Below are 114,575 nucleotides of genomic sequence, written 5' to 3'. Positions count from 1 at the left end.
GCCCATAAAGTTCCGTGAACTTCTGGTGTCGCCCAATGAAATGAAGAAGAAGTTCCTTCGCCTGATTGATGAGGAAATACGCAACAAGCAGGTGGGTAAGCCGGCATATATCCGGATGAAGGTCAACCACATTACGGACCCGGTGATGGTGAAGAAGCTTTATGAGGCATCTGCTGCGGGAGTGCCTGTCGACATTGTGCTGCGTGGCAATTGTTCCCTTGTCACGGGGGTGCCTGGTGTCAGCGAGACTATCCGTATAAATGGTATCATAGACCGCTACCTGGAACATTCGCGCATCTTCATCTTCGCTGCCGGCGGAGAGGAGAAATGCTTCATTGGTTCGGCCGATTGGATGCCGCGCAACCTGGACAACCGTATTGAGGTAGTCACCCCCGTCTACGACCCCGACATCAAGGCCGACTTGCGCACGGTGGTCGACTTCGGCCTGCGCGATACCTGCCAGGGACGCATTGTCGACGGACGCGGCGAGAACTTGCCTTGGACGACGGAAGACGGTGCCCGGTTCCGTTCGCAAGAAGAACTGTATCGCCATTACCTGGCCCTCGAAGAGAGGGAGCGTGACGTCCACCAAGATTGACGGGTATCAGTCAACGCTTAATGGCGGGTACTATTAGGCAGCAAATAGCGGTACTATTAGCTAGCAAATAGCGGTACTATTAGGTAGCAAATAGTGGGTACTATTTGAAATGAATGAATCCTTTAAACAGATAAAAGAAGCAATGGGTAAAAAATGTTATGCCGCCATCGACATCGGCTCCAATGCCGCGCGGCTACTGATTAAACGAGAAGAAGAGAACGAAAATCTGGTCAGCCGTCGACTGGCCAAAGTCTTACTGTTGCGCGTGCCCCTGCGCCTGGGGTTCGACGTCTTTGCGCTGGGCAAGCTCTCCGACGAACGCATTGTCAAGATGCGCCGCCTTATGAAAGCCTACCGGCAATTGATGAAGATTTACGAAGTGACCGACTTCCGCGCTTGTGCCACCTCGGCCATGCGCGACGCCAAGAACGGCAAGGCTGTCATTAACAAGATTCTGAAAGATACGGGCATACACATCGAAATCATCGACGGCCAGGAAGAGGCCCGCATGATATACAACAACCACGTGGAGTGCCTGGAAGACCGCACGGGCAATTTCCTCTACGTCGATGTGGGGGGCGGAAGCACCGAGCTGAATCTGATGATAAACGGCGAACTCGTGCAGTCATTGTCCTATAACATCGGTACCGTGCGCATCCTCAGCGGAGCCGTGAAACAGGAAACCTGGGTTACGATGGAAGACGATTTGCGGCGGCTTACGTCGGGATTCCCAGACATCAACATCATCGGCTCGGGCGGCAATATCAATAAACTCTACCGCATGGCAACGGACAAGGACAAGAAGACACAGCGTCTGCCCATCGCTTCCTTGCAGCAGCTTTATGACCGCTTGAAGCCGTTGACTCCCGAGCAGCGGATGAAAGACTTCTCGCTGAAGGAAGACCGTGCCGATGTCATCGTGCCTGCCGCGGAGATATTCCTCTTCATTGCACGTATCATACAGGCAGAATACATACATGTGCCGGTCATAGGCTTGGCCGACGGCATTATCGATGCGTTATATCTGCGCGACCAGGAGAAGAAACAACGGTGACGCAGCCGGTTGAATCGGCATAGGAAGGCGCGGACGGAGTAGAAATTGACCAATGTCAATCACCGTCCGCGCTTTCTTTTTGTACTTTTGCACGCCGTTTTCAGTATCGGCATCAGCCTGTTTAAAAGACGTTCTTTCTGTCATGTTGGGCAGAGTCGAAACATCTCCTGATACTTTTTGTGCGCATAGTGGGATTCCTCGACCGGCTCGGGATGACAGAGGGGGAGATTTTAACGGACTCTTATTGTAACAAAAATACGTACAACCGATGAAAAAAAGTCTTATTGCATTGGCTTTCGGCACTTTGGGGCTGGGCATTGCTGAATTTACCATGATGGGCATCTTGCCTTATGTAGCCGCCGATTTGGATATCAGCATACCTACGGCCGGGCATTTCATCTCTGCCTACGCCCTCGGGGTTTGTTTTGGCGCCCCCATTCTCCTTTGGGCACGTCGCTATCCGCTCAAACACATTCTGTTGGGATTGATGGCGTTGATGATGGTCGGCAACCTCTGCGCCTCCGTCTCTACGTCTTATTGGATGCTGCTTGCAGCCCGTTTCATTTCTGGTTTGCCGCATGGCGCTTACTTCGGGGTAGCTTCTATTGTGGCCTCGCGGCTTGCCGACGAAGGACGTGGGGCGGAAGCCGTTTCTATTATGGTGGCAGGGATGACCGTGGCCAATCTGTTTGGCGTGCCGCTGGGCACTTCTCTCAGTCATCTCTTATCCTGGCGTGTCACCTTCCTCTTGGTCGGGTTATGGAGTGTGATAGTTCTCTACTACATCTGGCGGTGGGTGCCCCATGTACAGGGGCTGCAGGACACCGGGTTCAAGGGCCAGTTCCGTTTCCTGCGACGGCCGGCGCCGTGGCTCGTGCTAGGGGCGACTGCTCTGGGCAACGGCGGTGTCTTTTGTTGGTACAGCTATATCAACCCTTTGCTGACCGATGTGTCTGGCTTCAGTTCCGAAAGCATCACGTCGCTTATGGTGCTGGCAGGTTTTGGCATGGTGGCCGGCAATCTCATCAGTGGCCGGCTTTCCGACCGCTATACACCGGGCCGGGTCGCCATGACCGTGCAGGGTGCTTTGTGTGCGATACTCCTCCTTATATTCTTGCTCTCCTCCAACCCTTGGTGTTCGGCACTTCTCATGACCCTCTGCACGGCCGGCCTTTTCGCCGTTTCCAGTCCGGAGCAGGTGCTTATTATCCGGGTCGCTCCTGGTGGTGAGATGTTGGGAGGTGCGGCCGTGCAGATGGCTTTCAACCTTGGCAATGCCGTGGGGGCTTACGCCGGAGGTCTGGCGGTGGGAGCCGGCTATCAATATACTGCCCTTCTTGGCGTTCCCTTTGCCCTCTGCGGTTTTGTGTTGTGCTATGTCTTTTATAAGAAATATCAGCCCGAATACTGATACTTTCAGGATTTTTGCGTAAGTTTGTCGGACTTATCTTTCCTTTTCTCCTTGTGAAAGGGAAGGATAGTTATCACCAGTTTATTACAAACCGTTATAATACAAAACGTTATGAAAAGACTGAAACTTCAGAATCATTTCTTTGCCCTTGTTGCTCTTGTACTGGCCTGTACTTTTGCTTCTTGTGGCGATGACATTTACTACACGATTGACAACACCGATGAGGCTCTCTGCAATAAGCTTTGGATTGAAGACCATTATGTTACTTCGGATGGGCAGGAGGCAACCTACCAACTTCGCTTTAATACCGACGGCACTGGTCAGGAACTTACTTCTTGGGCCATAGGCACAGGCACTAATATTATTGACCGGCAGATTTCATGGCGTTGGACCGATGATAGCAAAGAATGTATCCAGCTTATCTATAACGACGGTAGCGCACAATATCTTGAAAACGTTTGGGTGCGCGACCATTACCTTTCTGCTGAGGTCGATGGGCTTTCGCTCACTTTTGTGGATGCTAATCATCGCTATTGAGGTAGAAGCTTTTTGATAGTCTTCGGCCCAAAGCTGTTATCTGCAAAAGGGAATTATTGGTGGTTGAGTAACCATGCCAAAAGGCGCTGCATTGGAAACGTGCAGCGCCTTTTGGTTGAAATATACTGTTGCCTTTTTATTTGGAAATGTCAAACAAGTAGGTAATCTTTGCCGTAATAGTGCCATGAGCCGAGCGTGAGAAGTAATCTTTTTTCGTGCTGTTATAGAAGTCACTTAGCCCGAAGTAATAACGCCCTTCCACTAAAAAGTTGCCGATTTTCGTCCGCAATTCAAGGCCTCCTCCTCCTGCTATTCCATAATCGAACTTGTTGTCGATAGCTTTTTCGTGTTGTTCTACTTCAACGTATGGATTGGAGTCTATCATCCCTTCCATATCTCCAGATTGTTCAGAACTGTCGTTTATCAAGAATCCGATTTGCGGCCCTAAGTTGATGAAAAATTGCATCCCTTTGTCTTTGCCAAATGCCAAGTGGGCCAAGAAAGGAATCTCTACGTAATTCATCTTGCGAGTATAGTGCACATCCGGATAATTCTCGTAATATTCGTCCCAGCCTTTTTGAGAAAAATTCACCTCAAGTTGTACTCCACATATCATCTTAAAGAATTTCTCTGAAATATAGCGTGCCGTAATGCCCGCATTCATGCCCATCAGGTTGTTCTGGTTGACAGTGGGCATGAAACTGACTTTGGTCAGGTTGACGCCTCCGTTAATGCCGATGGCAAAGTTGTATCGTTGTTCACCCACTTGAGCATAAAAAGGAAGGGTCACGCTACAAAATACCAGGAATAAGATGGTTCTTACGTTTTTTTTCATTGTCATCTGTCTGTGCTTATGGGTTAAGGGACTTGAATCAATCAAAATCCAGCTTCATCAGTTCAAAGTTCTTTGTAAAATGCACGAAGAAAACCTTGCGGTTAATGAAACCTCCCCAGTTGTTTACGCGTTGGAACTTGAATCCTGTTTGTATAGGTATCAAGCTGAGTTGCTGTATGTCTTTTTCGAACTCTGAGCCGTAGCTGGACAAGCCTTTTAGGAAAAAGTAACCGGTATCGAATCCAAGCATACCGAATTTGGGGTAGCGTTCGTCCATATCTTTCCCGTACCATTGTTGGTAACGTTTGGTAAAGTTAATGGCTGTGGGCAGCAAGTTATTGGTATAAAAAGAGCTGTAAAAGTAAGTGTCCAGTTCAAAGAAAGCATCTAAATGATCTTTCGTATAGGTTTGCCATTCTGGATACCCGAAGAGATGTACGTTTGCTTCCGGATGTTCGCGTACCAACAGGGTGAGTTGTGGCAGGATTTTTATCAGTGTCAGATTGCTGCCTGAGGTCGGGATAAATACGTTCTCCCGTCCTGCTGCCAATACAGCTCCCATGGAGGTGGTAGTAGCATCTTCACTAATGCTTTTGGTTGTAATGCCTTTCCCTCTGAGTTCGTCTTTCAATCCTTTGATGAACTCAGCCTTTTCTTTGGCACCGTCCGTTGCTTCTATGAATATGATGTTAGCTTGCGAGAATTGGCGGATAAAATGGTCGTATACCTCGGAGTAGAGATAAGATTGTGGAGTATTGATTTGATAAACGCTTGGATTGCGGAATACGGTATTGTCTTTCGACGTAAAGGGGATAACCAATCGTATTTCATTCTTTTGGGCGAAGTCTGCCAAGGGCTTGATGTGCTGCTGGTAGAGAGGGCCGAAGATGATGTCCATTTGCTTCATTTCCGGCTGGGCAAGCAGAGGATTCAAAGACACGTTTTCCCCTCCGGAGTTATACACGTAGAGGTCGACAGAAGTACCTGTCCGCTTCAAGCTGTCTACTGCCATCAGGAATCCTTCGTAATATTCTATCATGCGGGCAGATTCGTTTTTGGCCACGTTGTAGAATGGTAATATAATGGCTGCTTTAATCGTTTTGAATCGTTCGGCTTTTTTTTCGTTGGCTTGGAACAATTCATTGTCGGTGGGGATGCGGTCGGGTTGTTTTGTCTTTTCTTGTTTCTGGTCTGCAACAGGATAAGGGATGCACAGCATAGTGCCCCGTTTCAGCTTATCTTTGTCTTTCAGCTCGGGGTTTGCTGCAATCAGTTCTTCTTCGGTAATATTGTATTTCCGGCTGATGCTGAACACTGTTTCGCGCCGCTTTACTTTGTGCATCTCGCGGCACTGTGATTCTACTGGTCCGGGGATGGATGTTTGAAGTTCATCGGTACTGCTGCTTTTTTCTTCTTTTTCCTCTTCTTTCTTTCCTGCGGATGGAATCAAGATAACTTGACCAATACGAAAATTGTCTGCACTTAGTCCGGGATTGGCATTACAGATGGCTTCTGCCGTGGTGTTGTACTTCACTGTCAGGCGGTAGAGGGTTTCTCCGGGTGCTATGGTATGGAAAGTGGCTCCTCCTGTATTGGGGATGCGCAGTGTGTGTCCTATGTAGATTTTGTCGTCGCTGCCGGGATTCAACCGTATAATGTCTGACTGGCTGACGCCGTACATGCTGGCTATGGAATAAAGGCTCTGTCCTTTTTCAATGGTGTGCAGGATATAAGATTGGTTTTCTTGCGCCGTCGTCGTCAGTCCATAGGCACTAAGCAACAGCAGGCAGCAGAGGATACGTTTAATTTTTCTCATTGGTTATCTTTATATGTTTACAATTGTCCAAAGTAGCTGCAAAGGTAAGAATATTGTGTTATTTCTGCCAACGGATTGCGTTAAGAAATAATATTGCGGCTTTTACGGCTGAAAAATGAGGCGATGGGACGAATTTTCGGGTAGAAACCTCTATTTTTGTACGCATTTGCCGAAACAGTATGTGATATTGCTGTTTTTGCTATGCTTATCAACATTGCAAGAAAGTATTATGCAACAGGAAAAAGAATATATCAATGTTTACGGTGCCCGTGTGCACAATTTGAAGAATATAGATGTAGCCATTCCACGAGATAGCCTGACAGTCATTACCGGTTTAAGCGGAAGTGGTAAGTCTTCTTTGGCTTTCGATACGCTTTTTGCTGAAGGACAGCGCCGTTATATCGAGACTTTCTCAGCTTATGCCCGCAATTTCCTGGGGAATTTGGAGAGGCCGGACGTGGATAAGATTACGGGCCTTAGTCCTGTCATTTCCATCGAACAAAAGACGACCAACAAGAATCCGCGTTCGACTGTGGGCACTACTACCGAGATTTATGACTTTCTGCGTTTGCTCTATGCCCGTGCCGGAGAGGCTTACTCTTACCTGTCGGGGGAGAAAATGGTGAAATATACCGAGGAACAGATTATAGACCTTATCTTGAGCGAATACAAAGGAAGGAAGATTTATATCCTGGCGCCGTTGGTGCGCAATCGCAAGGGGCATTACAAAGAGCTGTTTGAACAGGTGCGCAAGAAGGGCTACCTTTATGTGCGGGTAGACGGTGAGGTGCGTGAAGCCTTGCCCGGCATGAAGCTTGACCGCTATAAGAACCACGACGTGGAAGTGGTGGTGGACAAGCTGGTGCCTTCTGACAAGGATGATGCCCGTCTGAAAAACAGTGTGGCTACAGCGATGAAGCAGGGAGACGGGCTGCTGATGGTGCTGGATGCGGAGAAGGATGAATTGCGGCATTACAGCAAGCGGTTGATGTGCCCTGTCACCGGGTTGTCATACAGGGAGCCGGCACCGCATAACTTTTCGTTCAATTCTCCGCAGGGGGCGTGTCCTAAGTGCAAGGGATTGGGGGTGGTGAGTCTGATTGATATTGACAAGGTTATCCCCGACCGTGGTCTGTCTATTGCGGAGGGGGCCATCATCCCGTTGGGGAAGTATAAGAACAGCATGATATTCTGGCAGATAGCAGCGTTGCTGGAGAAGTATGATGCAACGTTGAAGACGCCGGTGGGCAATCTGCCCGACGGGGCGTTGGACGAAGTCTTGTACGGCTCTGGCGAACGGCTGAAGATTAAGAGTTCGCTGGTGGGGACTTCGTCTGATTATTTTGTGACGTTCGAAGGGGTGGTGAAGTACATTCAGATGTTGCAGGACAGCGATATGTCGGCCACGGCGCGCAAGTGGGCCGAGCAGTTTGCGAAGACCGACGTCTGCCCGGAGTGCCATGGGGCCAGGTTGAACAAGGAGGCGCTGTCGTTTCGCATCCACGATAAGAATATCTATCAGCTTGCTACGATGGATATCAGCGAATTGTATGATTGGCTGGTGAAGGTTGATGGGCATCTGGGGAGTAAGCAGAGGCTGATTGCCGACGAGATATTGAAGGAGATACGCACCCGCTTGAAGTTTCTGCTGGACGTGGGGCTGGACTATCTGTCGCTCAACCGCAGTTCGGCCAGCCTGTCGGGCGGCGAGAGCCAGCGCATCCGCCTGGCCACGCAGATAGGGTCGCAGTTGGTCAACGTGCTTTATATCCTAGACGAACCGAGCATCGGCCTGCACCAGCGGGACAACGAGCGGCTGATACATTCGCTGAAGGAGCTGAGGGACATCGGCAATACGGTCATTGTGGTGGAACATGACAAGGACATGATGCTGGCGGCCGATTATGTCATCGATATGGGGCCCAGGGCCGGGCGCTTGGGAGGCGAGGTGGTCTTTGCCGGGACACCGCAGGAGATGCTGAAGACGCATACGCTGACGTCGCGCTACCTGAACGGCGAGTGCCGTATCGAGGTGCCAGCTGTGCGCCGCCGAGGCAACGGCCACAGCTTGTGGCTGCGCGGGGCGCGTGGCAATAACTTGCGCGGGGTGGATGTGGAGTTCCCGCTGGGGAGGCTCATCTGCGTGACGGGCGTGTCGGGCAGTGGCAAGTCGACCCTTGTCAACGAGACGCTGCAACCCATCCTGTCGCAACGTTTCTACCGCTCGCTGCAAGACCCTTTGCCCTACGGGAGCATCGAGGGGCTGGAATATATAGACAAGGTGGTCAACGTAGACCAGTCGCCGCTGGGACGTACGCCGCGTTCGAATCCGGCCACGTACACGGGTGTGTTTTCGGACATACGCAACCTGTTCGTCGGATTGCCCGAGTCGAAGGTGCGTGGCTACAAGCCGGGGCGTTTCTCGTTCAACGTCAGCGGGGGCCGCTGCGAGGCTTGCCAGGGCAACGGCTACAAGACCATCGAGATGAACTTCCTGCCCGACGTCTACGTGCCCTGCGAGGTGTGCCACGGCAAGCGTTACAACCGCGAGACCCTGGAGGTGCGCTACAAGGGCAAGTCCATTGCCGACGTGCTGGACATGACCATCAACATGGCCGTGGAGTTCTTCGAGAACGTGCCGCAGATTCTGAACAAGATAAAGGTGCTGCAAGACGTGGGCCTGGGATACATCAAGCTGGGGCAGTCCAGCACCACGCTGTCTGGCGGTGAGAGCCAGCGCGTGAAGCTGGCCACCGAGCTGGCGAAGCGTGACACGGGCAAGACCGTCTACATCTTGGACGAGCCGACCACGGGACTGCACTTCGAGGACATCCGCGTGCTGCTGGCTGTGCTCAACCGCCTGGTGGACAAGGGCAACACGGTCATCGTCATCGAACATAACCTCGACGTCATCAAGATGGCCGACTACATCATCGACATGGGACCCGAAGGCGGGCGGGGCGGGGGAGAGGTCCTCTCGTGCGGCACGCCCGAAGAGGTGGCGCAGAGCGACAAGGGGTTCACGCCCCGCTTCCTCCGCACGGAGCTAGGCCTATAGCCACCCCTATACGCCGTTGTATAGCCACCCCTATACGCTACTGTATAGCTACCCCTATACCGGTAAGTATAGCTACCCATAGCAGCCTGCAACTACATACCCATAGTAGCCTGCAACTACATACCCATAGTAGCCTGCAACTACGCACCCATAGTAGCCTCGTGCTACATACCCATAGCCAACAAAGAAAGACTATACCTATTTATATTATATAAGAAGATGAAAGAAAGAATCAACAAGACCAACGCCGCCCGCCTCTTAGACAGGGACCGGGTGGCCTACGAACTCATCCCCTACGAGGTGGACGAGTCGGACCTGAGCGCCGTCCACGTGGCGGCACAGTTGGGCGAGGACATCGACCGGGTGTTCAAGACACTCGTCCTACACGGCGACCGCACGGGTCACTTCGTCTGCGTCATCCCCGGCGAGCACGAGGTCGACCTCAAGCTGGCCGCACGCGTCAGCGGCAACAAGAAGTGCGACCTCATCCCCGTCAAGGAACTGCTCCCCCTCACAGGCTACATCCGCGGCGGCTGCTCGCCCATCGGCATGAAGAAGCCCCTGCCCACCTACATCCACCGCACGTGCCTCGACTTCGACCACATCTACGTCAGCGCCGGCGTGCGCGGCCTCCAGCTCCGCCTGGCCCCGCAAGACTTAATTCGCGTGGCCCATGCAGAAGTTTGCGACTTGTTTGTAGGATAATCCGGCAAAATGGTTATATTTGCATCCCATTAACAGACAGATATTAATTACTAACTAAAATCAACTTTACCTTATGTTCAAGAATCATCCTAAAGGACTGGTGGCGGCCGCCATCTCCAACATGGGCGAGCGCTTCGGATACTACATCATGAACGCCGTCCTGGTCTTGTTCCTCTGCTCGAAGTTCGGCCTGAGCGACGAGACCAGCTCCATCATCTACTCCGTATTCTACTGCGGCATCTACGTGCTCAGCCTCGTGGGCGGCATCATTGCCGACAAGACGCAAAACTATAAAGGCACCATCGTCTCCGGACTGATAGTCATGTCGCTGGGCTACATCATCCTCTCCATCCCCGTCTTCGCCCAGGCCGGCAATATCGGCTGGCTCCTGCCCCTGACCTGCGTCGCCCTGTTCTTCATCGCCTTCGGCAACGGCCTCTTCAAAGGCAACCTCCAGGCCATCGTCGGGCAGATGTATGACAACTACGAGAAAGAAGCTGAGAAAGACGGCCCCGAAGCCCTCCGCCTGGCCAAAAGCCGCCGCGACTCGGGATTCCAGATATTCTACGTCTTCATCAACATCGGCGGACTGGTAGCCCCCTTCGTGGCACCTCTGTTGCGCGAATGGTGGCTGAAGGCCCATCAACTGGTCTATAATGCCGACCTGCCCGCCCTGTGCCACCAATACATCGACCATGCCAATGCCGGCACCCAAGTGTCGGCCGACACCATGGCCAACCTGACCGAGCTGGTCGGCAAAGTAGGCGGCACGGTCACCGAAAACCTCGTCCCCTTCTGCACCCAGTACCTGAAGATATTCAACGAAGGTATCCACTACTCCTTCATCGCCTCCGTGGCGGCCATGCTCATCTCACTGCTCATATTCCTGATGTACAAGAAGATATTCCCCACTCCGGGCAAGAAGGAAAAGCAAGAAACCGTGGGCTACACTGCCGAAGAACGCATCGCCATGGCCACCGAAATCAAGCAACGCCTCTATGCCCTGTTCGCCGTGTTGGGCATCGTGATATTCTTCTGGTTCTCCTTCCACCAGAACGGACAGTCACTCTCGCTCTTCGCCCGCGACTTCGTGGTGACCGACAGCATCGCCCCCGAAATCTGGCAAGCCGTCAACCCCTTCTTCGTCATCGTGCTCACTCCGCTGATTATGATGTACTTCGGTGCGCTGGCCCGTCGTGGCAAGCAGATTTCAACCCCCAAGAAGATAGCCATCGGCATGGGCATCGCAGGCATGGCATTCTTGTTCCTGCTGCTCTATTCCGCCATCCAAGGCTATCCCTCGGGCACAGACTTCAAGGCCATGGCCGACTCGGCCAAAGCCGGACTGAAGGCCGGTCCCTGGGTGTTGATTGTGGTCTACTTCTTCCTGACCGTGGCCGAGCTGTTTATCTCGCCTCTGGGATTGTCCTTCGTTTCCAAGGTTGCGCCCAAGCACCTGCAAGGCCTCTGCCAAGGTCTATGGCTGGGGGCTACGGCCATCGGAAACCTCTTCCTCTGGGTCGGCCCGTTGATGTATAACAAGATTCCTATCTGGCAATGCTGGTCTGTATTCTTCATTGTCTGCCTGGTTTCGATGGGTGTCATGCTGGGCATGGTGAAGTGGCTGGAGCGTGTTACCAAGTAGCCGCAGGCTGTCCCCACGGGCCACAAGCTGTGGGTGACTGAGTTGTTGATAGAATGAATGGCGGGAGATGCGAGGCCGGGCAATAAGTTGCTGCCTCTTGCATCTCCCGCTTCTTGTATCTGCTGTCACTCGTGGCTTGTGGCTCGTCAAATATCCATCCCCATGATGTAGTCGTTCATGTAGAAGCCGTTGCCGATGGGGAAATCGCCTTCGCGCACCTTCTTCATGCCCATGTGCTCGTAGAAGTGGAGGGCTTTGTTATGGCGGTTCACGTTCAGTTCCATACGGCAGGGGGCAGGGTGCGCCTTTTTGATGTAGCGGATGGCCTGTCGGAACAGGAAGCTGCCGCAGTGCGCCCCCTGGAAATAGGGCAACACGTATATCTTTTCCAGGTGGAACACGTCGCGGCCGTCGGGGCGGACGCTGACGTAGCCTGCCGCTTCACATTCTTCGTAGGCCAGCAGGTAGACGTGCCCTTCTTCTTCCATCTGTCTGCGGATGCTCTGTTCGGAGTACATCCATTCCATCATGTAGTCGATTTGTTCGGAAGTCAATATCTCCTTGTATGTCTCGGGGAAAACCTGTTGCGCCAGCTTCCGAATCAGGGCGCAGTCGTCGGTCGTTGCTTTGCGTAGGGTAAACATGCGATTGTCGTTTAGATGAGGTAAATGTAAGTCCGGGTACAAAAGTACGTGTTTTCAGCTAAAAATCCAGTAGATGTCCGTCCGGATTTTCTGTCTACTGCCGTCAGTCGTCGGCCATGCTTCGTCATAGCCTCGCTTCCGGTGCGTGGTGGCCTTGCTTCCGGTTCGTACCAGCCGCGGCCGACGCGGGCTGTGGACACATGCCAGTGTATTTATTTCCTTTCTTGTTTGGTAGGCAGGGGATATATGCGTAACTTCGCCCGGATTTTCACGACTAAACCCATACAAGAATATGTCCGATTACATCAATGAGTTGAACGACAGCCAGCGTGCCGCTGTGCTCTACAACGACGGACCTCTGCTGGTGATAGCCGGGGCGGGTTCGGGGAAGACGCGGGTGTTGACTTACAAGATTGCCTATCTGTTGGAGAATGGTTATCAGCCTTGGGACATCCTGGCGCTGACATTCACCAACAAGGCCGCTCGTGAGATGAAGGAACGCATTGCCCGCCAGGTAGGCATCGAAAGTGCCCGGCGGCTGTGGATGGGCACGTTCCATTCCATGTTCTTGCGCATCCTGCATGCCGAGGCTGACAAGCTGGGTTTCACGCCGGCTTTTACCATCTACGACACGGCCGATTCCAAGAGCCTGATACGCGACATCCTGAAAGAGATGAAATTGGACGATAAGGTGTACAAGCCGGGCGTGGTGCAGGCACGCATCTCGAACGCGAAAAACCATCTGGTCACGCCCGCTCTCTACGCAAACAGCCGCGAGGCTTTCCAGGCTGACCAGGCGGCTCGGATGCCGGCCGTGCGCGATGTCTACGAGCGCTATTGGCAGCGTTGCCGCAAGGCGGATGCGATGGACTTCGACGACTTGCTGCTCTATACTTTCCTGCTTTTCCGCGACCATCCGGAGGTGTTGGCCAAGTACCGCGAGCATTTCAAATACATCCTTGTGGACGAGTACCAAGACACCAACTTTGCCCAGCACAGCATCGTGCTTCAGTTGGCTGCCGAGCACAGGCACGTCTGCGTGGTGGGCGACGACGCGCAGAGCATCTACTCGTTCCGTGGGGCAGATATTGACAACATCCTGACCTTCACCAAAGCTTTTCCCGGCACGCGCATCTTTAAGTTGGAACAGAACTACCGTTCTACGCAGACCATTGTCAAGGCGGCCAATAGCCTGATAGCCAAGAACCAGTATCAGATTCGGAAAGAAGTCTTTTCTGAAAAAGAACGAGGCGACGCATTGGGCGTCTTTCGGGCTTACAGCGATGTGGAAGAGGGGGAGATTGTGACCAACAAAATCAATGAGCTGCACCGCCGCGGACAGGGTTCCTGGTCGGACTTCGCCATCCTTTACCGTACCAATGCCCAAAGCCGCATTTTCGAAGAGGCGTTGCGCAAACGGATGATACCCTATCGCATCTATGGGGGGCAGTCTTTCTACCAACGCAAAGAGATTAAGGACGTTATAGCTTATTTCCGTCTGGTTGCCAATCCGAACGACGAAGAAGCCTTCAAACGCATCATCAACTATCCGGCGCGAGGCATCGGAGCCACGACGTTAGGCAAAATCATCGATGCCGCCAACGAACATGCCGTCAGCCTGTGGAACATTCTTTGTGAGCCTCTGACCTACGGGCTGAACTTCAACAAAGGAACGGCAGGCAAACTGCAAGGATTCCGCGATTTGGTGGCAGGACTCATGGATTTTACAGCCGAACGCAACGCCTATGAGGCAGGGACGGAAATCATCCGTGCGTCGGGCATCATGGCCGACATCTGCCAAGACAATTCTCCCGAAAACCTCAGCCGGAAGGAGAACATCGAAGAGCTGGCCAACGGCATCAGTGACTTCTGTGCCCAACGCCTGGAAGAAGGCAATACGCACGTTTCGCTCATCGACTTCTTGTCTGAAGTATCGTTGTTGACAGACCAGGATTCAGACGGTGAAGACGGCGACGACAAAGTCACGCTGATGACTGTGCATGCCGCCAAAGGCTTGGAGTTCCGCAATGTCTTTGTAGTAGGTTTGGAGGAAAACCTCTTCCCGAGCTCGATGGCCAATGATTCTCCCCGCGCTCAAGAAGAAGAGCGCCGCCTGTTTTATGTCGCCATCACCCGGGCTGAAGAGCGCTGTTACTTGTCGTATGCCAAAACCCGTATGCGCTACGGCAAGATGGAGTTCGGTGCCCCCAGCCGTTTCTTGCGTGATATTGATGCTTGCTATCTTGACCTGCCCAATAGCGAAAAGCCGCGTCGGTTGACCGAAGGGAAAAGCCCCCTCTTTTCTTCACGACCTTTGGTTGCCTCTTCAGAGTTGCCCCGGCATCTGAAACGGGTACCCGCCTCTTCTTCCCCTTCCGTAGCTGCTGCCGCAGGAAACGCGTCCTTGCACGCAGGACAGACCATCGAACACGAACGTTTCGGCATGGGCACCGTGCTGCGTGTGGAAGGAACCGGCGAGAATGTCAAAGCCACCATCCGTTTTGAGAACGTGGGCGAGAAGCAACTCTTATTGCGCTTTGCCCGCTTCAAAGTGGTAGAATGAATAACCAATCCAATAGTTTGATAGACAATGATAGACTTTTCTCTTTTTCCCTCTCCTTGCTACATCATGGAGGAAAACTTGTTGCGGAAGAATCTTTCGCTGATAAAAAGCGTGGCCGACCGGGCTGGCGTCGAAATCATACTGGCCTTCAAGTCATTTGCCCTGTGGCGTTCCTTTCCGATATTCCGGGAATACGTTCAGGCTTCCACGGCCAGTTCGCTCTACGAGGCCCGGCTGGCTTTGGAAGAATTTGGAAACAAGGCGCATACCTATTCGCCGGCTTACACGGACGAAGACTTTCCCGGCATCATGCAATGCAGCAGCCACATCACCTTCAACTCCCTGTCGCAATATCGCCGTTTCTACCCGGCCGTGCAGGCACATGGAGGTATATCTTGCGGTATCCGCATCAATCCGGAGTATTCGGAGGTAGGGACAGAACTATACAATCCCTGTGCACCAGGCACTCGTTTCGGAGTGATGGCCGAACAACTTCCGTCGCTCTTGCCCGAAGGCATCGAAGGCTTTCATTGCCATTGCCATTGTGAGTCTTCTTCCTACGAGCTGGAGCGTACCTTGGTGCATATCGAAGAGAAATTTTCGCGCTGGTTCCCCCAACTGAAGTGGCTGAACCTGGGCGGCGGCCATCTGATGACGCGCAAGGATTATGACGTGGAGCACCTGATTAAGTTGTTGCAAGGCTTGCGGACACGTTATCCGCATCTTCAGATTATCTTGGAGCCAGGTTCGGCTTTTGCCTGGCAGACAGGTGTCTTGGCTTCCGAGGTGGTAGATGTGGTGGAGAACCGTGGGATACGTACCGCCATTCTCAATGTCAGCTTTACGTGTCATATGCCAGACTGTTTGGAGATGCCCTATCAGCCGGCCGTACGAGGTGCCCGTATCGGAGCCGAAGGACCTTATGTCTATCGTCTGGGAGGCAATTCTTGTTTGAGTGGTGACTATATAGGCTCTTGGAGCTTTGACCACGAACTGCAAGTGGGAGAGCGCATCGTTTTCGAAGACATGATACATTATACAACGGTCAAGACCACTATGTTCAACGGCATCCATCACCCGGCCATTGCTTTGTGGACAAAAGACGGTCGGGCCGAGATATACCGCCGTTTTTCTTATGAAGATTATCGGGATAGAATGGACTGATTGTGAGATGCTTGTTTATAGTTAGCGAAGGGAAACAGATTTTGTTACGAAAAAAAACAACTGGAATGCTTGTCAGTTCCGGGAAAATGTCTACCTTTGCAACCGCAAAAGCGGCAATAGCTCAGTTGGTAGAGCACGACCTTGCCAAGGTCGGGGTCGCGAGTTCGAGTCTCGTTTGCCGCTCACAGCTCTTTGACTTTTTGTGTCTGTGTCAGGTTTGACAGAGGAAATGCCCAGGTGGCGGAATTGGTAGACGCGCACGTTTCAGGTGCGTGTGCCGCGAGGCGTGCAGGTTCGAGTCCTGTTCTGGGCACTAAACACAAAAAGCCGAAGCGGCTCTTTGATTTCTTGAATGTTGGAGAGATGGCGGAATTGGTAGACGCGCTACTTTGAGGGGGTAGTGACAATTATGTCGTGGGAGTTCGAGTCTCCTTCTCTTCACCTCGGGAAGCATGCGGCAATAGCTCAGTTGGTAGAGCACGACCTTGCCAAGGTCGGGGTCGCGAGTTCGAGTCTCGTTTGCCGCTCTTTAGTGATATTTGAAATATTGAGATGGTGAGGCCCAAGTGGCGGAATTGGTAGACGCGCACGTTTCAGGTGCGTGTGCCGCGAGGCGTGCAGGTTCGAGTCCTGTTTTGGGCACTGTATCAGAGTCACCATCTTATGCGGCAATAGCTCAGTTGGTAGAGCACGACCTTGCCAAGGTCGGGGTCGCGAGTTCGAGTCTCGTTTGCCGCTCTGTTTTATTGGTTTTGTAAGCAGAAAAGTCCCGCAAGAATTTCTTGCGGGACTTTTCTTTTGGTAACCGGCGGATGATTTAAGGCTGTTTTTGCAGGGTAAATCCCAGCATCATTCCGTCGTAACTGTCGGCTAGCGAACTGATAGATTGTAAAGTGCTGTTGTTGCTTTTGCTGGCTAGGAAACTAATCAAGTCCAACAACTTGTCAGAAGGAAACAAAAGCTCCATCTGTTGAGAGGTGCAATTCACCTTCGTGTTGATGCCTATCAGCTTGGCAAACTTCAGGTTGATTTTCTGGGTCGCTTCGTTGTAACTGTAATTTCCTTTCAGGTTTTTACCTTTCACGGTAGTCTGGAAAGTGCTGTCTTCGTTGAACGTGAAGCTCATTTGGCCTGGCTCTATCCCTACCTTTTCCAAAAAGCCGTCCAGCTTCTTTTCTACGGCCGTGGCAGCCAGGCTGCCTCCCGCTTTCTGAAGCAGGTTGTCTGATTCAAACTCCAGTGCGGCTCCTGAAAATTCCCATGTACCGGTCATGCTGGCCGTGTTCTTGCCTGTCAAGCTGTTAACAGCTTTTTCGATGTTCTCTTTGTTTAATAAGTCTTTAAGTCCTTGTGCTTGAACGCTTGTGGCAAACAAGAAGATAGCCACGGCAAGCATTTGTTTGAAGTAAATCGTCTTTCTCATTGCTTTATTGTAAATTTAGTTCTTTGTTGATGCTTTCTATGTAATCTAATATTTCTTTACGTCCCATGCGTTTCTCCGAAGAAGTAATGAAGTAAGGGGGAAGTTCCTCCCACTGTTCCTTTAATTTATTCAGATATGTTTTTATGTTGTTACCCAGCTTCTCATTGCTCACTTTATCAGCTTTGGTAAACACGATGGCAAAAGGAATCCAGTTTTCACCCAGCCATTCGATGAACGCCAAGTCGATGGCTTGGGGAGGTAGGCGGCTGTCGATAAGCAGGAAAAGGCATGTCATTTGTTCCCGGTGGAGGATATAGCTTTCTATGATGCGTTTGATTTGTTCCTGCACCTTTTTGCCCCGTTGGGCATAGCCATACCCCGGCAGGTCCACCAAGTACCAGCTTTTGTTGATAAGGAAGTGATTGATGAGCAGGGTCTTGCCAGGAGTTGCGGAGGTCATGGCGAGGCCTTTGCGCCCTGTCAACATGTTGATGAGGCTGGATTTGCCCACGTTGGAGCGTCCGATGAAGGCGTATTCCGGGCAGGTCGTCGGCGGGCATTTCCGCACGTCGGTGTTGCTGATGACAAACTCGGCGGATGTTATTTCCATTTTCGGTGCGTTTTAAGGGATGTTATTAATGTTTTTATACAATTCAGCTTTCCTGTTAACATCTGTTTGCTCTTAGACTAACGTTTAGTCTAGGGTAGACTAACGGTTAGTCCAGGGTAGGCTAACCGTTAGTCCGGGTTGGTGGCGCTCAGTCGAACGAACCGTAGCGGGTGGCCAGCAGCTTGCGGTCGCCCAGCGTGTTATCCACGCGGGCCACGTTGATCCAGAACTTGTTGTCGCGCACGGCCGGCGTAGGATATACGGCCTTCTGCCGTGTGTAGCAGTGTTCCCACGTGTCGGCCACGGCTTCGTATTCGGGATGGGGTGCGTTCAGCAGCACGTTGTCCGTGCGGTCGGCGCGACCGTCCTTTACCTCTTGTATTTCTTGCCAGATGGTCAGCATGGCATCGACGAAGTTGTCCAGTTCGGCCAGGCTTTCGCTTTCGGTCGGTTCAATCATCAGCGTGCCGTGCACGGGGAACGAGAGGGTGGGGGCATGGTAGCCGTAGTCCATCAGTCGTTTGGCGATGTCGTTCTCGCTGATGCCTGTTTCGGTGTGGACGTTGCGACATTCCAGAATCATCTCGTGTCCCACGAAGCCGTTGGCGCCGCGGTAGACTACGCCGTAGGTGTCCTTCAGGCAGGCGGCCAGGTAGTTGGCGTTGAGGATGGCAATCTTTGTGGCGCGGGTCAGTCCTTCAGTTCCCATCATGCGGATGTAGCCGTAGGTGATGGGCAGGATGCCTGCACTGCCCCAGGGGGCTGAGGCGACTTCGTTCGTGTCGTTGCCGAAGAGGGCGTGGCCGGGCAGGAAGGGGACGAGATGAGAAGCCACGCAGATGGGGCCTACTCCGGGGCCTCCGCCGCCGTGGGGCGAGGCAAAGGTTTTGTGGAGGTTCAGGTGGCAGACGTCGGCGCCGATGGTGCCGGGGTTGGTCAGGCCCACCTGGGCGTTCATGTTGGCACCGTCCATATAGACTTGTGCGCCGCAGGCGTGGATGATGCGGCATATCTCTACGATGTCGGTCTCGAAGATGCCGTGCGTCGACGGATAGGTAATCATCAGGGCGGCCAGGTCGTCGCGGTTCTCCTCAGCTTTGCGGCGCAGGTCGTCCATGTCGACGTTGCCGTGGTCGTCGCAAGCGCAGGTGACGGGCGTGAAGCCTGCCTGTACGGCGCTGGCCGGGTTGGTGCCGTGGGCGCTGGCGGGGATGAGCACCTTGTGGCGGTGTCCTTGCCCGATGCTTTCGAGGTAGGAGCGGATGACGCGCAGGCCGGTGTATTCGCCGGCGGCGCCCGAGTTGGGCTGGAGGCTGATGCCGGAGAAGCCGGTGATGGTCTTCAGTTCTTCCGACAGGTTGTGTATCAGTTCTTGCCAGCCTTCGGCCTGGTCCAGCGGGGCGAGCGGGTGGATGCCGCTGAAGGCGGCGAGGCTGAGCGGGAGCATTTCGGCGGCGGCGTTCAGCTTCATGGTGCACGAGCCGAGGGAAATCATCGAGTGGGCCAGCGAGATGTCTTTGCGCTCCAAGCGTTTGATGTAGCGCATCATTTCTGTCTCGGTGTGGTAGAGGCGGAAGATGTCGTGCGTCAGGTAGGCGGAGGTGCGCTTCAGTGTTTCGGGCAGGCGGCAGGCGGCGGGCAGTTCGCCGGGCGTGGGTGCTTGTGTTTGGCCCAGGGCTTCGGCGAAGATGCCCAGCAGGGTGCTGAGGGCGACCCGGTCGGTGGTCTCGTCGATGCTCAGACTGATGGTGCCGTCGGGCAGGTAGAGCAGGTTGGTGTCGTGTGCCAGGGCTACGGTGCGCACCCGTTCGGTGTCGGTGCCGTGGGGCAGGCCGATGTGCAGGGTGTCGAAGAAGTACGGATTCAGTTGGCGGCATCCCCAGGCTTCGAGCGTGTCGGACACGAGGGCAGCCGTCTGGTGGATGCGCAGGGCGATGTCGCGGATGCCTTCGGGGCCGTGCCATACGGCGTACATGCCGGCCATCGTGGCCAGCAGGGCTTGGGCGGTACAGATGTTCGAGGTGGCTTTTTCGCGCTTGATGTGTTGTTCGCGCGTCTGGAGCGCCATGCGGTAGCAGAGGTGTCCGTACTTGTCTTTGCTCCAGCCGATGATGCGTCCCGGCATGTTGCGCTTGTATTCGTCGCGTGTGGCGAAGTAGGCAGCCGACGGCCCTCCGTAGAACAGTGGCGTGCCCAGGCGCTGGGTGCTGCCGAAGACGATGTCTGCGCCCCATTCGCCCGGAGGCGTCAGCAGGGCCAGGCTGAGGATGTCGGCGGCGACGGCCACCTTGCAGTGGGCTTCGTGGGCTTGGGAGACGAAGGTGCGGTAGTCGCGGACGGAGCCGTCGGCATCGGGGTATTGGAGGACGCAGGCGAAGAGGTCGGGCGTGAACTCCAGCTCTTCGTAGCGGCCCACGCGCAGGGTGATGCCTTGTGGCACGGCGCGGGTGCGCATCACGGCCAGCGTCTGCGGGAAGATGCGTTCGTCGACGAAGACGGTGTTGGCGCCGGCTTTCTGCTGGTCGCGGGGGCGCAGGGCGTGCATCATGGTGACGGCTTCGGCTGCGGCGGTGCCTTCGTCCAGCAACGAGCAGTTGGCCAGGGGCATGCCGGTGAGGTCGCACACGGCGGTCTGGAAGTTCATCAGTGCTTCCAGGCGGCCTTGCGACACTTCGGCCTGGTAGGGGGTATAGGAGGTGTACCACACGGGGTTTTCGAACACGTTGCGCTGGATGACGGCGGGCGTGACGGTGTCATACCAGCCGTGGCCGATGTAGGAGGTGTACACTTTGTTCTTGGCGGCCAGCGCGGCGATGTGGCGGGCAAACTCGTGCTCGTCCATGGCTTCGGGCAGGTCGAGGGGCGACTGCAGGCGGATGTCGGCGGGCAAGGTCTTGTCTATCAGTTCGTCCAGGCTCTCCACGCCTATCTTTTGCAGCATGCGGGTTTCGTCTTCGGCATTGATGCCGATGTGGCGGGTGTAGAAGGGGTGTTTCATATTCATTAATAGTTAGGTAAATGTGTTGACAGTTGTTTGCTGTTGTTCGGGGTGTCCGAGTATAGGCATTCGGGATGCCCGAGTATAGGCATTCGGGGTGTCCGAGTATAGGCATTCGGGGTGTCCGAGTATAGGCATTCGGGGTGCCCGAGTATAGGCATTCGGGATGCCCGAGTATAGGCATTCGGGATGTCCGAGTATAGGCATTCGGAGTGTCCGAACAGGGACGGGCGTCTGCCTTTATATGCGGAAGAACGGGTTTTCTGCCTTCTCGATGCCGATGGTGGTGGGCGCCCCGTGACCGGGGTAGACCACAGTGTCGTTGGGCAGGACGAACAGCCGGCTGCAGATGTTTTCTATCAATTGGTCGAAGTTGCCCCCTGCCAAGTCGGCCCGGCCGATGCTGCCTTGGAAGAGCACGTCGCCCGAGAACATGCAGCGGTCGGCCGCGCAGTAGTAGACCAGGCTTCCGGGCGAGTGGCCGGGCACGTGGATGGCCTCCAGGCGCGTGCGCCCGAAGGTGATGATGTCGCCGTCGTGCAGATACCCACCCAGTGGCACGGGCTTCTCTTGTAACTGGAAGCCGAACATGCGGCTCTGCTTGGGCGCCTCGTCCAGCAGGAACTCGTCGGCCTGGTTGGCCTCGGCCTTCAGCCCGAACTCGCGCAGCAGGAAGGGGTTGCCGAAGATGTGGTCCGCGTGCAGGTGTGTGTTCAGCAGATGTTTCACGTCCAGCTTTTCTTTCTGGATGAAGTCTTTCAGAGCTATTTTTTCTTCTTCGTAAAAACAGCCCGGGTCGATGATGACCGCTTCGTTGGTCTCGTCCCAAAGCACGTAACAGTTCTCGGGGAACATATTGAACTCAAATCGTTTAATCTTCATGGCTTGTTATATTAGGATTTCTTTCCTTTGTTGATGGCGACGAACACGACCTTTTTGGTCTCGAAGAACTCTTCCTCGAAAAAGTCTTTCAACTCCCACGTCAGGGCCTCGTGGCGGAAAGGCCGGATTTCGTTTTCCACTTCCCCGCCTTTCAGGCAGATAAGCCCGTTGGGCAGTGCGTTGTGCTGTTCACGGGCGATGTTTTTCCGGCAAATCTTCACCAAGTCCGGTAGTGGCATGACGGCTCGGCTTACGACAAACTCGAACAGCCCCTTTTCGTCTTCGACCCGTTCGTGTGCGAAAGTCGTGTTTTCCAGGCCGATGGCTTCGGACACCTCGCGCGCCACACGCACCTTCTTGCCAATGCTGTCCACCAATTTGAATTGCACGCCGGGGAACAGTATGGCCAATGGTATGCCCGGAAATCCGCCGCCCGTGCCAAAATCCATCACCTTCGTACCCTCGCGGAAACGGATGGCGCAGGCAATTCCCAGCGAATGGAGCACGTGCCGTTCGTACAGGTTGCCGATGTCCTTGCGGGAAATCACATTGATTTTAGCGTTCCAGTCGGTATACAGCTCTTGCAGCGCCGCAAATTGACCGGCTTGTTTCTCAGTCAATTCGGGAAAGTATTTTTGTATCAGTTCCATAAGTCTTTTTCCTATTTCACCGAGTCCAGTATCTTATATCTGTCGTCGAGCAAGTGTGACATGATGTCATAAGGCAGCGTGATTTCAATAGCTCCCATCACATAAGGCGCGATTTCGTAAACGTTATAAAAGAATGTGATTCCTTGGGGGGTAATACAGAAATTCTCAGTCGGAGTCAGGTCTCCGGTGCTTCCATACCCTAAGTCTTCCAGCTCTTTTCGCGTGGCTACCCGGTTGTCCGCCATCAACTGATTCCATAGCAGGTCAGTCAGTGCCTCTTCATATCCTTCGGCAAAGAGGTCGTTCAGGTGAATGGGGGTTAGTGTGCGCAAGTCAAGGTTCAAGAACGAAGTCATGTAGATGCCATGAGCTCCGCCTGTATACTCTTCGTAGCGTGTGCGATAGACCAGCAAGTCCTTTTGGTAGAATTGCACGTGGCTTTGTATATACTTATAGTAAGAATACCAAGCTTTCTGGTCGGCATCTCCAAATTCTTTCTCCTCCTTTTGGTAGAGCTCTTCCAAATCGTTACGGTAATTGCTGACATATCGTTTCCGGTAGTTTTCTACAGCCTGCTGAGGAGGTACCGTGAGGCTTGAGTCTCCGAAGCACAGTCTTTGGAAATACTGGTTTAAACTGTCCTTCATTACATTGTCGTTTGCTCGCGTGACACAGGCAAAATTTATTACCAGGTTGCATGCCGGTTTAGCAGTGTCGCCAAAAAGATGTTCCGTAGTGTTTACTTGGATACTGTCAAATTCAAGGGCTCCTGTATTTTGTTTCGCTTTGTTATCGCAGGAAAATAAAAAAAAGCTTGTCGCAAGCGAAAGGACAAGTAAACTGACAAATTGTTTCTTCATATCGAATTTTGTTTATAATACAACATCTGGTTATTTAATCGTTATCGACAAATATAGGATATATTTGCCGAACCTGCTTTATTGTTGGCAGAAAAAATCTTTGTTTTTGTTGCAAGGCGGCTTTAAGCGTGCCTGTAATCCAGCGGTTTTATGCCCATGTAGCGTTTGAAATATTTGCCGAAGAATGAAGCACTGGGAAAATTGAGCGAATAAGCAATCTCTTGTACCGTCATGTCTGTTGATTTTAGCTTGGCTTTGGCGTCTATTAATACAACATTGGCTATGATGTCAAGCACATTCTTGCCCGTCACTTGTTTGACGGTGGTGCTTAAATGCTGTAACGAGATGCCCATGCAGTTAGCATAGAATTGGGCATGTCGCTCATGCATATAGTTTTCAATGACCAGTTGAATGAACTTGCGGTAGATTTCTTCTTTCCGGTTTTGAGGCCGTTTCTCGGTCTTTGGGCAAGTGCCGTATAATTTCTCTACTACATACAACAGGTTTGTCAGTATCTGTTGAGCCATGCGTGTGTCTGGTGGATAAGGTCCGGTTGTGACTCTGTCCAGTAGTGCAAAATAATCTTTCACGTAAGAAGATAATGTATCATTGAGGTTCAGGACAGGATATTCAAGTATGGTTGTAAAGGAACTGGGGGCAGATTGAATCAGGTTGACGCCAGTCAAGCAATGTGAGGAAAAACCAACGAAAGAGAGTTTGAACTTTTCTTTTTGTCCGTAAAACTGGATGATAGATCCCGGCAATAGAATGATAAAATCTCCTTGCTTCACTTCTGTTTCCATTAAATTGATGGATACTGTGATAGTACCTTCCCGACAAAGAGCAAAGATGCACGCTTTCAGACGGCATGCTTGTTTGTAGATATTCAGAATTTCTTCTGTGACTTCTGACCAAGCAATGATATCTACCGGTAAATCTACTTGTGGAAAATCCGTACGCATGTCGATATTTCTTTTATTTATGGTGAGCAAAGATAGGACTTTTCGGAGAATTGTTCCTATTTTTGCATGAATCATTTAAGCCTAAATAAAGAATGTGATGAGAAATGTGAAAACTGAAATATCAGACTGGGGAGTTATCGAATATGATAAAGCTTGGAAAAGGCAGAAGGAATATTTCGATGTTTTGGTCGATGCTCAATTGACAGGAAAAGATTATGTGAACAGCATTGTTTTGTGTCAGCATCCTCCTGTTTATACGTTAGGACGTAGCGGAAAAGCGAGCAATATGTTGTTGGGAGAAGAACAGTTGCAGCGTATCGGGGCAAAGCTTTACCATATTGACCGGGGGGGAGATATAACTTTTCATGGCCCGGGTCAAGTGGTTTGCTATCCTATTCTTAATTTGGAGGATTTCTCATTGAGTCTTCGTAATTATATATATGTATTAGAGGAAGCTGTTATCCGTACTTGTGCGGTCTACGGGATTAAAGCGATTCGTTTGGAAAATGCTACGGGAGTTTGGCTGGATGCGTATAAGCTTCAGGCTCGTAAGATTTGTGCCATAGGTGTACATGCCAGTCATTTTGTGACCATGCATGGGTTGGCTTTGAACGTAAATACAGATTTGCGGTATTTTAGTTATATTAATCCTTGCGGTTTTGTGGATAAAGGAGTTACTTCGATGCAAAAAGAGCTTGGGAGGGAAATAGATATTGAGGATGTAAAATCTCATTTGTGGCAAGAACTTTTGCAATTGTTGAGGCGTGAATGAAAAAAAGCAACCGGATACGCATCCGGTTGCTTTTTTCAATATTGGAGCGGCAAGCGAGGTTCGAACTCGTGACCCTCAGCTTGGGAAGCTTGTTTTTGTTTTAATTAATTTATTGATAAACAGTTTGAAATGTTATAATGATAATAATTTGACCCTTATTTTGACCCTATTTATGAAATATCTTCTGCTTTGTCACGTGCTTTAAAAAAGTAGTATAAAAGTAGTATAATTATTCATTGTCTTTTGACAATTCTTTGAGGTCATCTTCCACGCTGTTCTCTTGGGTAATGGTAGCGTCGAGTGAGACGGCTTGTAGCGTGGGGATGCCAAATTTCATTAAATCTACATAGAGTTTTACTTTCTCTTTCGGCTCTTTGATGCCTTTCCAGGTGTTGATGGCTTCGTCGAAGTTGTCCTCCAAGAACATGCTGATTCGGGTACGCAAGTCCTTTTTCACCTTGTTGGGTGTTTCAGCCTTGCGTCCTCCTATCTTTTTATGTCCTTTCTGAAACGGCATATTTCTATCTAATCAATTGACAGTTTATATACTTACCCTGCAAAGGTATCGGTCTATTTTTGTCCCATAACGATAAAAAGGTAAAAATATGGGACTTTTAGGCGGAATAATAGGCGGAGTAGCTTCTGCTGTGGGAGGTATAGGCAGCGGTATTGCGGGGCGGCGTGCTGCGCGGAGAAATGCGCGTATCTTGGACAATGCCGAAAAGAGGGCGCAGAATTGGTATGACCAGGAGTATTACAGTGACTTCACGCAACGTAGCGATGCGCAGGCGGCTCTGAACCAGGCTCGGCAAATATTGGATGAAAGGTATAAGCGTTCGGCTGGTTCAGCGGCGGTGACGGGAGCGACGGATGAGAGCGTAGCTCAACAGAAGGCGGCCAACAACCAAGTGATTGCTGACGTGACGAGCAACATTGCCGAGCGTGCAGATGCGTACAAGGAACAGGTGCGCTCCGATTATGAAAACCAGATGGCTGCCATTGACCAAGCTCGGATGGGTATCAATGACCAGCGGGCACAGAATGTAGCAACGGCTGCGGGAGGATTGGCATCGGCCGGTCAAGCACTTGGTGGAGGTATTAGTGATAAGATTCTGAGCGGAACACGCATTGGAAAGAAATTGGGGGTATAAGTATGACAACGAGAATTGACAGCATCAACGAGCGCAGGGCAAGGCGTCAGACACAGCAGGCGCAAGTTCCGTCTCCGCTTCCGGATAGTTCCCCCAAAGTTACGCCTGATGTCCCTTCCAGACAAATGGTTAGTCCTGCGTACGGGCCTATGCCCAACCAAGCACAGACACCTGTACAAGTCGCCGGAAGCCGCGTTGATACGGCACCCGAAAAGATTGCTTATGCCAATTCAGGGATTACGCCGACGATGACCAGTAATAGGGAATATCGACAGGGTGCGTTGCAGAACATGGATGAAGAGCAGTTCCGCAGGGCGCAGGATGATATGAACGCCTCGGATAAGGAGTATTGGAGTGAGCAGGCACGATTGAATCCGCTAAACACGTATGCTAATCTTCAGAACTATTTTGCCAGCGAAGAGACACCGGATGAACGCCGGAAACGTGAACGTCGTGAGCATCTTGGCCAGGTGTTTGCCAATTTGGGCAACCTGATCGGCAATGCGGCGCAGCTCTATTACACGGCCAAAGGTGCGGTTCCTGCTGATTTGAATGCGGGTGCATTTGCGGAAAATGAACGGATGCGGCGCATCAAGGAAAAGCGGGATGCTTTGCAGGCCCGGCAGGATGCCATCCTTGCAGAAGCCAAAGGTAACGACATCCGCAATGCGTACAACATTCGTCTGGCACGGGAAAAGGCTGCTGCTGATGCGGCAGAGAAGCAGAAGGAGCGTGATTTGGATATGGCCAAGTTCGGCATAAAGTTGAAGGTGGACAAGGATAAGGACGATGCCAACCGAAAGGAAACCGAACGGCACAACCGGGCGATGGAGGCCAATGCTTCGCAAGCGCAAGGCAAGGTATTGGATAGTGGAATAGGCTCTGACGGATATGTCTATACACGCAATACCAAGCTGTCCGCCAACGAGACGATACAGTTCGTGAAAAGGTATTTGAAAGACGACGAATTGGCGCAGTTCCAAACAGGGGACAAGCTAACGGGGAAAGAAGAAACGGATTGGGATGCCGCTGCGGCCTATATCCTGCAAAGCGGACGGGTTCCGGCGGACGAACTGGCGGCACGCGGTTTCATACGTTCCGGGAAAGCCGGTGAAAGGCCGCTTAACGGATGGGGGTATGATACGAAAGGACTTAGGGGGCAGGTGTTTGGAAGCCCCTGGTCGTTGTCCGCTCCCAGTGGAGGAAGCTCTTCCGCGTCGTCAAAAAACGGTTGGTCGTTAAACAATTAATCTGATGTACATTTATGAATGAAGATAATCGCAAAAGAGTTTATGATGTCCTGAAAGAACAGACTGGTTACCTGGACAGTTACGAAGACTTTAACAAGGCGTTCGATGCCAGCGAAGATAACCGCAGGCGGGTATATGATGTGCTGAAGAACCAGACCGGCTATCTGGACAGTTACGAGGATTTCACCAAAGGGATGTCTGCGCCTGCAACGTCAGTAGCGCAGCAGGTGATTGACGAGTACGACCGTTCCAATCGGTCCTTGAGGACTACCCCGCCGGTAGTTCTCGACAACCCTGCCGGTTCTCCAAAGATACCTGGTTACGATGCCGTTGGTAGATTATACGAACTGATGGAAAGAAATAAGCCATCACTTAATGAACTGGTCAAGAAGAACAGTCAGGATAAACCAGAATCAGTAAACGATAGGGACACCTTTCAAACTCCCATATACGAAAATGCTTTGCGTGTAGCTAACCGAATGCGTAAAGAACAAGCAATGCGCAGTGAAGATTATGGTTATCGTCCATCAATTGCGGAACCAATCGGGAGAAAGAAGAATACATTCGAACAAGAGGAAGAACGTCGTATTGATGAGCTTTATCATCCCAAGAAAGTAGAAAACGAATCCGATGTACTGGAAAACTACCGTAATCGCTTTGTTTTATCTATTCGTGGTGGCAAGTTGGACAGTGAACTGGCTGAAAAACGTGGGGAAGTAGAAGCAAAATATCTCCAGATATTCACTCAATCTCCTGAATATCAAGACTTGCTGCGACGTGGCGCATCAGCAGAAGAAATAAATGAGAAGTTCTATCAACAGTATGGAGATGCCATCAATGTAGAGTTACGACCATACGAGAACGCGATTTTTCAAGAAATGGCAAGCCGCTATAGAGGGCGTATACAGGAAGAGTTTACTCAACTTCAAAAACAACGTTCGACTGATCAACTGAAAGCATTGGCCGGAGAAGTTGACGAATTGTCCAAACAAGCGCATAAGAACTTACAACGTCGTGCTCCAAGCAGCGGAAACGCCATGAATGCGTTGATGGGAAGCCGAAATTATACCCAATCATCCGAAGAAGAACGCCGTCAAGCCGGTATGCTTAATGCCGCTAAACGGTTGATAGAGCAGTCGCAAGAAATCGTGGCTGAAGCCGGGAAGAAAGGAGGTACTAACTTCGTGGCCGGATTGGGACGCGGACTGCGCGATAACATGGATTGGGAAAACTTCACTTTCGGACTGGCGGATATGGCCGATGCACTATATTTGAACAACGCCCTCGAAAAATATGAGGCTGGCAATACGTTGAGTGAAGCCGAGCAAAAACTGCTGGAGGCATCCGCCGTCAACATGGCCATACAAGGTTTTTATTCCTCCGACTTGGGGCGTGGCTATAATGCCGGGCGTGTCACAGCCGAGAGTCTGCCTTTCATGCTGGAGTTCATCGCTAATCCTATCTCGGGCAGCAGCAATGCCATTGCCAAGAGCCTGCTAAAGTTCGGCCTCCGTCGTTTTGGTCGTGCTGGGAGCTTTGGAGCCCGCGTGGCCGGAAGCACCGGAGCAGCACTTGGCATGACTGGAACAACCGGAGTACCCCGCGTGGTATCGGGAACCATGGAGCGACTGAATCAGAACTACGATTACTACCTCGATGGGAACGGAGATTTGCAAGTGCAGAAGACGGGTAATGTGGGGACGCTGGAAGCCATGGGAAAATCAATCGCCTCTACCGCTTTGGAAAACCAGTCGGAAATGGTGCTGAACGCCTTCCGAGTGTTCCGCCCTTACCTGCGTCAGTTGGAGAAAGCACTACCAGGCGGGGTGAACAGCTTCATGCAGATGGTCAAGGAATCACGCCCCGGCCAATTGTACAGGGAAGTGAAGAACAATCCCACACTTCGCGAACTAGTGCAGCGCACACAGTTCCAAGGGTTTCCACAGGAATATCTGGAAGAAGTGTACAACAATTTTTCCAATATCCCGTTGGGCGATATGACGCTGGAAGAAGCCACCGACTTTGATAACAATCTCGACATCATACTCGGTTTAACACCTACCTTCTTGGCATTTGGTATGATAGGTGTCGGAAGCATGGCTACAGAACGCTATCAGAACCGTAAACATATGGAGCGGATCTTCGGAAAAATGACCGATGAGCAGCGTAAGAAGTTCGAGGAGTTGCAACGAATGTCAAAGATAAACGGCAACGAGGACATCAAGAATTTCATTAAGATTACGATGGCCGACCCGGAACTAACACAAGAACAGAAACGCGATGAAATAGATTATGCGTTTGCTATCGCCAAGCAGAATGCCATGGATGAGATTCAAGAAGCGGAAACGCAAGACCGGATAGATACGGAGACGGAGGACATTGCCGGACATTCTGACCCAAGTACCAATACGTACACGGAGGCTGAACGCATCTATATGAACGATGTGGGCGAATGGGTGAAAGAACCCGGCTATATCGTCGGATGGCAAGACCCGGAGAAAGAAAGATTCCCCTATTGGATACCTGAAGGGGCAGAGTTCACACCAGAGAATACGAGGTTGCTAAGACCAGGCGAATGGGACGCAACTACGGTAAAGTCCATGCCTACACAAGAAGTCATCGACGAGACAGCACAGGCTATCCGTGAGGATGCTGCGGCACAGGCACAGCGGGAGAGCACGTATAGTACGGACATCGTTCCTCCGTCCATCGGAACCACCTTCACCGATGGAGCGGCACAGTACAAGATAATCCAGCAGAATCCTGATAATCCCAATGGCGGCTGGCTGGCCACTCGCACCACCGTGGACGAAAAAGGCAAACCAAAGGAGGAAGTCGTTGAAATCACAGATGAACAATACTACAACGCCATGCAGGCGCAGATTGATGCAGAGGAGGCGGCATCACGGCAGGAACAACAACCTGTATCATCTACCAATCAGGCTCAAAGTAACGGCCAATCCGGCTCGGAGACCGCGCCTTCGAGCCTGCAAGGCGAAACCTCGCCGGGAGCGAGTGAAACCGTAATCCCTACCGACGAGAAAGGAAACCTGCTTTATCACCGCGCCCCTGTGGATCGTACTGTCTCCTCCATCAATAGTGAAGGACTGGAGCCGGACGAAGTGGATGCGTTTGTCCAGGCCAACAAGGCTGCATCGGCCAAGTTGCTGAGGAACATAGAGGGAAAAGCCCCCAAGATGGGTACAAACATTGCTCAATACAAGAAGGCTAAGCAGGAATGGCAGGCACGAGTGGATGATGCGCAGGCACAGGTGGACTACTGGGACCAAGTGGCCGATGCCATTGCCGCGCAACGGACACAAGTGGGTGATACCACAGCGGAAGAAATCCTTTCGATGGGCGAACCTATGAATGGCTACGAGCTTGCGGCACAGATGCTGGCAACAGGCAAACTGCCCCTTTTGCAGTCCGATTTCAAACGCGAGACAGGGTATAAGGGGGATGAAGCCCGTGCGTTGTTCGGCCTCTTTGCCAGCGAGGCCAATGGTGGCATGACGATAGAGCGTGCTGGGGAACAACTGATGCTTGCCGACCAGGAAGCCGGCACCAACTTCTTCGACCAATCCGACCCGAACGCCGGGCGCAATGCCATTCTCGACGTGCTTTCCGAAGTGCGCACCCGAGGCGACCTGACGAACTATATCCGACGAAACCGCGAAGCAATGGCCGAACGCGAACGGCAGGCCGAGTATGATGCCTATGCCGATTGGTGCGACCGCGAAATGCACATGACGCCGGAGGAATACGAGGCCTATCAGGAATATGTGGCTGCAAATAATCCGTATGAAGGTGTGCCTGTTGCGGAATTAGACCGTATCTTTGCGGAAGCCGAAGAAGAAATTCAAACCTATTTAAATCAACAAGACAATGGACAACAAGGAACAAGCGAAAATGGAAGCAGCCCGGATAGTGGACCGTCTGAACGCGATGAGCCAGCAGGAGCGGCTGAAGGAAGGGAAGCAGGCGTATCAGTTCTGCCTGAAGCACAACCTGTTCTTCCGGGGCAAGTACAAGGACGAGCTGAAGGAACTGAAAGCCAATCCGGCACGGCTGATGATGGAGTGCGTGCTGAGGAAGGAGCTGTATCTGAAGGCACATCCGGAGGCGAAGGAATAGAAAATCAGATAAATGATGAGAATAACGAAATAAATGTCGTATCTTCGCAGAGTAATCAAAATAATACAGAAAATGAACAAGGAGAAGTGGCAGGCATATCAGGAGAAAGTAGCAGCATCGATGGAGAAAATGAGGCAGCAGCCATTCTCCGTACAACAGGCCATAGCTCAACAACGCAGGATGGACAAGGCAGCCAGTCGAAAGAATCCCTTCTTGGAGAACTGGCTGAAAGAGCATCCGGAAGTAATCAATGGATAGATGACATAACGTCTATTACTTCTTCGCCTATAGGCAAGGGCGGAGAAAATGAAACCTATCTGTCCAGGGACGGGAGGTTTGCCATCAAGGTAAACGATTTCTCATATCTACCGGACAATTCTACAAATTTCGATAGCTTTATGAACCGGGTGGACGCTCACAACGAGCTGTTCCCCAATGATTCCATTACTGTTTTGGGCTTTACCCGGAATAGTGAAGGGAAGATTGCTGTTGTCCTGTCACAACCCTACATCGGCAATGCCCGTGAAGCTACGCAAGAGGAGATAGACAATTTCCTTGAAGGTATGGACTTCTATACGGATATGTCCGGAAACTGGACGGACGGCACGTTTGACATTGCCGACACAAAGCCTAACAATGTATTGGTGGATGCAGATGGAAATCTTCATTTCATAGATGTGCTACCATACGATAGCAGGAAACCGGGGAAGATGCTCGTTATTCCTCCAACTCGTAATGCTTTTGTTGCTCCCGAACGCCAAGAAGATGAAAGCCTTCTGGACTATGCCGAGCGTGTGGTCAAAACCAAGGAAATAGACGATGCCCGCAAAGGAGTGTCGGCTAATCCTACCGATGCTCAGAAAGAAGCTGGAAACTACAGAAAAGGCCATATCACGCTGGACGGCTATGACATCACCATCGAGAACCCGAAAGGCAGCACCCGCAGCGGCGTGGATGCCAATGGCCAGTCTTGGAGCGTGACGATGAACAACGACTACGGCTATATCCGTGGCACGGAAGGCGTGGACGGTGACCATATCGACGTGTTCCTGTCCGACGACCCGACTACGGGTAAGGTGTATGTTATTGACCAGGTAAATGCCGATGGCTCATTTGATGAACATAAGGTGATGTACGGATTCAAGTCCGCCTTGGCCGCCAAGCGTGCTTATCTGGCTAATTATTCGCCGGGTTGGAAAGGTCTCGGAACCATCAGTGAAGTCAGCAAGGATGAGTTTAAAAAATGGGTGGAAAGCAGTCATCGAAAGACCAAACCGTTCTCGGAGTATAAGAGTGTGAAGGTAGAAGGAGTACAGAGTGAAGCAATAAAAACGCATCAACCTAATGCTTTGCCAGGAAGGTTGATGAAAGCATATGAGAGCGGGGATACAGCCTTAATAGCTTCCGTGGAACAAGAGATGCGCGAATTTGTGAACGGTGCAACTGACATGAGGAGCGTGTATTCTACTTATCTGCGAAGTAAAGATTTGGAAAGGGCTATGGAAAAAGGAAGCCCGAGCGATAAGACACAACACTTCATTGCAGAAACCTGCAAGGATGTGCTGAAGAAAGTAGGCCTGCCCGCCAAAGCCATGCAGTCGGAGCGGGCGCGTACAGAGTTTGCCGGAAGCACGACTGACCCGCGTGTATTGGATATCATGTCGGCAGATACGTCATTCAATGTGCTTCGCGCCATCGTACATAATCCCAATACTTCTGAATCTACTTTGAAACATTTTACGACAGCATTTTCTAACAACGGGCTGGATTATGAGGCACAGCAGGAACTTGCCAGACGTCAGTCTGAAAATGGCGATGAACTACGTTTCCGCGAAGTTGATGTGGAGGAGAGGAAAGAACTTGTGGCTGTGCATAATCTTTCTGCTGATAAGCTGAAGCAGGCATTTGACCTTGGTGGTTTCCCGATGCCGAGCATTGCCATCACCAAGGCTGACGTGGGGCATACGGAATTTGGGGAAATATCCCTCGTCTTTGACAAGGAAAGCATCAACCCTACTGACAGACGGAACAAAGTCTATGGGGAAGACGCATGGACACCCACGTTCCCAACTGTGGGCTATAAGCTGAACGATGCCAAGACGAGCGACATCTATCGCCGGGCAAACAAGACGGGAAGTCTGCCGTTGTTTAATCCGGTGATTTTTCATCCTGACAATTACGAAAGTTACATAAGCAGCGTTGGTTCGGAAGGCCTTGTGAACCACTTCAAGGATGACTATGGCGCGAAACAACTGTATCTTTCAGAAACCGGCAGTGCGGTGGAAAAGTATGAGCAGCACGAGGTTGACAAGTACTTGCCTGACCAAATAGCTCTTTATGAAAAGATGCTGAAAGAAATCGGCATTGAGCGGATTAAGAATGAAAGAAGTGATGCGCTGGAGAATGAAGTGAAGCGACTCATAGAAGAGCATTATAACATTGATTTGGATGGCATGAAGCCATTTCGAGCCAAGGCTCGTATCAGCAATACGATACATCATGCCGTCGACTATGCCGAGCATGGGAACAGGAAGACAGAGACGGACATTGAGGCAACGAAGAAGAAAATTGACGAAAGGATAGACCCGGAGAAATTCGAAGCATGGCTGGAAAACTTGTTCTCTGGCGTGGTGGAGAAGAAGGGAATCCGGAATGATAAAGACATGTTCACTCCATCGGGCAGTAGTCGTAAGTGGGAGCAATTGTATGATGACATAACTCTTGATTCTGTTGTCAATGCTATGCAGAGGCAAGCTGCACGTGGCGGTCAGGGATTGTTTAACGGAAGCATCTTTGGCGCCGCACAAGAAGAGTACAAATCCATTGACGAAATCCGTAAGGAGGCGAGAGAGCGTATCCGTACCCTGAACGATGAGGAGTACAAAGCCCAGCGGGATAATATTACCGACCGACTTTCGAATATAAAGATACCGGGTGTCGGCGATGGTTTTTCCGATGCGATGGACATGGCAGGAAACATACAGGATGCTGTTGCCCGTTCCCATACGGCTAAAGGCATACACAAATACCTGAAAGGGTTTTATCCGAAGGTAACGATGGAGACTGCCAATGAGATAGCGGACATTGTAAAGGACATCCAGCGGATGAGCGCACGCTATTTTGAAGCCAAGCCCTATCGTGCAGTGGGATTCGATGAAGTGCGCCTTGCCGTAGTGCCTTCTGATATGGACAAGGAGCTTGTGCAAAAGTTGGAACAGCGTGGCATCCCCGTGAGAACCTACGAGAAAGGCAATGAAGCGCAGCGCAGGCAAATCGTGGAAGAAGCCACGGATGAGATGAACCTGCGTTTCCGTTTCATTGGCGAACAAGGGGCGGCACGGCTTGATAAAGCAGAAGAAGCAACAACTCGTTTGGACAATCTTTCTGTTGCTCGACAAATGGAAGAAGAAGGGAAGAATGAGTGGGCTATCAAATTGGCTACAGGTTGGGAGCGTGGAGCAGACCGCAAATGGCGGTATGAGACACCGGACTTTGAATATACTCCGCCAGAAGATTTTGAGGAGGGCAAGATTTACAATCTGAGTGACATCATCAAAGATGATGAATTGTTCAAGGCTTATCCCAAACTGAAAGGATTGAAATTTCGATTGGAGCATCAGCCGGATGAATACGGTGGTGGTTGGTTTGACAAACGGAAAAATGAGATTGTTATCAATACGGCACATAATAGTCCTTGGCATTATGAGCAAACGATTGCTCATGAAATACAACATGCGATCCAAGCGGAAGAAGGTTTTGAAAAAGGAGATAGTCCGGAAGGTGTCATAGATAGGTATGTAGCTTTGCAATCTGATTTATCAACTGCAGATGTGGCCACCTTGAATACTGCTGCCTTTATACGCAAGAGAGCTGAGAAGCTGATAAGGAAAGGAGAATATAAATATATGCGTTGGGCTGTCAGAGCTGCAATGGGACGATTGCAAGGTCGAAATGGCATGTATGAAGAATATGGCCCCATAGAAAATCTTGCGGTCAGTTACACGGCGAAGAATCTTAAGTTAGCTTATGAAAGAGCCTATGAAAAAGCGCATAGCAATGGAACTCTGTTTAATTCAGGATATCCGACCAAACAATCAGCGGAATTCATTTACATACACAACGCCGGCGAAACAGAAGCCCGCAATGTCGCACGTCGTTTAGGACTGTCACTCGAACAACGTCGCAATATGTTGGCATCGGAAACAGAGGATGTAGCCCGAAGAGACCAGTTGTTCATCAACAGCGCGTTGGGTGAATCTGCTTCTTATGCGCCTTCTGCGGAAGATATTAGTTTGGTAAACGAGCAGTTCAATGAGGAATTATCCAATCTGACAGAGGATAACGCGGACAAGGTGACACTTGACTTGGGCAATCCTTCGCCTGTACTTCTTGCTGCCGGAGTGGAAGATAAACCGATGAAGCTGTACGGTAACAAGGTCATCAAGAAAATGAAGAAGCATGGATTCAAGTTGGATGAACTTCGTAACCTACCGGAAGCTGTGGCCGAACCGATAGCTGTGTTCAACAATTACCAAAAGGATGGCAATCGCTCAATATTGACAGAATTAGAAACCGCCAATGGAAATTTCTTGGTCACAATTGATTTGGGGAAGGATGCAGATGTAGATTTTAATATCGTAACATCTGTATTTGGTAAAGGTGATAACAATATAATAACTTGGATAAACAAAGGCTATGCAACCTACATTGATAAACAAAAAACTCTCGACTATCTGCATCACTCCGCCCTCAAAGCGGTAACCTCAGATAATCGAGAGGAGAAAGTGCAAGAGTTTCTGTCCCATCAATCCGCACTAATCGCGGCAACAGCAGCAAACTCCGAACTTTCTGATGCCACAAAGATAGTGGAAAATTTCGAGAATCCAATCATTGACAGTGAAATAACTCGCAATGGTAGTGTGAATTTGTCTGACGATGCTTTAAGCACAGCCAACGATCCAATTGCCAAAATGCTGGGTAAATCCACCCGTACAGCCCACCAACGCCAAGCCTTTTCCGAACGCGAACGCCGCAACATGGCCAAACGGGTGCAGGAGTTGGCCGAGAAGCTGCATCTGGATAATGTGGAGATAGTGACCGAGCCAATGACCATTACAGATAGGCAAGGCAAAACACATCATCCGAAAGGCTTCTACAATCCCCGTACTGGGAAAATAACTGTCGTCGTTCCAAACAATGTGAATACTTTTGATGCCGAACAGACGTTACTTCATGAAGCCGTGGCACACTACGGACTGCGTCGGTTGTTCGGCGAGCACTTCGACACCTTTTTGGATAATGTGTTTAATAATGCCGACGTGGAGGTACGCAGAAAGATTGTGGAACTGGCGAAGAAGAATGGTTGGAACCCCAGGCTTGCCACGGAAGAATATCTTGCTTCGTTGGCGGAGAATACGAACTTCGAGGATCTCAACGCAAGCTGGTGGCAGAAAATCAAGGAACTCTTCCTACAAATGCTTCATAAGATTGGATTCAACGACTTCAATGGGGTCACGCTGTCGGACAACGAGCTGCGCTATATCTTGTGGCGTAGTTATGAGAACCTGGCAGAACCGGGGCGTTACCGCAGCATCCTGGGCGAAGCCGCCGACGTGGTGAAGCAGAATGAACTGAAGGTGGGCAATTATGCCGAGAATGATGCAAGCATCGGACAGGTGGCCGAAAGTAAAGGAAATGTCAAGGCTGAGCGCATCCGCAAACTGAGGGAAAGCAAGCCGGTGGAGATTACGGGTAATGAAATAGAGCCGAGCGATGACCTGAAACAGTATAAGAAGAATGCACTGGAGTATGGGAAGAATTTGCAAGGTAGTTATACGAATAAAGACACTGGAATTACCATACAGCTACAACGTGGTCGCAGAAATGGTGGAATAAACGAAGTGTTGCAACACGACTATAAGGATGTGGAACATCTTCAAAGCATAGCAGCCATACCACAGATTATAGAAAATAGTATCTATATTGATTCCCGTGAAAATATGGATACAGACAAAAATCCAGATGTCAAGGAATACCAATATTATGTTTGTGGGCTGAAGATTGGTAATGTGGATTATACTGTACGTTCTACTGTAGCGGTAGATAAGAATGGCAATCGTTACTATGACCACAAGTTAACGCATATAGAAAAAGGAAAGCTGCTTGACTTAATTAATAGCCAAGCAGCTTATGATAACGGTTTTGGCACAACGCCCGGCACGAAGCCTACTACCGAAATGTTTTCTAATTACAAAGATAAGATTTTGCTCTCAATCCTGCAAACAAACGACGAAGATAATCTACTTTTCCGCGAAAATACGGAAGAAGATCAAGGGCAGAACGTCACTGATAACATGGATGCTGAAAGTTCTTCCCCCATATCAACGCCGACAGTTCAGGCATGGGATAAGATGATAAACAGCTTCGGGTTCCAATTCAGTGAGGCAAGTTTTGATCACCTTGCCGCAGTTGAGGAGTTTCAGAAATTGGTTGAGAAACATTCAGGCAAAGAAATAAAGTCTTTCGAGAATGTATATGACCAGATGATTGCTTTGTCATCGAAGACAAAGAACGAAATGGAGATGTTTGATTCATTTATCCTCACTCCCATGAACAAGGCCATACTTAAGTTGGTAGGCGAAAAGCCTGTGCTGAAACGCTGGAATTGGGATAAAGGTCCTCTGCGTGACTTGGCAGTGTATGTGGAAGCAAAGCATGGCATTGAACGAAACAGGCAGATGGCGGTGGAAGCGTATGTTAAAGGCTTTAATAACGAGAGTTTGAAATTCTTTGAAGATGCCGGATTGGATTTTGACCGGGAGAAATATAAATCAGACTTGAAGGAAGCAAAGAAGAAGGCCGGAGACCAAGCTTATGCCGCCTCGTATGACAAGAATCTACAACGGTTGGTTGATGAAGGTTATGAGGAAAAAGAGGCTGATGAGAAGGCGAAAGGGTTGGCTCGGAAAGCCAAAGAACGTGCAGAGGATAATGCGTCTGAGAAATTCAGGACGTCTGCAAGGGAACAATTAGCTGAACAATATCGTGAAAAAGTAATGGCAGATTGGTTTGAGGCCAAGAAACGCATCAATGGCCAACAGGATCTTTCTTGGATTAAGAAACAACAGATGCTGGATGAAGAAGCCGGGAAATTAGGTGCAGACTTGTCTAAAGATTACAGCGGTTTGTCTTCTCTATTCAAGGACAAGGAAAAATATAAGGATGGCTGGAATACAGCAGCCCTGAAATATGTGGAAGAATATGAGAAATCGCATCCCCAAGAAGATATTGACGAGTTTTGGAAATCCATTGAGCTGGCTACGGATTATGCTTTGAAGAAGCAATATGAATCAGGGCTTGTCAGCAAGGAATATGTAGAACGCCAGAAAGAAAGGTTTGAAAATTATGTACCGCTCCGTGGCTTTGCCGACGAGATAGCCGGTGATGTGTATAACTACATAGGGAATGAATTTTATGCAGGCGGGAATCCTGTAAAGAAAGCAGGCGGACGTACAAGTGAAGCCGGGAATCCTTTTGGCAGTATACTAAACATTGCTTATTCTTCCATGTCAGTGGGTAATAAAAACATGGCTAAGTTGGCTTTGTATTCATTGGTGGTAAACCATGATACCGGAGGTTTAGCCATTCCGGGACGTGCGTGGATGGTGAAGTATGATGAACTGAAGAATAATAAAGAATTGTCAGCCCTGCTTGTATCTCCGGAAATATCCAATGGGGAAGAAACTCCTGAATGGGTAGAGGCAGTACCTCAATTCCCGGAGAAAGCTACCTCAGAAGAAATCACCCGTGTTATGAACCATTTTGAGGAAGCTATGAAAGTGTATCAGAAAAAAGGTGATGTGAAACCTATTGGAAAAAGAGTCAAAATACCCTACCGTACTTTGTATAAAGAACGCGACCAGCACGATATACCTTTGTTCATTGCCGGTGACAAGTATGTCATAACGGTAACCGGAAACCCGAGGTTGGCACAAGCCATGAACGGTTTGCTGAATCCGGATGTCAACAATGATCCGGTCAGTGTCATCGGCAAAAAGATACAACGTTTCATGGCGGGGGCTTTTACGGCACAGAACGCTTCGTTTGCTGTCGCCAATTTATCAAGAGACACCATTTATGCCAACAATCAGGCTTTCATCCGTGAGAATTTCCGCTATTGGAAAGAGTTCACCAAGAATCAGCGTTTGGGGTTTGGCGATTATCCACAGATGATGAGAAGGTTGTATAAATACCGTCACAACCAGCTTGACATGAATAATAAGACAGAAAGATTCTTCAAGGAGTTTATGGAAAACGGAGGAGCTACCGGATATACGTTCATCAATGACCAAGATGAATATGCGCGTGAAATAGCCAAACAAATGAAAAAGCTATCCGGGAAAATTCCCTCTTATATTACCCCACAAGGGGCTTTGAAACTTATGTTTGACGGCATAGAGTTTGCCGGGCAGTCGGCTGAACTGGTTAATCGTTTCGCTGCTTATAAGACAAGTCGAGAGATGGGTAGACCTATTAGTCGAAGCATACGGGATGCTAAAGAAATAACCGTGAATTTTAACCGAAAAGGGGCAGGCATGAAAACGGCCAAGGTAAACCGTAGTACAGAAGGAAAGGGGCTTATCGCAGGATTCAGGCCTATTGACTTTGTAGCTTGTCTGTCTCAGCTTGGAAGAAGCCATATTATCTTTTGGAACGCGAACATGCAGGGGAAACGGCGAACTTACCTTAATTTCAAAGAGCATCCCGTAAAAACAACTATAACTTTGGTGGCAAACAACCTCGTGCTTGGGGCTGTTGTCCTTCCTTTCTTGAACAATGTGGTGATGCCTGCTCTCTATGACCTTGTTGGATGGAGCAGTGGTGATGACGATGAGGATTATTACGATGCGTTGACGGATTGGGAACGCACTAAAAATCTATGTCTTAGACTTCCTCACGGGTATTGGTTGAAAATACCCATGGCACCCGATATGTCCCCTTGGCTTTCTATGGGAGATGCTATTGGCGGTTCTTTGGCGGGCAAACGTGAATTGACTTATTCGGATTTTGCAAAGTCTTTGGTAGATGTGGCATCCCCGATTTCCATCAACTGGTCATACGGAAACAAGCACTTCGGATTGAATTTTGTACCATCGGTTGCGCAGCCCTATCTCCAGAATATGATGAATATCAACTTTATGGGGAATCCCATTTATAAGACGCCGTTCAATGCCCGCCAGGGATTTATTCCGGAGTATAAAATGGTGTATAGGAGTACGAGTCCTACTCTTATCGAGTTGTCAAGAGTCAGCAACCTTGTGACGGGAGGAAGCGATATAAAGACTTCCGGCGGGGCGGATTGGAACCCGGCAGTCCTGCAAAACATGATAAGTGGTTATACGGGTGGTTGGGGCAATACGATGTTGTCTATTGCCGACTTGATGTTGAATACATTGAAAGGAGAAGAAACTTCCGTAGCCATGAGCCAAGTCCCGCTTGTCAGCCGTTTTGTAATCAGTGGCAATAAGGATATGCAATTGCGTAGTGTGAACTCTTCCTTCTACAAGGTAAAAGACTTTATCAATGAGTTTGAGTACGACCGCAAAAGCCTGGAAAATGCCATTAGGGAAGCCGGAAAAGACGGGAATATGTTGGAGGTGGCCAAATATCAGGATGAACTTAATCAGTTGTTCAACAGCGAAAGGTGCCAAAAGTATGTCAAACTAAAGGCCATAGAAAAAGGGGTGAAATCGTATGAAGAATGGTTGAATGAAACTCCTAATGATGAAATGATGCAAGATATGGTGATAGGTCTTAAAAAAGAAGGAATTGAAGAATTGAATAGATGAAACGCTCGCTGCTGGAGCAGATAGATAGCTTAAAGTAAGAACGGCATTCAGAACAATTCCGAATGACTGCCGAGGCGGAGCAGCTTTATGACCTGTTCCGCCTCGTCCATCCAGATGAGGAGGTAGTCGCTTTCGATGTGGCACTCCATGCAGCCGGAATAATTCCCGGTGAGCATGTGGGGTTTCATTTCTTGCGGAATTGGTTCCTCGTTCTCAAGCATACGGACTACTTGAAGCAACCTTTCTACTTTGCGAGGTTGGTTACGAAACCTTTTGAAGTCTTTTTTGAACTGGGAACTGAATCGTACGGTTTTCATCCTTCAATAGATTTAATGAATGCTTCAAGATTGCTTGTATCCACTGTACCTGCATATTCGCCACGACGTGCCTCCTCAATGGCAGCCATCGTTTCAGCGTTCGGTTTGCGATGATAGGTGGCATCCATCAACAGGGTCTCCACATAGTTGTTCAGGCTGCGGTTCTGACGTTTGGCATCTTGTTTGAGACGTTCCACCAAGGAGGTGTTCAGGCGGAACGAGGTGATTTTGCGGTCTTTTGTTGTTTCCATAAAACGATTGTCTTTCTGATTTGTCATACAAAGGTATGCTATTTGTATTACAACTGCAAGGAAAAAGAGAGTTATTTATGTACAAGCACTTTATATAGCCGCCTTCTTCCGTGTAACCCTTTCTTTTGCAGCAAAAAGCAGAAGAAATGGCAAGAAGAAGACTGATACCCAAACAGCCGTTGCCGCAGGCGGACACCGTGGCATACGACAAGAAGCAGCGGAGCAACAAGCGATACATGGACATTCTGTTTCGTGCCGCCCGTGCCTGGGACTGCATGGACCATTACCGCAAGGAACGTGAACGGAACAAACGGTATATGTACGGCGACCAGTGGGGCGACCCGGTGGAGTATTGCGGACGTACCATCACTGAGGAGGAATACATCCGGATGCAGGGGAACATCCCGCTGAAGAACAACCTTATCCGGCGCTTGGCAAGGATAGTGATAGGCGTGTATCGGAATCAGCAGAAAACTCCCGTCTGCATTGCACGGGACAGGGAGGAGCAGAAACTTGGCGAGACGATGAGCACCATCCTGGAGTATAACAACAAGCTGAACGACAAAAAAGAATTGGATGCCCGTATGTTCGAGGAGTTCCTCATCGGAGGGCTGGCCTTGCAGAAAGAGGTGTATTCTATGCGCGGCGGTCGTCAGGACTGCTGGACGGACAATGTGAACCCGAACTTCTTCTTCATGGACGGACAGATGAACGACATCCGCATGGACGACGTGAGTATCATCGGCGAGCTGCACGACATCACTTTCGGGCAGTTGGCTTCGGCCTTTGCCAAGAGTGATGCCGACCTGCAACGCTTGGATGACATTTATAAGAAAGCACGAAACCGGGACGTGCTGGCAAATTATATCGACACCTTCCATCGAAATGCCAATGATTATGTATCTTTCCTGCAACCTTACGACCTGACGTTGTGCCGCGTCATAGAGGTATGGACGCAGGAACAACGGAAGGCTTTGTGGTGCCACGACTGGCTGGAGGGCGATGCCTACATTGATTCTTACGACAACCTGAAAACCATCCGGCAGGAGAATGCCACCCGCATGGAGGAGAACCGCATGAAGGACGCGGCGGGGAACTATCTGTTGGACGAGAACGGGAACATTCGTCTCTACATGCCGGAAGACCGGGTGCCGCTGATAGAATATGAGTACATCATCGAAAACTATTGGTATTATCGCTTTCTGTCTCCTTTCGGGGATGTGCTGGAGGAAGGCGAATCACCATACGCCCACGGCGAGCATCCCTATACGGTGAAAGCTTATCCTTTCATAGACGGCGAGATTCATCCGTTCGTGGCGGACATTATCGATCAGCAAAGGTATATCAATCATTATATCATTCTTAATGATTTTATCGTGAAAGCCTCGGCCAAGGGTGTGTTGGTGGTGGATGAAAGCAGCATCCCGGAAGATATGAACATCGAGGATATTGCTGAGGAGTGGACACGTTTCAACGGGGTAATCAAGTTGAAGTTGAAAGAAGGTGCCAAGCCACCACAGCAGATGGTGAACAGCAGCAAGGTGCAGGGATTGCAGGACATGATTACCCTACAAATGCAACTGATGGACGACGTGAGCGGCGTGCACGGGGCTTTGCAGGGGAAACAGGCAGCGTCCGGTACCAGTGGCGTGCTCTACCAGCAGCAGGCCAACAACGCTTCCACGTCCATCATCGACCTGCTGGAGACGTATTCCAGTTTCCTGACGGCGGATGCCAAGAAGAAGCTGAAGAACATCCAGCAATTCTATGACGAGCCTATGACGGTGAAGGTGGCCGGACGGTCGGCGGTGGTGCGGTATGACCCGCAGACGATGGGAGGCATTGATTTCGACCTGGCCATCACGGAGAGCTACGATACGCCGGTGTACCGTGCGTTGAACAACGAACTGTTGTTGCAACTGCTCAACGCCAAGCAGATTACCATTGAGCAGATGCTCCAGGTGGGGGCGTTCCCCTTCGGCGACCAGTTGCTCCAACTCATCCAGACGCAGAAGCAAGAGCTGGAGCGGCAACAGCAGATGCTGGCGCAGCAGGGGGCGTTGCCTGCGCAAGCTTCTACTACTCCAGCTTCATAATAGTATTATTATTACCAAAGACGCCGCACTTGTGCTACATAATTTAGCCAGGCGCGGCGTTTCTGTTTGCGTCGTTGGGGCGACAATGCACCCTCTCCGAACTGTCCGGGCGTGTGGTAGAAGGATTCAAAGAGAAAATCCTTCTGTGTGGCTCGGTTGGAAAACATCCCGGCACGGCGCATTCGCTTGATGTCCGCCCAGCAATAGACATGCAATTTGTGGCGGGTGTTGGGAAGTACGTAATAGCGGTGGCCCGTGCGAAGGTGCATGCGGTCAGCCTGTCTGATGGCTTGTTTCAGTTCTCTGTCGGCTTTCATCAGAAGGAAGAAAGCTTGGATTCTTTTTACTATCTTCATAATTCAATCGGATTAAATGGTTGCTTCTGTGATTACTTTTTCCTGTTGATGCTTTGGCTTCGGTTTGATTACGGCGGGCAGTTCCATCTCGTTGAAACAGATATGCAGACCGATAGCACGTGTCATAACCATATCGTCGTGATAACCGTCGGCGGCACCAAAGGAACAATGGTTTTCTTTCTTTTCGTAGACAGCATATTCACCGATAGCATCAATATTACGCTCGATGTAGGATTGGTCGCGGACGCAGGCCACGAGGTTGGAGATAATCATCGGCTTTGTCTTTCGATTGGTGTGATAGCCGTATTCCGTAGTGATTCCCTGTGCTATCTTAGCTTCCGAAGCCCGGCGGATGTAGAGATTGTCGTAAACTCCTGCGATACGGTTGAAGATCAGTTCCGACTGGTCGCCGTCCGTGTCGTTGTCCTTCGTCTCAATGGTGTTACTCTCGATGACCAACTTCGCGTTGTCGTAGAACGCGGCTATCTGCGCCGCCTTCCAGGCCAGCAGGTCGTGGTCGATGTGTCCGTGCCATTCGGCCACCACTTCCGGGTTTCCGCCGAACATCATCCAGTAGCGGTCTATGACAAGAATGTCCGACCAGTCCGCATCCCGGCCTCGTCCACCCACATCCACCGTGACCAGGTAGCGGCGGGCAATCCTATGCTTCAACTTTTGCGGAAGCATCCATACTTTCAGCAGTCCACTCCGGTCGTGGACGAAGTGCAGGTTACGCAAGGCAAGTTTACCTTGTACACTATCTCCCTGCACCTCTCCGACATACAGAGGTTCGCGGCACGTTTCTTTCAGTTTGTCCAGGTGATAAGCACTGAACACATTCTTGCCACTGTTGCGGAAAGCTTCCACGTCGTCGCTGGGAAACTCGGCCATCATGTCCTGATGGTCGATGTAGTCTTTTCTTTTTAGAATGTACCAGTTGATGGCTTCGAATGTCGCTCCCAATATCCACAAGTGCCAATAGTATTTACCGGAGTCAAGGCACCCGTCTGGCGGATTATCGTTATCCTTATTGTCCAGCAGCCATTGTGCGAAGGTTGCTTTGTCTTCCACCGGACGGGTATATTTTTCAATCTTGAACCACGGTACGAAGACAGCCCGGCGGTTGCTTTTCCCCTGCTTGGCAGCCTGGTAGGCCCGATAGAAGAAGTTGCCCATGCCGTTGGCCGTGGACTCTATGACCTCCACGGTGAGCGGAGCCATGAGCAAGGAAGACGATATGGAACGGATGATGTCCTCGGGCTTTTTCCCATCGGTGTCTTCCCACAGTCCCACTTCGGAATAGTGTACGCACGAAATGTCTCCACCGCGTCCGGAGTTCGGATTGTTATAAGTGCCTATGGTGATGACAGTATCTCTGGCCTTGGTGATGTTTGTGCCTTTACCATAGGTGATGATGCTGTCCAATTGTGATCCCTCGTAAGGCGTAAAAGTCAGTTGCGCATTGTCCGGACAGTCTATGAGCCAAGGCGGAAGTTTTTCCAGCATCTTGCTGTACATGGCCTTGATTTTGCGCGATGTGGAGGCGTCTTGCGCCACGATGTCCGAATACCAGCTTTCTTTGTGGAACAACTGTATCCAGGCAATGTAGAGTTGCACCAACGTGGAACCTCCCCATTGGCGGGCTTTTAGCAGGATAATGCGGATAGGTATCCCGGCCAGGCGCATATCTTCGAGAATGGAAAGCAGGTAGCGTTGCGGGTAGCTCAGCTTGAAATGAATCATCCGGCCACCTTCCTTGTTCTTGATAAAGTTGTAGGCATAGGCGTAGAAAGGAAAATCATGTTTGCAACGCACCTGAATGAATTTGCGCACCACCTTTTCGCGTGTCTCACGGCTACATTCGCCGTAGCGGTCCAAACAGAATTGCCTGATGCTTCCTACTTTTAGGATGAGTTTCACCAACTTGTTCTGGAGTATGGGGACAGGCAGCAAGATATCATAAGGATACATGTCCTCAATTTGTACCTTCTTCCTATTTCCCACCGAACCTTCGCCCGTGATGGGATTGAACGGTGCACGTATCTCCGCCGTTCTCCGGTCATCCTCGCTTACAAGCTCCTCTATACTCATCGGACAGTCTTCTGATTTTATTGTAAAAGAATCCTATGATAAACGCTGTGGCATGTACGCCAAAAGCAATAGCCGGCACAAACGCCGTGGCTACGTTTACGGATAAGAACAATATCCATTCCCGGACAGGTATTCGTATTTGCGACAGCTTCATGCCCATTAACGCATAAATGACCGAACTGAATCCCACCGAGCCGGAAAGAGAGGCAAAGGTGGCCGGTATGGAGATAAGGTAAGCTATCCCTAATTCCTTCCATGTAAACTGCAAGAACCAAAGCACATACAGGTTGAGTATCAGGTGGAACAATCCGGCATGTGCCCACTGGCTGCATAAATGAGTGTACCAGGCAGCATTGAAGGATGCCGCGAAATCCGGAATATATTCCATCGGCATCCATAAATAGACATTAAGCAGTAAAAGCGACGCGATTACTTTCCGTTTAGTCTGTTTATTTTTTCCTGTTGACATTTCCGACGCATTTTTTCGATGATATTACGTGCCACACGTGGCGTTATGGGAAAACAGGGAGCTGGCTGCATGACTACGATTTCCACCAGGTGCTTGACGCAGGTGATTTCCGGATGCTGCTCACGGTACAGGCAGAACGCCTTGTACAGCTCCATGTAGAACCGCAGTTTGTTCCGCTTCATATATCCGATGGATTCCCCTTTCTCCAGCCGGTAGATAATGACGCAAGCCCTTTCGGACGACACCCAGAATCGGGAGGCCGGGGAACTTACGGTACGTTCGATAAGTCCCGTCTTGGTGACCCGTCCGTAGAGGCGCAACTGTTTTTTCACTTGCTCGTTGTAGGCACGAAGCAAATCCCGGTTCCTGCTGTCCGATAGGATGAAAACGCTTCCTTTTTTTCTCATGCCAGTATGGGGTTTTAAGTTTTTGAGTTTTTAAGTTTATAAGTTTATAAGTTAATGAGGCTACGAGTGGCTTGTTGTCTCGTTAACTCGTCCCCTTGTGTCTGGACTCAAGAACTTAAAAACTCGTCTGTTATCCTTGCATCAAATTTACGAAATATTCCGCAAGTGGCATTTTTTATCGTCAGGCCGTGAAATTAGCCCGTTACATTTGTGAAAAAGAAAAAGAGATGGAAGAGAACAAGGAAACACAACAGGTTGAAAGCCAGCAAGAAAAGAGTAGGAGGGAGGCGTTTATGGAACGCTTCGCCCAGCGGCACCCCAATGTGGATGTGGGGGATGAAGAGGGCTTTTATGGTGTTCTGGCTGATGAATGGGACCGGATGGACCGGAGCGATGCCGCCCAGCGGGAACTGGGCGAATTGCTGGCCAGCGACCCGCGCAGTGCCGGATTCCTGATGGTGATGCGCAAGGGAGGCAACCCGATGGAGTACCTCATCGAGCAATACGGCGACGATTTCCGCGAAGCCCTGAACGATGAGTCCAAGGCCAAGGAATTTGCCGAAGCCTTCTCGAAATATACCGAGAAGCAGGCCAAGAACAAGGAACTGCAAGCGCAGGCCGAAGCCAACATGAAGCGGATGCTGGACGACCTGGACGCAGCCAAGGCCGAAGGCAAGTTTACCGACGAAGATGCCGATAAGGCTTATTCCTATCTGTATGGCGACGGCGGTCTGCTGGATCGCATCATCACCAACGACATCACCAAGGACGACTGGATGATGCTGATGAAGGCAGCCAACTATGACCTGATGCAACAGGATGCCAACGCCCGGGTGGCCGAGGCACGGCAAGAGGGCGAGGTGGCCGGACGCAATGCCAACATCGACCTGAACAAGCGTAAACATACGAAGGCCTCTGATATGCCCAGCGACATTTCGCAAAGCGGGCGCGGTGGTGAAAGCGGCAGACGTGAAGACCCGCTGCTCTCCAGGCTGGACAAGATTGTAGGCCGCCGCAAGAGCGTGTGGGACGATTAATAAAACGATTCATAACAATTAAAAACGAAGTAGAAAGATGAAAGGGAAGAAAATCTATCAATGGTTTGGCCAGGCATTGTTGATGTTGCTGGCCATCGTGGTCAGCTCGGTGACGGGTGTATGTATGGCGGCTGCCACTGCCATGGGCGGTGAGGCAACGGATATGGCAGATGGGGGTAAGAACATTACCAACTCGCTGGGTGGTGCCACGGCAACGACTGGTATTGAACAGACCGGGGATGATGATCCGGATTATTATGCCAAGGAAGTGGATAAGCGTATCACCAAGATGCGTCCTATGCGCACGCCTATTGACCAGATAACGCGAAGTGCCAGTACGATTTCAAGAAGCGGTAGCATGATTGTACAGTATTACAGCGTGGCTACCCGTCCCATTAAGACGGCAGTCAAGACTGCTGTTACGGCCATGACGAGCGGCCAGGCATCTACGACGGTGCAGGTGGACGATGGTTCCATCTTCTCGCTGACGGACACTATCCGCGTGGTGGGTGTGAAGGGATTCCAGGCCGACGGTGCCACGCAGGACACGAAAGACCTGATGCTGTATGTCGTGGGTAAGAACGACGAAACTGGCTATCCGGTGGTGATTGCCGTCAACGGTAAGAAGAACAGTGACGGTACGAACAGCCTGGTACCTCAGATTAATGTTGATACTGTCCTTATCCGTATGGGCCGTGCCGCTTCGGAAATCGACGTGGAGACCGGCAACTTCTATAACCTGCCCACGCCGGAAGAGCAGTATTGCCAGAAGTTCATGATGCAGGTAGAGCAGTCCACCTTCGACAAGATGTGGGACAAGAAAGTCGACTGGAATTTCTCCGACATGGAGGAGGACGGCATCTATGACATGCGCCTGGGTATGGAGAACAGCTATCTGTTCGGCATCAAGGGAAAGAGTAAAGACCCGAAGAAAAGCGGCGCGGACGTCTATTTCACCGGCGGCATCTACTGGATGGCCGGCAAAGACATGTCCATCGGTACGGCTGCATCGGGTTCGGTAACTATCACCGATGATCAGATGGTGGATTTCCTGAAAGACCTCTTTACCGGCAATGATTCTGGTAACGGCACGAAGGTTGGCTTTGCAGGCAGTACGATGCTTGCCACGCTGGCCAAGATGCAGAGCGAACGCTTCAAGGTGGTGAAGGAATTTGAGCGTTGGGGACTGAAGTTCACCTCGTTCGACAGCAATTTCGGCAAGCTGCTCGTGATGCACCATGAACTGATGGACATGAACGAGAAGAGCGACGAGATGTTTGTTATTGATCCGGAATACCTCCGCAAGAAGACGTTCCTCCCCTGGAGCCGCAAAGAGTACGACATGGCCAAGCTGGCAAAGCGCGACACGCAGGCTGTCGTGATGAAGGAGGCAAGCTGCTGCTACCTGGTCTATCCGAAGGCACATGCTCGGGTGAAGCTGGCAAGCCTCTAAAAAAAGGAAGGATGAAGAATCGCGCTCCGTGCAAAATGAAGAATTGAGTGCGGAGCATCCTTGAAAATTCTTCATTCTTAGTTCTTCATTAAATTAATTCTTCATTGAAATGCGATACATTTCTAATCTGAACATATCTTTTTCGTTGTTGGTGAATGGGGTGGACAAGCGTTTTTGTTTCACCCCATGCACCAAAGGCGGAAGCATGTACATCGCCAAGAATGACGATGAAATCAAGGCTTTGGAGGCCAGCGACATGTACGGACGCATCTATAGACGCATGGAGGGACAATCCGAAATAACGTCTAATGCGTCGAAGAAAGCCGGTCGCAAGTCCAAATCCTCCTCGAAGGTGCAGGACGTGAAGGGCGTAGAGACGTGGCAGGAGGCCATAGAATACTTAGTGAACAATCACGGGAGTGACCGCTATGCATTGACCACGCCGGATGAGATTCTGGCCGAGGCTGCGAAAATAAGCATACGCTTCCCGAACATCAGTACCCAGTAAGTCCCATGAAGCAAGTACCGGTAGAGGAATTGGTGGAAGCCGTCCGCGTCACTCTTGACGAGAACCAAGTGGAAAGTGAATACCTGGCCACAGGAACAGACAACATGGAGCTGGACGAACTTATCCGCGCCAAACTGGCGGTGGCAGTCCGATCAGTTATCGAAATGTGCCCCTCACAGCTGTTGGATGCGGAAAGCCTGGATCTTGTATCCGTCAAGCCTGTTGACGCAGGCAACGGTTGCGGCTATATACTGTTGCCGGACGACTTTCTCCGGCTGGTCAGTTTCAAACTGAAGTCGTGGAACCGCGCCGTGACCTCCGTAGCCGAAGAGGGGAGCAGCACGGACTTGATGCAACGTAATTCTTTCACCAGAGGCACACCTCTGAAACCGGTCTGCGTATTTTCGCACCATGCGGAAGGGCAACGCACCATGGAATACTTCACGGCAGGCAAAGGTGAAGACGGCAAGGCAGACCATAGCATTGAACGCGCCTTGTATATTCCCATTCCTATAGTACGTTCGGGAGATTCAGGCGATACCATTGGCATTCCCGCCCTGTTGCGCTCATCTATAGTATACTATTGCGCCGGCCTGGTTGAAATCAGCCGCGGCAATTCGGAGCAGGGAGACCTGTTCCTTAAACTGGCAACGTCAAATTTTAATCCATCCTAACTCATTATGATATACATCAGCAAAGACCGTCAGATACATGTCGTATGGAGCATCTTCCGTGGCACCAGCGATGTTCACGAAGACTTTTCTCGCGCGTTGGTCAAAGTGTTCCTTATCGGTAACTATGAGAAATACCTGCTTGAAGCCGTGGCCGAAGGCGGGAACCTCGTGTTCGACATTCCCCAGGGATTGCCGGAAGGCGCTTATTCGCTGGAAGCCATCTGGGTGAAGAACTATAACAATCTCCTCCCCAGCTCAGACACCCTTACGCCAAGCGTGGACTCCGGCTGTCGCAACCAACCTCTGCGCTGGCCCTTCAAGCACCCGCACGACCATCGTTTCAACGACCGCTGCATCATGCGTTCGCGCAAGGATTATGTGTTTGCCCTGACGGAGTATGACAGCGAATCCACTTTCTACAAGGACAGCGGAGATGCGGACATTAAGATCCGGAGTGCTGTGGCCACGTATGGCTATGACGGTCTTTCTGCCTACGAAATAGCGGTGTTGCGCGGCGATTTCAATGGGACTGAGGGCGAATATCTGGATTCGCTGAAGTTTAAGCTGGAAGTTGCTCAAGAGCACAAGCTGGGTGGCATCACTGCAGTCACTAAGACAGATGACGAAACGGAAGAGGTCAAGGTGGATCCGGAAACCGGTCGCTTGTATGTGAAACCCGGAGGAGGGTCGTTGTCTGTGGCCACAGAAACGAAGTTGGGCGGTATAAAAGCTGCAAGCAAGACCAGTAGTGAAACCGTAGAGGTCAAAATTGACCCATCGACGGGAAAACTATATGTTCCAGCAGGAGGTGGCAGTGGCGGTATAACTTCTATTCCCCAAGCCAACGAAACAGAACTTGGTGGAGTAAAAGCATCAAACAGAACAAGTAAAGAAACTCTTGAAGCCAAGATTGACCAATCTTCGGGTAAGTTGTTTGTAGAAGATAAGGGGTTGACCATTGATGAACAAGATAAATTTGACAGCATTGAAGAAGGGGCAAACAAAACAACAGTAGAACAAACCCTTACTGATTCTACCACAAATCCACCTTCAAGTAAAATAGTTAAGGACAACTTTAACACGATACAAAGTCAAGTATCTGCATTGTCGGGAATAGACAATCCTTTTGTCGGATTTTTCGCAAATTCAGGCAGTCTTCCCAGCCAATCTTCTCCATCTTGGGCACTTGTAGGAGAATTGTCAGCAGCCAAGCCTTATGCCTATTACGTGGCAGGCAGCGTTCCATCTGGGTATAGTGAAGGTTGGAATGATTTAAGTGGTGCATTAGGTACATACGACTTTACTAAAAGTTCAGTATGGGGATATATCGTCCCATACGATGGAACATTAGAGGGACGGTTGACTTTAGCGCAAGCCATAGAAAAAGTTCCGCAGGCGTTGAGGCAGCTCGGATTGCGTGTGTTATTCGTCGATAAAGATGGCATATTTCAGGAGTATATAGCTCTTTATGGAGTATCCACGGCTCCGACACCTCCTGAAGAAGAAAGTTGGGAACAGGGTTCAGTTACAGTTGGTGGGTTGGAAGATGGAAATTCAAAAAGAATCAGAAGTGCAGAAAATAACCTCGAAGCTGGCAGCTATACTGTAAGCGTCAATAGTAGTTACAACGTAGTCGCATGGGATGTTACCAGCGGTTATGAAATGCTGACGGATTATGGTACGAGCGTATCATTTACTATTGATTCTACAAAGAGCGTCCGATTCGTAATTAAGCGTGTGGACGAGGGTAACATAACTCCAAGTGAAGTATCGTCAACTGGATTTGAATTGGGAAAAGGTACTGTTCCTCCTGAAGAAGAATTACCAGAATTCTCTTGGGAACAGGGTTCAGTTACTACAATTGGGCTACAAGGAGAATCCAACAGAATAAGAAGTTTAGCTGAAGAGCTACCTTCTGGAAATTATACTGTTTCAGTAAATAGTAGTTACAACATAGTCGCATGGGATGTTACGAGCGGTTTTGAAATGCTGACGAATTATGGCACGAGTGTTTCGTTTACTTTGTATGGCACGGCAAGCGTCCGCTTTGTCATCAAGAAGGTGGACAATAGCAACATAACACCAAGTGAGGTGTCGGCGACTGGGTTCAAGCTGTCGGAGGGCATCACCCCTACGGTAAACTGGGAACAAGGTTCTGTATCAGTTGGCGGGTTAACAAGCGATGCCAACCGCATACGAAGCCTTGCCGTTTCATTGGGTGCGGGTGATTATACCGTGGAAGTCAACAGCGGATACAATGTAGTCGCATGGGATGTGACGAGTGGGTTCACGATGCTTACAAATTACGGCACAAGTGTGTCGTTCACTCTTGACACCACAAAGAAAGTGCGGTTCGTAATCAAGAAAATGGATGACGCAGGCATCACGCCAAGTGAAGTGTCGGAGACTGGGTTTGACTTTTCCCAAAGTTCTTTTCGCAAGCGAAGCGCATTCAACACTACAAGTGAATCACAAGATAATGGATGGATTCCTGAGAATTTCGCGAAAGTGAGGCAAGAAGATTGGGGGACAAGTACTTTTTATGGTATAAGTCAAGATTTGTTTACGAAAAAGACATTCATCTTTAACGCGGACTATGAAGCACCTTTGGAAGCGGGTAATTACTATACATTAGACCAAGTTATTGACATTGTTCCTGACGTGTTGATAAAACCCGGATTGCTTCTGATGTTCAAAGTAGGAAGTTACCAGTACAAGATATATCAATTCATTTCAACGAGTGTACAAGATTTTAGAGATAGCGGTGTAAGAAATATCGTGTTCAGAGAATTGACTAACTCTGCTAATGAAGTAAATTCCATTACAAATGCTTTTGCATTAATTAATAGCAATAATCCAAACAATCTGTACTCCGTACGCAATGTGCTTGAAATGGCTGTTAACAATGCAAGTCCTGGAGAGCTTCTCTATCCTTCACAATTACAATATGGTAACCTTTGGAATTACAGGGCTGCTGTTATTCCTGTGGAGGGTGAAAAAACATATACGTTGAGTGGATGGCACATCCCGATAGGAAAGTCCATTTCATTATTAGACATTAATAAGAATGTATTAGATACCCGTAATATGAATTCTTCTTATTCCGGTTCTAATATCGTGAAAATGGGAGAGTGGGATGAACCCGGAGATATAACGATTACAACACCTTCCAAGTGTTGTTATGTTGCTATTAATGTTGCCAACGATACATATAAAGATTATTTCAAGTTTGCAAAGATTGTTTTTGTAGAGAGTAATGAACAAGAAGATTTGCCTTCGTTAAGTTGGGAACAAGGTGCTGTAACAATCATTGGACTTAATAATGATGCTAATCGCATACGAAGTTTAGCTGAAGAGCTACCTTCTGGAAATTATACTGTTTCAGTAAATAGTAGTTATAACGTGGTTGCTTGGGATGTTACTAATGGTTTTGCAATGCTTACCAGTTATGGTACAAGCGTCTCATTCACCATTAGTTCTCCCAGAAGCGTCCGATTCGTAATTAAGCGTGTGGACGAGGGTAACATAACTCCAAGTGAAGTATCGTCAACTGGATTTGAATTGGAAAAAGGACAAGGCTATACGGGTGGATACGCAAAGGGGCAGAAGCATTTGACTGGTTATGTAGATTTCGACGACTTAATGTTGAACGATTTATCATGGCCGAGTGGTTTTGCGTGTCGAGCACAGATACGAGTGTTATCCGATAAGACGCGGACAAAGTTCATCCCTTTATTCGACGTTCATTCAAAAATTATCAAGGGGAATAAGACCGTGTATATTTCTCCAGATGGAGACCATAGTGGAACAGGGCTTTTGCCGTCAACTGCCGTAAAGACTATTGCGGAAGCATTAGCATTGAAGCCAAGCACAATTGTTTTCTTGCCTGGAACTTACACTGTTGATAAGAATTATTTGGACAACCAACAAATCACAGTACCTATCAACTTGATAGGCTATGGAGAAGTAACCATAGATAATTTGGAAAAATCGCCTATACAGATAAAGAATAATGCTTATATAGAGAATATCCATTTCAAAGGAGGCATTAATGGAGCGTTAAATCCGTATCTATTGAATGATGACTACTATGTGGCATGTTACAAATGCAAATTCACAGATGCAAAAACATCTGCATCTTTGGGTGGTTTCCGAGCGCAAGGCGGTAATTATTATATGGTAGATTGTGAAGCATCTGATAATTTCTATGATGGATTTAACTACCATGCAATAGACGGTCATATACCACACGTGTTGGAAATTGATTGCCGAGGTTATATGAATGGTATAGGTTCTGATTATTACTCTCAAAATTGTTCTACAGCGCATGAAGGTGCCAAGGTAATAAGAGTAAATTGTGACTATGGGTATTCACAAGGTGGAGTAGTTGCGGATGCAAATGCGAACACGGTTTCAGTGAATATTGGTTGTGTGGCGCATAGTTCGTTATGGTTTGGTTCTGACCATCAAAATTACAATGTCAGCTTTTGGACAGGTTCAGGAGCGATAATGTATTTGATAGGCTGTAGGAGCTATGGCAGTAATTACGATTTGTCAGTTGAGGGTAGTTCTTTGATATATTCTGATGAGTTGTTTGAAAGGAAATATAACGATGGTTCTGGAACAATTACAAATATATCCTATTTTTGAACTATGAATGTCAATTATAAGTCTGATTTCAAGTTGTTAGAAAGCGGGTGTGACTTTTCTGTCCCTTTTACTTTTGAATATCGTACTGTTTTTGGTAGGGAGTATGTGGCAAGCCACATAGATGGTTTTTATACCAATTGCTACTTGCATTCAGACGGTCGATTGATGGTGTGTTTTGATGATCACAATCTTCCCCCAGGAATATTGACCTGTACAAGACATTTTTATCTTACTGACGAAGACTTTCATAATGGAATTTGCAATTTGTGGGATAAAAGAGATACTGGTATTATTTTGACAATTGGGAAAACGGATAATTGCGAAATAGAAGTAGAAGTACCGCCATTTTACAATAAAGGTTCTAAAGGTGACCCAGGAATAACCCCACACATAGGGGAGAATTATAATTGGTGGATTGGAGAAGAAGATACCGGTGTACTTGCTAAAGGACAAAATGGCTCAACTCCGTCCATTGGTAATAATGGAAACTGGTATATAAATGGTGAAGACACTGGTAAACCGTCACAAGGTGTACAAGGAGAAAATGGTGCTAATGGAGCTGACGGTACAAACGGCAAGGATGGAGCTGACGGTGAAGATGGGAAGACCCCTATATTAGAGATTGGACAAGTAAGTACCCTTTCACCTGACTCACTTGCTACAGTATCTCTAACTCCTGATGGAACAGACTTACAGGGGAATCCAAAGTATCAACTTAACTTTGGAATACCAAAGGGAGAAAATGGTACGTCTGAAGAAATTGATAACATCACATTATCAAGTCTATCAGATTTAAATCAATCTTGGAAAAATCTATTAAAATCAGAGCCGGATTTTGCTACAACTTCATCTAATGTGGCAAGTGCGACTAAATTACAAATAGGACGTTCTATTTGGGGGCAAAACTTTGATGGAACGAAATCGTTGAGTGGAGACATGTCTAATGTCAGTAGTATTTCAATGGATGGGGATTTGTCTGGAGTGAAAACTTTGACAGGTGGAAATGTTACATTAAGCATAGACAGTTCTCCTGGATATAATATTGGTTTTAGATTAGGGGGAAGTCAAAATAATGCTTTTTGCCTTATTGATGGTGGTCTACAACCTTATTATAATTCGAGAAATGCATTGAATTTTGGAGCTCCTGATACAAGATGGAAAACAATTTATGTCGTAAATGCCGTAGATGCATCGTCGGATATTAGATTGAAAGATATATGCACTTATATAAACATTGAATTAGATAAGATTGCTCAAGCAAAGATTTTTAGTTATAAATGGAAAGATAAGAGAATTAAAGATATACAAATTGGTTGTTCCGCTCAATATTGGAAAGATATTATTCCAGAAGCAATTAAAGAAGACTGTGAAGGTTATTTGTCAATGGCTTATGATAGAATAGCTCTTGCTTCTGCCATAAGCATTGCTAGAGAAGTGGTAAATTTGAATAAAAAATTAATAAATATAGAAAGTAAGATAATTAAAAATTAAAGTATGACTTACAACGACATTTACAACTGTAGGAACATTCTGCTGAATATTCCTCTTACCTTCGAAGGTAGACGTTTAAGTAAAGGAACAGCAGCTAACGTGATGTTGCTTCGCGTAACCTATCAACATAAGTTGGATGAATACTTCAAAATTATGCAAGAAGTGGAGAGCGGGCTAAAGAACGAAGGATACGAAGAAAGAGCTAAAGAATACCACCAGATGAAAGAAGGGAAAACGTCAAAGTATGAAGAGAAAATGAAGGCTTTTGAGGCGGAACAAACTGCATTTCTTGAGGCATTGGACGAAGCTCGAAAGAAGAAGGCTGATGAACCCGTAGAAATAAAAAATGGAAAGCTGACGAAAGAAGACTTGGCTGACATCTATGACCTTATTGGAGCAGAGGGAAACTTCATTTATCGGGAAGCAGGTACTGGCAAAGAATTGGAAACTACTCGGGAAGAGTTCCTGTCTCTTATTGCTTATAATTTAGTCGGATAATTCAAAAGCATATTGATTATGAAACGCATCTATTACGAAAGCTGGATAGCCGAAGTCTTGTTGTTCTTCAGCTATTGCGAGACAATAACAGTAGGCCCGTGGGTATTTACCAAGTTGAAGGAAACGGAAGTGCCGCAGTATGTGCGCAACCATGAATGCACCCATGCCCGGCAATGGACGGAGATGACGCTGCTCACAGGGTTGCTGTTGCTGGTGGCTGTGCTGGCATGGGGTGTGAGCGCGTGGTGGTTCTTGGTGATTCCGTTGTTGTATTACTTGTGGTATGGGGTGGAGTATGTGGTCCGCCTCTGTATCTTGCGTGACGGGAATAAAGCCTATCGGGCAGTATCGTTCGAGCAGGAGGCGTATGCTAATGAAAAGTACGCGAATTATAATGAGAATTCCGCCTACTTCTCATGGGTGAAATACTTGACGGAATAACTGTCGTGTTTCGTATTGCCATTTTATATAGTCAGGTATGGATGAGACAGGCGTACATTTGGACTCAAAAGAGCGGTTTATGGTGAAAGACATAGTGACGCAAGGCGTGTCCAGCGGATTTGCCGCGTTGGCCACTGCTTTTATTCAGGAAAGTTTGTCACACATGGTACCGTGGCTGATTGTCAGCTGTGCGGTGATTGTGTGCGACTTGTGCTTCGGCGTGCGCAAGAGCCTGTTGATGAAGGAGGAAGTCCGGGTGAGCCGAGCCGTCCGTCGTACGATGGGCAAGATGGTAACGTACTTCTCGTTCGTGTGCATGGTATGCATGATAAACGTGGCAGCGGGCAACTGCTATGCCATCGACCGTTGGGCTTGCCTGCTGGTGTGCGGCATCGAGTTCCTGTCCATCATCAGCAACATCCTAAAGCCGAAAGGGTACAGCTTGAACTTCAAAGAAGTGGCTGCTGTCGTGTTGCGTAAAATGGCAGGCGGGAAAAAAGAGGATTATATCAACGTGATAAAGGAGGATAATCATGAACAATCAACCCAGAGGATTACGGAACAATAACCCGGGCAACATCCGCCGGAGCAACGACCGCTGGATGGGTCTACGTGCCAAGCAGACCGACCCGCAGTTCTTCCAGTTCACCGCCCCGATGTGGGGCTACCGAGCATTGATCAATACGCTTCAAACCTACCGTAAGAAGTACAAGCTACAGACTCTCGCCGAGCTCATCAGCCGCTGGGCACCCACGAACGAGAACAACACATCGGCCTACATCCGTTCGGTATGCCGCGAGATGCAGGTGCCGGACAGCTACGTGCCGGACATCGAGGACAAAGGCACGATGTGCGCCCTGGCCGCTGCCATCTCCCGGCACGAGAACGGGGTGGACGCGGTGATGGAGGACGTGGAAAGGGGGTGGGGGCTGCTATGAGGACGGCGGGGATATTCTTATTGTATGTATTGGCCTTGCTGAGCCTTGCGTCGTGCAGGCAGGTGCGGTACATCCCCGTGGAGACGGTGCGGGTGGACAGCACGGTGGTGCATGACACGTCAATGTACGTTCGGCTGGTTCCCTATAAGGACAGTACCGCTACACGTGACACCTCATCCTTCCTATCCAATCCCTACGCCTATAGTTGGGCACGGTGGAGCGACGGATTGCTGCAACACTCCCTGGGCATCTGGCCCACAGCCACTACGCAGGTCAAGGTGCCTTACTTCATCGACAGGTACGTCACCATTACCCAACCGCAAATCGTGGAAGTGGAGAAAGAGCTGAGCAAGTGGCAACAATTCAAGCAGGACGTGGGTGGCGTGGCCATCTTCGGGTTGCTGGGATTAATCATTTTTCTCGTCGTGTATGTCGTTGTCTATGTGAGGCGGCATTGAACGAGGCTCTTTTCGGGGGCTTTAGAGCAAAAGAAAAGCCCCCAACGTGTTCTTGTTTGATGTGTCCAGCATAAAACAAAAAGTAGGAGCATAGAATCCCACCACGTTGAGGGCAAATGCCTTCACATGGGATTCTATGCTTTGTTTCTTTATGCTGGACAAGGCAAAGGTAAACAATAAAATTGAAACATGATATGTGTAAGAGTGAAATCTTTGCCGAAATTCTTCAAGCTGTCTCCCGGGAGACAGAAGTATCCGCTTCGCAGATACTTTCATCCTGTAAGCACACAGAAGTCGTGGATGCCCGTTGCATCTACGTGAAACTGCTCTCCGAACGTGGTTTCTATCCCGTTCAAATTGCCGTGTACATGCGGAAAACGCCTGCATCCATACGCTATCTTCTCGGCCATTATGAAGCACGCCTGAGCACCAACAAAATGATTGCAATCTACGCGCAAAATGTTCGCAAACAGCTGAAAAATAATTTATTCCCCTCGATATGAACAATCCATACCTTTGCCTCCGGCGGGCGATATTGCCCGTAAACCTAAACCTTAACTATTTATGTCTACAGAACGGACTTATGTTTTTGGTGGCGACGGAGGTAATGGCGGCAGCAAGCTGGATATTACCGCCCTGTTGCCCGGAATGTTGGGCGGCCGAAGCGTCGATCCCAATCTGTTGGCCCTGATGGGCAATCGCAACGGCTTTGGCGGCCAGGACGGCTGGTGGAGCATCATTTGGTTAGTGGTCATCGCCAGTATCTTTGGTTGGAACGGAAATGGCGGATTCTTCGGCGGTGGCCGTGGCGGCAACGGTCTGCCCGCAGAACTGGCAGGAAATGCCGGCCGCGAACTGCTGATGCAGGCCATCCAAGGCAACGGGAATGCCATCCAGCAGATCGCCTCCTCGCTGAACTGCTCGACACAGCAATTGCAGACGGCCCTGTGCAACGTGCAGAACACGATTACGCAGGTGGGCAACCAGGTTGGACTAACCGGTACGCAGGTAATCAATGCCTTGCAAGCCGGAGATAACAACATCATCTCTCAAATGTCGTCTTGTTGCTGCAACGTGCTTCAGGCCATAGAACGGCAAGGTTGTGCCACGCAACTTCAAAACTGTCAGAACATGAACACGCTGACACGGGAAATGAATAATAATGCACGGAACTTGCAAGATGCCACACAAGCTCAAACGCAAGCTATCTTGGCGAAGCTCGATGCGGCAGAAACCCGTGTATTACAAGACAAACTTGATGCGGAACGTCAGAAGAGCGCAACATTGGCTGCACAACTCAATAACGAGCATCAGACACAAACTATTATGGGAAGCGTGGCTCAGCAGATTGCACCGCTTGTCGCAGGAATCCAATCCTTGCAGGGAGAGGTTGACGGCATCAAGTGCAAGCTTCCCAACACGGTAAGCGTGCCATACCCGCAGTTGCAAGTTTATAATCCCGAAGTGGCCCGTGCCGCTGCCTTCGGTGCTGCCGCAGGCGGTTATGCAGGATATGGTTGCGGTGGATACAACACAGGATTTTGGGGCTAACGAAGGAAAGGAGGTGACTTATGTGGGACTTCTTTCCAAACTTGCCTTTCCTTTTCCCGAATCTGGGACGTAACAACTTCAACACCATACCGAGCACGGGTGTCACGGTAGGAACGGAGAATGTTACGATAGAACTGCCTAACCATGCCTTCTACCGGCGCAACTACGTGGGCGGTTTCTTCCTCGATCTTCGGGATGCCATCCCGACAGAGACTACCGCCACGCTTCCTATACTGATAGGGACGAATGGTGATACCCGTCCCTTGCTGGAATACGGCACCACACCAGCTACGGTGGCCAACTTCGCCGGCCCCGGAATCTACGAGATTCACTACAACCGGTACACCAACCAGTTGTATATCGTGAACGGCGGATTCCGTCCGAGCACAGCTACGGCTGGAGCCTGAGAATCTATCAATCAAACGGGGCGCCGTGCAAGCGGCGTCCTCCAATTACTAAACCAATTCGACTATGTTTCAGAATTTACGACCTAACAGTGCATTGTATATCCTTCATCGGAATGCGGGAAACAGTCCCAGCCTGGAATACGGGCAAGTGGTGAGCGTCACTCCGATGCGTACCGTCTACAAGCCATCTGCGGCGGGTTATCCACAACCTACTATGGTGGTGGACGTGGTGGTAAACATCAACGGCCAAAACGTGAACCTGCAAGAATTGCCCGCCAACATGGACATTGCAGACGATACCCGGACTGGGATGCTGGTTTCTGCCTCGCGCGATGAGATGAACGCTGAAATCATCACCATGAAGCAGAAGAGCGAAGAAGTGCTCCGCAGCGTGGACTACCATAAGAACTTCCTTTCCGCCTGCCAGCAGATGCTTTCCATGCTGAACCCCGAAATTGCCGCAAAGCAACAGCAGGATAAGGAACTGGCAGAAATCAAAGCGCAATTGGCCCGCTTGCAGGTCATGAACGAGAAACTGATGAAGTGTTTGGAAGAAAAGGACGAAACCAAGACGAATCCAAAACAATAGAAATTATGAGTTACAGAAATCTTAAACTGATTCACGAAATCGACGATGAGCAGGAAGGCGGCTTCGGACTGCGCGACGAGGTGGATGATGCCTACGAAGAAGGTTGCCGACACGGTTTTGAAAAAGCCCTGAAAAAGCTGAAGAAGCTGGGCTACCGCGTGCCTACCGAGCTGACGCAAGGCATGGGCGAGCGCACGATGCAGCGCGACATGGGCGTGGACGATGAGGACGACGACATGGGCGATCGCGGCGACTACGGTCAGCGCGGCAGAGGCTATTCCGGCGAAGGCATGGGTGAACGCCGTCGCCGTCGCTCGAACGGACAGTATATGTAATGGTAAACAATCTGTACAATATACATTCCGTCCGATGAAAGTACGGGAAAGGCCGTTCCAACGTAGCCACTTGGTCGTGTCAATGTAGTACATTGAGCGTGTCAAGTCACTACTTTGTCGCGGTCTTTCTTCTTTCTTTCTCAATCTATTGATATCCAGTGATCTGCAAATATTTATTGTTTGGTAATAAGAACATTACAGAAATAGGAGAATACAATATGCAAAGAACAGACTTTTACGGGAAGTTGCCGGAAGACCAAGCGTCGTATGTCAGTACCTATGGACCGCATTTCAGTGAAAAACTCTATCGGTGGGCCGTGTCGAAGATGGAAGTCAGGGACGAGGAAACCGGAAAGAAGAAGAAACTGGAACCTTGGAATCCCGAATACATAGACGAGATGCTGAAAAAGTATCGCATCGAAGTTAAAAACGCATCAGGCTATGATATTTATTACCTGGCCAATATGTTCAAGGCGGACTTCTATGGCAAGTCTCTTCCTACCGAAGAGAAACTATGTCTGCATCTGAAACTTTATGCTGATGACATCGACGGCAATCCAACCCGTGCTTTCGACGAGTTTTATGGCAACTGCATCGGGAAGGGAATCATTATCCCCTGGAGGCAGATGATATGATAGTGCAAGACTTTTATATTCCGTCCTATGAATGGCATGTTCGGGTGTATTATGCCGTGACGACCTATTGGCTCGACCGTATTCTGTGCCACCTCTACCGTCTCGGATGCCGGGGCGCAGACCTGAAGCGTGCCGAAAGGAATCTGTCTGCGGGCCGGTTGGACACCGGACTGACCTATTCAAACTTCGGACGTGGAGAAACACTGATGGTCATTAGCCTTACGTCCTCTCCTGCCGAGTTTCTCAATTCCTGGCTGCACGAGATGCGCCACCTCTCGCGCCATATCGAGCAGGCTTGCCACGTCAGTCCTTACGGCGAAGAAGCTGCTTACCTGGCAGGGAGCATCGGGCAGCAGATGTTTCCTGTCGCCAGGAAATTCCTTTGTGAACATTGCAGGAATCACTTAAAAGTAAACCTATGAAAGACCGGTTTTACATAGATGCACTGATCGAAGCAGCCGACAATCTGCCTTACATGGATTATTGCCGACTGCTTTCTGTTATACGCTGGCAACTGTTGTCATAAAATATAGCCGTCTTCCTCCGTATTTTCACCTATTTTGCGCAAAAAAGAAGTATGAAGCTGGAAATACGGAAATCGGAAGTGTTCAAGGAAGTGGAGAAGCGCTCTTCGCTGGAGGCATCCGTGCATCCTGACAACTTCGAGCAGGTATGGGCATCAGCGTATGAAGGCGGATTCCTGGATACCTATTGGATAGAGGGATATACGTCCGTGGTGCAGCTCTTCAAGCGTTACCTCCGGAATGAAACCGTTACGCACGAGCTTGCCAGCTATGACGCAGACGAGGTGCTGACCATCACCGCTGAAATGCCTGCCCGGTACAATGCGTTGTTGACCGGGAGTATCATCACAGACATCAAGATGATGATTGCGGCGCATGTCCTCGCAGGGTGGTTGTCCGTCCTGGCTCCCGACCGTGCCTCCCAGTATGAAACCGAATCTACGGATTATGCGTCAGACCTGCGCCAAAAACTGCTCTATAGGGACGAGCCTTGCGGCTGTTTCTCTGAAAGAGACATTCCGGATGACGTGGAGATTGCCACGCCGGGCTGTGGCTGTGAGGAAATGGTGAGGAAAGCGAACGACCGATTAATACTGAAACAATATGAGGAATGTGACCATCGTTTTGAATCGTGCGGAAATCATGGGCGACGTCATCAATGCGGCTCATGTGACAGGCCGTAGGCTCTTTGTCCCCGGACAGGAAGAGAAAGCGGCAGATATACAGACTCCAGAGGAAGGCGTGGACAAGTATATCGTGGCCCGTGCCATGTCTGCTGGCCTGGCTAACGTGAGAAGCCGGTGCGCCCGCTACCTGACTGCGGGAAGGCTGATGGATGACGACCGTCTGGAAGATGTGGATGGCGACTATGTACTAAACCTCGCCATGCCCGACCGTTGGAATTATGGCGCGACCACCCAACTGACCAGCCTGATGCATGCCCACGTGACCGACTACTGCATCTATAGCATCTTTGAAAAGACTAATCCGGAAGAAGCGGCGCAATACCTTACCCGTGCGGCCGACGAGTTGGAGCGCATCAAGGGCGTATTGGAGCTGCGTATCGCCCCGATCCGTCGTCCGTCCGACAAGTTGTATTGATTCATCAATTTATAAACTACTCCATGGAAGAGAGCAACATTAGATATACGGGCATCACGCAGGCCTCGTCCGATTTGGATTGTCCGGACGGCGACCTGAGCATTTCTCACAACATTATCAGCCAGAACGGGGCGATGCGCCCTATCGTCTTGCCCGATGCAGCCTTTACGCTGGGAGAGGGAGAAAAGCTGTTGTATGTACATTCTGCCTCCGGATATAAGAATTATTTGTATGTGGAAAATAGTACATTAAAGGCATTTACATTTACTGAAAATGAATTGAGGCAAGATTTGACATTAAATTATGTTTTCAGTGGAGATAAAATAAATCAAATTCAGTCAATAGGTAATACCTTAATCGTATTCTTAGAGAAGAGTATACTCTATATTTTGTATAAAAATGGTGATTATAAAATTCTTGGAGATGAATTGCCGGATGTTTATATTCAATTTGGCCTTACCGGAAGAACAAGACTTTTTAGTTATTCGGATGATTCTAAATCGACATTCAATATAACATTTGACGAAATATCTGTTTGGGGAGAAGGTAGCGATGTTATCTACCGTACATTATCTGAATCAAACCAAGTTAAAGTTACGGAACAGATTATGCCCAAGATAAATAAGTTTATCAATGAACAGGTCACTAAGAAAGGGTATTTTTGTTTCCCATTTTTTGTGAGATATGCACTTAGATTGTTTGATGGGAGTTTAGTAAGACATTCAGCCCCTATATTAATGATGCCGTCCACTACTATTTCTCCAGTAGTTTTTGTTGAAAGTTTTGGTGGAGAAGAATTTCATTATAATAATGCAAACATAGATATTATGTTGGTGGCAGCGTCCTTGAATTATCGTATTCTGCCTGTTGGTGGAGCACCAGATTTAAAAAATAATTGGGGTGACATCATTAAAAGCATAGATATTTTTGTATCACCCCCAATTTACAGCTACGACACAGGAGGCTTATGCAAGTCTTTCAATGATACGGATAATTTTGATACATCCTTCGTTGGGAAATTAGTAGATTTTACGTCATTTAGGGGGCAAGATTCTGGGGATAAGTGGGAAGATTCTCCTTATCTTCCTCTGACCGGATATGTGGATAATGGGGATGGGACATATTCATATCCATTTAAAAACCTGTCATTAGAATATACTTATAAGCAGCTTTATGCTTTAATGTATAGTAAAGAGAGAGGCTATCCGTCAGTTTGTGTGGAAATGCCTGAAAAGGGAACTGAAAAACTTCGAGAAGACATCCTTAATCAGTCTTTGTTTTATTATATCAAGAAGATAGAAACAGAAAATGTGGAGTGGTTTCAGACACATGAAATCGAAATAGAAGAATCCTATCTTCAAAACTTGACCTTGAAAGAAAGAATGACGGACGATTGGCAAAGTAACGATAAACTTTTTCCGTCTTATTCGTATATATATAACCAACGGATGAACATGGCTAATATGAAGCGAATGTTATTTGATGGTTTTCCTGCCCAATCTATGTTTTGCAAGAAAGATTGCATACATAATTTTACTTCCAATGCCGATACTCATGAATTGAGTATAAATCCGAGTATTTCTTCTACAGATTTGGATGTATATACATTTATTAACGAAAATGATAAAGGTATTGTCGTTTGCAGTTCTGTATTCAGCATTTATATGTCTAATATATCTGATTTTATTTCTTATCCTTTGAGCAAATATAATTCAGAAAATGGGAAATGGGAAGAAACAGGAGAATATCAACGGAAGAGTTGGCCACCTTTTGTATTTTATCCGAATCCAAATGCGTATAAGATGATATTGGTTAATTCGCTTGGAAGTAGATACGAGATAGAACTGAATGAACATGATTCTTTGAACGGTGCGTATGCTTTGTTTGATTTCGACAGTACTATGATGGATATGGATAGTGTTCAAATACCTACACCTTCCATTGACAAAACTGTTAATATGCCGAACAAGATATATACGTCCGAAGTGGGAAATCCGTTTTACTTTCCGTTGGGAGGAGTCAACACGATTGGAGTGGGGGAGATAGTTGGTATTTCGTCTACTACACGGGCTTTGTCGCAGGGGCAGTTCGGACAGTTCCCCCTGCTTGTATTTGCCACGGACGGTATCTGGGCGATGGAAGTGTCGGATACGGGGCTGTACAGTGCCAAGCAGCCTATCAGCCGGGATGTGTGCAGCAATCCGCAGAGCATCACGCAAACGGACGGTGCGGTGGTGTTCGTGTCGGACAAGGGATTGATGGTGGTGGATGGCAGTAATGTGGATTTGCTGTCGGCAGAGTTGGACGGTCCGTCGTTCGATGCGCTGACGGTGGAGGGATTGAGCAATGTACTGTCAAAGGAAGGATTAATGGAAGAGGTAGGAAGCCTGGTGCCTGTGAAGGATTTCTTATCAGGATGCCGTATCGCTTATGACTATCCTAATGCGCGACTGGTTATATTCCGAGAAGGCAGCCTGTATGCTTATGTCTATTCACTGCACTCACGCACGTGGGCCACGATGTCGGCCGATTATGTGACAGCAGTGACGGATTATCCCGGATGCTACTTGCAACGGAATGGTGGGGAGGTTGTGGATATATCGACCAAACAGGACTATGATAGTGATAAATCGGTGAAGACGCTGCTGCTGAGCCGTCCATTGAAGCTGGGCGACGATGCGTTGAAGACGTTGAATGTGGTCATCAACCGGGGGCATATCCTGCGTGAGAAAGGTGCTGTAGTGGCGTATGCCAGCCACGACGGGCAGAGGTACGTGCCCATAGGAAGTGCGGTGGGCCACAGGCTGTCACGCCTGCAAGGGTCTCCGTATCGGTATTTTCGTCTGCTGCTGGTGAGAGGAATGGATATCGGACAGTCGTTGTCGGCAACATCGGTTTACTTTACTCGCAAGTGGAGGAACAAGCCGAGGTAGGGGAGAAATGAAGAATGAAGAATTAAGAATGAAGAATTTCTTCGAGATAAGTTTTAATTATTAACCATTTAAAGTATAGGAGATTTGACTATGGCAGAAAAAATCAGAGACGAGATTCATGCTTTTCAGAAGATTGAAGATTTGGAAAAGAGAGTGGAAGCACTGGAAGCGGCCGCTGCTGAAGCGGCTTCGTTGCAGTCTGACGTGTCCGACACGGAAGAGGAGACGGAGTAAAACGGGCTTCCAGGGGTAGTTGGTCAACTACCCATAGGTAAATGATGAATTACCCGTAGGTAAATGCAAAACTACCTACGGGTAATTTTTTGCCCTTTCTCACAAAGGTATGCGTGTGATGATGGGAAACAGTCCGTCTGCCTCCGGCTCTCCGATGCGGAAACCCACACTGTCTGTTCCCTGAGGGACGTCGGGCAAACGGAGGACTTGCCGCGCGGTGTCAGCGGAATAGAATCGTCGAGTGTTCCTTCCGTGAGGTGATGCCGGATTCAGCCCATTCTCATCTTTCTTAACATAGAGATTGTTGTCGTTGTCAAGGAAAAAAGATATCCGGCTGTTGGCATCCAACTGCATCCGTCTCGAAGCATGGGCTCGGATGTCTATCCTTCCGTTGTAGAAGAATTTGATATCAGCTTTGATGGGGTTTAATCTGTGCATATTTTATAATAGGTTATTTGGTTGATGATAATAGGTTTTACTTTCAAAATTTTGCTTCCGATGATTCTCGTACCTGTCACGGCCAGAAAGTAGTGCAGCGAGGGAATTGTCCAATGAAAAAGAGCAGGAGTACGCTGGTTTCTATCAGGTGTTAACGTTACCATGCTGCATTGGGTTAGAAATGTGTCGGACGGGCTTCGTTTGACGATGATGAAGGTGTCGGTTCCGCGTATGCGGGTGAGTTGTATAAACCAAGGCCCTCTGCCTTTAAAGTTAAGAGCCTTGAATAGTTTCCGGCTGATGAGTACCGGCGATTCGGGATTGTTCTTTACTTGTATATACATGATGTGTAGTTTATGTTAATACTTTTTGCCTCCGTGACGGTAGCCGCGCAGGCGGTTGTACTTCATTTTGGTGCGGATGAAGAAGTCGAGGTCGATGCCTTTCCGTCGGCAATGCTCCACAATATATGACATGGTCTGTGACAGGACAAATTCAAGTATTACACTATCCGCTGTTAATATTCTGTCCGTCAGTTGCCGGCAGACGAAATACATGCGTTCTGTGAATCCGTCCATGCCGGAAGGGAACTCTACATTGACAGTATAGGCATCCAACTCTTTCACGCCGCAGAGGTCAAGGCATCGTATTATAACATCGCTAAGCTCATCTTCTACCGTGTTCTTGATTTGCCGCTCGAAGTTCTCCTTGAAGTCCAATACCATCTCGTACTTCTTGAAAGCTTCCACGTCGGCATGTAGGTTCTCCCTGTCTGCCTGCACGGCTTCCGCTATCTCGGTTATGATTAACATGAGCCAATGGCTGTCGCTGTGCTCTTCTTCGTGCTATCCGTTCGCCTTGGCGATGGAGTAGGCTTCGTCTCGTAGTTCGTTTAAATTCATAATAATTTGTTTATTTCAAAAAATAGTCATACATTTGCCGCACTGTCTGTGAGAGGCAACAATCACTGTTGTACGACAGATGCGATAACAATCGCTTCGCCATGTACGAAAGTCATGGTGTTCTCCTTTGTAGCTTAATTGGTTAAAGCGTCCAATTAAAAGAAGATGAGGGTTCGAATCCCTCCATTGAAAATTCACAAACAATGATAATATCAAAAGAGATACTGTTTTAGTATCTCTTTTTCTATACCCAAATATATTATGGATTTTCAATTAAGTATTCCTTCTTGAAATGTCCGTTTCTGATGAGCCAATCTATCATTGAAATACAGTTGTCAAATATATCTGGATAGGTTGTAAAATGCTGTTGACCTTTATACCGGGTGTCGTAATAAACGATTAACGGCGGCTCTATCATAAGCAGCACTTCTTCTCTTTTGTCAATGTATTGCGGCATCATCTCCAGCAGTCGTGCGAGGCTCCAGGACGGGATTATATTGTTTCTTTTGAAAATATCTTCGTTATATGGCTGCCTGATATACGTGAAGTCTTTTCCTGACGGAGCGCACTCGATGTAGCAGTCTGCCGTCTCCGGCTTTAAGCCCAGCGCAAGCATCCTTTCCGACTGCTCACGGGTGGTTGAGATTGGGGTTTTGAAGTTCATAGTTCGTATGTGATTAGTTTGTTATAGATTTTGGCAGCAGCGTGTTCCAAAGTGCAGCCCTTTGATTCTCGCCATCCATCGAGGAACACCACCGCATCGCAACATAGCAATGCAGTAATGTCTGTACCGATAACAGCTTCGTAGAAATCGGGGTCGGAGTGGTCAATGTCCAGCGGTGATACGGGCGTGTGCCCTTTCTTCTTAAGTACGGACTTGGCGAAGATGCAGCGGGCTTCTACTTCTTCGATGTCGTGGCCGGTTATTGGGAGGGATATGTAGACTTTCATAATTGAAACTCTTTATTCTTCATTATTTGTCTTATTTCATCTTCGTCAAATCCGAGCCATTTAATAGCTTTCTTGAAGTCATCCTCTGGAATTATGCGCAATCCGTTGTCGAGTGTTAGAACTTTAATTTCCAGACTTCCAACTTTAAGAATACCCTCATTGATTACAACTGGTGTTTTATCGTTCATATCAAATCGCCCTCCTTGGCATTCCGGTATTGCTGTTCGCTCACTTCGATTTCTTCTATCACAAACTCACCGTCCCGCTTGATTCGGGCGATGAGGTAGTATTTCCCGTTACGCTCGTGGCGGGAATAGATGCGGTCTATTTTCTTCATGGGTTATTCGGTTTTATTGGGTTCAAACTTAGGGATGGGCATCCAGTGGGAGATGTCTCTCAGTCTTGCTCTCACGTGGTAGCCTTTGGCCACAACCGGGACACCACCGATGAGAGCCAATACGTTTTCGTTTGCTTCCGGCAACGCCTCGTCCACGCTTATCCATTGGTGGGAGAGGACGTATTGTGCGCCTTCCATAAATCCCGCTTCATAATGACATCCTAATTCAAGTTCTTCAATTCTGTCTTGTGACAAATACTTGAATGAATGTTTATCCGCCGCTTCCTCAATCCTTTTCTTCAGTATCTCGTTCATACCTCATTCGTTTTTGTTCGGTTCTACATATCCTTGTTCGATGCACCAGCACAACATGGAGTAGGCAGCATCAATTACAGATAATCCGTCTATTCCATTATAAAGCTCTTCGTATCGGGCATATCTATGATTTCCATCAAAATCTACTCCATAATATCCAATAAATCCTTCTGACTTATTATATACAAGGTAATATCTGAAATCTTTATGTTTTATACTTGCTGGCAGCGCATCCAGCACGTCCTGCAAGGTGTAGGTGGAAATAAACTCCCAGTGCATAAGACCTACGGTTTGAGCATTATTCCCTTTTATCAGAACCCATTTTCCATAGTGGGTTGCAGCACGAGGATTGTTATCCACACATCTTGCCCAATACAGCATTGTTTCTTTCATTTCCAGCCCCAGCTCTTGCAGGTGCTGCATTTGTTGTACATCTAACACTTGCTTTGATTTCATAATCCTATCATTTTACAAGTTCAAAATCATACACGAACACATACGGATTCTCATTCCACACGTCTTTTCTGCTCACCTTATTTATGAGGTGAGCAAAGGCTTCACGGGGTGTGTGAAACACTCTGCCCCATCCTACTTCTTTAGCACATGACCGAAGATATTCGCAAGGGTAATACATGTTAATACCACCTTTAATTTTAGGTTCATTGACTACTACTCCTTCTTTCAGGCAATCATCGTCCGAAATTTCTTGGAGCTTTTCTACCCGCACATCGGTTATGCGGATTTGGTGGAGCATTTTGTCGGAGGCAACGAACATTTTATTATTGAAGCCGGGATGCTCCATCCACGATATGTATTCAGAAGCCTTTTGCACATTCTTCTCGTAATGTGCAGCACAAGTCGCATTATTGCAATTTTCCAGTTCATCTGCAATGGAACAATAGCTTTGCGCTACCGCAACCACTTCGCCGACTCTATACTTTGGATAATTTCCTTTTGGTAGAAGGAAAACATAATCATCATATACGAATTTCCATTTACCATCCTCAAAGAATACCTTGGATGGAGAAACTTCAATCAAGGCATTACCTCTATCCGCTTTTTTATGCAAGGTCAACGTGAGTAGTCGCCTTGTCTGCGTCTTTCTGCCATCAAGCACAGCTTGGGTGAGCAGAAATTCATCTGAGAACATTATCTTCTTCATAATCCTTACTTTTTAATCAGTTTAATTGCTTCACGTAAGCCGTCCTCAAATGCTGACTCATAATCATCATATTCAGAACCAGACTGAAAACCATTTATCACAGGATTCTTCGTAAAGGCATCTACGACATAAAACCATTGCTCCATATCATCATCATATAAAGAGTATATCGCAACATTATACACCTCGCGTAGCCACCTCCCCGCCAACGCATGCGTGGGTCGGGAATAGCCAAATTCATCTTGATTGAAGTTATAGGGATAACCTACATTCCAAATGCACTTTCCCTCAGTATATTGCGAAGTACAAGGCACGTCGAATCCTGCCTCTTTCAGCATTTTCGCCGTGTCGAACGAGACAAATTGTTCTTCTATCATGGCTGTTCCTTTACTATTTTATCGTTAATGATAAACATACCTCGTATATTACTTGGCAAGATATTAGATATGTTTGCACGAATTAAATCGCCATTCATACTTCTAAGCAAAGGATGAATTTCTTTCGGAATAGGTGCAGGACAATCCTTGCAATGATGAACTAACTCAAAATGCTGCTTCTGCCCATCCTTATCCTTGCTACCACAACATTCGCAATGGATAGGATAGTAGAAGTAAGTTCTTTCTAACTCGGTTTCCTTACCACAAATATCACATGTACCAAATTCAATTGCTCCCATAACTATTCCTCCCAGTTTATCTTAGTAGTTGTAATATAACCTTGAGGACAAGCATTATCAAAGGCATCTTTTCTCGTCTTATAGATAATCTGTTCTATTAAACGTTCATTGTTATTGCTTTCTTCCCTATACACATTCACCCATCCCTCTTTCTTTTCGGGGAGCATCATAAGGTCTTTGTCAGATTCATTTCCACTATTATCCCATGTGCCATTGGGTCTATAAGTATATATATCACTTTCTCGGTCGCCATTCATAATAAGAGCTACAATAGGGAACATATCATACCCCTTCCTATCAAAGCAAATAATCCTTGCCTTTCTTCCGTCCCTTGTGCAGACGGGCTTGCCTGCTTTCGCAGCTTCAAGGTCAAACGGCTTTAAGTTTAGTTTATCCTCGCCAAACAGACACTCGTCAACAACTTTGTCAAATTCGGGAATATCTTCTTTTGCATCATGCATTCTATATTCTTCCATATCTTCTTTGGTTTGTTTGATTTCTATTGTTAAGGTTTTTGCTTTATAATTGTGTACGCACCAAAAACCATCTCCACAAACATTATCAATTTCGAACACTTTATAGTGTTGATATAGTTTTCCTACACTTGTGAAAGGCTCTCCGACCTTTTCAAGTTTCTTGAAGATGACAGATTTATGGTCTGTTCTTAAAGACCAATGGCAATTTCCAAAATTAGTACTTCCAATAGTGGTAATGTTCTTGCAAGCAGTATCATAGTAAAAACTACAATTTCTACAAGTACCTCCTACACACTGATACCACTCACCTTTGTACTCGAATATTTCTCCTATCTTGCGTTCCATAGTCAAGAAATTATTACTGAATCACTATATTCTAACACGTGCACCACTTCCTCGTAATCAGTTCCGCATGTAGTGTAAATTTCTACTTCTTTCGACTTATCTTCCACTTTCATAAGTTCGTCAATCAATTCCTGTACTGTCATTATTCAGTCCTCCTTTACTTCTATAAACAGTTCGCATTTCCCGCCCTCATAACAAGGCTCAATCCAATATATCGGGTAATAATCCTCCAACAACGCTTTCTGCCCCAAGATAAACCGCTTGCATTGCTCGCTCAGAGGGCAATAGCCGTTGTCATGGGTCATAGCATCGCACATATCCATATCGTAACTCATTCCGTTTCCTCCCATTTCCAAAATTCATCCATTTTATTGATAACATCAAGGCTTGTTTGCATGTTATAAAACTCTGCGACATCCTCCCAACTTGATGGACGTGGATTACTTCCAAAACTGCATCCGCAACCGCTGTCAAAGATAACTTCATAATTCGGACATGTAAAGAAATAATACCCGACCGGTTCTCCGCAAATAGCGCAAGTATGATGCTCCCAATAATGCAAATTAAGTTTAATTGCCTGTTCCCTAAATTGCTCTGCTGTTTTCATTCCGTTCCCTCCTTTCTTTCGGGTATCAAGTCTTTTATATACGCCCATCGTAAAATTGTACAACAAGCACCATCGCGCTTCAATCTGGTACGATAATCCCAAATGTCATCGCATACAGTATAATCCGAACATTCAATTCCCCAATCTTCGTATTCCACCAAAATAGGTTCATCTTCCTGTTCCGGCTCTTCGCTTGCATCGTGCCACACGGAGTTGATGCGCCACTCGGCACCATCCATAAAAGCCTTATGATTAGCCATTACTACGGGATTGTCTTTAAATCCCAATACGCTTCCGGAATATTCACCAGCCGCCTTTTCAATCTGTTCTCTTGTCATAGTCGCTATTATTTTCGTTCTTAAATTCGCTCTTAGTCGCTCTTAATTCCGAAGGCTTCCATTCTCGGGGTAGCTTGGCCCACTTCCTAAACCATTCATCGAAGCCATCCATATCACTAAACATGTCCATCTTCTGCTCTTCGGTAGTCACCATGGAGGCGAACTCCCGGAAGTAGCGGTCGGCAGAATTGGTGAACTGGTTGTGAAGTTGTTTCAATTCGCCCAGCAGAAGACCGTTTCGTTTCATGAGGTCTGCGGCTTCTTCCAATAGCCCGTTGGCTTCGCACAGCAGGATGTGACTGGCTGAAAGAAGCTGGTTCAGGCGGTCTATTGAACCGTTGGTTTGGGCGCGGTCGATAAAATGTTTCTTTGGTTTCATTGTTCAAAATATTGTTTACATTTAAATCCTTTCCTCGGTTCGAAGTCTTTGAACTCGCAGGTGCGGAAAATCCATTTCTTGTCAGCCCAGCCAGCCAGATCCTTCTGCCATTGCGGAATGATTTGGTGAGGATTGTTCACATCGCGGTAAGGCTGGGCATGAGGAAGGAATCTTCTGCCCTTGCTCCTCCAATGGTTTACTCGGTTGAATGACTCATTAAAATCATCCAACAAGATGCAATAGAAGAAGTATTCGCCCCTGTATCCATATTTGTCAATAAGGGCTGTTGCACGTTCACATTCGGCTATCTGTTGGGGAGTGTCGCAACCGAAGCGGATGCGCTTTATCCATTTAACCTTGGCAAGCAGTTTGGCGATGTTGTCCGTCACCAACCGTGCGTCAAGTCCTTGGTTGAAATCCACATGATACTTTCGTCGGACGATTTTTTCGACTTGTGCCAATCCGTAGTCGGAGGCAAGGATGTTGTTGTCCATTAGGATGAGATTGGTGCGGCCACTAACGGCTATCTCGTCCACGTCCATGTATGGGGCAATCTTTCCTTCTTTCTTCGGCACCACGCACCACTTGCAGCGGTTGGGGCATCCACGAGTAAGGAAGCCATAGGCGGTCTTGTCGTCTATCTGCGGGTAAATGGAGTAGTCGGGCTGGATGCGGTCTATCGATTGGGGTAGTGTTTTGTGAAGGTCGTATCCGGTTCCACCCTTCTCCACTTCGTCGGCGTTGATATAATAGCCATAGTCGGGCGTGAAGGTGAAAACCTTGGTCATATACACCTTGTCGTAACGGTCAAGCGAGTTGTACCATTGCACGGTGTCGCCATGCTTCTTGTGCCAGGCGGACAGTTTCATCAGGGCGAGGTTGGGGTAGGTGCTGTCTACGGGGAGCAGTGCGATATTCATTGTGGTATGGGTATAAAAAATCCCGCTGACCTTTCGGGGCGGGAATGAAAATACTATTTCTTCTGAAAATGTTCGCATACACGTCCGTATCTCCGGCAGGCACACGTCCTCCTTCCCATCGCCTTGCAGTAGCATGAGTTCTCGATGAACTCCAATGCGTTGACGCAGTCCCGGCATCTGACGGGTATGGTGATGTCACGGGTTGGTTTGGATGGTTGTTTCTTCATCTTCGGTCTGTTGTATGGCGCGGAATATTTCGTAAGCTGCTGAAAGCGGTTCATAAGTTTCCGTAAGACTTGATTTCCCCGAGCCGGACGCGCTCCTGGTACCAAGTGTAAGGATTGTAACCTTCTGGCACAGTGTAACCTTCCGGCAGTTCCCGGCTTTTCAGGTATGCCTCGGTGGCACGGTCGCGTTCGATGGCGGCCAGTTCGGCGGCGCGTTGGGGAAGGAACTCCTTGAAGAAGGCGTTGCCTATCCTGCGGGTGTCGAAGGTGGCATAACTGTTGTCATACACCCCGGCCTTGTAGCGGGCGAAGAACAGCATGAGTTCGCTGAGCTTGTATGTCCGCACCTCGGCGGCAAAGGTGTTGGCGAAGATTCCGATGCTGTCGGCTAACGCCTTGTCGGCCTTGGAGCTTGCGCCGAAGAGGGCGGAGACTTGGATGTCTATCCAGTTGGCGGCTTCTCCATGCCCGTAGGCAAAATCGTACTCCATCAGCGTGGGGCACGCGGCCTGGTAGGCTTTCTGCGGGTTGTTGGCGGTGTATCCCCAATGTACTGGGTTGTAGGCACGCTGCACGTCAGAAGGGCTTGGGTAGCTCGTCTTGAAGGCCGCTACGGCGTTGCTCCATGCGTTCTTGCAAGGCGTGGAGGGCGTAGTCGTTGGCTTCCTGCTTACTTGGATAAGGGTTCCGATGGTTTTCATACTGGTTTTCACGTTTGGCCCATGTGGAAAGCCGCCGGGCGGTTTCCCACGTGGTTTCTTGTTCGTAGCGCATTTTAGTTTGGCTTCTGTTCATCTCCGACCAGTAGTCGAAGAACTCACGGAGCATCTCTTTGGGGTATTGGCCAAGAAAAGGAACGAGTGATTGATAGAAATCCTTCTTCCGGGCGAGCGTAGCGGCGTGAGCCGCGTCCACACTCCCTCTATTGTCTTTCTTTTCTTTCTTTTCTTTATTATTTTTGTTTCCTTCCTGTTTCCTTGGTGTTTCCAAGGTGTTTCCTTTCTGTTTCCTTGGCGTTTCCTCTTCTTCCCTTTGCGGGTTGTATTTATCATAATTACAGATAGTTAAGACGGTTTGTCCTGTTTCCTTTGGTGTTTCCTTGGTTATCATTTTGTCCTGTATCAGTAGGTCAAGGAAGGCGTTCACCTTCTTTGTGGACCACTGCCAACGACCGGCTAAAAACCGCAATGAAACAAGCATCTGTCCGCGCTTGACTTCAATCAACCTATTGCCGATAAGTTGCTTCGTGTCCTCAAATCGTGCGCTCTGAAGGATGTCGAGCCATGCTTCGAACCTCGAAAATACGCGCTCTTCGCACCACAGCTGGTGCTCAAATAGCCGTCTGCTAATAGGTATATAGTAATCCATGATTCTTTTAGAAATATACGTTGGTAAGCTGCCTCCCCTTACTCCACACGGCCCACTTGCCGTTACCGCCGTCGACAAGGCGCAAGTCCCTGACTTCGCCGAACCGGGGAAGGTTCCCGGCCAAATCCACTATCCAGCCTTCTTCCTTGCCGGGGTGGGGACGGATGGCGCGGCCTACTATCTGATACCACAAGGCGAGGGACATCGTGGGGCGTGCCATGACGATGGTATCAAGTTCCGGGTAATCAAATCCGGTCGTTAGAACGCCTACGTTGGCCACCACCGGAATTTCTCCGGACTTGAACTGTTTCAATATCATCTCGCGGGTGGCCTTGGGGGTATCGCCGCTGACGATGGCCGTTCCAGGGATACTCCTTGTAAGCTGTTCGGCTTCTTTTAGGAAGCGGGTAAAGACGAGGATGCCTTTACGCCGGATGCCCGTCTTTGTGTTGTGAAGCAGCCGGGTGACTATCTGCACCAGCCAGCCGTAAAGGTCTACCCGTTCGTATTCCTGAATGACGGAACGGTCGGTGTAGTCGGCCCCGGTGGTGTTTACTTGTAGATTACGGCTGTCCCAGCAGGGCGGCGGAAGGTGGAAATACCTCAGCTTGGCCAGATAGCCCATGTCAAGTAGGGTGCTTATCTGCACTTGGTAGATGACATCGGAAAAGACGCACGGCCTTGTGCGGGTGATGAATTTCAGCATCGCCCCGAAGTCGCGGTTTGAACTCAGCCTGTAAGGGGTTGCCGTGAGTCCGAGCACCTTACCTCTCAGCATCGAGAGGAAATCCCTATACATGCCTTCCTTGGGGTTGACCAGGTGGCACTCGTCAATGATGATATACTGGAAGTGCTGGAACAGTTCCGGGTGGTTCTTCACGCTGCCTATCGTTGCGAAGGTGATGCGCGACACCTCTTTTTTACCCATGGATGCGGAGTAGATGGAGCAGTCCAGCACACCGTAGGAACATAGTTTCTTGTAATTTTGTTCCAAGATTTCTTTCGAGGGCTGGAACACGAGCACGTGTCCGTCCAGCCTTGCGGCGATGTCGGCTATAATAAGCGACTTTCCGCTTCCTGTGGGCAATACCATGATGGCGTTCTTCTTGCTCTTCCGGTCGGCAAAGAAGCGGATGGCGGCGTCGCTGGCCTTCTGTTGGTAATCGCGTAGTTGGTAGGTCATAGTCCTTTCTCCTTGCTCAGTTTGTCTCCCAAAGCCTTGTAATACTTCGTGAGTTCAATTAATTCAAAGTCCGTCCACTTCTTTGTCTGTGCGGCTTTCCATGCCAGGCGGTCGAAGCGTTTCTGGCCGATTTTGGCGATAAGGTTATCACGGTAGCCTATCATGTGGTCAGCCTTGAATCTGTTACAAGCTCTACATTCGGCATGGGCGTTGTCCTCGTCAAAGCGTGTCGCCATGTGGCGGCGCGAGTGATAATGCCCGCAGTCCGCTTGTCCGTATGGCTTTATCTGGCCGCACGAGATGCAGCGGAAATACCCGTTCGGCATACAATCACGAAGCCGGATATAGCGGCTGAAAACTTTATCGAGCTTGGCCACTAAATCCGGCTTCTTCTTGATTTTTACTCCTGCCTTGTCGAATAACGGCAGAGGCTTGTCCTTTTTCTTTAGTTTGCGTTTTATATAATAAGGCATATTTCCTATATTTGCTGTTCCATTATTTAAAATCTTATTTCCAATGAAAAATTATCGCATAACATTTACACACAATGGTAAAACATATTGCTTAATAAGAGCAATAAGTGCAAATCTATCAGGGTACGCTTTTGAAATTGCGTACAGGACTGAAATCAGAACTTATATGACAAATCACGGTTTAATAGGTGACTATATCAATGAAAGCGTTGAAGAAGTGTAAAACATTTATGGAGGGTAATATGAATTACCCTCCATTTAATATAGTATCGGCAGGACTCGAACCTGCAATGCCTGGCAATCTTCACGTCTTATGCGTAGAACGGTATTAACGTTTTACATTGATGCCCCGTTTTCATAACATCGTAACCAAGTCTACTAAGAGTTGTCAGCGTCTAACCAATTCCGCCACGATACCCAATGCCCGTCTTTCCGGGCTGCCAGTTATACTTCAATAATCGCGATGTCGGGCGCAACCACCTTGATGGCTTCTATCTGCTCGTCTATCACGCGGTTCTTATATTCCTCAATGGTTTCATTCGCACCAGCAGAAACCAAAGAAAGGGACACATCCCGACCGTCCACATCCGCGTAAATCTCGACCTCGATTTCTTCGCAGGCAAAGCCTTTGAAAAGAGGGATGTTTAGTTTGAATGATTTCGGCAGATTGGAATCGACCACCTGAGAATAGTTGTCGGTCTTGCTTCCATTCTCTTCCTTGCTGCGTTCAATGTCCTGCGTTACCTTGGCCTTGAAGTTCTTCAAGGTGGAGACAAGCGTCATATTCTCGGTCTTGTCCTTGAAGAAGGCGCGGTGCATCTTGAAGAACCGGCTTAGTTTGATGGGTTCCCAACGCTTGTCGGCGTTGATTCCGAATGCCTTCATTTCCTTGGACGCCTCCAGCCCTCCGGCAATGTTGTTGGAATAGTAGTCATTTTCTTTATCCACGAGTGCGATGCTCATGTCGTCGCGGCTGACGGAGATGTAGGCTTTCTTCTGGTCGATAAGTTCCACTTTCTTTTCCAACCAACGCAGCGGGGTGTCTATTGTCCCGTCGATTGACACGGACAATGGTTCGTGGTTGGGAATCTGTTCGGCTGCTTTGCCTTCGCGGAGGATGATTTCGATGGGCGTGCCGTTGTAATCGCGCGGCACCACCACGTTCAATTTGTTTTCACTCATGATTCTGTTCCTGTTTTACGGTTAATACTAAACATTGTCTTCTGCATTTCCTGCGGCATGATGGGGCGGCTGTAGACCAGTTCGCCAAGCCGGTTGTAGAATCCGGCCATGCGCTCGTCGTGGTAGAGTATCTTTGCGCACTCCTCATCGTCGCGGAACTCCGAACCTTTCTTAATGTGGTCCAGTAGTTCGGATTTTTCTTCATTGAGCGGTTTGAGGCGTTCCTTGAAGTTGTCCATCACCTCTTTCTTCTCCAGCTCAATGTCGTTGATTTGTATCGATACTTCGGCCAGCGATTCTTTCTTCTGCGCCAGTTCTTCGGGCGTGAAGCGATGTGTGTAGCCGATTTTCTCGACCGCGTCGGCATTGTCGCAGAGGAACTGCCAACGGTCTTTCTCGTTGATGTCTTGGGCTAAGTGTTGTTCCATTGTTCTATTTTCTTTTGTAGTTTCTTACTAAGTTTTATCATCTGCCTAGCCTTATCGGCCATCTTCGCGCCCGTGGCGTGGGCGGCGGTGTATGCTGCCGCTTCACGAAGGAGGCGGGCGGCTTGGGCCAGGTCGGTCTTGCATACGTCCATTGGGGTCAGATAAATTCACGGTTTCTTTCAATCTCCTGCTGTGCGTAGACGAGCATCTGTTGTTCGTTTGCGGCGGGCAGGTAGATGCCCGCCACTGACGCCGACCAGTTGCGGAAGCGGTCGATGCTGAGGGACATCTCGGCGGTGGTCAGCTCGGCCGAGCTTCGCAGGTAGGTCACTTCCTTTCCCAACTTGTTCGTGGCCTTGCGCTCGAAGAGGTCGCGGTTGCATGTACGCTTGTAGTAATCCAACTTGGCTTCATCCAAGGAGCAACCGTATTGCGTGCCGAAGTATCCCAGGAGCAGGTGCAGGTAGGAGTTCTGCGCCAGGGTGCGCGCCGGGTTCTTGCGTTTGACCTCGACCACGGCGCGCTCCTTGAAGAGCTTGTTGACGTACTGCTTGAACTTGGGCACGTCGTACTCGTTCTGTAGGTTGAACAGCATGGCTCTTATCAGAAGGGTAAATCGCCACCCTGCGGCGGCATGGGCGGGAAGTCGGACTGCACGGGCGCGTCGGCGGCGGTCACCGGCGGGCGTGCATTGGGGTTATCCGCCTTGCCGGACAACAGCAGGTCGTAGGCGATGATGTCGGTGGCGTACCGCTTCTGGCCGTCTTTCTCGTACTCGCGGTAGCCGATGGTGCCGAGGATGGTGAGGCGGTCGCCCTTGCGGACGAACTTCTCGCACAGGTCGGCCAGGGAGCGCCAGCAGACGATGTTGTGCCACTGGGTACGCTCGGGCACGTCGGTGCCGTCTTGCTTCTTGTAGCCTCCGGTGCTGGTGGCGAGGGAGAATGTGGCCACCTTGATGCCTCCGTCCAGCGTGCGCACGTCGGGGTCTTTTCCTACGTGGCCTATCAGGATGGCTTGGTTGAGGGATTTGCTCATAGGTAATAATTTAATTGGTGTAATAGTCTTTTATCTGTTGGAATATCCTTCCCCGGTCTTTTATTTCGGCTATGGCCTGTTCGTCACGACCGATGCGTATTTTGCAATAGTCGTTCGGAAGGATGTCGCGGTGGCGGTTCTCTTCGTCATCGTAGGTGGTGACACTGAGGAATACAAGGTTACATTCCCGCAGTCCTGTACAGTAGAGTTGTTCTTGCACTTGATAGTAATAAGCCTTGTGCTTCCGGCGAACATACTCCAGCAGGGCTGCGTTGTCGTCCCGTATGGGTTCGATAGCTTCCAGATAGTCCATGAAGGAGAGTGTCTTAAGCTCGTCGAAGTCCGTAACCCGGCCTTTCTCGATGCGGGCGAAGTCAATGCTGCATTTGAACACGTCCATTTCCTCGCTCTGCACGACATACTGCGGAAAGTAGTTGTCGGGCAGGGTCAGCAGGTAGCGGTCTTCGAGTATGGCACCGGTGCGCAAGGCATCTATGGGACTGGCGAAGGCGTTGTAGCGTGGCTTCACGCCGCTTACGAAGCGTTGCATCAGAGCGGCGTGGCTCTTGGTGCTCTTGCCGCTCATCAGCGCATGTACGTCCCCGCTACCTATGTACATGGTCTCTGTCATAACTTTCCTTTCTTCTTGAGGTTGTTGTAGGCCAACTGGAACTGCTTGGCGTTCATGTCATCGGTGCTGCCAACGTTGAAGTAGGACAGAATGTTCTGCGTGAAAGCGCTATCAGTCATCATGTAATTGATGACGGCATCCTTCACTTCATCCACCGTGACGGGTGTCTGCTCCTTGCTCTTGGTGTCGTCCGGGTCTTCGCCCGTGGCAATCTTATAAGCGTTAAGCAAAGCGTATTTCCGCGCATAGGTTGATGCCTTCCCAAAGCCTTTATCTCCAGGGTCAAGTCCGCGCCCAAAGCTTTCCACGTCCACAAACTCAGCCGTATTGTCGAGGTTGACGATGCGTAGGGTCATCTTCACAATGTCCATATACTGGATGGCTTCTCCACCTCCGTCCTTCACCACTCGGACGATTTCGGACTTGACAAGCTCCTGCTTTATTGGGATACTCACAAGGCGATACTTGGCTTCGGCCTGCTTCACTTCAAGTGTCACATCAATGTCCTGAACGGCTTTGTAAGCATAATTGCCCTTGCCCACAGTCATGTTCTTTTCGATGTTCTTAATCTCGTTGGAAACAAGCTGTATCTTCTCGTACAGGTTCTTCTTAATTTCAGTGTCCATGTCTGATGGTGTTTAGTTGTTCGTTCACTCTACTGTAATTCCCTGCGGCGGTGTCAATCATCCGCATCATCTCGCGATGCTCCCGCTCCATGCGGTGGTCGTGCTCCTTCATGCGTCGGCAGAAGGCTTCGCCCTCGGCCACGATTTCGTCGGCCAGGCGTTTCATTTCTTCCAGTTCATTCATAATTCATTATTTAGGATTAATTTCGTTTCAGCACCAGCGCGCCAGCCCTTGCGACAGGCAGAGTGTGCGGCGTTCCTGTTCCAGCTCATCATCGAAGTAGTCAAAGGATGATTCCTTGATTTCTTCTTCCAGTTCACGTATATCTTCCTCAATGAGCTGCATTATCTCTTCTTTGGAAGAATATCCATAATCGGGGAGATATTCCAATGTGGAAGCCTTCACCGCCTCCATCTCAGCGTACAAGTTATTTAGCTTTTCTCTCATGGCGGTCGAGCAGGTAACAGTAAACTCCGATGGGCACGAGCGAGGACACTAAGCAAACGAGGCTTGAAAATTCCATCCCACATTCCGATAGAATCATGCTGGTTGCCATCAGGAAGAGGGAAATGGCTGCTAATAATCTGAATCTTTTCATCGTTCATCCTCCCCTGCATGAATAAGAACGTAATTAAGGTTCACATACTTGCATCCTTCATAGTAGCCTTTCAGCTTATTGCGATAGGATTCTATATCGTCTATCGTAATAGGATTGAACAGCGTGATGGTGTCGCGCTGCTTGTCAGACCGTACTACCTGGTAGCCGGTGACTTTGAACTTGGGTTTCATGTCTATGTAGGTTTTGATTGTTTCTGTATGAAAATCCGTCCTATCCTCACGGACCGGACGGGGCAATTAACATGTCTAACACAAAATATATATGACAAAAACGTGGTTAGGGTTTGTTCCCCGCCTCCACATCAAAGGGCAGGCTCGTGGCCGGGCGGGGATGGTATATTAAGTGAGTGCCATCCAGTTAAGGTGTGTTCATAAGCGGCCTACGCTCACTCGGAATAATATAAGTCATTTTTTTACATGTGATTTGACCGGTGTGTTTCGCTCCTTTGTCCGGCCTCTTTTCACATGCCCCTTCAGCTACTTCGTCGGTACTTCGTTTCGCTCTTCGGTAAAGGGGGAATCCCAGTTTATAGTCCTTCTGATTGCCAGTCATTCGGACTCTCAATATGTCAAAGATCGATTAATGGTTTCCCCTGGCAGATTCGAACTGCCGCCCTTCGCGCTGTGGGTGTTATCCTGATCCAACCTTTCGAGAGTTATGCTTATTCACACATCATTATGTGGCTGGCGCGATGCTCTTCCGCTGAGCTAAGGGGAAGGTATAAGTTTTTTATATTTTCGACCTGCGTACGATCTGGTCGATATTCTCCTTGTTGTACAACACTATCCGCTCGCTGGGCCTGTATATGTCCACTTTAGGATTGGTGTTGATGTTCATCTCGATATATCTCGTAGTCACTCCCAGATAGGCGGCCAGTTCCTTCTTGCTGAGCCACACCTTCGGAATCGGTTGTATCTTTCCTATAATCCGTTGTCTTGCCATAATTCTATCAGTTTTTAGAGAGTTTATCACATTTCCAGGCATATATTCCCAACGGAATGAATCCCAGCACATACAGTGCGATGCTCCATGCTTCGTACGGGACATAATGTGAAATCAGCCGGCTGGCGATGAGCATCACGAGGCTGACGATGGGGTAGATGTAGAGTTTCATATCGTTTCGTTTTTAAGTTTATATTGGTTCCCGGAGGCCGATTCGATCCAGCCGCTCACGCTTTTCTCCGGGATTTCGCTATCTTTGTGGTGTGAAACAAAAACTTGATAGCGATATGAATAGCATTAATGCCCAAAAACTTGAGGAGTACCTAAGCTCCTTGGAATGTCCGGTGTGCCACAAGCGCACAAAGTTTACCATCACCCTTGGTCCCAATTATCGTCCTTGTTTGAAGGCTCATCCGTCTTGCTGCTGTGATTATTGGAGGAGTTGTATCCAGAACATCGTAGCGAGCGAAGCCACACGGATAGAGAATTGCGAACTGACTGGAACGCCCTACACAGTTCGTATCTGATGTAGAGGTAGAGTTCCTTCGGGTACATGCGGAGGGGAAGCCTTCTTTCTTCCCTTCCTTTCCACAAGTAGCAGTTCCATGGCCAAGGTTTCCCATTGATGAAGATGAATTCCTTCTTCGCGGCCTGCTCTTCGATGGACTGGTATTCCGGTGTCGTTGCTTCCATGTTCATACGTTTTTATTTCAATCTTATTCATTTCTGAGCCTTGAGCGGCTACAAGCATTTCGGTCGGTGTTCCTCCTTATTTATTGTTATATCTCAATAATGGGAACTTTCGGAGCCAGGTTGCGGAGGAGGCCTACCTGTTCGTCTATCAGTTTATCCCTTACCTCGTCAATATATCTATATACATCCTCTGATAGGAGAACGAATTTTGCCTCAAAATCATTGGTGTATTGGGAGGTCGTTAAATTAACGTATATGGAAACTGTTATTTTCTTTTTTTCATACCCTTGCAATACAGGAATCACAAGCTTGAACGATTCGGGAGTGTTGATTTCTATGGATTCGGAACTTCTATTCTCCCGAGATCTATTATTTTTGGTATTATTGGAGTTTCTTTTCGACTGTATTTCAGTGGATTCAAGTGCTTGGATTATTTGTGCGAATTCGTTTTCATCGCAGAAGAATCTTTTGCTAATGGCTAAGATTCTGGCCAGTTCATTCCTATCCCATTCGGAACCATTGATTTTCAGCCTTTTTACTTCTTCTGAAAGCTCTAGCAAGCCTGTAATCTCGTGGCTATAGAAATTTTCCTCATCTATAGACAGATGAATGCTCATCATGCGTCGTGAAACGGCAATGTTGCATTTCTTTTGGTCAATCGTATCAATGCGCTTTTCCAACCAACGAAATGGCGCGTCTATAGATCCGGATTTCTTTATCAATTTAGGTGCCTTCTCCGGTACTAATTCCGGTGCTACTCCTTGTCTCAAAACAACTTCGATAGGCTTCCCATTGTAGTCCTTGGGAACTACTACATTAATTCTGTTCTCTTCCATAATTTCTATTTATTTAATTTCAAACAATAATTCCTTCAATACTTTTCTTGCTTCATTGATTTTCTTCAGCGATACCGGGCCGACAGCTTTATACCTTAGTAATTCCTCATCTGTCATCTCTATGAGTTTGCGCACGTCGATGGTCATAGCCGAAGATTCCCACGGTCTATATTGTATGATGTCCACCCGTTTTAGCTTCCACCCGTTTTCGTTGAATATGTATCTTTTCTTTTTCATGTTTCCTTAGTTTACAATTCTATGCATTGACCACTTTGTCCAACTTTTCCAATATGGCTTTGTTTTCTAAAGCCAGTTCTATGGCACAGTTGATGATGTCATAGCGGCGTGATCTTCCTTGTAGGGCATTGCTGACAGTTGCCTCGCAGTCTCCAGTCTTTGCTGCAATGGTCTTGATGTATCCTTGCGGAAGTAATGGACGCAGGGCTTTCAGGTTATTCATCAGGTTGTACATCGTATTGTCTTTCTTATTCATTATTACTTTATTTTACTTCGTTTCTTAGGGATGATTAAAGTTTATTGCTAACTTTATGGTGCAAAGCTATTAAAAAGTATAGTGGCTTGCAAATTTTTTAGCCATTATTTTTGATTCGATTTGCATATTTTTTAGTTGTATAAATTTAAATATTTGATTGATATGGATTTACAGATTATTAAAAAGATGTGTGAAAATCGAGAAGGTGGGCTAAAAGGATTGGCTAAAGACATTAATATGAGCGAAGCAAACTTGCATCGATGTATCAATAATAATAAGATTCAAGCCACTGACTTAGAAAAAATAGCGTCGCTGTTAAATGTGCGTGTAGGTGTGTTTTTTGGTGAAACACCAAATGAGAATGATGAAATTAAAGCCCTGAAGGAAGAAAATCGCAGGTTGAAGGAAATGAAGCCATTAGAAAAGAGTAGTGAGTTATATGAACTTTGTCGTGAGCTTATTTCTAACTACAAGCAGCGGGATTGTATCATTGATAAGTTGGTTTCTATGACGGAGATTAAGTGATGAAAGATTTACAATCAAAAATAGAAGAAGTGAAAAGACTGATGAACTATTATGAAAGTCTTATTCAACAACAAGATCCTAATATGAGAAATGTTATTGACGCTTATCTTAATTGGCATTCTGCTGCTTTAGTTCTCTTTGATGGCAATGGAATTCCCCCAGAAGACCCTTATCTAAAGATTTTTAATTCTGTAAATAATAGCGGAAATGGTTATGTGTTGTATGACAATTTCAAATCGATAAAATCATCTTTTAATGTTTTAATAAATAGGATAGAAAGAATGGATAAGAATACAAAAGGCAACATTCCTAATAAAAAAGTTTTTATTGTACATGGTCATGATGAAATGATGAGATTAACTGTTGCTCAATATATTTCTTCAGAATTAAAATTGGAACCTATAATATTAAATGAGTGCCCTAATGGTGGAAGAACTGTAATAGAAAAATTCGAAGAGTATAGCGATGTAAACTTTGCTATAATATTGCTTTCTCCTGACGATGTTGGTGGGAGTAATCGGGATGATTTAAATGGAAGGGCAAGGCAAAATGTAATATTTGAATTTGGTTATTTTGTGGCTAAATTAGGAAGAGGAAATGTGTGCGCTTTATGCAAAAACAAAGTAGAAAAGCCATCAGATATTGACGGGGTGTTATATGTTCCTTTCGATGATAATTGGAAATTTAGCTTATTGAAGGAAATTAAAAATGCTGGAATTCCTGTGTAGTTTATTAATATGAAGAATAATTTGTATGCTCATGTTTGTTTCTCTATAATATTGACAATTATTGCTGTAATATTTAGCATTGTTGCTTTGTGCAATACTTGCCCAAGATTAATAAGCGAGGATGAACCAGGTTTTGATTATATAGGGGTGATTGTTGGAGTATTATCATTACTTGTGGCATTGTTGATAGGTTGGAATATCTATAATGCTCTTGATTTAAATAAGAAGATATCTGATTCCGTAAAGAAGAATAAAACTATGCGGGAAGATATCAGATTGTCTTTTATAGATTTAGAAAGTAAAAGAATTCAAACAGAAGAATATACTATGGGAATTACAGATTTCGTCCAGGGTTTTGCGATGCTTGGAGGAAATAGTGATTCTGTTAATTATATGCGGGCATATAGAGTGTTTGTTTCTTCTATTTTGCATTTTACCAGATGCGACAATCAAGTCCATGAAAATATAAATACGGTTTTAAAGAACATGACTGTATGTTTGAATTCCACGAACCCATCAGAATTTAAAAATATTGGTGATGAGGCAAGTTTTTATGGTGCCATAAATGAAATAATGGAAAGTAATTCTAAAGAGTTTACTCAAGAACAAAGAGATAAATTTGTTGAATTAGAAGATAGAAGAAAGTCAATATGAAAAGTATATTATCGATATCTGATATTGGAGCTATACGTGTGTATGATATCCCATTAATGGCCGATATAAGTTATGCAAAACACATTCTCCGCAACTATGATCAAGAAGAAACAAAATCTGGGTTATATATAAAGAAAATCTCTTTCAGTAATTTGCCCAATATGGATTTATTCTTTAACATAAACTCTGAAAATAAGATTAATAGTATTCGCATAACTAATTGTTGCTTGAGTCAAAAAGAATGTAGTATCGCATATAATTTTTTCAGAAAAGAATTTAGTTCGTTTAATGTGGTATCTAAAAACAAATCTGAGAATACTCAAAGTTTATTGCTATCAAACTTGCTACATCGTGTTAGTCTTTTCAAACAAAATGGACTTGGGAATGATAAAACGAAATTTCCATTTGTATTAGATATAGATGGGAAACTGATTGAAAGCAATCCGATTGGCAAAGAATCTATTGAAAAGCAAAAGAATGAAAGTATAAAATCTTTATATTTCGATGAATCAAATTACAATTCGAGAAAGAATGAATGTACTCGCACTAAAATTAATCCATATAAAGTAATCAAGATAATTATTGCTATTTTAGCTTTAGCGTTATTCTTCTTGTACATCCAGAACGGAAGATACGTGGTTAGCAAGCTTTTGGTCATCGACAAGTGGACGGGCGAAGCAGAGAGAGTACAAGTTAAATAAAATCCATACAATTTTGCGAGGAGGTTAAGGAATGAAAGAGAATTGGTGCAGAATCGCCAAACCCATCATTGCTGTGCTGGCTTTGGCTTTTCAACAATCCCCGGATCAGGTTAGGAGTGTGTTAATATGAAATCCGCTACTTTTCAGCTTAAGCATGGCGAGAGCGACAGGTACAGCAGTATCGTGAATGTGGTACCTCCAAGGATTTTGGGCAGCAACCGGATGCTTCTCGTGCATGTCGCAGAAGAATGAAACAATGGCGCTAACCACTCATTAACCATTTTTATAGTGCGAAGTCATGTGTAAGAAATGGTTTTGCACTATATTTGTATTACATTATATTATTAATTGCATATAGATTATGGATAATTTTAGAAGCTCATTGTCTGTGATAGACAGCGAAAGCATTAAAATGGTCACCATGAGCGATGGTGTCCACACGGCTTTTGTGGGTGTTGCAGACAATAAGGCGGTCAATATGGTAACATCAATGGATCGCATGAGCCAGCTACTTATAAGGGCGGTGAATAACCGTACACGGGAAAGGAATTATTTTAGACTATATAATCAGCTTCTTGACAAAGAGATAACCGATGAAGAGTTTGATAAAGAAATAGATGAGCATGAAGATGATTATGTGGTGTCTAATAACGAAGAAGCCGATATGAATGACATAGAAGTTGCAATATCGCTGTGTCCTTATTTGAAAGACGTTAAGGATGTGGATGACATGGCAGATCTGTTTTCTTTCAGCGGCAATTCCATTCGTAAAAGTTTAACGGAAAAGTAATGACAGAGTTTATCAGAGAGGGCGAAATGGTGGAGGGAAAGAAATGTTCCGTTTCAGCCCGAAGAATGGAGTTCAAGAAAGGAGGCCTGCGCAAAGACCCGATAACCAACAAAAATATGGTTCTGTATGAATTGGATCGTAATTGCAGTGTGGAAGTGACGGAAAGTTTGAATCTGACAGAAGAAGAGCAACAAATAAGGATTGGATTGGGGGTCCATGGAAATGTTGGGGACAGAATACAAGGCGATGCAATCCGTCTTTATGCCGATACGAAGAGGGACAGCTTGAAACCTATCGTAAAGGAGGGACAAAGTGGCAGACATGGTGCCAGTCTTATAGAAACTAACATACGGACAATAGGGAAGATTAAAACGCCTTTTTCCGTATATGACAGGTTGCTTGGATATTCAGCGCATAGTGGTAACAGACAAATAGAGAATAAATTAATATGAAAGTAGATATTTTTACCTTGTGTGACAGCGCACAAGAATATGGTGGTAAACTGATTATAGTTGGCACGTTCAACAGTATCTACGCCAAGGAATTTCCGACATTGCACCCCGAATTCGCCTTGGTTGCAAGAGTGGTGTTTAGCGAAAATGAGAAAGGCGTACACAAGATAGATTTTTCCGTTAAAAAGAACGATGAAAATGTGTATATCATGCCACCCGGACAAATGACAGCCGACACGACCAATACAAAAGGCAAGGATGCCATTATAAATGTTGTTGTGAAAGGCAATAATATACCCATTCCGTCAGACGGGACTTATGTCGTGACGCTGAAAGTGGATGATAAGGTTTGGGAATCTGATTTGCATGTGGTGAAAGTGGAAGATATGAAATAAAATTCTTTCTTTCTTCAAATATTTCAATTCAGTTTGTGAGTAGCACTTCTTTGCGCAATCAAGGTTTCGTGATAATATTAAACCCAAAGGAGATAAGTTATGAATAAGCATATCTATGATTATACTGATATCTAAAATTTTCTGATTATCAGTCTTTGCAGGAGATGAAAGTAATGGATAATATTATCCAAGTAAATAACGAGAGAGCGACATATTGTCGCTCTTATTTCTGCATGCTACGGCTCCCCCAGAAACCTCAAGATAGCCTCATGCTGCAACGGCGTGAGCGCCCTCTGCCGTGGTTTGAAATGAAGTTCTTCCAGCCGCGTGCAAAGCTCCGTGTTGAGCACAATCCACCGGCGCAGTTGCGCGACCGCGCTCCGTGGCGTCGACTTCGGAAAATAGGCTTGCGCCAGTTCGCTAAGATAAATTGCTCCCATACATGTGCAAATATACGGTTTACATTTGATTCCGCCCTCGTTTGCAGGGACAAAAAATTACCCGTAGGTAGTTTTGCATTTACCTATGGGTAATTCAGCATTTACGTACAGGTAATTAGTCAATCCTGCTGCGGAGGTTTATCCGAAGGTTCCTTGTCCGCTGTCTTCATTGTCTTCATCGCTTGTCTCGTCATCAGGAAGTGTTTCTCCCAGTTTGGCCACTCGCTTGAACTCCAATCCACCATTTCCTGCGCGTGTGGCTGCCTTGATAGGGTTGCCCGGACGGAACTGGATACTGACATCTGTAATATTGGACGCGGTAAACTCTTTTTCCGTCTCCGTTCCCTCGCTATGCAATTGGAGCTGGAAAGTACCGAAATTTTCCAAGCGAACGATTTTTCCTGCGGCCAAGTGCTTGTTAACCTGCTTTATCAAGGCTCGCAGGGCGTTCAGCACATCGCCGTCTGTCAGGGTGGTTGCATAACTGATGTCTTCGGCTATCTCATCCATTGTCACTACGCCACTGGCCTGCATCTTGGCGTAATACTTCTTGGGAGCATCCGGATTGCCCGGTTCACTGCTCATGTAGGCTAATGAATAGTTTACACTCATACTTCTTGTTTTTTTAAAGGTTTGTACTCGATTGTTTTCGCTGCGCGCAAAGATACGGTCGCTACGTTTGGCGAAGTCTGTTGGTGGGCATAAGGAGGGCTTAATGTGCGTAAAGTGGAATAAAAAAGGGAAAGAAGACGTCAAAACGCTTTTCGGCGCCTTCTTTCCATGTGCATGGAGTGCTCTTAGCTTTGTTTTATGCTGGACGCTGCAAAGGTAGTAAGATTATAATAATTTTAAGACGAAATTAGAAAGAATGTGTAGCCTGATTAATGATTTATAATTGTTGATTTAATAAATCTATCACCCTTCTATTTGCTTCATCTACCTTCTCGCGGTTGAAGTTGATGTATATGGAGGTGGTGGAGCTGCCGTATTCGTGTCCCAAGGCTTCGGATATAATATCCTTGGGCGTGTCCAGTTGTGCTGCGATGGTAGCCCAGGTGTGGCGACTCCAATATGATGAAATATCCGGGAACAAAGGCTCTCGGACTTTCTTGCCACCGCGTCCCACACGTTCCATGGCTCCAATCTGCTGCAGGCCTATGTTCATTCGATGCAGGAAGTCTTTGTAGTTCTTATATTCATCCATCACATTCAGCAGGTATTCGCCGGTTCCTGCATAACGGTTAATGATGGCTTTCGCTTCCGGTTGTATGAGGATGGAGTATAGTTTTCCGGTTTTAGCTCTCTTATATTCCAAGCGGCCGTTCACAACGTCTTTCTTTCGGGCAAGGAACAGGTCGGCCGCATTGATGCCGATGAAGTAGAACATGAGCATGAAAAGGTCTCTGTATTTAATCTGATAATCCTCACAAGGGTAATCGCGCAATGTCCGGAGTTGTTCTACGGTAAGACTTCGCTTTCTGGTCTCTTCCTTCTTGATGGAGAAACGCCGGAAAGGGTAGAGCGTGGTGTAGTCTTCGTCTATGGCATAGTTGAATACAGCCCTGATGTTGCGCAGGTGAATGGCATACGCATTTGTTTTCATACCACATTCTTTCATCCATTGCTCAAAACGCATCAACCAGTCTTTGTTTATGGATTCAAAAGTACAATCTTTATCGAAAGTCAATATCTTGTTTCGAGTCGTTGTATAAACAGTCTTTGTTCCTGGCTTATCTTTATGGGCAATAAATTCGTCCAAACATTCGATAAATGTCATTCTATGATCATCCGGCTCTTTTCCGGATATGATTTCGGATAGAATCTTTCTCATTTCCTTATCGGATATACCCTTTTGGCTCTCGTCCAAACTTAACAGATAGCGTTCTGTTCGGTTAAGTAAATCCTGCAAAATGATGTTTTTCCTTTTGAAATTGCTTTCATTCTTATTGAACTGTGATCCATCCCAGTTTTCAGGAATGGATGAATAAGGTGTAGAAATTCTTATCTTATCTTGATTCCTTACTTCGATGACTACTGGAAATTTCCCATCTTTCTTGCATCTTCGCGTATCCAATGCTATCTTTGCTTTCATACTTATCTCTTTTGTTAAGGGCATTAGGTCATATTTGACCCGATATTTGACCCGTTTTTATGTGGTTTAATGTCCCCAAATGTAGCTTATTTCGCTTTTATACGCAAGATAAATGTAAAAAAGGCACTTGGAATATTTCCTAAGTGCCTGATTTTCAATGGAGCGGCAAGCGAGGTTCGAACTCGTGACCCTCAGCTTGGGAAGCTGATGCTCTACCAACTGAGCTATTGCCGCAGCCAAATTTAAACTCTATACTATGAAAACGTGTGCAAAGGTAATGAATTTGTTTTGAAAAACGCAAGACTTTGCAGCATTATTTCATAGTAAAATTGATAACTCTTTAATTCAGAGCAGGAGCAGGGGCTAAATAAGCGGTCAGTTCGTCGACTGACAAGTCTTTGGCCAAGATAATGCCGTTTTCGTCTAATAAATAATTGGTGAATCCTTTTTCCAATTGATATTCTTCGTAAAGTTTGGAAGATTCTCCTTCTGTTTCTACGAAGCAGGCCGACGTCGCTATCTGGTCCTTGCGAATGGTTTCCTGGAAGATGGATTCGTATTCATCAAATGATATGGAAACCATTTCAACGTTGTCTGGAGCAGAGGTGCGCAGGGTGTTGCTCAGTGCGGCGTTGCATAGGCGCGACGATGCGTCGTAACTGGCCCAGAAACTTAATAATACACGTTTCCCTTTCAAATCAGAAAGGTTTTGTTCGTGTTGGTTGGGCGAAAGAGTACGGATGGAAAAGTCCGGTGCAGTGTCGCCCACGTTCAACCCCCAGTTGGGTTTGTCTTTGTTTACAAAAGATGTCAAAAAACTAATTAACAATACAACAAAGATCCATTTTACATGTCTCATGCAATACGGTTTTGGTTAATACTATCCGGAACCCGCTTGTGGCGGTGATTTCATTTCCGGACTTTCGCTATTTCAGGTTTTGGATGCTGACATTCAAAGCCTTCAGTTTTTGAAATCGGGTGCAAAGGTACGCATTTATAAAACAATTCTCCAAATAAACAAGTCAAAAAGTGCGTTTTTTACCTCTGTTTTTTATGTTGTTTAGCATAAAAAAGGAGCTTAGCTTCTTCCTGTATGGGATTTTTCTTTACTTTTGCGTTCGATTCATCTTTTAAAAAAACTATTGACATGCAAGAATTGCAGAACACGGAACTTATTCTCATCCGTATCACGGGCGAAGACCGCCCTGGGTTGACCGCCTCGGTCATGGAAATCTTGGCTAAGTATGGAGCTACCATCATGGACATTGGCCAGGCAGACATTCACAGCACGCTTTCGCTCGGCATCTTGTGTAAGACGGAAGAGCAACATTCGGGATTCATCATGAAAGAGTTGCTGTTTAAGGCTTCTTCGTTGGGTGTATCCGTTCGTTTTTATCCGGTTAGTGCCGGCGAATATGAAGAATGGGTGGGTATGCAGGGTAAGAACCGTTATATCCTGACGTTGTTGGGGCGCAAGCTCTCGGCCCGGCAGATAGCCGCAGCTACCCGCATCCTGGCTGACCAGGGGATGAATATCGATGCCATTAAGCGACTGACCGGGCGTATTCCTCTGAATGAGACAGAGGCGAGGACGAAGGCCTGCATTGAGTTCTCTGTCCGGGGTACACCGCGAGACCGTGAGCAGATGCAGGCGCAACTGATGAAGATGGCGTCGGAGTTGGAGATGGATTTTTCTTTTCAGCAAGACAACATGTATCGCCGGATGCGTCGGCTGATATGCTTTGATATGGATTCCACTCTTATCGAGACGGAGGTCATTGACGAGTTGGCCATACGTGCCGGGGTAGGTGAGCAGGTGAAGGCCATTACCGAGCGGGCCATGCGCGGTGAGATTGATTTCACGGAAAGTTTCCGTGAGCGGGTGGCTTTGCTCAAAGGGTTGGACGTGAGTGTAATGCAAGATATTGCCGAACATCTGCCCATCACCGAAGGCGTGGACCGTCTGATGTATGTCTTGAAGAAATACGGTTATAAGATTGCCATCTTGTCCGGAGGATTCACTTATTTCGGTGAATACTTGCAGAAGAAATACGGTATCGATTATGTCTATGCCAATGAGCTGGAGATTGTAGACGGTAAACTGACAGGACGTTATGTGGGCGATGTGGTCGACGGCAAACGGAAGGCCGAGCTGCTGCGTCTCATTGCCCAGGTGGAGAAGGTAGATATTGCGCAGACCATTGCCGTGGGCGATGGTGCTAACGATTTGCCCATGTTGGGACTGGCTGGTTTGGGCATAGCCTTCCATGCCAAGCCTAAAGTGGCGGCCAATGCCAGCCAGTCCATCAATACCATCGGCTTGGACGGTGTGCTTTACTTTTTAGGATTTAAGGACTCTTACATTGATGCGCCTCGCTGAAGTGCGGTACAGCCTCGCTTCTTCCGAGAGTGAGGAGTGGCCGATGTGCTGACAAGGCAACTGTCATTACCTGTGGTGTCACATCAGTCTGGCTGGGAACTGCTCATCTTTCGTATTGGGGCAAGACTTTGCCGGCGGTTCGGCGGATTTTGCGCGGATAAGGGTATAACTTGGCGGGCTTTTTTGTATCTTTGTGAGCGTTATCGGAAAGCATATGTTTATATTACATACATTATATTAATCCGGATATGATAGAAATCAAGCAACTGCACGGCACCGAGGAAGAACTCTATCGCCTCGTGGCTCCACTGGTGATGGATCCTGTGGTGCTGAAGCAAAATTATAACTTCCCCTTTCGCACGTCCGCGCATTTCGAGTGGTTCGTGGGACTGGACGAAACGGAAGAAGTGATAGGCTTTGTCCCCGTAGAGTGCAAACGGGGAGAGACCGTCATTAACAATTACTATGTGCGGGGTAAAGATCAAGATGTGCTGGCCCTTTTGTTGACCCGTGCGTCAGAGGTGTTTCAAGATAAATGCCTGGTTGCTGTCAGCTTCCGCGAAGATGAAGAAGTCTTCGCTCGTCTGGGCTTTATATTGGAGAAAGCCTGGACCCGTTATGTGAAAATGAGGAAGGAGCCTGTGCATGAGTAGTCCTAAAAATGTCTACGACCTGGCCTTGGAACGGCTGGACGTCATTTTCCGCGAGTTTGATACCGTCTGCGTCTCTTTCTCCGGAGGGAAAGACAGTGGTGTGTTGCTCAACCTCTGTATGTCATACATCCGGCGTCATTATCCGGGGCGTAAGTTGTATGTCTTCCACATGGATTACGAAGTGCAATATCAGTACACCATTGATTTCGTAGACCGTATTCTGGAAGCCAATAAGGATATCTTGGAGGTTTACCGCGTCTGCGTACCTTTTAAAGTGGCCACTTGCACCTCAATGTACCAGAGCTATTGGCGTCCGTGGGATGATGATTTGAAAGACATCTGGGTGCGGCAGATGCCCCAAAGATGTTTGACTAAAGACGATTTCTCGTTCTACACCTCCGAGATGTGGGACTATGAATTTCAGATGTACTTTGCCAAATGGCTTCACCAGAAAACCGACGCCGTCCGTTCGTGTTTCCTCATAGGCATCCGTACGCAGGAAAGCTTTAACCGCTGGCGCAGTATTCACCTCAACCGTAAATACCAGATGTACCACAACTATCGTTGGACTTCGAAGATTGGCAACGATGTCTACAACGCCTATCCCATTTATGATTGGAAAACGGTAGATGTGTGGACTGCCAACGGAAAGTTCGGCTTCGACTATAACCATTTATACGACCTCTATTATATGGCTGGAGTCAGCATCGAACGGCAGCGCGTGGCCAGCCCTTTCTTGTGCGAAGCCCAAGACAGCCTCCGTCTGTACCGGGCCATCGACCCAAACACCTGGGGCAAGATGATAGGCCGTGTAAACGGAGTGAACTTTACCGGCATCTATGGTGGTACACGGGCTATGGGCTGGCAAAGCATCCGGTTACCCAAAGGATACACATGGAAAGGTTTCATGCAATTTCTGCTCTCTACCTTGCCAGAAAAGACTCGGCGCAATTACTTGCGCAAGCTGACAGTAAGCATGGAATTTTGGCGTACGCGGGGAGGCTGTCTGGCCGAATCGACTATCCAGAAACTGCGTGATGCCGGCATACCCATTGAAGTGATGAACTATACGAATTACAAAACAACAAAGCGTCCGGTGCGTATGGCTTATCTGGACGATATTGACATCCCTGAATTCAGAGAGATACCCACCTACAAACGGATGTGCATTTGCATCTTGAAAAACGACCATGCTTGCAAGTATATGGGTTTTGCTCTCACCAAAGAAGAAGCTTACAGGCGTGACAAGATTATGGAACAATTTAAGAATATGAAACTATGAGCGATTCTGATGAATATAAGAGCCCGGTATATGAAGTAAAGGCCGTGCCCGTAGAAAAAGTTTTTGCTAACGATTATAATCCCAATGTCGTGGCTCCCCCTGAAATGCGTTTACTGGAACTGTCCATTTGGGAAGACGGTTTTACCATGCCGTGCGTCTGCTATTATGAAGAAGAGAAAGACCGCTATATCATAGTGGATGGCTTCCACCGCTATCGTGTGTTGAAAACCTCGAAGCGCATTTATGAGCGGGAAAAAGGCATGTTGCCAATTGTGGTGATACGCAAGGACATATCCAACCGGATGGCTTCCACCATTCGGCACAATCGGGCCAGAGGAACGCACAACATAGAATTGATGTGCAACATCGTCGCCGAGTTGGACAAGGCTGGTATGAGCGATGAATGGATTATGAAGAATATCGGGATGGACCGCGATGAACTGCTCCGGCTAAAGCAGATATCCGGGTTGGCAGAGCTGTTTGCCAATCGTGATTTTACCATCCCCGACAGGCAAGAAGAATATATGTTCAACGCTGACGAAGGCTGAAAACATCTGCTTATCGCCTGCATAAATTGCGGAAGTCGCAATAAGAGCAGCGTTTTTCGTCTTCTGTTTGTGTGAAAGGGATGGCTGGGTCGTAGATTTCATACAACAGTTTTTGCAGCCTTTCACGAAATTCTTCTTCTAACAAGGCAAAATTGTCGATGCAAATCTTTTCTTGACGTGCAGGTCCCATGGTGATGGCAGGGGTATAATCTTCTGAAGCAGCTTTGTGGATATAGAGCAAGGCAGGCATGACTTTTAACGGTTGCTTGCGGCACATGATGGCTGCATAAAGAAATGTCTGGAATATGTAGCTCGGCCTTCCGGCAGCAGGCGTAAAAAGTTGCTCAATGCTTTCAGGAGATTTGGGCGTACCTCCGGTCTTATAGTCTACGATACGAAGCGTGTCTCCCTTGTTGTCCAGCCGGTCGATAGTGCCACCGATGTTTACTGTTACTTTTCCTTGAGATGTGCTTATTTCCATTACCTCTGCGACTTTCCTTTCCATTCCCTCTATGCGGAAAGGTGCATATTTAAGGTCATTGCGCAACAACTGACGCAGATAAGACGCTATGACTTTGGAGTGTATAAGTTGAGTACCATTATACTCGGGCTTCTCATTCGATTTGTCCAAGTGAAAGAATTTTTCTTTGAATGCCTGATCCACATAGCTTTGCAGACGAATTTCATCTTTTAACAGAGTTCCTATATCTTTACTGTTTATATTGGCACCGGTAGCCGTTAATGCACGGTAGGTTAGTTCTGCTGAACGGTGGAAAATTGTGCCAAAAAGTGCGGAATCTATTTCTGCGCTGACTTCTTCGGGTGAGTGGAGTCCGGCAACGTAGCGATAGTAGAACATTAGCGGGCAATCTAGATAAGCATTGAGAGCCGAAGGAGAAAGAATACTATGTGGAGAATGATGTATGTCGAACCTGCGTAATAATACATCCAGAGTTTGGGGCGTTTTTTCTATACTAATTGGGCGGATGCGACGGGGCGATTGTCCAGCTTCCAGGTAATAACGGTGAATCGGGTGGCGGTATTCCACTAGGAGCTGAAGGGCAAAGCGTGACATCTCGCCTCGGTTCAATCCATCTGATGCGGTGTTGTATAGTAGTGTTATGTGTTCGGCACGTTGGATCAACCGGTAGAAATAATAAGCATAGACTGCATTCTTGTGTTCGACGGTGGTCATGCCGAACGCTTGTCTTAGATGATATGGAATAAATGAAGCATCGTTTTTGGCCTTAGGCAGTTGGCCTTCGTTGAGAGAAAGAATAAGCAAATTTCGGAAGTCTAAATTTCGTGTCTCAAGTACGCCCATTATCTGCATTCCGATAGCTGGTTCACCGTGAAATGGAATGGAAGTCATGCTCAGCAGGCGATTGAGTAAGCGGCGCAATGTATCTGTCCGTAATCCCTCAAGGTCGCCTGATGCAGCCAGGCTAAACAAACGGTTGACCAATGTATAGCTTTTGAAAAGTGATTCTCGATAGAGTTGCCCGAATATTTCATTCTCTTGCTTTTCGTCTTTTTTCTTATAGATAATAGTAGTACGTTGTATCATGTCAGCTATATAACGGCACAAATCTACAGTTCCGTGCTGTGGCGTGAAAATGGCTTGCAGGAAATCATCAACCATTAGCTCAGAAGGCAAAGGATAAAATCGGTTGTCTTGTACTAAGCGTTGTTCCAATGATGGAGCTTGCGATGAAAGCTGACGTGTATAGGGATGTCGTAAGATTGTAAGTACGTTTTCATATTCATAGCGTCCAGTTTTCGAGTTGAATCCGCTGGTTTGTAACTCCAATAGGGCGTTGATAAAACCGTAGATGGGAGTCTGTGCCAATGGGAATCCCATAGTGACATTGACATTATGCACTTCCTGCGGGATAGAATGTAGCACAGGCAACAGCAATGACTCGTTGCAAAGGACTACTGCGTTTTCTCGTTCCAGATTTTTGTTTTCTGCTTGGATGTGCGATATCCATTGAGGAAGAAATCGAGCTTGTGCATTTTCAGTAGAAGCAGAGATGAGGTTGATTTGTTTGGAAGAACGCAGACAATCGAAGTGTTTCTCTGATAATTCGTTAGGAAACTTGCGGAGATTACGGAGGATAAACTCTCCTGCTTCATGTGTATAGGGAGGATTGGCTTCGAGAGGTAGACGGGTATATGCAATGTCGTAATCCCAATAAAATAAAGCCTTTCCTGCTTCTTGCAAGCACTGGAAAAAGCGGCTTTCAACTTGATTGAGTACATTGAAACCAACGAAAACATAATGCTCGTGTGGTAATATGGCTGTATTCAGTTCTTCGATGACACGGCGATACATCATTCCTTCATAAGCAATGCCTAAATGCGTTAGTCGCTGTTGGTATTTGTTATAGATAGCGCCTAATTTGTCCCAGAGAAAAGTGAATCGGCGTTTTAGCTCTGTGTGCTGTTCGGGATTAAAATTGATAAAAAACTGTTTGAGTGCTTCATTTTGTTCTGGTGTTAGAAAAGAATTGTCATCGGTAATGTCATGCAAGTTTTGTAGGTTATTAAAGAGGCGGTCTGCATCAACCAAATTCTTGTCTAGATCGTCAAAATCACTGATAAGCAGTTCTCCCCAGAAATAGAAATCGTCTAACGTTTCTCTACTTCCGGTTTCATGGCAAAAAATGTGATATAGCTCGCACACCAATCGGATTGGATCGCCGAGATGAAGAATAGATAGTTGACGAAATAAATCACTGATAGTAAAATAGGCAGGTGACCAAAGGGGGTGATTTACTTGCGAGGCTAAGTATTCGTTGAAAAAAAGACTAGCACGTTTATTAGGGAAAATAATAGCTGTATGCGACAAATCTCCTTTGATTTTATTTTTCAGGTCTTGTGCGACCAATTGAAGGAATGTTTCCATTTTTTTTCTTTCAGTTTTTATTATCGGAAGCTTGGGGGCTGTTGTCGTTATTTTTATTATTTTATTGGGTAAATAGTTTGCGGGTGTATCAATCATTGTGATTGTCGCAAAATTCAGTTTCGGCTTTTATACCCGTTCTATCCGATCTTCATCTACATACCATAAGTAACCTTCGATGAGCTTGGGGTCTTGTCCCATCTGTACAAGTAAGTCAATATATTCTTGAACTTGTTTGGCATAAGAACGGCGCGGTTTTCCGAATTTGAAGTCTACTACTATTGTACATCCATTTTTATCCATCATTACTCGGTCTGGACGTTTCATGTGTAGTTCGCCGTTTTCCATCCAAATAATGTTGCATTCGCGGTACAAGGTCCATCGCCCAGAATACCAGTCTTGTACTTGCGGTAGGGTGAAAGCATGTCGGGTAAGACTTCGAATCTTTTCTTCTTCTTGTGCATCAGCAATGATACCTTCAAAAACTAAGTGATCTACGGCTTGGTCAATATCTTCTATTGAGTCGATAGTTGAGAATAATGTATGAAGCAGTTGCCCGCGGTCGATATAGCGTTGAGGTGATTCATCTCCTTCTCGACCAGCAATAAAGTCTGCGGAACGGTTAGACTGGCGAAACTCAATATCTGGCCGTAGGGTTGCTAAGTAAATGGGCAATCGTTTAGGACTATCGGTTAATCGGTTATTCCTTTTTTCATTTATTGGATTGGTTTGTGGTGAATCTGAAGAGCAAAGTTGTCCATAGCTGTAAATGTTCTCTTCATCATTCCAAGTCCCTATTCCTTTCTGGGATAAACAAGGTAATGCCTCAGCTAATAAATCTGCTACGGTGTTTTTATATCCCTTTCGGCTCCAACAAACTAAATTCTTGCTTGCACGGGTAAATGCAACGTAGAGAAGATTTAGGTTGTCGACCCACAATTGTAATCGTTCGTTTAAATAATCACTGCGGTAGGCAGATGAAGCCATTGTCGGTCCATAAGTTACTGGTACTAAGTCTAAATGGTTATAAGGAGAAGAATCAGGAGTACACCATACCAGTTGATTGTTTGTTTCGTTTTCCAATTTCCAGTCACAGAACGGAATAAGAACAGTGTGATACTCCAATCCTTTTGATTTGTGAATGGATAGAATGCGAATCCCTTCAACTTCGCCACCGGGAATGGTTTTACTGCACAATGTTTCGTCCCAATAGTTAAGGAAACCGTCGGCTGGTGAATCAGCTAAATAAACAGTTACTGCATCGAAAAAAGCGAATAGATAGGCTTCCTGTCCTTCTATTTGTTCGATGTGAAAGATGACGCATAATTCCTCTAGTAACTCATAGAGTGGCATCAAACGCAATTCTTCTTGTCGTAAAGTGAAGTCGTCAGGTAGAGTGTCGTCTATCCATTGTCCGTAGTCTAAGAGGAGTGTAGCACGGGCTATGGTATTATCTGGGCATGTCAAGTAACGTAGTGCATCTACCAACATGCAAACAGCAGGTGATGCATCTAGTCGGAAAGCTTCATCTGATACGATTGGTATTCCCAGTTCTTTATCGAAATAAGTTGCAATGAGTGGTATATTCTTATTCTTTCGAACTAATATTGCTATGTCTTGTAGTTTGATTCCTTCATGTTGTAATTGTTGTACTGTTTCAGTTAAAGCCTTCAATGTTTGAGTGGTATAGTCGGTATTCTCATCTGGTTGCAATAATTGTATTTGCACATAGCCTTTAGTTTCTGTTTTAGGTGATTGCTGTATTACGTCAGAGTAAGCTTCTATCAATGATTGACATGGCTCTTTGAGTTCCGCCATGTGTAATGTGTTAAAGTAGTCGGTAGCTGCGGTGAAGAAATGATTGTTAAATTCAATAATACGTGCTTCACTACGACGGTTAACTGTTAATGTCTTTACGTGTACATATTGTGCCAGAGGCTTATCTCCTCTTTTCAGATTGTTCAGAATGGTCCAATCTCCATTTCTCCAACGATATATGGATTGCTTAACATCACCGACAATCAGGCTGTCTTCTCCTTGTGCCAGGCTTTCTGATAATAGTAACCGAAAGTTATCCCACTGCATTCGACTGGTATCTTGAAATTCATCAATCATTACATGATGAATGTTTGCACCTATTTTTTCGAATACAAAAGCAGAGTCTCCTTCACGCATTAGTCCGTGTAGCAGAGCGTTGGTGTCAGATAAAAGAAAACGGTTTTGATCGTTGTTCAGTCGACGTACTTCCTGGTCTATATGATTTAATAGTTGTAGTTTATCGAGGTGTTGCAGTGAGAGGCGTGTACTGTTTATGTCGTATAGGCATTGAGGTCTTTGTTCTTCTGCTTGCATTAATAATGGTCGTAGAGTGCTATCGGCCAGAGTAATGATACTTACCTTATGTGGGGAGGATTTGGCAGCCCAGTTTTCTGGACTATCCATACTGTTGGCTACAGTAGTATTCAATACATCTTTGTCTGCCAGTTTCCCAGCTTTTAGTTTGGCAAAATAACTACCTATACCTCTTTGTCCCCCTTTTAAATCCTCTGGCGATAATCCGTTTGATTGCAAAACTTCTTTGAACTGGTCGGCAATGTCCTGCATTTTTTTTCTTGCTTTTGCTTCTATTTCACGGAGTACATTGCGGTATAAACGGATTGCTTGTGGGTTCCGCATCTTTTCTCGAAGTAGTTCTCCTCGTTCAATGTAGCTTTCTGTAAAGATATTGCGAGCAAAAAGTTTTACTTCATCCGATACATTCCAGCGTTTGTCATCGGCAATACGTTCGTTGATATAGTCTAATAACAGAGCCAATACAGGCGATGTTGGTGTGAGATTTTCAATCAGGCTGTCGACTGCATCGCTTAGTACCTTGTCACTGTCTAATTCAATATTAAGGTTGGGGCTTAGTTCTAGTTCGCGTGCGAGGTTTCTCATGACCGATTGAAAGAATGAATCAATGGTTTCTACGCGGAAGCGACTGTAATCGTGCAACATATATTGTAGTGCAATGCCTGCTTTCTGGCGGATATCGTCATCACTTATAGAATACCCTTCTTCAGACAGGTCATCGGCAATGCGTCTCAGATAAGCATTGGATGTAGGGTCTCCGGCGTGCAATCCGTATAGTTGTTGCAAAATGCGTTCTTTCATTTCTGCCGTTGCTTTATTGGTGAAGGTAACGGCAAGGATATGTCGATAGGCTCGAGGATTGAGTATGAGTTGCTTGATATATTCCACTGCTAAGGTGAAAGTCTTTCCCGAACCTGCTGAGGCTTTATAAACAAGAAGTTCCATGGGGAAAGTATCAGTCTACAGCTTTTCTCAATCGTTTGAAATATTCGATGATGCCTCGGTAATCTCGGTCAGTGCAGGCGTTGAATTTGTTCCATAAATCGCCCATGATAACTCCTCCTCCAAATCCCAGGTCGCGCACCAATGGGAGGTTTTCTAATCTGACTCCTCCTAAGGCCATGACCTTGTTGTCGATGAGGCCTGAATGTTCGGCTTGACGCAGCTCTTCTACGGTGAAGGCTGCCGGACGTTGGCGAGATACGGAATCAAAGACTGGGCTGAGGAACAGGTAATCGTAGAAGTGTTTTTTATTTTCTATTTCGTCCAGAGTACGGCATGTGCAACTGATGTGTCCGGAATAGTCGTGAGGTTCGACAAGATTGCGGCGATTGAGGTGAATGCCCATCAGCCCGAACTCTTCTTGTAGGTAGAAATGTTCGTGGGTGACGATGTGCTTATGGTATTTTTGCGGTATGAGGGTCAGCAGACGCTCGGAATACATGGCAGGTGTTTCCGGTTTGCGCAAGTGGAGTATGTCCAGTCCTTCTTCGAAGAGGGCGGTGATAATCTGGTCCTCTTCTACGAAAAACGTCGGCGTGGTGACTACGATGAGTTTCATGTGTTCTGCTACAATCTGGATTCTATTCGGGACAAAATTAAGAAATACTTACTATTGTATGGAAGGTTTTCTCTAAAAATATGTTACGAGGAGTAAAAGAAATGCAGTGGATGCTCTAATGGGCAGAATAGTCTCTTTCTCCAAAGATGTGGCTTCCGACTCGTACCAACGTGCTTCCGGCCTGGATAGCTTCGTGGTAATCGTGGCTCATGCCCATGGATAGCTCGCAAAACCAGGGTGCATTGGTAAACCAGGTTGTTTTTATTTCGTTAAACAAGTCGTGAAGAGAGGTAAATTCTAGTTGAACCTGGTTCATGTTGTCGGTGTTGGTTGCCATTCCCATTAATCCGCAAAGGCGGATATGGGTTAGGGCTTGCCATTGCTTTTCGGCCAGCATCTGGCGGCACTCATCGGGGGAGAAGCCGAATTTGGTTTCTTCTTGTGCTATATGGATTTGCAGCAGGCAGTCAATGATGCGTCCTGCTTTTGCGGCTTGTTTATTGACTTCGGCCAGCAGGTGGAAAGAGTCGATGCCGTGTATCAACGAGACATAGGGGGCTATGTATTTCACTTTGTTGGATTGCAGGTGTCCGATGAAATGCCATTCTATGTCGGCCGGAAGGCTGTCGTGCTTGACATTCATTTCCTGTACTTTGCTTTCGCCGAAGATGCGTTGCCCGGCACGATAGGCTTCCAGTATGGCTTCGTTGGGGTGGAACTTGGAGACGGCTACCAGCCGTACTCCTTGGGGGAGTTCCTCCCATACTTGTTTTAGGTTGGTGCTGATGCTCATGGTTGTGCCTCCGGTTTATCGTCGGGTTCGGCGTGGAAGGGATATACGTCCATGATGGCTGTTTCGGCCACAGAAGCTATCTGGTAGTCGGCCATGGTGCCCTTCATGCCTTCGTCCAGTTTCTTGACGGCGTCGCGCAAGTCGGCTGCTTGTACCAGCACTTGGGTTGAGGTTTTCTTCTCGGCACCGCTTTTTTCGTCGAGGGTGATGAAGACCAGTTTGCATTTGAACCAGCGGTCGGCGGCTTCTTCTTCGCTGGGGAAGAGCTCGCTGTAATTGGCACGTTTGATGTCGGAGACGATGAACTCGCCCGAGATGAAGGGGGTGATTTCTTCCGTAATCCGTGCTTCGGCCTCGGTGAAGCTGAGGGCGTCTACTAGGTAGGGCTCGGTTACTTTCTTGTTCATACCGTTCTCCATTGTCTTTTCGTATCGAATCTTACATTCGAACCAGGTGTGCATTGGCATAACTTTAATCTGATTTTAATGGGTTGTTTACCTCAAATGAGGCCGACAAAGATAGGGAATCCCCGGCAATCGGCGAAGTATTTCGGGGTTTTTGTTTCTTTTGTGTGGGAAGTGCGTATCTTTGCGCGGTTTAAAAAGTGAGGAGTATGACTGAACAATCTTATACTATCTGCTTGACAGAGGCTGTGGCCCGTAACCCTGAGGTACGCTTGGCTGCGCCTGTCAGTCTGGAGCTGAAGCCGGGTGAGCATGTGGCCATTGTGGGGCCTAATGGGGCGGGGAAGAGTTTGCTGGTGGACTTGATGACGGGCAAGTATCCGTTGTTGTCGGGGAGCGTGGCGTATGATTTCCGCCCGTCCGTGAGGCAAGCCGTCTACGAGAACGTGCGCTACCTGGCTTTCCGTGATACGTATGGGAGTGCGGACGCGAACTATTATTACCAGCAGCGGTGGAACGCGCACGACCAGGACGAGGTGCCTCTGGTGAGGGAATTGCTGGGGGCGTATGAGGATTCGGAAGAGGTGAGGCGGCTGTTCGAGCTGTTTCGCCTGGATGTGCTGATGGATAAGCCTGTCATCCTGCTGTCCAGCGGCGAATTGAGGAAGTTTCAGTTGGCCAAGGCTTTGTTGGGTGCTCCGCGCATCCTTATCATGGACAATCCTTTCATCGGGCTGGATGCCCGGGCGCGGGCGTTGTTGGGCGATGTGCTGACGAGGCTGTCGGGGCTGGGGACGTTGCAGATTGTCCTGGTGCTGTCGGTGGAAAGGGACATCCCGTCGTTCATCACCCATGTGGTGCCTGTGGCAGAGCGCCGGGTGGGGGTGAAGGTGTCGCGCGAAGCTTGGCTGAATGAGGGGGCAGGAGTGGTGGAGGAGGCGGCCGACGGCCTGTCGGAACGTATCCTGGGCCTGCCTTATGCGCACGAAGCGTATGATTCGGACGAGGTGGTGCGCCTGAACCGTGTGAGCATCCGTTATGGCGACCGCACGATTTTGCAGGATTTGGATTGGACCGTGCGACGGGGCGAACGCTGGGCGTTGTCCGGCGAGAACGGGGCGGGCAAGTCGACCTTGCTCAGCTTGGTCTGCGCCGACAACCCGCAGTCTTATGCTTGCGACATCCGTCTGTTCGGGCGCAAGCGGGGTTCGGGCGAGAGTATTTGGGACATCAAGCGGCACATCGGCTATGTCAGCCCCGAGATGCACCGGGCTTATCAGAAGAATCTTCCGGCGCAGGACATCGTGGCCAGCGGCCTGCACGACAGCATCGGCCTGTACCGCCGTCCGGCGCCGGGCGAGGTGGAGACGTGTGCCTGGTGGATGGAGGTCTTTGGGGTGGGCGGATTGGCCGCGCGCTCGTTCCTCCACCTGTCCAGCGGCGAGCAGCGACTGTGCCTGCTGGCCCGTGCCTTTGTCAAAGACCCTGAGCTGCTCATCCTGGACGAGCCGCTGCATGGGCTGGATACGCGCAACCGCCGGCGCGTGAGGGCTGTCATCGAGGCTTTCTGCCACAGGCGGGGTAAGACGCTGGTGATGGTGACGCATTACGAAGACGAATTGCCCCCCTGCATCGACCACCGCCTGCATCTGCTCCGTCGCCGTTGAGGCTGACGACGGACTCCTTTCGGGCACTTCCCCCTGCCTTTCGGGGCACTCTCTTATACCTTTCGGGGTTCTTCCATATACTTTTCCCGGAAGCGTCATATAGGGAGTGCCCTTTCGTTATATCCCTGTATGGGAATCATCGGCATTGATTCTGGGAATCATCGGCAATGATTCTAGGAATCATCGGCAATGATTCTAGGAATCATCGGCAATGATTCTCCTGAGCCTATTATAGCCTTCGCGGTCAGGTCCCATACGATTCCTGCTTCATCCATATACCCTTCCCCTCCGCCCCTTGTTTCATGGGAGATTGGATAAGATGCCATCCCCCTCCCCGGCGGGGTGGGATGGGGAAGGGCTTCTTGGGCCATAATCTTCAACTATGCGGCCCTACGTGTCAGGATATTCGGAGAAAAGACTTATTTTTGCAGCCGATAACCCTCAGATATCAAAACAAGATGAAAGAAAGACTGCTGACGTTCGTCAAAATCTACGTGCTTTTTGTCTGCCTCTTCGCAGTGCAGAAACCCCTGTTTATGCTGTTCTATGCCGACCTGTATGCCGGCGAACCCTGGACAGCGTGCTTCGATGTCATCCTGCACGGCCTTCCGCTCGACCTCAGCGTGGCGGGCTATCTCAGCGCCCTTCCCGGCCTGCTGCTGATAGCTTCGGCCTGGAGCTGCGGACGATGGCTGCGCGTGGTGTTCCAAGCCTATTTCATCCTCATCTCCCTGCTGATAGGCGTCATCTTTGTCATCGACCTGGTGCTGTATGAATACTGGGGCTTCCGCCTCGACACCACCCCCTTCTTCTACTTCTTCTCCTCGCCCCGCGACGCCATGGCCAGCGCCAGTGGCTGGATGGCCCTGCTGGGATTCCTGTCGATGGGTGCGTGGACGGTGCTCGTCTATGCCTTGTTCCACGTCACCGTCGTGCGCCCCTTGCACCGCCTGCACGTGCCTTCGCGGCGCTGGGTCGTATCCGTAGCCATGCTGCTGCTCACCGGCATCCTCTTCATCCCCATACGCGGAGGGTTCACCGTCTCCACCATGAACACCGGCAAAGTCTACTTCAGCACCAACCAGCGCCTGAACCATGCCGCCATCAACCCCGCCTTCAGCCTGCTGGAAAGCATCTCCAAGCAGACCGACTTTGCAACCCAATACCGCTTCCTCCAGGCCGCCGACGCCGACAGCCTCTTTGCCACCCTCGTCGACCCCCAGGTCCGGCAACCCTCGGCCAAGGCCCTTCCTCCCACGGGCAGCGGCGCCTTGCTCAACACCACCCGTCCCGACGTGCTCTTCATCATACTCGAAAGCTTCTCCTCACACCTGATGGCCACCCTCGGCGGCGAACCCGACGTAGCCCCCTGCCTCGACTCTCTGGCCACCGATGGCGTACTCTTCACCCATCTGTATGCCAACAGCTTCCGAACCGACCGCGGCCTGGTGTCCATCCTCAGCGGCTATCCCGCACAACCCTCTACCAGCATCATGAAATATCCCCGCAAGACACAGTCCCTTCCCGCCATAGCCGGCGTGCTGAAGGACGAGGCCGATTACCGCACCTGCTACTACTACGGGGGCGATGCCGACTTTACCAACATGCGCTCCTACCTGATGTCATCCGGCTTCGAAGACATAGTCTGCGACCGTGACTTCCCGGTCTCCCAGCGCCTGAGCAAATGGGGTGTGCACGACCATCTCGTCTTCCGCCGCCTTTTGGACGACCTCCGTGCCGACACCGCATCGACCCGTCCCGCCTACCGCGTCTTGCAGACCTCCAGCAGCCACGAGCCCTTCGAGGTGCCCTACCGCCGCCTACAGAACAACCGCCGCAATGCCTTCGCCTATACCGACAGTTGCGTGGGCGACTTCATCCGCCAGTTCCGCCGCTTGCCCCAGTGGCAGCGCACGCTTGTCGTCCTGGTTCCCGACCACCAAGGCGCATACCCCGAGACGCTGAGCAACTTTGACGAACAGCGTTACCGTATTCCCCTCATCTTTACCGGTGGAGCCGTGTCCCGTCCCCGCCGCATCGACACCTACGGTTCCCAGCACGACCTGGCCGCCACCCTGTTGGGCCAACTGGGCTTGTCGCACGCTCAGTTCACCTTCAGCAAAGACCTGCTGAACCCCTCATCCCCGCATTTTGCCTACTTCACCTTCCCGGGGATGCTGGGCATGGTGACAGACTCTTCCTACGTGGTCTACGACATCAACGCCGAAACCCCCGCCACCATGCAAGGCTCCTGGCCCGAGCGGACACTGGTGGAGGCACAGGCCTACCTGCAAAAGCTTTATGACGACATAGCCAACCGATAATTGTTTTCTGCTTATGACCGACTTCCTGCAACTCCTCAACGACCTGGACAGCCAACTGCTGCTTGCCATCAACGGGCTGCACAACCCTTACTTTGACACCTTCATGTACGCATATAGCGGCAAATGGATATGGATACCGATGTATGCCGCCCTGGTATATGTCCTCTTCCGCAACCTTTCTTGGAGAGTGGCATTGGCCTGCTTGGTAGGCGTGGCATTGACCATAACGTTTGCCGACCAGATAGGGGCTTCCGTCATCCGCCCTTGGGTCGAACGCCTTCGCCCTGCCAATCTGGAGAACCCTCTATCAGAATATGTCCACATCGTCAATGGCTACCGGGGCGGCAGTTATGGCTTCCCCTCTTGCCATGCGGCCAATACGTTCGGACTGACCTTCTATTTGATGTTCCTCATCCGTCGGCGTGGATTCACCCTCTTCATGTGTGCCTGGGCATTGTTGACGTGTTACTCCCGTTCTTACCTGGGCGTACACTATCCGGGCGATTTGCTTGCAGGTGCTTTGCTGGGTTTGTGTGGTGCAGCATTGATGTACGGACTGTTCCGATGGCTGGTTGGTTATCGCAGGCCACAACATTTTAAAGACCTTTGGGTGCCCATGGTGACAGGCGGACTGACAGTGGCGGGAATGTTGGTGTATGCAGCCTTTTGATGTTTGGGATAGGGTAAGTTCCCCATCTCTTAATAGATTACGATAAAGCGGGCATATACAGGCAGATGGTCGCTGTATCCGTCTTGATACTTCATCCCGTGATAAGTGCGGAGAGGCTTTACACCTCCAAATTGCAGGTCTTCTGTCAATAAGAAGGGCGGAGCGAATACTCCGGCCTGTGCTTCGGACAGATGAAACGGCGTGTCCTCTTTTAATAAGTTCCCGTTGACCAATATATGGTCTAACCATTGCCACACCCCTTTATACTTATAGCTTCCTTGGTGGCGTTGTGTTTCAGCTTGCTCGGCCAATAGGTGGTATAATTTCTTCGAATCCGCCTGTGTGGATGTCATAGGAGGCTTCTCGGCACCTAATGTCTCTTGAATCAGTCGGCTGTTAGGATAGTCGTTGAAGTCACCCATGACAATGATTTGCGCTCGTTCTCTCACTTGCGCCAGACTGTCAGTGATGGCCCGTATTTGTTCGGCAGCCATTTGTCTGTAAGCATCGGACTGTTTGGCTCCTCCGGTTCTTGAAGGCAGGTGAGCGACTAACACATCCAGCGTGTCCATGCTCAGTATCTTACCTGTCACATGCAATATATCTCGTGTCGGGCGACTGTCTTTGCGTGGTTTCTTTATGCGTATATGTCTTGTCTGCAAAGGCTTGAATAATTCTCTTTGATATAACAAGGCTACGTCTATGCCTCGTTCGTCCTCCGAATTTGTGATGAGGTAGCGATACGTACTCTTGCGCAATATAGAACGGCATGTCAGGTCGAACAATACGCTGTCATTTTCCACTTCACATAAAGCAACAAGTGCTGGAAGTTCCCATCCTCCTACGGCTCTGATGACTCGGGCAATATTGTCCAGCTTCTTCCAATATCGGTAAGGTGTCCAATGGCGTGTGGCGTCAGGCAGAAACTCATAATCGTCCTTTAAGGAATCGTGTCGGCAGTTGAAAAGATTTTCTACGTTATAGCTCATGACATAAAACACTGCCGTATCTCGTACAGCTTGCGCCTGCCCTGTAAGGAAGCAGGTCGTAAGCAATAGGAAGAACAGGCAGTGTTTCATGGGAATGTAGAAAGTTTATTCTTTATGCGGAATATGTTTCAGTATGTCCAATAAATGTAGCCAGAAACGTTCTACGCTGGGAATATACATGCGTTCGTCGGGTGAATGTACGCCTTGCAGTGTCGGGCCAAACGAAATCATGTCCAATGTAGGGTATTTGTCAAGGAATAAGCCACATTCCAATCCTGCATGTATAGCTTTTACTTTGGCTTCCACACCAAACAGACGCCTGTATGATGCTGTGGCTATTTCCAGTATCTCAGAATGAGTGTTAGGTTTCCACCCAGGATAGCCATCGCTGTGCGATATGGCCGCTCCTGCCATGTCAAAAACAGTGCGCACTACGTTTGCTATGTTTTGTTTGGCTGATGTGATGGAACTTCGTTGGCTGGTTTCTATGCGTATGATATGCTCTGGTTTCATTTTTATTGAGGCCAGATTAGTGGATGTCTCAACCAGGCCGGCAATATCTTGGCTCATTGCTTGAACGCCGTGAGGCATAACGTAGAGGGCCTGTAACAGTCGTTTGGTTGTATCTTTATCGATGGCTTTCTTTGAGGGAGCTTCCGATTCAAGTATAAACTGCATATCCGGGTCTGTTACTGCATATTCTGCTTCTACTTCAGCAGCGAATACATTTAGTTCTGTGCGAATGGCATGTTTGTCGGTTTCCGGTATGGCTATGACGGCGTGGGCTTCACGGGCAATGGCATTGCGCAGATTCCCTCCGTCAATTTCACACAAGTACATGTCATGCCGATTGGATGCCTGGATTAAGAAGCGTGCTAATAATTTGTTAGCACAGGCTCTTCCTAAATGTATGTCACCTCCAGAATGTCCGCCTTTCAGACCTTTTATTTGTATTTTGGCATAAAAGTATCCTTGGGGAACATCTATGTCCTGATACGTAAATTCTCCTACGGAATCTACTCCTCCTGCGCAGCCGATGAACAATTCACCTTCATCCTCCGAATCCAGATTCAGTAGAATATCTGCATTCATAAATCCATCTTCTAAAGCGAAAGCTCCGGTCAGTCCAGTCTCTTCGTCCACTGTAAAGAGACACTCCAGAGGTCCATGTTCTATACTGCTATCTGCCAGTATTGCCAATGCTGTAGCTATGCCGATGCCATTGTCAGCTCCTAGTGTAGTGCCTTTGGCGGTCATCCATTCACCGTCAATTTCCGTTTCAATCGGATCTGTCAGAAAATCATGCTGCACGTCATTGTTTTTTTCGCATACCATGTCCATGTGTGCTTGTAGAGCCACAGTTTTGCATTGTTCCATACCTCGTGTGGCAGGTTTCCTGATTAAAACATTTCCGGCCTTATCAGTACGTGTCTCTAAGCCATGTTCTTTTCCGAAATTTTGCAGGTAAGCGATTATTTTTCCTTCTTTCTTTGAAGGACGAGGAACTTGACATATTTTTTCAAAATACATGAATACTTCCGCTGGTTTCAAATCTTTCTTTTCCATACTTTCTGTGTTTAGTGGATTATAAACCTCTTATTACTAAATATAGTTAAATTGGTTCGCTATTTTGTTTCCCTTTCTCTTTTTTAGAATAAAAATAGTGGTGTAGTTCAAGCAAACCTCTATCTTTGCACCCGCAAATTTAAAAGAAATGCTCGATACAATACTGATATCATTGTTAATAGTTGCTATTTGTGTGCTATTATTAGGTGTTAAAGTCTTTTTCGTAAAAGGTGGAAAATTTCCTAATACTCATGTAAGCGGCAATAAGGCTTTGCGTGATAAAGGTATCGGTTGTGTCCAGTCTCAAGACCGGGAAGCTCGTCAGAAGCCGCGCTTCTCAATAGAAGAGTGGGAAAACTCCGGGGCAGAAGAGGTGAAATAATTAATTTAAAAAACAATATTTTATCATGAAGAGATTGAATTATCTTGTAAACGGTTTGGTCGCATTGGCCTTAGTCGTTTCATTTTCTCAATGTGCCAATAATGCAAATCAGCAAACTGCTTCCAATGCTGCGCCAGCCAATGGCGTTTCTGGTCTGAAGATTGCCTATGTAGAAGTTGACACGCTTTTAAGTAAATACAATTTTTGCATTGATTTGAATGAAGATATGGTAAAGAAAAGCGAAAATGTGCGCTTGACTTTGAACCAGAAAGCCAATGATTTGGCCAAGCAAAAACAGGAGTTCCAAACAAAGTATCAAAACAATGCTTATTTGTCGCAAGAGAGAGCACAACAGGAATATAACCGCATTGCTAAATTGGAGCAAGACTTGCAAGAACTGAGCAATAAGTTGCAATCTGAATTGATGAGCGAAAACGAAAAAAACAGTCTTCAGTTGCGCGATTCCATCAATAATTTCTTGAAAGAATATAATAAGGACAAAGACTATGATTTCATTATCAGCAACACAGGTTTTGACAACCTGCTGTATGCTAACGATGCTTATAACATTACGCAAGAAATCCTTGAAGGATTGAATGCCCGTTATGTTTCCAAGAGCAAGTAATGGAGTGATATTTTTGCAGAAAATAGTCTGTTAGACGACAGCGCATCAAAAAAGAGGGTATTTCTCATCGGGAATACCCTCTTTTTTGATATTA

Annotated in this window: 119 protein-coding genes and 9 tRNA genes (1 of these 128 running past the window's edge); 59 read left to right on the top strand and 69 right to left on the bottom strand. The window is 47.9% G+C overall.

The window, feature by feature from the left end; genetic code table 11:
* From M3090_RS01855 to M3090_RS01840, 4 genes are all read left to right on the top strand, one after another.
* Positions 1-598, top strand: partial view of an RNA degradosome polyphosphate kinase gene (locus M3090_RS01855; protein ID WP_249053705.1) — the 3' portion only. Its footprint begins 1,490 nt before the window's first position; only the last 598 of its 2,088 coding nucleotides appear in the window; the start codon falls outside the window, past its left edge; it ends in the stop codon at positions 596-598.
* Positions 599-740: 142 nt separating this feature from the next.
* Positions 741-1,652 (top strand): Ppx/GppA phosphatase family protein, encoded by a 912-nt coding sequence (locus tag M3090_RS01850; protein WP_249053704.1) that lies wholly within the window; start codon positions 741-743, stop codon positions 1,650-1,652.
* A gap of 268 nt (positions 1,653-1,920) precedes the next feature.
* Complete coding sequence (gene araJ / locus M3090_RS01845) at positions 1,921-3,063, top strand: MFS transporter AraJ (RefSeq protein WP_249053703.1); 1,143 nt, start codon at positions 1,921-1,923, stop codon at positions 3,061-3,063.
* 111 nt (positions 3,064-3,174) lie between these two features.
* A complete protein-coding gene (locus M3090_RS01840) occupies positions 3,175-3,600 on the top strand; it encodes a hypothetical protein (protein WP_249053702.1) in 426 nt (141 codons plus the stop codon).
* A 136-nt stretch (positions 3,601-3,736) separates the two neighbouring features.
* Here M3090_RS01840 and M3090_RS01835 read toward each other — a convergent pair whose 3' ends face one another.
* Together M3090_RS01835 and M3090_RS01830 are read right to left on the bottom strand one after the other, a co-directional pair.
* Positions 3,737-4,441, bottom strand: a complete 705-nt coding sequence (locus tag M3090_RS01835) for a porin family protein (RefSeq protein WP_249053701.1) — start codon at positions 4,439-4,441, stop codon at positions 3,737-3,739.
* Positions 4,442-4,472: 31 nt separating this feature from the next.
* Positions 4,473-6,251 carry a LysM peptidoglycan-binding domain-containing protein gene (locus M3090_RS01830; protein ID WP_249053700.1) on the bottom strand — a complete coding sequence of 593 codons (1,779 nt, stop codon included), beginning with the start codon at positions 6,249-6,251 and terminating at the stop codon, positions 4,473-4,475.
* 229 nt (positions 6,252-6,480) lie between these two features.
* Between M3090_RS01830 and uvrA the strand changes: the two genes are divergently transcribed.
* The 3 genes from uvrA to M3090_RS01815 all read left to right on the top strand — a co-directional run bounded on the left by uvrA (position 6,481) and on the right by M3090_RS01815 (position 11,659).
* Complete coding sequence (gene uvrA / locus M3090_RS01825; protein WP_249053699.1) at positions 6,481-9,309, top strand: excinuclease ABC subunit UvrA; 2,829 nt, start codon at positions 6,481-6,483, stop codon at positions 9,307-9,309.
* A 219-nt stretch (positions 9,310-9,528) separates the two neighbouring features.
* Positions 9,529-10,014, top strand: a complete 486-nt coding sequence (gene ybaK, locus M3090_RS01820; RefSeq protein WP_249053698.1) for a Cys-tRNA(Pro) deacylase — start codon at positions 9,529-9,531, stop codon at positions 10,012-10,014.
* Positions 10,015-10,087: 73 nt separating this feature from the next.
* On the top strand, positions 10,088-11,659 hold the full coding sequence (locus M3090_RS01815; protein ID WP_249053697.1) for a peptide MFS transporter: 1,572 nt from the start codon (positions 10,088-10,090) through the stop codon (positions 11,657-11,659).
* 146 nt (positions 11,660-11,805) lie between these two features.
* Here the strand turns inward: M3090_RS01815 and M3090_RS01810 are convergent, their stop codons facing one another.
* Positions 11,806-12,303: a GNAT family N-acetyltransferase gene (locus M3090_RS01810; protein WP_249053696.1), complete on the bottom strand. Its 498-nt coding sequence runs from the start codon at positions 12,301-12,303 to the stop codon at positions 11,806-11,808.
* 292 nt (positions 12,304-12,595) lie between these two features.
* Between M3090_RS01810 and M3090_RS01805 the strand changes: the two genes are divergently transcribed.
* The 8 genes from M3090_RS01805 (at position 12,596) to M3090_RS01770 (ending at position 16,768) form a co-directional block, all read left to right on the top strand.
* Positions 12,596-14,866 (top strand): ATP-dependent helicase, encoded by a 2,271-nt coding sequence (locus M3090_RS01805; RefSeq protein WP_249053695.1) that lies wholly within the window; start codon positions 12,596-12,598, stop codon positions 14,864-14,866.
* 27 nt (positions 14,867-14,893) lie between these two features.
* Positions 14,894-16,030: a carboxynorspermidine decarboxylase gene (gene nspC / locus M3090_RS01800; protein ID WP_249053694.1), complete on the top strand. Its 1,137-nt coding sequence runs from the start codon at positions 14,894-14,896 to the stop codon at positions 16,028-16,030.
* Between the two features lie 110 nt (positions 16,031-16,140).
* Positions 16,141-16,213: transfer RNA gene (locus tag M3090_RS01795), tRNA-Gly, on the top strand.
* Positions 16,214-16,261: 48 nt separating this feature from the next.
* Positions 16,262-16,343, top strand: a tRNA-Leu gene (locus tag M3090_RS01790).
* A 44-nt stretch (positions 16,344-16,387) separates the two neighbouring features.
* Positions 16,388-16,471: transfer RNA gene (locus M3090_RS01785), tRNA-Leu, on the top strand.
* A 13-nt stretch (positions 16,472-16,484) separates the two neighbouring features.
* Positions 16,485-16,557 (top strand) — tRNA-Gly (locus tag M3090_RS01780).
* Between the two features lie 33 nt (positions 16,558-16,590).
* A tRNA-Leu gene (locus tag M3090_RS01775) sits at positions 16,591-16,672 on the top strand.
* Between the two features lie 23 nt (positions 16,673-16,695).
* Positions 16,696-16,768 (top strand) — tRNA-Gly (locus M3090_RS01770).
* 79 nt (positions 16,769-16,847) lie between these two features.
* Here the strand turns inward: M3090_RS01770 and M3090_RS01765 are convergent.
* From M3090_RS01765 to M3090_RS01735, 7 genes are all read right to left on the bottom strand, one after another.
* Positions 16,848-17,453 carry a DUF4923 family protein gene (locus M3090_RS01765; RefSeq protein WP_249053693.1) on the bottom strand — a complete coding sequence of 202 codons (606 nt, stop codon included), beginning with the start codon at positions 17,451-17,453 and terminating at the stop codon, positions 16,848-16,850.
* A 4-nt stretch (positions 17,454-17,457) separates the two neighbouring features.
* Complete coding sequence (yihA, locus tag M3090_RS01760; RefSeq protein WP_249053692.1) at positions 17,458-18,063, bottom strand: ribosome biogenesis GTP-binding protein YihA/YsxC; 606 nt, start codon at positions 18,061-18,063, stop codon at positions 17,458-17,460.
* Positions 18,064-18,211: 148 nt separating this feature from the next.
* A complete protein-coding gene (gene gcvP, locus M3090_RS01755) occupies positions 18,212-21,061 on the bottom strand; it encodes an aminomethyl-transferring glycine dehydrogenase (RefSeq protein ID WP_249053691.1) in 2,850 nt (949 codons plus the stop codon).
* A 240-nt stretch (positions 21,062-21,301) separates the two neighbouring features.
* On the bottom strand, positions 21,302-21,943 hold the full coding sequence (locus M3090_RS01750) for an MBL fold metallo-hydrolase (RefSeq protein WP_249053690.1): 642 nt from the start codon (positions 21,941-21,943) through the stop codon (positions 21,302-21,304).
* 11 nt (positions 21,944-21,954) lie between these two features.
* Complete coding sequence (gene rsmG, locus M3090_RS01745) at positions 21,955-22,593, bottom strand: 16S rRNA (guanine(527)-N(7))-methyltransferase RsmG (protein WP_249053689.1); 639 nt, start codon at positions 22,591-22,593, stop codon at positions 21,955-21,957.
* An 11-nt stretch (positions 22,594-22,604) separates the two neighbouring features.
* Positions 22,605-23,453, bottom strand: a complete 849-nt coding sequence (locus M3090_RS01740; RefSeq protein ID WP_249053688.1) for a DUF3298 and DUF4163 domain-containing protein — start codon at positions 23,451-23,453, stop codon at positions 22,605-22,607.
* A 122-nt stretch (positions 23,454-23,575) separates the two neighbouring features.
* The gene (locus M3090_RS01735) at positions 23,576-24,415 is read right to left on the bottom strand and encodes a helix-turn-helix domain-containing protein (RefSeq protein WP_249053687.1); all 840 of its coding nucleotides are present in this window, start codon (positions 24,413-24,415) and stop codon (positions 23,576-23,578) included.
* A 106-nt stretch (positions 24,416-24,521) separates the two neighbouring features.
* Between M3090_RS01735 and lipB the strand changes: the two genes are divergently transcribed.
* Entirely contained in the window at positions 24,522-25,187 is a 666-nt protein-coding gene (lipB, locus tag M3090_RS01730) for a lipoyl(octanoyl) transferase LipB (protein ID WP_249053817.1), read from the top strand.
* Positions 25,188-25,416: 229 nt separating this feature from the next.
* Here lipB and M3090_RS01725 read toward each other — a convergent pair whose 3' ends face one another.
* Positions 25,417-25,704 carry a hypothetical protein gene (locus M3090_RS01725; RefSeq protein WP_249053686.1) on the bottom strand — a complete coding sequence of 96 codons (288 nt, stop codon included), beginning with the start codon at positions 25,702-25,704 and terminating at the stop codon, positions 25,417-25,419.
* An 88-nt stretch (positions 25,705-25,792) separates the two neighbouring features.
* On the opposite strand from M3090_RS01725, the gene M3090_RS01720 reads away from it, so the two are divergent.
* The 3 genes from M3090_RS01720 to M3090_RS01710 are packed head-to-tail and all read left to right on the top strand — an operon-like array spanning position 25,793 to position 41,573.
* Positions 25,793-26,338 (top strand): hypothetical protein, encoded by a 546-nt coding sequence (locus tag M3090_RS01720; RefSeq protein ID WP_249053685.1) that lies wholly within the window; start codon positions 25,793-25,795, stop codon positions 26,336-26,338.
* Positions 26,339-26,340: 2 nt separating this feature from the next.
* Positions 26,341-27,588, top strand: coding sequence for a hypothetical protein (locus tag M3090_RS01715; RefSeq protein ID WP_249053684.1), 1,248 nt, complete (start codon positions 26,341-26,343; stop codon positions 27,586-27,588).
* Positions 27,589-27,602: 14 nt separating this feature from the next.
* Entirely contained in the window at positions 27,603-41,573 is a 13,971-nt protein-coding gene (locus M3090_RS01710) for an LPD38 domain-containing protein (protein ID WP_249053683.1), read from the top strand.
* A gap of 47 nt (positions 41,574-41,620) precedes the next feature.
* Here M3090_RS01710 and M3090_RS01705 read toward each other — a convergent pair whose 3' ends face one another.
* Positions 41,621-41,890 (bottom strand): type II toxin-antitoxin system YafQ family toxin, encoded by a 270-nt coding sequence (locus tag M3090_RS01705; RefSeq protein ID WP_249053682.1) that lies wholly within the window; start codon positions 41,888-41,890, stop codon positions 41,621-41,623.
* Positions 41,887-42,141, bottom strand: a complete 255-nt coding sequence (locus tag M3090_RS01700) for a toxin-antitoxin system protein (protein WP_249053681.1) — start codon at positions 42,139-42,141, stop codon at positions 41,887-41,889. Before M3090_RS01700 ends, M3090_RS01705 begins: the two co-directional genes overlap by 4 nt.
* Before the next feature lie 146 nt (positions 42,142-42,287).
* Between M3090_RS01700 and M3090_RS01695 the strand changes: the two genes are divergently transcribed.
* Complete coding sequence (locus M3090_RS01695) at positions 42,288-44,237, top strand: hypothetical protein (RefSeq protein ID WP_249053680.1); 1,950 nt, start codon at positions 42,288-42,290, stop codon at positions 44,235-44,237.
* A gap of 11 nt (positions 44,238-44,248) precedes the next feature.
* Here M3090_RS01695 and M3090_RS01690 read toward each other — a convergent pair whose 3' ends face one another.
* Genes M3090_RS01690 through M3090_RS01675 form a run of 4 tightly spaced genes read right to left on the bottom strand, consistent with a single transcriptional unit; the run spans position 44,249 to position 47,560 of the window.
* Positions 44,249-44,593: a hypothetical protein gene (locus M3090_RS01690; protein WP_249053679.1), complete on the bottom strand. Its 345-nt coding sequence runs from the start codon at positions 44,591-44,593 to the stop codon at positions 44,249-44,251.
* Between the two features lie 12 nt (positions 44,594-44,605).
* The gene (locus tag M3090_RS01685) at positions 44,606-46,684 is read right to left on the bottom strand and encodes a terminase (protein ID WP_249053678.1); all 2,079 of its coding nucleotides are present in this window, start codon (positions 46,682-46,684) and stop codon (positions 44,606-44,608) included.
* The gene (locus tag M3090_RS01680) at positions 46,653-47,072 is read right to left on the bottom strand and encodes a rhomboid family intramembrane serine protease (RefSeq protein WP_249053677.1); all 420 of its coding nucleotides are present in this window, start codon (positions 47,070-47,072) and stop codon (positions 46,653-46,655) included. The genes M3090_RS01685 and M3090_RS01680 overlap by 32 nt, the downstream gene beginning before the upstream one ends.
* 41 nt (positions 47,073-47,113) lie before the next feature.
* Positions 47,114-47,560, bottom strand: a complete 447-nt coding sequence (locus M3090_RS01675; RefSeq protein ID WP_249053676.1) for a hypothetical protein — start codon at positions 47,558-47,560, stop codon at positions 47,114-47,116.
* Between the two features lie 227 nt (positions 47,561-47,787).
* Between M3090_RS01675 and M3090_RS01670 the strand changes: the two genes are divergently transcribed.
* From M3090_RS01670 to M3090_RS01565, 22 genes are all read left to right on the top strand, one after another.
* A complete protein-coding gene (locus M3090_RS01670) occupies positions 47,788-48,597 on the top strand; it encodes a hypothetical protein (protein ID WP_249053675.1) in 810 nt (269 codons plus the stop codon).
* Positions 48,598-48,634: 37 nt separating this feature from the next.
* Positions 48,635-50,050 carry a DUF5309 family protein gene (locus tag M3090_RS01665; protein WP_249053674.1) on the top strand — a complete coding sequence of 472 codons (1,416 nt, stop codon included), beginning with the start codon at positions 48,635-48,637 and terminating at the stop codon, positions 50,048-50,050.
* A 109-nt stretch (positions 50,051-50,159) separates the two neighbouring features.
* Positions 50,160-50,558 carry a hypothetical protein gene (locus tag M3090_RS01660; RefSeq protein WP_249053673.1) on the top strand — a complete coding sequence of 133 codons (399 nt, stop codon included), beginning with the start codon at positions 50,160-50,162 and terminating at the stop codon, positions 50,556-50,558.
* Between the two features lie 5 nt (positions 50,559-50,563).
* The gene (locus tag M3090_RS01655) at positions 50,564-51,232 is read left to right on the top strand and encodes a hypothetical protein (RefSeq protein ID WP_249053672.1); all 669 of its coding nucleotides are present in this window, start codon (positions 50,564-50,566) and stop codon (positions 51,230-51,232) included.
* Positions 51,233-51,238: 6 nt separating this feature from the next.
* Positions 51,239-55,882: a hypothetical protein gene (locus M3090_RS01650; RefSeq protein ID WP_249053671.1), complete on the top strand. Its 4,644-nt coding sequence runs from the start codon at positions 51,239-51,241 to the stop codon at positions 55,880-55,882.
* A 3-nt stretch (positions 55,883-55,885) separates the two neighbouring features.
* Complete coding sequence (locus M3090_RS01645; RefSeq protein ID WP_249053670.1) at positions 55,886-57,373, top strand: tail fiber domain-containing protein; 1,488 nt, start codon at positions 55,886-55,888, stop codon at positions 57,371-57,373.
* A 3-nt stretch (positions 57,374-57,376) separates the two neighbouring features.
* Complete coding sequence (locus M3090_RS01640; protein ID WP_249053669.1) at positions 57,377-57,871, top strand: hypothetical protein; 495 nt, start codon at positions 57,377-57,379, stop codon at positions 57,869-57,871.
* Positions 57,872-57,889: 18 nt separating this feature from the next.
* Complete coding sequence (locus M3090_RS01635) at positions 57,890-58,312, top strand: hypothetical protein (protein WP_249053668.1); 423 nt, start codon at positions 57,890-57,892, stop codon at positions 58,310-58,312.
* Between the two features lie 79 nt (positions 58,313-58,391).
* Positions 58,392-58,880, top strand: coding sequence for a phage holin family protein (locus M3090_RS01630; RefSeq protein WP_249053667.1), 489 nt, complete (start codon positions 58,392-58,394; stop codon positions 58,878-58,880).
* Positions 58,846-59,250 carry a structural protein P5 gene (locus M3090_RS01625; RefSeq protein ID WP_249053666.1) on the top strand — a complete coding sequence of 135 codons (405 nt, stop codon included), beginning with the start codon at positions 58,846-58,848 and terminating at the stop codon, positions 59,248-59,250. The genes M3090_RS01630 and M3090_RS01625 overlap by 35 nt, the downstream gene beginning before the upstream one ends.
* Positions 59,247-59,708 carry a hypothetical protein gene (locus tag M3090_RS01620; protein WP_249053665.1) on the top strand — a complete coding sequence of 154 codons (462 nt, stop codon included), beginning with the start codon at positions 59,247-59,249 and terminating at the stop codon, positions 59,706-59,708. The genes M3090_RS01625 and M3090_RS01620 overlap by 4 nt, the downstream gene beginning before the upstream one ends.
* Before the next feature lie 194 nt (positions 59,709-59,902).
* Positions 59,903-60,211, top strand: coding sequence for a hypothetical protein (locus M3090_RS01615; RefSeq protein ID WP_249053664.1), 309 nt, complete (start codon positions 59,903-59,905; stop codon positions 60,209-60,211).
* 61 nt (positions 60,212-60,272) lie between these two features.
* Positions 60,273-61,259 carry a hypothetical protein gene (locus M3090_RS01610; protein WP_249053663.1) on the top strand — a complete coding sequence of 329 codons (987 nt, stop codon included), beginning with the start codon at positions 60,273-60,275 and terminating at the stop codon, positions 61,257-61,259.
* 20 nt (positions 61,260-61,279) lie between these two features.
* Positions 61,280-61,666, top strand: coding sequence for a hypothetical protein (locus M3090_RS01605; RefSeq protein ID WP_249053662.1), 387 nt, complete (start codon positions 61,280-61,282; stop codon positions 61,664-61,666).
* Positions 61,667-61,730: 64 nt separating this feature from the next.
* Complete coding sequence (locus M3090_RS01600) at positions 61,731-62,255, top strand: hypothetical protein (RefSeq protein ID WP_249053661.1); 525 nt, start codon at positions 61,731-61,733, stop codon at positions 62,253-62,255.
* Between the two features lie 5 nt (positions 62,256-62,260).
* Complete coding sequence (locus M3090_RS01595; RefSeq protein WP_249053660.1) at positions 62,261-62,590, top strand: hypothetical protein; 330 nt, start codon at positions 62,261-62,263, stop codon at positions 62,588-62,590.
* Positions 62,591-62,808: 218 nt separating this feature from the next.
* Positions 62,809-63,225, top strand: coding sequence for a hypothetical protein (locus tag M3090_RS01590; protein WP_249053659.1), 417 nt, complete (start codon positions 62,809-62,811; stop codon positions 63,223-63,225).
* Positions 63,222-63,647, top strand: coding sequence for a hypothetical protein (locus tag M3090_RS01585; protein WP_249053658.1), 426 nt, complete (start codon positions 63,222-63,224; stop codon positions 63,645-63,647). Before M3090_RS01590 ends, M3090_RS01585 begins: the two co-directional genes overlap by 4 nt.
* A 155-nt stretch (positions 63,648-63,802) precedes the next feature.
* Positions 63,803-64,432: a hypothetical protein gene (locus M3090_RS01580; RefSeq protein ID WP_249053657.1), complete on the top strand. Its 630-nt coding sequence runs from the start codon at positions 63,803-63,805 to the stop codon at positions 64,430-64,432.
* Positions 64,353-64,850, top strand: a complete 498-nt coding sequence (locus M3090_RS01575) for a hypothetical protein (RefSeq protein WP_249053656.1) — start codon at positions 64,353-64,355, stop codon at positions 64,848-64,850. Before M3090_RS01580 ends, M3090_RS01575 begins: the two co-directional genes overlap by 80 nt.
* A 23-nt stretch (positions 64,851-64,873) precedes the next feature.
* Positions 64,874-67,783: a hypothetical protein gene (locus M3090_RS01570; RefSeq protein ID WP_249053655.1), complete on the top strand. Its 2,910-nt coding sequence runs from the start codon at positions 64,874-64,876 to the stop codon at positions 67,781-67,783.
* A gap of 90 nt (positions 67,784-67,873) precedes the next feature.
* Positions 67,874-68,017, top strand: coding sequence for a hypothetical protein (locus M3090_RS01565; RefSeq protein WP_249053654.1), 144 nt, complete (start codon positions 67,874-67,876; stop codon positions 68,015-68,017).
* Between the two features lie 99 nt (positions 68,018-68,116).
* On the opposite strand, the gene M3090_RS01560 is transcribed toward M3090_RS01565, so the two are convergent.
* Genes M3090_RS01560 through M3090_RS01550 form a run of 3 tightly spaced genes read right to left on the bottom strand, consistent with a single transcriptional unit; the run spans position 68,117 to position 69,267 of the window.
* Complete coding sequence (locus tag M3090_RS01560) at positions 68,117-68,455, bottom strand: hypothetical protein (RefSeq protein WP_249053653.1); 339 nt, start codon at positions 68,453-68,455, stop codon at positions 68,117-68,119.
* Positions 68,443-68,799 (bottom strand): hypothetical protein, encoded by a 357-nt coding sequence (locus M3090_RS01555; protein ID WP_249053652.1) that lies wholly within the window; start codon positions 68,797-68,799, stop codon positions 68,443-68,445. The genes M3090_RS01560 and M3090_RS01555 overlap by 13 nt, the downstream gene beginning before the upstream one ends.
* Positions 68,800-68,814: 15 nt before the next feature.
* Positions 68,815-69,267, bottom strand: coding sequence for a hypothetical protein (locus M3090_RS01550; RefSeq protein ID WP_249053651.1), 453 nt, complete (start codon positions 69,265-69,267; stop codon positions 68,815-68,817).
* Positions 69,268-69,482: 215 nt separating this feature from the next.
* Between M3090_RS01550 and M3090_RS01545 the strand changes: the two genes are divergently transcribed.
* Positions 69,483-69,550: transfer RNA gene (locus tag M3090_RS01545), tRNA-OTHER, on the top strand.
* A gap of 66 nt (positions 69,551-69,616) precedes the next feature.
* On the opposite strand, the gene M3090_RS01540 is transcribed toward M3090_RS01545, so the two are convergent.
* From M3090_RS01540 to M3090_RS01360, 37 genes are all read right to left on the bottom strand, one after another.
* Entirely contained in the window at positions 69,617-70,021 is a 405-nt protein-coding gene (locus M3090_RS01540; RefSeq protein WP_249053650.1) for a hypothetical protein, read from the bottom strand.
* On the bottom strand, positions 70,018-70,308 hold the full coding sequence (locus M3090_RS01535) for a DUF4406 domain-containing protein (protein ID WP_249053649.1): 291 nt from the start codon (positions 70,306-70,308) through the stop codon (positions 70,018-70,020). The genes M3090_RS01540 and M3090_RS01535 overlap by 4 nt, the downstream gene beginning before the upstream one ends.
* Positions 70,305-70,496: a hypothetical protein gene (locus M3090_RS01530; RefSeq protein ID WP_249053648.1), complete on the bottom strand. Its 192-nt coding sequence runs from the start codon at positions 70,494-70,496 to the stop codon at positions 70,305-70,307. Before M3090_RS01530 ends, M3090_RS01535 begins: the two co-directional genes overlap by 4 nt.
* The gene (locus tag M3090_RS01525) at positions 70,493-70,645 is read right to left on the bottom strand and encodes a hypothetical protein (protein WP_249053647.1); all 153 of its coding nucleotides are present in this window, start codon (positions 70,643-70,645) and stop codon (positions 70,493-70,495) included. The genes M3090_RS01530 and M3090_RS01525 overlap by 4 nt, the downstream gene beginning before the upstream one ends.
* A 3-nt stretch (positions 70,646-70,648) precedes the next feature.
* Complete coding sequence (locus M3090_RS01520) at positions 70,649-70,960, bottom strand: DUF551 domain-containing protein (protein WP_249053646.1); 312 nt, start codon at positions 70,958-70,960, stop codon at positions 70,649-70,651.
* A 3-nt stretch (positions 70,961-70,963) separates the two neighbouring features.
* The gene (locus tag M3090_RS01515) at positions 70,964-71,416 is read right to left on the bottom strand and encodes a hypothetical protein (protein WP_249053645.1); all 453 of its coding nucleotides are present in this window, start codon (positions 71,414-71,416) and stop codon (positions 70,964-70,966) included.
* A gap of 7 nt (positions 71,417-71,423) precedes the next feature.
* Positions 71,424-72,122, bottom strand: a complete 699-nt coding sequence (locus M3090_RS01510; protein ID WP_249053644.1) for a hypothetical protein — start codon at positions 72,120-72,122, stop codon at positions 71,424-71,426.
* Positions 72,123-72,127: 5 nt separating this feature from the next.
* Positions 72,128-72,499 carry a hypothetical protein gene (locus M3090_RS01505; protein ID WP_249053643.1) on the bottom strand — a complete coding sequence of 124 codons (372 nt, stop codon included), beginning with the start codon at positions 72,497-72,499 and terminating at the stop codon, positions 72,128-72,130.
* Positions 72,496-72,798 (bottom strand): hypothetical protein, encoded by a 303-nt coding sequence (locus M3090_RS01500; protein ID WP_249053642.1) that lies wholly within the window; start codon positions 72,796-72,798, stop codon positions 72,496-72,498. The genes M3090_RS01505 and M3090_RS01500 overlap by 4 nt, the downstream gene beginning before the upstream one ends.
* Positions 72,799-72,800: 2 nt before the next feature.
* Positions 72,801-73,619 carry a hypothetical protein gene (locus M3090_RS01495; RefSeq protein ID WP_249053641.1) on the bottom strand — a complete coding sequence of 273 codons (819 nt, stop codon included), beginning with the start codon at positions 73,617-73,619 and terminating at the stop codon, positions 72,801-72,803.
* A 146-nt stretch (positions 73,620-73,765) separates the two neighbouring features.
* On the bottom strand, positions 73,766-73,954 hold the full coding sequence (locus M3090_RS01490) for a hypothetical protein (protein ID WP_249053640.1): 189 nt from the start codon (positions 73,952-73,954) through the stop codon (positions 73,766-73,768).
* Positions 73,951-74,226, bottom strand: a complete 276-nt coding sequence (locus M3090_RS01485) for a hypothetical protein (RefSeq protein WP_249053639.1) — start codon at positions 74,224-74,226, stop codon at positions 73,951-73,953. Before M3090_RS01485 ends, M3090_RS01490 begins: the two co-directional genes overlap by 4 nt.
* Entirely contained in the window at positions 74,223-74,564 is a 342-nt protein-coding gene (locus M3090_RS01480; protein WP_249053638.1) for a hypothetical protein, read from the bottom strand. Before M3090_RS01480 ends, M3090_RS01485 begins: the two co-directional genes overlap by 4 nt.
* Positions 74,545-74,943, bottom strand: coding sequence for a hypothetical protein (locus M3090_RS01475; RefSeq protein ID WP_249053637.1), 399 nt, complete (start codon positions 74,941-74,943; stop codon positions 74,545-74,547). The genes M3090_RS01480 and M3090_RS01475 overlap by 20 nt, the downstream gene beginning before the upstream one ends.
* Positions 74,940-75,863 carry a radical SAM protein gene (locus M3090_RS01470; RefSeq protein WP_249053636.1) on the bottom strand — a complete coding sequence of 308 codons (924 nt, stop codon included), beginning with the start codon at positions 75,861-75,863 and terminating at the stop codon, positions 74,940-74,942. The genes M3090_RS01475 and M3090_RS01470 overlap by 4 nt, the downstream gene beginning before the upstream one ends.
* Positions 75,864-75,916: 53 nt before the next feature.
* Positions 75,917-76,090: a hypothetical protein gene (locus M3090_RS01465; RefSeq protein ID WP_249053635.1), complete on the bottom strand. Its 174-nt coding sequence runs from the start codon at positions 76,088-76,090 to the stop codon at positions 75,917-75,919.
* A 50-nt stretch (positions 76,091-76,140) separates the two neighbouring features.
* Positions 76,141-76,665 carry a hypothetical protein gene (locus tag M3090_RS01460; RefSeq protein ID WP_249053634.1) on the bottom strand — a complete coding sequence of 175 codons (525 nt, stop codon included), beginning with the start codon at positions 76,663-76,665 and terminating at the stop codon, positions 76,141-76,143.
* Position 76,666: 1 nt separating this feature from the next.
* Complete coding sequence (locus tag M3090_RS01455) at positions 76,667-77,458, bottom strand: hypothetical protein (protein ID WP_249053633.1); 792 nt, start codon at positions 77,456-77,458, stop codon at positions 76,667-76,669.
* A 7-nt stretch (positions 77,459-77,465) separates the two neighbouring features.
* On the bottom strand, positions 77,466-78,641 hold the full coding sequence (locus tag M3090_RS01450; RefSeq protein ID WP_249053632.1) for a DEAD/DEAH box helicase: 1,176 nt from the start codon (positions 78,639-78,641) through the stop codon (positions 77,466-77,468).
* Complete coding sequence (locus tag M3090_RS01445; RefSeq protein WP_249053631.1) at positions 78,638-79,114, bottom strand: recombination protein NinG; 477 nt, start codon at positions 79,112-79,114, stop codon at positions 78,638-78,640. The genes M3090_RS01450 and M3090_RS01445 overlap by 4 nt, the downstream gene beginning before the upstream one ends.
* 444 nt (positions 79,115-79,558) lie before the next feature.
* Positions 79,559-80,296 carry a hypothetical protein gene (locus tag M3090_RS01440; protein ID WP_249053630.1) on the bottom strand — a complete coding sequence of 246 codons (738 nt, stop codon included), beginning with the start codon at positions 80,294-80,296 and terminating at the stop codon, positions 79,559-79,561.
* Complete coding sequence (locus M3090_RS01435; RefSeq protein WP_249053629.1) at positions 80,293-80,724, bottom strand: hypothetical protein; 432 nt, start codon at positions 80,722-80,724, stop codon at positions 80,293-80,295. The genes M3090_RS01440 and M3090_RS01435 overlap by 4 nt, the downstream gene beginning before the upstream one ends.
* Positions 80,709-80,876: a hypothetical protein gene (locus M3090_RS01430; protein ID WP_249053628.1), complete on the bottom strand. Its 168-nt coding sequence runs from the start codon at positions 80,874-80,876 to the stop codon at positions 80,709-80,711. The genes M3090_RS01435 and M3090_RS01430 overlap by 16 nt, the downstream gene beginning before the upstream one ends.
* Before the next feature lie 5 nt (positions 80,877-80,881).
* Positions 80,882-81,319, bottom strand: coding sequence for a hypothetical protein (locus tag M3090_RS01425; RefSeq protein WP_249053627.1), 438 nt, complete (start codon positions 81,317-81,319; stop codon positions 80,882-80,884).
* An 8-nt stretch (positions 81,320-81,327) separates the two neighbouring features.
* Positions 81,328-81,762 carry a single-stranded DNA-binding protein gene (locus M3090_RS01420; protein ID WP_249053626.1) on the bottom strand — a complete coding sequence of 145 codons (435 nt, stop codon included), beginning with the start codon at positions 81,760-81,762 and terminating at the stop codon, positions 81,328-81,330.
* Between the two features lie 10 nt (positions 81,763-81,772).
* Positions 81,773-82,393, bottom strand: coding sequence for a hypothetical protein (locus M3090_RS01415; RefSeq protein ID WP_249053625.1), 621 nt, complete (start codon positions 82,391-82,393; stop codon positions 81,773-81,775).
* A complete protein-coding gene (locus M3090_RS01410) occupies positions 82,390-83,019 on the bottom strand; it encodes an ERF family protein (protein WP_249053624.1) in 630 nt (209 codons plus the stop codon). Before M3090_RS01410 ends, M3090_RS01415 begins: the two co-directional genes overlap by 4 nt.
* Entirely contained in the window at positions 83,009-83,203 is a 195-nt protein-coding gene (locus M3090_RS01405; RefSeq protein WP_249053623.1) for a hypothetical protein, read from the bottom strand. Before M3090_RS01405 ends, M3090_RS01410 begins: the two co-directional genes overlap by 11 nt.
* A gap of 27 nt (positions 83,204-83,230) precedes the next feature.
* Positions 83,231-83,467 carry a hypothetical protein gene (locus tag M3090_RS01400; protein WP_249053622.1) on the bottom strand — a complete coding sequence of 79 codons (237 nt, stop codon included), beginning with the start codon at positions 83,465-83,467 and terminating at the stop codon, positions 83,231-83,233.
* 147 nt (positions 83,468-83,614) lie between these two features.
* Positions 83,615-83,809 (bottom strand): hypothetical protein, encoded by a 195-nt coding sequence (locus tag M3090_RS01395; protein WP_249053621.1) that lies wholly within the window; start codon positions 83,807-83,809, stop codon positions 83,615-83,617.
* A gap of 413 nt (positions 83,810-84,222) precedes the next feature.
* Positions 84,223-84,356, bottom strand: a tRNA-OTHER gene (locus tag M3090_RS01390).
* Between the two features lie 12 nt (positions 84,357-84,368).
* Complete coding sequence (locus tag M3090_RS01385; protein ID WP_249053620.1) at positions 84,369-84,581, bottom strand: hypothetical protein; 213 nt, start codon at positions 84,579-84,581, stop codon at positions 84,369-84,371.
* A 7-nt stretch (positions 84,582-84,588) separates the two neighbouring features.
* A complete protein-coding gene (locus tag M3090_RS01380) occupies positions 84,589-84,753 on the bottom strand; it encodes a hypothetical protein (protein ID WP_249053619.1) in 165 nt (54 codons plus the stop codon).
* Positions 84,754-84,953: 200 nt separating this feature from the next.
* A complete protein-coding gene (locus M3090_RS01375; RefSeq protein WP_249053618.1) occupies positions 84,954-85,274 on the bottom strand; it encodes a hypothetical protein in 321 nt (106 codons plus the stop codon).
* A gap of 86 nt (positions 85,275-85,360) precedes the next feature.
* Positions 85,361-86,110, bottom strand: coding sequence for a hypothetical protein (locus M3090_RS01370; protein WP_249053617.1), 750 nt, complete (start codon positions 86,108-86,110; stop codon positions 85,361-85,363).
* Between the two features lie 9 nt (positions 86,111-86,119).
* The gene (locus tag M3090_RS01365; protein ID WP_249053616.1) at positions 86,120-86,347 is read right to left on the bottom strand and encodes a hypothetical protein; all 228 of its coding nucleotides are present in this window, start codon (positions 86,345-86,347) and stop codon (positions 86,120-86,122) included.
* Positions 86,348-86,366: 19 nt separating this feature from the next.
* Positions 86,367-86,603: a hypothetical protein gene (locus M3090_RS01360; RefSeq protein WP_249053615.1), complete on the bottom strand. Its 237-nt coding sequence runs from the start codon at positions 86,601-86,603 to the stop codon at positions 86,367-86,369.
* 162 nt (positions 86,604-86,765) lie between these two features.
* Here M3090_RS01360 and M3090_RS01355 point away from each other — a divergent pair, with 162 nt between their 5' ends.
* From M3090_RS01355 to M3090_RS01325, 7 genes are all read left to right on the top strand, one after another.
* The gene (locus tag M3090_RS01355) at positions 86,766-87,128 is read left to right on the top strand and encodes a helix-turn-helix domain-containing protein (RefSeq protein ID WP_249053614.1); all 363 of its coding nucleotides are present in this window, start codon (positions 86,766-86,768) and stop codon (positions 87,126-87,128) included.
* Positions 87,128-87,856, top strand: a complete 729-nt coding sequence (locus M3090_RS01350; RefSeq protein WP_249053613.1) for a TIR domain-containing protein — start codon at positions 87,128-87,130, stop codon at positions 87,854-87,856. The genes M3090_RS01355 and M3090_RS01350 overlap by 1 nt, the downstream gene beginning before the upstream one ends.
* A 9-nt stretch (positions 87,857-87,865) precedes the next feature.
* Positions 87,866-88,510, top strand: a complete 645-nt coding sequence (locus M3090_RS01345; protein ID WP_249053612.1) for a hypothetical protein — start codon at positions 87,866-87,868, stop codon at positions 88,508-88,510.
* The gene (locus tag M3090_RS01340; RefSeq protein WP_249053611.1) at positions 88,507-89,211 is read left to right on the top strand and encodes a hypothetical protein; all 705 of its coding nucleotides are present in this window, start codon (positions 88,507-88,509) and stop codon (positions 89,209-89,211) included. The genes M3090_RS01345 and M3090_RS01340 overlap by 4 nt, the downstream gene beginning before the upstream one ends.
* Positions 89,212-89,572: 361 nt before the next feature.
* Positions 89,573-90,001, top strand: coding sequence for a hypothetical protein (locus M3090_RS01335; RefSeq protein ID WP_249053610.1), 429 nt, complete (start codon positions 89,573-89,575; stop codon positions 89,999-90,001).
* A complete protein-coding gene (locus M3090_RS01330; RefSeq protein WP_249053609.1) occupies positions 90,001-90,453 on the top strand; it encodes a hypothetical protein in 453 nt (150 codons plus the stop codon). Before M3090_RS01335 ends, M3090_RS01330 begins: the two co-directional genes overlap by 1 nt.
* Positions 90,450-90,848: a DUF6941 family protein gene (locus M3090_RS01325; RefSeq protein WP_249053608.1), complete on the top strand. Its 399-nt coding sequence runs from the start codon at positions 90,450-90,452 to the stop codon at positions 90,846-90,848. The genes M3090_RS01330 and M3090_RS01325 overlap by 4 nt, the downstream gene beginning before the upstream one ends.
* Before the next feature lie 236 nt (positions 90,849-91,084).
* On the opposite strand, the gene M3090_RS01320 is transcribed toward M3090_RS01325, so the two are convergent.
* From M3090_RS01320 to M3090_RS01300, 5 genes are all read right to left on the bottom strand, one after another.
* Complete coding sequence (locus M3090_RS01320) at positions 91,085-91,288, bottom strand: DUF4248 domain-containing protein (protein ID WP_249053607.1); 204 nt, start codon at positions 91,286-91,288, stop codon at positions 91,085-91,087.
* Between the two features lie 138 nt (positions 91,289-91,426).
* Positions 91,427-91,900, bottom strand: coding sequence for an HU family DNA-binding protein (locus tag M3090_RS01315; protein ID WP_249053606.1), 474 nt, complete (start codon positions 91,898-91,900; stop codon positions 91,427-91,429).
* 277 nt (positions 91,901-92,177) lie between these two features.
* Entirely contained in the window at positions 92,178-93,380 is a 1,203-nt protein-coding gene (locus tag M3090_RS01310) for a tyrosine-type recombinase/integrase (protein ID WP_249053605.1), read from the bottom strand.
* A gap of 158 nt (positions 93,381-93,538) precedes the next feature.
* Positions 93,539-93,614 (bottom strand) — tRNA-Gly (locus M3090_RS01305).
* A 106-nt stretch (positions 93,615-93,720) separates the two neighbouring features.
* Positions 93,721-94,239 carry a thioredoxin-like domain-containing protein gene (locus tag M3090_RS01300; RefSeq protein WP_249053604.1) on the bottom strand — a complete coding sequence of 173 codons (519 nt, stop codon included), beginning with the start codon at positions 94,237-94,239 and terminating at the stop codon, positions 93,721-93,723.
* A gap of 288 nt (positions 94,240-94,527) precedes the next feature.
* Between M3090_RS01300 and serB the strand changes: the two genes are divergently transcribed.
* The 4 genes from serB (at position 94,528) to M3090_RS01280 (ending at position 98,243) form a co-directional block, all read left to right on the top strand.
* Entirely contained in the window at positions 94,528-95,760 is a 1,233-nt protein-coding gene (gene serB, locus M3090_RS01295; RefSeq protein WP_249053603.1) for a phosphoserine phosphatase SerB, read from the top strand.
* 248 nt (positions 95,761-96,008) lie between these two features.
* On the top strand, positions 96,009-96,413 hold the full coding sequence (locus M3090_RS01290) for a hypothetical protein (RefSeq protein ID WP_249053602.1): 405 nt from the start codon (positions 96,009-96,011) through the stop codon (positions 96,411-96,413).
* Positions 96,406-97,695 (top strand): DUF3440 domain-containing protein, encoded by a 1,290-nt coding sequence (locus M3090_RS01285; RefSeq protein ID WP_249053601.1) that lies wholly within the window; start codon positions 96,406-96,408, stop codon positions 97,693-97,695. Before M3090_RS01290 ends, M3090_RS01285 begins: the two co-directional genes overlap by 8 nt.
* A complete protein-coding gene (locus tag M3090_RS01280; protein ID WP_249053600.1) occupies positions 97,692-98,243 on the top strand; it encodes an IbrB-like domain-containing protein in 552 nt (183 codons plus the stop codon). The genes M3090_RS01285 and M3090_RS01280 overlap by 4 nt, the downstream gene beginning before the upstream one ends.
* A 10-nt stretch (positions 98,244-98,253) precedes the next feature.
* Here M3090_RS01280 and M3090_RS01275 read toward each other — a convergent pair whose 3' ends face one another.
* The 5 genes from M3090_RS01275 to M3090_RS01255 all read right to left on the bottom strand — a co-directional run bounded on the left by M3090_RS01275 (position 98,254) and on the right by M3090_RS01255 (position 106,321).
* Positions 98,254-101,151 (bottom strand): PD-(D/E)XK nuclease family protein, encoded by a 2,898-nt coding sequence (locus tag M3090_RS01275; protein ID WP_249053816.1) that lies wholly within the window; start codon positions 101,149-101,151, stop codon positions 98,254-98,256.
* A 126-nt stretch (positions 101,152-101,277) separates the two neighbouring features.
* The gene (locus M3090_RS01270; protein ID WP_249053599.1) at positions 101,278-104,445 is read right to left on the bottom strand and encodes a UvrD-helicase domain-containing protein; all 3,168 of its coding nucleotides are present in this window, start codon (positions 104,443-104,445) and stop codon (positions 101,278-101,280) included.
* Positions 104,446-104,455: 10 nt separating this feature from the next.
* Positions 104,456-105,061, bottom strand: coding sequence for a thiamine phosphate synthase (locus M3090_RS01265; protein ID WP_249053598.1), 606 nt, complete (start codon positions 105,059-105,061; stop codon positions 104,456-104,458).
* Between the two features lie 115 nt (positions 105,062-105,176).
* Positions 105,177-105,854: a YggS family pyridoxal phosphate-dependent enzyme gene (locus M3090_RS01260; RefSeq protein WP_249053597.1), complete on the bottom strand. Its 678-nt coding sequence runs from the start codon at positions 105,852-105,854 to the stop codon at positions 105,177-105,179.
* Entirely contained in the window at positions 105,851-106,321 is a 471-nt protein-coding gene (locus tag M3090_RS01255; RefSeq protein ID WP_249053596.1) for a DUF4494 domain-containing protein, read from the bottom strand. The genes M3090_RS01260 and M3090_RS01255 overlap by 4 nt, the downstream gene beginning before the upstream one ends.
* Positions 106,322-106,467: 146 nt before the next feature.
* Here M3090_RS01255 and M3090_RS01250 point away from each other — a divergent pair, with 146 nt between their 5' ends.
* From M3090_RS01250 to M3090_RS01240, 3 genes are all read left to right on the top strand, one after another.
* On the top strand, positions 106,468-107,925 hold the full coding sequence (locus tag M3090_RS01250; protein ID WP_249053595.1) for an ATP-binding cassette domain-containing protein: 1,458 nt from the start codon (positions 106,468-106,470) through the stop codon (positions 107,923-107,925).
* 458 nt (positions 107,926-108,383) lie between these two features.
* A complete protein-coding gene (locus M3090_RS01245) occupies positions 108,384-110,249 on the top strand; it encodes an LTA synthase family protein (RefSeq protein ID WP_249053594.1) in 1,866 nt (621 codons plus the stop codon).
* 7 nt (positions 110,250-110,256) lie between these two features.
* Entirely contained in the window at positions 110,257-110,919 is a 663-nt protein-coding gene (locus M3090_RS01240; RefSeq protein WP_317239092.1) for a phosphatase PAP2 family protein, read from the top strand.
* 29 nt (positions 110,920-110,948) lie between these two features.
* Here M3090_RS01240 and M3090_RS01235 read toward each other — a convergent pair whose 3' ends face one another.
* Together M3090_RS01235 and M3090_RS01230 are read right to left on the bottom strand one after the other, a co-directional pair.
* Positions 110,949-111,998 (bottom strand): endonuclease/exonuclease/phosphatase family protein, encoded by a 1,050-nt coding sequence (locus M3090_RS01235; protein ID WP_249053592.1) that lies wholly within the window; start codon positions 111,996-111,998, stop codon positions 110,949-110,951.
* A gap of 15 nt (positions 111,999-112,013) precedes the next feature.
* Positions 112,014-113,474: an aminoacyl-histidine dipeptidase gene (locus M3090_RS01230; protein WP_249053591.1), complete on the bottom strand. Its 1,461-nt coding sequence runs from the start codon at positions 113,472-113,474 to the stop codon at positions 112,014-112,016.
* A gap of 148 nt (positions 113,475-113,622) precedes the next feature.
* On the opposite strand from M3090_RS01230, the gene M3090_RS01225 reads away from it, so the two are divergent.
* Both M3090_RS01225 and M3090_RS01220 read left to right on the top strand, forming a co-directional pair.
* Positions 113,623-113,856, top strand: a complete 234-nt coding sequence (locus tag M3090_RS01225; RefSeq protein WP_249053590.1) for a hypothetical protein — start codon at positions 113,623-113,625, stop codon at positions 113,854-113,856.
* A gap of 25 nt (positions 113,857-113,881) precedes the next feature.
* Positions 113,882-114,481, top strand: coding sequence for an OmpH family outer membrane protein (locus tag M3090_RS01220; RefSeq protein ID WP_249053589.1), 600 nt, complete (start codon positions 113,882-113,884; stop codon positions 114,479-114,481).
* Positions 114,482-114,575: the final 94 nt, after the last annotated feature.

This window comes from Bacteroides sp. ET71 (genome assembly GCF_023336905.1).
In the GTDB taxonomy this organism is placed as follows: Bacteria; Bacteroidota; Bacteroidia; order Bacteroidales; family Bacteroidaceae; genus Bacteroides.
Note: the sequence above shows the minus strand (reverse complement) of the source record. Positions and strands in the feature narration are given on the sequence as shown.

Coding starts and splice junctions, on each gene's coding strand:
- M3090_RS01850 (WP_249053704.1), top strand. CDS start 741: ATGGGTAAAAAATGTTATGCCGCCATCGACATCGGCTCCAATGCCGCG.
- araJ (WP_249053703.1), top strand. CDS start 1,921: ATGAAAAAAAGTCTTATTGCATTGGCTTTCGGCACTTTGGGGCTGGGC.
- M3090_RS01840 (WP_249053702.1), top strand. CDS start 3,175: ATGAAAAGACTGAAACTTCAGAATCATTTCTTTGCCCTTGTTGCTCTT.
- M3090_RS01835 (WP_249053701.1), bottom strand. CDS start 4,441: ATGACAATGAAAAAAAACGTAAGAACCATCTTATTCCTGGTATTTTGT.
- M3090_RS01830 (WP_249053700.1), bottom strand. CDS start 6,251: ATGAGAAAAATTAAACGTATCCTCTGCTGCCTGCTGTTGCTTAGTGCC.
- uvrA (WP_249053699.1), top strand. CDS start 6,481: ATGCAACAGGAAAAAGAATATATCAATGTTTACGGTGCCCGTGTGCAC.
- ybaK (WP_249053698.1), top strand. CDS start 9,529: ATGAAAGAAAGAATCAACAAGACCAACGCCGCCCGCCTCTTAGACAGG.
- M3090_RS01815 (WP_249053697.1), top strand. CDS start 10,088: ATGTTCAAGAATCATCCTAAAGGACTGGTGGCGGCCGCCATCTCCAAC.
- M3090_RS01810 (WP_249053696.1), bottom strand. CDS start 12,303: ATGTTTACCCTACGCAAAGCAACGACCGACGACTGCGCCCTGATTCGG.
- M3090_RS01805 (WP_249053695.1), top strand. CDS start 12,596: ATGTCCGATTACATCAATGAGTTGAACGACAGCCAGCGTGCCGCTGTG.
- nspC (WP_249053694.1), top strand. CDS start 14,894: ATGATAGACTTTTCTCTTTTTCCCTCTCCTTGCTACATCATGGAGGAA.
- M3090_RS01765 (WP_249053693.1), bottom strand. CDS start 17,453: ATGAGAAAGACGATTTACTTCAAACAAATGCTTGCCGTGGCTATCTTC.
- yihA (WP_249053692.1), bottom strand. CDS start 18,063: ATGGAAATAACATCCGCCGAGTTTGTCATCAGCAACACCGACGTGCGG.
- gcvP (WP_249053691.1), bottom strand. CDS start 21,061: ATGAAACACCCCTTCTACACCCGCCACATCGGCATCAATGCCGAAGAC.
- M3090_RS01750 (WP_249053690.1), bottom strand. CDS start 21,943: ATGAAGATTAAACGATTTGAGTTCAATATGTTCCCCGAGAACTGTTAC.
- rsmG (WP_249053689.1), bottom strand. CDS start 22,593: ATGGAACTGATACAAAAATACTTTCCCGAATTGACTGAGAAACAAGCC.
- M3090_RS01740 (WP_249053688.1), bottom strand. CDS start 23,453: ATGAAGAAACAATTTGTCAGTTTACTTGTCCTTTCGCTTGCGACAAGC.
- M3090_RS01735 (WP_249053687.1), bottom strand. CDS start 24,415: ATGCGTACGGATTTTCCACAAGTAGATTTACCGGTAGATATCATTGCT.
- M3090_RS01725 (WP_249053686.1), bottom strand. CDS start 25,704: ATGCCGTTTCAGAAAGGACATAAAAAGATAGGAGGACGCAAGGCTGAA.
- M3090_RS01720 (WP_249053685.1), top strand. CDS start 25,793: ATGGGACTTTTAGGCGGAATAATAGGCGGAGTAGCTTCTGCTGTGGGA.
- M3090_RS01715 (WP_249053684.1), top strand. CDS start 26,341: ATGACAACGAGAATTGACAGCATCAACGAGCGCAGGGCAAGGCGTCAG.
- M3090_RS01710 (WP_249053683.1), top strand. CDS start 27,603: ATGAATGAAGATAATCGCAAAAGAGTTTATGATGTCCTGAAAGAACAG.
- M3090_RS01705 (WP_249053682.1), bottom strand. CDS start 41,890: ATGAAAACCGTACGATTCAGTTCCCAGTTCAAAAAAGACTTCAAAAGG.
- M3090_RS01700 (WP_249053681.1), bottom strand. CDS start 42,141: ATGGAAACAACAAAAGACCGCAAAATCACCTCGTTCCGCCTGAACACC.
- M3090_RS01695 (WP_249053680.1), top strand. CDS start 42,288: ATGGCAAGAAGAAGACTGATACCCAAACAGCCGTTGCCGCAGGCGGAC.
- M3090_RS01690 (WP_249053679.1), bottom strand. CDS start 44,593: ATGAAGATAGTAAAAAGAATCCAAGCTTTCTTCCTTCTGATGAAAGCC.
- M3090_RS01685 (WP_249053678.1), bottom strand. CDS start 46,684: ATGAGTATAGAGGAGCTTGTAAGCGAGGATGACCGGAGAACGGCGGAG.
- M3090_RS01680 (WP_249053677.1), bottom strand. CDS start 47,072: ATGGAATATATTCCGGATTTCGCGGCATCCTTCAATGCTGCCTGGTAC.
- M3090_RS01675 (WP_249053676.1), bottom strand. CDS start 47,560: ATGAGAAAAAAAGGAAGCGTTTTCATCCTATCGGACAGCAGGAACCGG.
- M3090_RS01670 (WP_249053675.1), top strand. CDS start 47,788: ATGGAAGAGAACAAGGAAACACAACAGGTTGAAAGCCAGCAAGAAAAG.
- M3090_RS01665 (WP_249053674.1), top strand. CDS start 48,635: ATGAAAGGGAAGAAAATCTATCAATGGTTTGGCCAGGCATTGTTGATG.
- M3090_RS01660 (WP_249053673.1), top strand. CDS start 50,160: ATGCGATACATTTCTAATCTGAACATATCTTTTTCGTTGTTGGTGAAT.
- M3090_RS01655 (WP_249053672.1), top strand. CDS start 50,564: ATGAAGCAAGTACCGGTAGAGGAATTGGTGGAAGCCGTCCGCGTCACT.
- M3090_RS01650 (WP_249053671.1), top strand. CDS start 51,239: ATGATATACATCAGCAAAGACCGTCAGATACATGTCGTATGGAGCATC.
- M3090_RS01645 (WP_249053670.1), top strand. CDS start 55,886: ATGAATGTCAATTATAAGTCTGATTTCAAGTTGTTAGAAAGCGGGTGT.
- M3090_RS01640 (WP_249053669.1), top strand. CDS start 57,377: ATGACTTACAACGACATTTACAACTGTAGGAACATTCTGCTGAATATT.
- M3090_RS01635 (WP_249053668.1), top strand. CDS start 57,890: ATGAAACGCATCTATTACGAAAGCTGGATAGCCGAAGTCTTGTTGTTC.
- M3090_RS01630 (WP_249053667.1), top strand. CDS start 58,392: ATGGTGAAAGACATAGTGACGCAAGGCGTGTCCAGCGGATTTGCCGCG.
- M3090_RS01625 (WP_249053666.1), top strand. CDS start 58,846: ATGAACAATCAACCCAGAGGATTACGGAACAATAACCCGGGCAACATC.
- M3090_RS01620 (WP_249053665.1), top strand. CDS start 59,247: ATGAGGACGGCGGGGATATTCTTATTGTATGTATTGGCCTTGCTGAGC.
- M3090_RS01615 (WP_249053664.1), top strand. CDS start 59,903: ATGTGTAAGAGTGAAATCTTTGCCGAAATTCTTCAAGCTGTCTCCCGG.
- M3090_RS01610 (WP_249053663.1), top strand. CDS start 60,273: ATGTCTACAGAACGGACTTATGTTTTTGGTGGCGACGGAGGTAATGGC.
- M3090_RS01605 (WP_249053662.1), top strand. CDS start 61,280: ATGTGGGACTTCTTTCCAAACTTGCCTTTCCTTTTCCCGAATCTGGGA.
- M3090_RS01600 (WP_249053661.1), top strand. CDS start 61,731: ATGTTTCAGAATTTACGACCTAACAGTGCATTGTATATCCTTCATCGG.
- M3090_RS01595 (WP_249053660.1), top strand. CDS start 62,261: ATGAGTTACAGAAATCTTAAACTGATTCACGAAATCGACGATGAGCAG.
- M3090_RS01590 (WP_249053659.1), top strand. CDS start 62,809: ATGCAAAGAACAGACTTTTACGGGAAGTTGCCGGAAGACCAAGCGTCG.
- M3090_RS01585 (WP_249053658.1), top strand. CDS start 63,222: ATGATAGTGCAAGACTTTTATATTCCGTCCTATGAATGGCATGTTCGG.
- M3090_RS01580 (WP_249053657.1), top strand. CDS start 63,803: ATGAAGCTGGAAATACGGAAATCGGAAGTGTTCAAGGAAGTGGAGAAG.
- M3090_RS01575 (WP_249053656.1), top strand. CDS start 64,353: ATGAGGAATGTGACCATCGTTTTGAATCGTGCGGAAATCATGGGCGAC.
- M3090_RS01570 (WP_249053655.1), top strand. CDS start 64,874: ATGGAAGAGAGCAACATTAGATATACGGGCATCACGCAGGCCTCGTCC.
- M3090_RS01565 (WP_249053654.1), top strand. CDS start 67,874: ATGGCAGAAAAAATCAGAGACGAGATTCATGCTTTTCAGAAGATTGAA.
- M3090_RS01560 (WP_249053653.1), bottom strand. CDS start 68,455: ATGCACAGATTAAACCCCATCAAAGCTGATATCAAATTCTTCTACAAC.
- M3090_RS01555 (WP_249053652.1), bottom strand. CDS start 68,799: ATGTATATACAAGTAAAGAACAATCCCGAATCGCCGGTACTCATCAGC.
- M3090_RS01550 (WP_249053651.1), bottom strand. CDS start 69,267: ATGTTAATCATAACCGAGATAGCGGAAGCCGTGCAGGCAGACAGGGAG.
- M3090_RS01540 (WP_249053650.1), bottom strand. CDS start 70,021: ATGAACTTCAAAACCCCAATCTCAACCACCCGTGAGCAGTCGGAAAGG.
- M3090_RS01535 (WP_249053649.1), bottom strand. CDS start 70,308: ATGAAAGTCTACATATCCCTCCCAATAACCGGCCACGACATCGAAGAA.
- M3090_RS01530 (WP_249053648.1), bottom strand. CDS start 70,496: ATGAACGATAAAACACCAGTTGTAATCAATGAGGGTATTCTTAAAGTT.
- M3090_RS01525 (WP_249053647.1), bottom strand. CDS start 70,645: ATGAAGAAAATAGACCGCATCTATTCCCGCCACGAGCGTAACGGGAAA.
- M3090_RS01520 (WP_249053646.1), bottom strand. CDS start 70,960: ATGAACGAGATACTGAAGAAAAGGATTGAGGAAGCGGCGGATAAACAT.
- M3090_RS01515 (WP_249053645.1), bottom strand. CDS start 71,416: ATGAAATCAAAGCAAGTGTTAGATGTACAACAAATGCAGCACCTGCAA.
- M3090_RS01510 (WP_249053644.1), bottom strand. CDS start 72,122: ATGAAGAAGATAATGTTCTCAGATGAATTTCTGCTCACCCAAGCTGTG.
- M3090_RS01505 (WP_249053643.1), bottom strand. CDS start 72,499: ATGATAGAAGAACAATTTGTCTCGTTCGACACGGCGAAAATGCTGAAA.
- M3090_RS01500 (WP_249053642.1), bottom strand. CDS start 72,798: ATGGGAGCAATTGAATTTGGTACATGTGATATTTGTGGTAAGGAAACC.
- M3090_RS01495 (WP_249053641.1), bottom strand. CDS start 73,619: ATGGAACGCAAGATAGGAGAAATATTCGAGTACAAAGGTGAGTGGTAT.
- M3090_RS01490 (WP_249053640.1), bottom strand. CDS start 73,954: ATGAGTTACGATATGGATATGTGCGATGCTATGACCCATGACAACGGC.
- M3090_RS01485 (WP_249053639.1), bottom strand. CDS start 74,226: ATGAAAACAGCAGAGCAATTTAGGGAACAGGCAATTAAACTTAATTTG.
- M3090_RS01480 (WP_249053638.1), bottom strand. CDS start 74,564: ATGACAAGAGAACAGATTGAAAAGGCGGCTGGTGAATATTCCGGAAGC.
- M3090_RS01475 (WP_249053637.1), bottom strand. CDS start 74,943: ATGAAACCAAAGAAACATTTTATCGACCGCGCCCAAACCAACGGTTCA.
- M3090_RS01470 (WP_249053636.1), bottom strand. CDS start 75,863: ATGAATATCGCACTGCTCCCCGTAGACAGCACCTACCCCAACCTCGCC.
- M3090_RS01465 (WP_249053635.1), bottom strand. CDS start 76,090: ATGAAGAAACAACCATCCAAACCAACCCGTGACATCACCATACCCGTC.
- M3090_RS01455 (WP_249053633.1), bottom strand. CDS start 77,458: ATGGATTACTATATACCTATTAGCAGACGGCTATTTGAGCACCAGCTG.
- M3090_RS01450 (WP_249053632.1), bottom strand. CDS start 78,641: ATGACCTACCAACTACGCGATTACCAACAGAAGGCCAGCGACGCCGCC.
- M3090_RS01445 (WP_249053631.1), bottom strand. CDS start 79,114: ATGCCTTATTATATAAAACGCAAACTAAAGAAAAAGGACAAGCCTCTG.
- M3090_RS01440 (WP_249053630.1), bottom strand. CDS start 80,296: ATGAGTGAAAACAAATTGAACGTGGTGGTGCCGCGCGATTACAACGGC.
- M3090_RS01435 (WP_249053629.1), bottom strand. CDS start 80,724: ATGGAACAACACTTAGCCCAAGACATCAACGAGAAAGACCGTTGGCAG.
- M3090_RS01430 (WP_249053628.1), bottom strand. CDS start 80,876: ATGGACGTATGCAAGACCGACCTGGCCCAAGCCGCCCGCCTCCTTCGT.
- M3090_RS01425 (WP_249053627.1), bottom strand. CDS start 81,319: ATGCTGTTCAACCTACAGAACGAGTACGACGTGCCCAAGTTCAAGCAG.
- M3090_RS01420 (WP_249053626.1), bottom strand. CDS start 81,762: ATGAGCAAATCCCTCAACCAAGCCATCCTGATAGGCCACGTAGGAAAA.
- M3090_RS01415 (WP_249053625.1), bottom strand. CDS start 82,393: ATGACAGAGACCATGTACATAGGTAGCGGGGACGTACATGCGCTGATG.
- M3090_RS01410 (WP_249053624.1), bottom strand. CDS start 83,019: ATGGACACTGAAATTAAGAAGAACCTGTACGAGAAGATACAGCTTGTT.
- M3090_RS01405 (WP_249053623.1), bottom strand. CDS start 83,203: ATGAATGAACTGGAAGAAATGAAACGCCTGGCCGACGAAATCGTGGCC.
- M3090_RS01400 (WP_249053622.1), bottom strand. CDS start 83,467: ATGAGAGAAAAGCTAAATAACTTGTACGCTGAGATGGAGGCGGTGAAG.
- M3090_RS01395 (WP_249053621.1), bottom strand. CDS start 83,809: ATGAAACCCAAGTTCAAAGTCACCGGCTACCAGGTAGTACGGTCTGAC.
- M3090_RS01385 (WP_249053620.1), bottom strand. CDS start 84,581: ATGGCAAGACAACGGATTATAGGAAAGATACAACCGATTCCGAAGGTG.
- M3090_RS01380 (WP_249053619.1), bottom strand. CDS start 84,753: ATGAAACTCTACATCTACCCCATCGTCAGCCTCGTGATGCTCATCGCC.
- M3090_RS01375 (WP_249053618.1), bottom strand. CDS start 85,274: ATGGAAGCAACGACACCGGAATACCAGTCCATCGAAGAGCAGGCCGCG.
- M3090_RS01370 (WP_249053617.1), bottom strand. CDS start 86,110: ATGGAAGAGAACAGAATTAATGTAGTAGTTCCCAAGGACTACAATGGG.
- M3090_RS01365 (WP_249053616.1), bottom strand. CDS start 86,347: ATGAAAAAGAAAAGATACATATTCAACGAAAACGGGTGGAAGCTAAAA.
- M3090_RS01360 (WP_249053615.1), bottom strand. CDS start 86,603: ATGAATAAGAAAGACAATACGATGTACAACCTGATGAATAACCTGAAA.
- M3090_RS01355 (WP_249053614.1), top strand. CDS start 86,766: ATGGATTTACAGATTATTAAAAAGATGTGTGAAAATCGAGAAGGTGGG.
- M3090_RS01350 (WP_249053613.1), top strand. CDS start 87,128: ATGAAAGATTTACAATCAAAAATAGAAGAAGTGAAAAGACTGATGAAC.
- M3090_RS01345 (WP_249053612.1), top strand. CDS start 87,866: ATGAAGAATAATTTGTATGCTCATGTTTGTTTCTCTATAATATTGACA.
- M3090_RS01340 (WP_249053611.1), top strand. CDS start 88,507: ATGAAAAGTATATTATCGATATCTGATATTGGAGCTATACGTGTGTAT.
- M3090_RS01335 (WP_249053610.1), top strand. CDS start 89,573: ATGGATAATTTTAGAAGCTCATTGTCTGTGATAGACAGCGAAAGCATT.
- M3090_RS01330 (WP_249053609.1), top strand. CDS start 90,001: ATGACAGAGTTTATCAGAGAGGGCGAAATGGTGGAGGGAAAGAAATGT.
- M3090_RS01325 (WP_249053608.1), top strand. CDS start 90,450: ATGAAAGTAGATATTTTTACCTTGTGTGACAGCGCACAAGAATATGGT.
- M3090_RS01320 (WP_249053607.1), bottom strand. CDS start 91,288: ATGGGAGCAATTTATCTTAGCGAACTGGCGCAAGCCTATTTTCCGAAG.
- M3090_RS01315 (WP_249053606.1), bottom strand. CDS start 91,900: ATGAGTGTAAACTATTCATTAGCCTACATGAGCAGTGAACCGGGCAAT.
- M3090_RS01310 (WP_249053605.1), bottom strand. CDS start 93,380: ATGAAAGCAAAGATAGCATTGGATACGCGAAGATGCAAGAAAGATGGG.
- M3090_RS01300 (WP_249053604.1), bottom strand. CDS start 94,239: ATGAGACATGTAAAATGGATCTTTGTTGTATTGTTAATTAGTTTTTTG.
- serB (WP_249053603.1), top strand. CDS start 94,528: ATGCAAGAATTGCAGAACACGGAACTTATTCTCATCCGTATCACGGGC.
- M3090_RS01290 (WP_249053602.1), top strand. CDS start 96,009: ATGATAGAAATCAAGCAACTGCACGGCACCGAGGAAGAACTCTATCGC.
- M3090_RS01285 (WP_249053601.1), top strand. CDS start 96,406: ATGAGTAGTCCTAAAAATGTCTACGACCTGGCCTTGGAACGGCTGGAC.
- M3090_RS01280 (WP_249053600.1), top strand. CDS start 97,692: ATGAGCGATTCTGATGAATATAAGAGCCCGGTATATGAAGTAAAGGCC.
- M3090_RS01275 (WP_249053816.1), bottom strand. CDS start 101,151: ATGGAAACATTCCTTCAATTGGTCGCACAAGACCTGAAAAATAAAATC.
- M3090_RS01270 (WP_249053599.1), bottom strand. CDS start 104,445: ATGGAACTTCTTGTTTATAAAGCCTCAGCAGGTTCGGGAAAGACTTTC.
- M3090_RS01265 (WP_249053598.1), bottom strand. CDS start 105,061: ATGAAACTCATCGTAGTCACCACGCCGACGTTTTTCGTAGAAGAGGAC.
- M3090_RS01260 (WP_249053597.1), bottom strand. CDS start 105,854: ATGAGCATCAGCACCAACCTAAAACAAGTATGGGAGGAACTCCCCCAA.
- M3090_RS01255 (WP_249053596.1), bottom strand. CDS start 106,321: ATGCCAATGCACACCTGGTTCGAATGTAAGATTCGATACGAAAAGACA.
- M3090_RS01250 (WP_249053595.1), top strand. CDS start 106,468: ATGACTGAACAATCTTATACTATCTGCTTGACAGAGGCTGTGGCCCGT.
- M3090_RS01245 (WP_249053594.1), top strand. CDS start 108,384: ATGAAAGAAAGACTGCTGACGTTCGTCAAAATCTACGTGCTTTTTGTC.
- M3090_RS01235 (WP_249053592.1), bottom strand. CDS start 111,998: ATGAAACACTGCCTGTTCTTCCTATTGCTTACGACCTGCTTCCTTACA.
- M3090_RS01230 (WP_249053591.1), bottom strand. CDS start 113,474: ATGGAAAAGAAAGATTTGAAACCAGCGGAAGTATTCATGTATTTTGAA.
- M3090_RS01225 (WP_249053590.1), top strand. CDS start 113,623: ATGCTCGATACAATACTGATATCATTGTTAATAGTTGCTATTTGTGTG.
- M3090_RS01220 (WP_249053589.1), top strand. CDS start 113,882: ATGAAGAGATTGAATTATCTTGTAAACGGTTTGGTCGCATTGGCCTTA.